This window comes from Stenotrophomonas sp. TWI273 (assembly GCF_039674765.1).
Lineage (GTDB): Bacteria > Pseudomonadota > Gammaproteobacteria > Xanthomonadales > Xanthomonadaceae > Stenotrophomonas.
This window is the reverse complement of sequence record NZ_JBDJOA010000008.1, coordinates 56,033-153,679: the sequence shown is the minus strand read 5'-3', so window position 1 is coordinate 153,679 and position 97,647 is coordinate 56,033. Positions and strand designations below refer to the sequence as shown.

Sequence of the window (97,647 nt, the reverse complement as noted above, 5' to 3'; positions counted from 1 at the left end):
GGCCGGCTCCGCAGCACCGTTGGTCCATGAGGAGCCGGCCAGCGGCCGGCACTACCGATACCATCGCGCGCGATTACGCCGGCGCACCGGGCAACGGCACCACCGCTCGCTTCGCGGTCAACGTACTGCCCACCGAGGCCACCACCGTGCAGCCGATCGCTGCCCACTGCAGCGTGGTCAGGTGCTCGGCGAGCAACCCCATCGCCAGCAGCGCGGCGACCGCCGGCTCCATGCTGATCAGGATGCCGAAGGTCTCCTTCGGCAATCGCTTGAGCGCCATCATCTCCAGCGACATCGGGATCGCGCTGGAGACGATCGCCACGCCCAGCCCGAACAGCAGGATCTTCGGATCCAGCAGCGCCATGCCCGCGTGCGCCACGCCGACCGGCACCACCACCAGCGCCGCCGCGCACAGCCCCAGCGAGACGGTGTGCCCGGCCGGCAGATGGCCGGCACGCTTGCCGAAGATGATGTACATCGCCCAGCACACCGCCGCGCCCAGGGCGAACATCACCCCGGCCGGATCCAGTGGCTCGCCATGGCCCAGCGGCAGCAGCAGCAACAGCCCGACCAGCGCGCAGCCGACCCAGACGAAATCGACCGGCCGCCGCGAGGACCACATCGCCACCGCCAGCGGCCCGCAGAATTCGATCGCCACGGCGATACCGAACGGGATCGTGCGCAGCGCCATGTAGAACAGCAGGTTCATCACCCCCAACGTGATGCCATAGCGGAAGATCGCCCCCGCATCCGCGCGCGAGGTGGTCCAGCGCCACGGCCGGAACACCATCAGCAGCACCAGCGCCGAGAAACCCACGCGCAGTGCGCTGGTGCCCTGCGCACCGATCAGCGGGAACAGCTGTTTGGCATACGAGGTGCCGACGGCCAGCGAGGTGACCGAGCCCAGCACGGCCAGGGCGGGAAAGAACGTAGAGAGGCGGGAGGTCGACATGCGCACAGGATATTGCGGATCGCCTGCCGACGCCGCCTTGCTGCTGGCCCTGACGGCGGCCTCGATGTGCCGCGCTCGGAAGGCGTGAACGTTGCCCGGGCGGAGCTACCTGCGTCAGCGCGTGGCCGACAGCGCAGCATCGAACAATGCCGTCGCTTCCGTGATCGCGGCCCCGTGTGTGGCCTGCTTGTCGGCCGCCACCTGGCAGAGTGCGCCGACGCGCGTCTGGCCCAAAGCGGTGCAGCTGGACAGGAAGTCGTAGTGTCCCACCGCCGGCAAGGTGGTCAGCGTCGCCTTCGGAAGTGCCGAGGCAGCCACGTCGCTGTTGGTGGCCGGCGAGGCCACGGTGTCGGCTGCACCGACGATGATCGAGACCGGCGGCCTGACCTTCTCCAGTTCCTCCGGGGCGAAGGCCTGCACCATGGCCGGCGCAATCAGGAACACGGCGTCCACGCCTGGGATGGCGCGATCCTCACCGGCCTTGGCCACCCATGGGGCCAGTTCCGGTGTGTCTGCAGCCGCCATCCGGCGGGCAAGCGTCAGCGCCGGGTTCTCCGCCTGCGGGGCGCATACCCCATCGGCGGGATATGCGCGGCAGAATGCCAGCAGCCGCTTCACGTCCGGGCGTGCGCCCGCGGCGACCAGGGCAGTGAACCCGCCGGCCGAATAGCCCGCGATGCCCAACCGGGTGGCATCGATCTCCGCGGCCAGCGCCGGGTCGGCCTGCACCGCGGCCAGCGCGGCAGCCAGGTCATCCACGCGGTTCCACATCAGGATGCTGCCGGCCTCGGTCATCGGGTCCACCCCGTTGTTGCCGGGATGATCCACGGCGATCACCACGTATCCGGCCCGCGCCATCGCGGTGCCGAACCAGCCCATCATCCGGGCACTGCCACCGTTGCCGTGCGAGAGCAGCAGGACCGGCCAGCGTCCTTTGGCGATGGCGGCATCGGCGGCCGCCGTACCGACCTCGAACAAGGGCGCCCCCGGCGGGCCGATCGTCAGCGCGGTTTCCTGCGCATCGGGCTGGGCCGGATACCACACGGTGTAGCGCACGTTGTCGCGGTGGTCGGCATCGCGCACGGCCGCACTGGGCGTATGTGCAACGCCGTGCCGCTCGCCAACGGGCGGCACGGCCCCAGCGGCAAACAGGGGCAGGCACAGCGCCAGCAGCGCGGCACAACAACGGGCGGTCATTCGCATGGGTCAATCTCCTTGAGGTGCAACGTGTCGGCCAGCGGCAGCCAGATCTCCACCCCGCCGTGGCCGCTGCGGTCATCGAAGCGCGCGTCGTAGCGCTCCAGGTCCGGTGCGTCGGCCAGGGTCAGGCCGGACGCCGGCAGATAGTCATTCAACAGCCAGAACCAGGTGGAGCGGATCGCGGAAATGTGCCCGGCATGCCAGGCCACCAGATACTCGCGAGGCGCAATCGAGATCGCCTGCCAGCCAGCGGGCACGGGCGCAGAGGCAGGGATCTCCACGCCGGCGATGTAGTCAAAGCCGCCGTCAGCGTCATTGTTGCCGCACACGCCGTAGGCGATCTGCGCGCCCAACCCATGCGCCTCGTCCAGGCGCTGCCATTGCGAAGGAATCGATGCGACGGTCGCGGCGGTATGGCGTGCACCGATGCCGGCCACGCGCAGGGCACCGCGGTGCGCGCGATGGGGTTCGATCGTGCAGGGTGTCGAGGGATCGATCAGCTTCAATGCCTCGACCAACACCATGCCGGCCAGCCCCTGCTCGCGCACCTGCTCGGGCGAACGTCCGAACTGCTCGGAAAATGCGCGGGTAAAGGCCGCGTGTGAGGCGTAGCCGGCAGCAATGGCCACCTCGAGAATGCCATCGGCCCCGGCCGCCAGCTGGTGCGCGGCGTGGGTCAGCCGGCGGCCTCGCAGATAGCGCACCACCGAGGTCCCGGTGCTGAGCTGGAACAGCCGCGAGAGATGGAACGGCGACAGCCCCACCACGCCGGCGATATCGGCCAGCGACGGGTTTTCAGCGAAGTGGCTTTCGATGTACCACAGGGCCCTGCGTGCCGCACCCATACCGCCAGATCCATGCCGATGAACGGGACCGCAGCGTAACCCAGCGCGCGCCGCGCCATTTGATCGTTCTTGCTGTCCGCTGCAACGCGCCGCGCCTGTTGTCTCAGCCCCTCACCGCCGCTTCGATGGCCGCCACGTCGATCCTGCGCATGGTCATCATCGCCTCGAACGCGCGCCGGGCCACGGCGGGGTCCTTGCTGGTCACCGCGTCGGTCAATACCCGCGGGGTGATCTGCCAGGACAGGCCCCACTTGTCGCGGCACCAGCCGCAGGCGCTTTCCTCGCCGCCGTTGCCGACGATCGCGTTCCAGAGCCGGTCGGTCTCGGCCTGGTCATCGGTCGCGATCTGGAAGGAGAAGGCTTCGCTGTGCTTGAACGCCGGTCCGCCGTTGAGCCCGAGGCAGGGAATGCCGGCGACGGTGAAATCGACGGTGAGTACGTCCCCCTGCTTGCCGGAGGGGAAGTCGCCCGGTGCGTGATGCACCGCGTGCACCGCGCTGTCCGGGAAGGTGGCGGCGTAGAAGGTGGCGGCGTCCAGCGCGGTACCGTCGAACCAGAGGCAGATCGTATTCTTGCTGACCATGGGCATCTCCTGCAGCGGAGGAAGGCGGCCTGGCCTGCGCGGGGCCGCCGAATCGCGCGGAGGCTCAGGCTGTCCACCCAGCGCAGGCTCAGGGTAGCGACGGGGCTGTTAACCCAGCGCGCGGGTAGCTGCGGCGACGCACGAGGCGCGCCTGCGCCCGCGGGGACTCGGCAGCGGGAAGTATGAATACGAGAGCGCCTGGAGTCGCCGGCCTTGCGCATCGGTGCCGATGTCCGATGCGGTTGATGATGCGAATCATTGCTATTACCATAGTGTGATCCGGGTCGCGCAAGGGATGCGTACCCGTGAACAGTTATCGAGCCCGCGCCGGGTCACCGCCCCCGCCAGCCGCTTCCTGCCCCCACCCGCTCCGCCGCAGGCCACCCAGGACGCCGGCCTTGCCCGTTGCCGCCTTTCTGGAAACGCCGATGACCCGCTCCGCCCACGTGCTGTCCCGCCCGTCGATGCACCGTCGCCCGCTGCCGCAGGCCTTGATGGTGGCGCTGTGCGCCCTCGCCGTTGCGCCTGCGTTCGCGCAGGATGCGACTCCTGACGCCACCACCCTGGACAAGATCGTGGTCAAGGGCGAGCGCGCCGAAGGCTATTCGGTCCGCCGGACCTCGGCCGGCACCCGCTTCGATCTGGCCCCGCGCGAGATCCCGCAGTCGGTCAGCATCATCAGCCACCAGCGCATCGAAGATCAGAACCTTGATGACATCATCGACGTGCTGGCCAACACCACCGGTGTGAGCAGCACCCAGTCCGATACCGAGCGCACCGAGTTCTATGCGCGCGGTTTCTACATCGACAGCTACCAGTTCGACGGCCTGCCGACCCAGATGGTGCAGAACTGGAGCTACGGCGATTCCGGCCTGGACCTGGCCCTGTATGACCGCGTGGAAGTGGTCCGTGGCGCCACCGGCCTGCTGAGCGGCGCCGGCAACCCGTCTGCCTCGGTGAACCTGATCCGCAAGCACGCCGACAGCGCCGAACTGACCGGCAACGTGTCGGTCAATGTCGGCAGCTGGGGCCGCACCCGCAGCACGGTGGATGTAACCACCCCGCTGAACGCCAGCGGCTCGGTGCGCGCGCGCGTGATCGGCAGCTACCTGGATACCGAATCGCAGATGGACCGCTACGACCAGCACAAGACGCTGGGCTATGCGGTGATCGATGCCGACCTGACCCCGGACACCCAGCTGAGCGTGGGCTACGACTACCAGCAGAAGCGCGCGAACGGCGCGACCTGGGGTGGCTTCCCGATGCTGTTCTCCGATGGCAGCCCGACCCCGTTCGATGCGTCCTTCAGCGCCAACCCGCGCTGGACCTACTGGGATACCACCAGCAAGCGCCTGTTCGCCACGCTGGAGCATGCGTTCGCGAACGACTGGAAGGTCAAGCTCGGCGCAACGCACGACACGACCAAGGCCGATGACAAGTTGTTCTACCCGGCCTACAACGACTGGACCAGCGGTGCATCGCTGCTGGACAAGACCACCGGTGCCGGCGTTACGCCCTCGGCAGGGTTCTACAACACCGAGCGCAAGGTCAATGCGGTGGACGGCTTCGTGGAAGGTCCGTTCCAGCTGTTCGGTCGCGAGCACCAGTTCATGGCCGGCCTGAGCTACAACAAGCGCGAGTTCGCCAACTACGGCGACTACCAGATGGGCTGGGCGCCGCTGGACAACTATCTGTCCGGTGTGGCGGATTTCCCCGAACCGAACTGGGTCGGCACCCTGCCGCTGCAGAGCGAAGGCACCATCACCCAGAAAGCCGGCTACGTCGCCACCCGCCTGTCGCTGGCCGATGCGCTCAAGCTCATCCTGGGCGCGCGCTACACCGACTGGAAGAGCGAAGGTGAAGGCGATGACCGTTCGCACAAGGTCACCACTCCGTACGCCGGCCTGGTGTTCGACATCAACGACACCTACTCCACCTACGCCAGCTATACCGAGATCTTCCAGCCGCAGACGGCGCGCGACCGCAGCGGCAGCTACCTCGATCCGGTGGACGGCAAGAGCTACGAAATCGGCGTCAAGGGGGCCTGGTTCGACAATCGCCTGAACGCCTCCGTCGCTGCGTTCCGCATCGAGCAGGACAACGTCGCACAGGTCACCAGCGAGCTGATCCCCAGCCGCCCGGGTGAGTTCGCCTACATCGCCGCACGCGGCACGGTGAGCCGTGGGTTCGAGTTCGAGCTCAACGGCGAACTCGCGCCGGGCTGGAACGCGACCCTCGGTGCCTCGCGCTACGTGGCCAAGGACATCAACGATGCGGACATCAACACCAACCTGCCGCAGACCACCATCAAGCTGTTCACCAGCTACACCCCGCAGTCGCTGAGCGCGCTGACGGTCGGTGGCGGGGCCAACTGGCAGAACGGCATCTACTATCCGGTGCCGGCCTATGGCCGTATCGAGCAGGGTGGCTATGCGCTGGTCAGCGCGTTCGTGCGCTACCGCATCTCGCCGGCGTTCAGCGTGCAGGCCAACCTCAACAACCTGCTGGACAAGACGTACTTCTCGCAGATCAACGGGTACGGCGCGTACGGTGATGGCCGCAATGGTGGCCTGACGTTCACCTGGTCGTTCTGATCGGTCATTGATCGCAGCGCGTCACCAAGGAGAGCCGGGCATTGCCCGGCTCTCTGCGTTTTGCACGATGCGCAACGGCCGCGCGGCGCCGCACGGCCAGACCTCGGTAGTGCCGGCCAGCGGCCGGCACTACCTCAACGCCGCGCGCGCTGCGCCAGATCATCACGGCCTGGCACGCAGCAGCGCCAGTCCAAACCCGATGAAGATCGTGCCGACCACACGGTCGAACACCTTGCGCAGCCCCGGCTTGGCCAGATGACCGGCCAGCCCGCGGCCACCGGCGGCATACACCGTGTACCAGAACATCTCCATCACCGCGAAGGTGCCCACCAGGATCACGAACTGCGGCAGCTGCGGCTGGGTGAGATCAACGAACTGCGGCAGGAACGCCGAGGCGAAGAGCAGCAACTTGGGGTTGCTGATGCCGATGATGAATCCATCGCGGAACAGCACGGTGCGTGAACTGGGCACCAGCGCCGTGGTGCTGCCGACGTCGATCGGCGCATCACCGCCGCGCCAGGCCTTGATCCCCAGGTACACCAGGTACGCCACGCCCGCGTAGCGCAGCACGTCGAACACCACCGGCGAGGCCTTGAGCACCGCGCCCAGCCCGGCGGCGGAGATCGCCAGGGCCAGTACCAGCGCGGTCAGGCAGCCGGCCATGGCGGCGATACTGCGACGGAAACCCACGCGCACGCTGCGGGTCATCACGTGCAGCATGTTCGGGCCGGGCGTGCCGCACAGGACGAACACGGTGACGGCGAAGATCCACCAGGTATGCAGGTTCATGGCAATGCCGTTCAAGAGAGGTAGTGCCGGCCGCTGGCCGGCTCCCCATGATGCCTGACGCAGACAGCACCGGCATGCCAGGCACGCGCGGTGGCCGGTGTGCGCAACGCGTTTGTCCGTCCCTGCACGCAGCGGTGCCTGACCGGTACTGCTGCAAGCCGGCACCGGGGCGCCCTGATGGCGCCCCGGTGCATCACCTGCGCATCAGCCCGCGATCAGAACCGCAGGTCCGCGCGCACGTACCAGTAGCGCCCGCGCGGAATGTCGTAGGTGGACGCGTCATAGCCGTTGAGCGAGCACGACAGGCAGATCGGCGGATCCTTGTCGAACACGTTGTTCAGGCCGGCGCTGAGTTGCAGACCCTTCATCCAGTCGACCTTGTAGCCCACCTGCATGTCGTGGAAGGTGGTGGCCGATAGTTCGTTGGTGCCTTCGGCCTGGTTGCTGCAGATCGGGAAGGCGGCCACATCGCCGCACTCCTCGGTGAGTTTGGAGATGTGGCGCACCGTCCAGGAGGCGTTCCAGTTGGACAGGTTCCAGCTCAACGTGGCATTGCTGGTCCACTCCGGGATCGAGCTGTCGGCCACTTCCACACCCGGCTCCTGCGGCTGCTTCTGGCCGGCTGCCCCCAATGCCTCATAGCGGCCGACGAAGGTGTTCTGCCAACCGAGCTTGAACTGCCCGATCTCCGTCTGCGGCAGGGTCCAGAACAGATCCACGTCCCAGCCATCGGTCTTGATCGAGCCCAGGTTGGTCAGCCGGTTGTTGAAGCTGCTGACCGCACCGGTCGAGGCGCGGGTGATGCCACTGCAGTACAGCGGGTCCAGCGTGTCCACGCACAGGTCGAGCTGGGTCTGCGCGTTGATCGCCTGGATCGCGCCTTCGATGTGGTGGCGGTAGAACGTCACCTCGACATCGAAGCGCTCCGACCACGACGCATTGCTGCCAAACCACGGACTCCACACGAAGCCGGCACTGAAGCTGCGCGAACGCTCCGGATCCAGCTCGGCGTTGCCGCCGGTGGTGACCGATATCTGCGAGTTGGCCTGCTGGAAGCCGCCCGGCACGCCAAGCGCCGCACAGTTGGCCGCGCTGCCACGCGGCGGCGTGCCGCCCAGCCCGACCGAGCAGGGATCGAACAGCTGCAGGTCGGCACGCGCGGCCGAGCCGTACAGCTCGCCGATCGACGGCGCGCGGAAGCCTTCGGCATAGCTGGTGCGCAGCACGAAGTCGTTGGTCACCTGCCAGCGCAGGCCGTACTTCGGGGTGAATTCGCCGCCGAAGGTGGAGTAATCCGAGTAGCGCCCCGCCAGGCTCAGGTCGAGCTTTTCGCCGAGCGCGCTCTTGGCGAAGATCGGCACGCTCAACTCCAGGTAGGCCTCGTTGACATCGTAGGAACCGGAGGTCGGCAGTGACGGCACGCCGTTGTAGTGACCGATCACCGTCAGCGGATCCGGATCGTAGCGGCCCTCGTACTTGCGGTACTCATAGCCAGTGGCGAACGAGACCGGGCCGGCCGGCAGGGTGAACAGCTCACTGCTCAGGTTGGCGGTGAACAGGCTCAGCTCGTTCTGGCTGCGGTCACGGACCACCGGCTGGATCCAGCGCAGCATCTCCGGGGTGATCGAGCCGACCCCACCGAAGATGTTCAGCGGTACGCAGCCCGGCGTGGCCGCGCAGATGGCCGGCTCCCCCAGCGCCATGTTGACCTTGTAGATGTCGTAGCTGCCATAGTTGGTCTGCTCGGCCTTGTTCTTGCTGTACATGCCGTTGAGGTCCCAGAACCAGCTGCGATCCGCGGCCTGGAACTGGCCCACCAGCCCGGTGGCGAAGTACTGGGTGTTGACCTCCTGCTCGTATACGCGCGCGCCGCCTTCCACCGGGCGGCGGCCGATCAAGATCATATTGTCCGATGCAACCAGATCGAAGCCGAACGGGTTGTACGGGTTGAGCCCGGAAACCACGATATTGTCCGCCAGCGGATTGCCGGTGGCGCCATCGGGGCCGAAGAACAGCGGCTCGGGTGCGGCCTGGTTGGTGGATTCGCGGCGATTGCCCAGTGCCTTGATGTACCACTGGATGTCATCGGTGAGGTCGAAACGGAACTGCCCGAAGATACCCTTCCGCTCGGACGGAGTGAGCACCATGTTGTAGTCGGCGAAGTTGAAGCGGTCGGCGGAAGTGAAGCAGTGGTAATCATCGCTGCGGGTGCAGCCGGCACTGCCGTCGTAACGTGGGTTGCTCACCCCGGTATTGGGCACGATGTCCTGCAACAATCCGGAAGTGGGGTCGATGATTTTGAACCGCCCCTGCGGAATGCCGCCACTGCCGAAGGCCAGCCCGGTACCCGGAATCGGGAAGCGCGACTGTTCGCGGTCCCGTGCATACACCGGGTCCTGCTTGGTCCAGCTCGCGCCCAGGAACAGGCTGTAGCGGTCACCGCTGGTGCCCCAGGCCAGGTCCACGCCCTTCTGGGTGCCATCGCCCTTGGTGTATTCGCCGTAGTTCATCGTCACCTGCGCGCCGTCGAATTCGCGGCGGGTGATGATGTTGACCACACCGGCGATGGCGTCGGAGCCGTACAGCGACGACGCGCCGTCTTCGAGTACTTCGATGCGCTCGACGATGGCCAGCGGGATGGTGTTCAAGTCTGTCGCCGCGCCCACGCCGGAGGCGGAGGATTCGTTGACCCAGCGGATGCCGTCGACCAGCACCAGCACCCGCTTGGCACCCAGGTGACGCAGATCGACCTGGGCCGAGCCCGCACCCACACCGCTGCCATCTGGCGGGAAGCCGAAGTTGCCCGAGGAATTGAACTTCGCATTGAGCGCCGAACCGGAGCCGGTCAGCTGCTGCAGCACATCGCCGATCGAGGTCAGGCCGGTACGTTCGATCTCGGTGCGGGTGAGGGTCTGGATCGGCACCTGCCCTTCCACCTCGGCCCGCTTGATGCGGCTGCCGGTCACTTCCACCCGGTCCAGATCGGTCGTGCTGCGGGGCGCGTCCTGCGCGCTGGCCAAGGCCGGCGCAGCCAGCAACAGGCACACGGATACGGCAACCGCCAGCGGGCGGTGATGCAGGTTGTTCATTCGCTCTCTCTCCAAAGGAATGTCGGGCTGGGCTGCCGCGCCCCCTGCATGGCGGCAGCGTCTCCTTTGTAAACAACCTGTAAATGTGAAGGAGTGACGTGCGCCTCGCTTTCACGGGAATTCGACAAAACCGACTGCGCAGGGTCCAGCTATGGAGGCAGCTCCCGTGCGACGCGTAGGAACGCAAATGTCGCTGTTTTCAAGGGTCGTTGAAGGCATCCAAGGCGGGCGTCGTGCCGCTGCTGCGCGAACGCCATCCGCTTGATGCCAGGATTCGGGTGGCGACCGGAACCTTGGCATTTGCGCCATCCAGCGCGTCGGAATCGGCTTCAGTGCGCAGCCGTTGAACGTCGCCCGCACGGGCATCCACGTGCTACACCGCCCATGATGCGGTGGGATCGCGATCGGCACGTGCTTCCCACGTCCGTGGTCACCCGTGGAGCGATGGAACGGTGATGCGAATGGCGCGCCTAAGCGGCAGCTGTTCATCCTCGAGTCGGCTTGCCCTCACTCCCTTTCACCCCGCGCCGTTATGCTTTCCGGCATGACTCGACTTCCCCTGTATTTCTTCAGCGCGACCTTCCTGCTGGCCTGCACCGGGGTCAGCCCGGTGGCCGATGCCCAGAACCTGGATGCCCAGCGCGCGCAGCTCAAGGCCGTGATCGACAATGCCGAGCGCGGCCAGTTCGATCCTGCCCAGGCGGCGGCACTGAGCAGGCACCCGCTGTATGGCTGGGTCGAATTCGCCAACCTGCGGCGCAACATCGATACCGTCAGCAACGTGCAGGCGCAGGATTTCCTGAAGCGCTACAACGGCCAGGCGGTGGCCACCAGCTTCCGCAACGTATGGCTGCCCGCGGTGGCGCGGCGCCAGGATTGGCCGACGCTGCTCGCCAACTGGACCGACACGACCAACGTCGGCCTGCGCTGCGCCCAGCTCAACGCACGCCAGGCTACCGGCAAGGCCGATGCGCAGTGGGTCAGCGAGGCGCAGGCGATCTGGCGCAGTACCGGCAAATCGCTGCCCGATGCCTGCGATCCGGTGTTCGCGGTGCTGGACGCCAAGGGCGGCATGAACGCCGAACTGCGCTGGGCGCGCATCGATGCCGCTGCCGATGAGCAGCAGCCGGCGGTGATGCGCAGCGCCGCGCGCGGCCTGCCCGCTGCCGACCTGGCATTGGCCAACACCTATGCCGCCTTCGTCGACAAGCCCAACGCCAGCGCGTTGAACTGGCCACGCAATGAGCGCAGCCGGCGCATCGCCACCGATGGCCTGGCCAAGCTGGCCAAGGCCGATCCCGGAGCCACCGAACAGCAGTTGCCGCAGTACGCCGACGCCCTGCAGCTGAGCGCCGCGCAGCGCGCGCAGGTGCTGTACCAGATCGCGTTGTGGACGGTCGCCTCGTACGGTCCCGACTCCGCCCGTCGCCTCAATGCGGTGCCCGAATCGGCGTACGACGAGCGCCTGCACGAATGGCGCACGCGCGAAGCGCTGTCGCGCGGCGACTGGCCAGCCGCACTGACCGCCATCCGCAAGATGGGCCCCACCCAGCGGGCCGACTCGCGCTGGCGTTATTTCGAAGCGCGCATGCTGGACAAGACCGGCAAACGCAGCGAAGCGCAGGCGGCCTTCCGTGAGGCGGCCCGTGCGGCCACCTTCCATGGCTTCCTGGCCGCCGACCAGCTCGGCCAGAACTACACGCTGTGCCCGTGGGAACCCAACGACAGCGCCCAGGCGCAGGCGGCGGTCGCGCGGGACCCGGCGATCGTGCGGGCGATGGAACTGTTCAAGATCGAACGTGCCGGCTGGGCCGTGGCCGAGTGGAACGATGCGCTGAGCCGCTATGACAACACGCAGCGTCGTCTCGCCGTGGAAGTGGCCCGCGACAACGGCTGGTTCGACCGTGCGGTGTTCTCGCTCGGCAAGACCCCGGACGAGCAGCGCCTGTACTCGCTGCGCTTCCCCCTGCACCACGACGACAGCATCCGCCGCGAGTCCGCACGCAATGCCATCGACCCGGCCTGGGTCGCCGCGGAGATCCGTGCCGAGAGCATCTTCAACCCGAAGGCCCGCTCGCCGGCCAACGCCATGGGCCTGATGCAGGTCCTGCCCACCACCGGCGCGGCCGTGGCCAAATCGATCGGCCTGACCAACTACGGCGGCGCCGCCAGCCTCTACGACCCCGACACCAACATTGCCATCGGCACGGCCTACCTGCGCCAGCTGATGAACAAGTACGAGGGCCTGCCCTACGTCACGATTGCCGCCTACAACGCCGGCCCGACCCCGACCGCCCGCTGGCAGTCGCAGCGCCCAGGGTTCGATCCGGACATCTGGATCGAGACGATCAGCTACAAGGAAACCCGTGAGTACGTCGCGCGCATCCTGGCCTTCAGCGTGATCTACGACTGGCGCTTGAACGGCGACGCGCTGCCGGTGACCGATCGCATGAACGGCCGCCTGCAGGTCAAGCGCAAGACCTTCGCCTGCGCGGCCAACGCAGACAAGGGCGGCGACTGACCGGCCCCGGTATGCCGGTTGGCGTCGCCTTGGCCCACTGCGGCATCATGGGCGCATGAAGATCTATCTTGTTGGCGGCGCCGTACGCGACCGCCTGTTGCAGCAGCCCCCCGGTGACCGCGATTGGGTAGTGGTGGGCGCCACCCAGACGGAGATGGAAGCGCAGGGCTACAAGGCCGTGGGCCGTGATTTCCCGGTGTTCCTGCATCCGGACACCGGCGAGGAATACGCACTGGCCCGCACCGAGCGCAAATCCGGGCGCGGCTACCGCGGTTTCGTGGTCGATGCCGACCCGTCGGTGACGCTGGAAGAAGACCTGCAGCGCCGCGACTTCACCATCAACGCGATCGCCTGCGATGAGGCCACCGGCACGTTGGTGGATCCGTATGGCGGCGTGCGGGATATCGAGCAACGCGTGCTGCGCCACGTCGGTCCGGCCTTCATCGAAGATCCGCTGCGCGTGCTGCGTGCGGCCCGCTTCATGGCGCGCTTTGCCCCAGCCGGCTTCACCGTGGCCGAGGAGACGATGGCCCTGATGCAGCAGATCGCCGCCAGCGGTGAGCTTGAGGCACTGGTGCCCGAGCGTGTCTGGCAGGAGCTGCGACGCGCCCTCGCCTCCGCGCGGCCATCCGCCTTCCTGCGCACGCTGCATGATGCCCATGCACTGGGCCCGATCCTGCCGGAGCTGGAAGCACTGTATGGCGTGCCGCAGCGCGCGGAGTTCCACCCCGAAGTGGATACCGGCGTGCACCAGGAAATGGTCAGCGACATGGCCGCGCAGCTGGCCCCGGGCGATGACCTGATCGGCTTCGCCGCGCTGACCCACGACCTCGGCAAGGGCCTGACCCCGCCAGAGGAATGGCCGCGCCACATCATGCATGAGCAGCGCGGGGTGGCCCCGCTGCGTGCCCTGGCCGAGCGCCTGAAAGTGCCGGTCGATCACCGCCAGTTGGCCGAAGCGGTCTGCCGCGATCATCTCAACGTGCACCGCATCGACGAATTGCGCGATGCCACCGTGCTGGAGCTGCTGGCCCGGTGCGACGGCTTCCGTCGCCCGGAGCGGATCGCGCAGATCGCGCTGTGCTGCGAGGCCGACAAGCGCGGCCGACTGGGCTTCGAGGACAGCGACTACCCGCAGGGCACCACGCTCACCCGCCTGCACCAGGCGGCGCTGGCGGTCCAGGCGCGCGACCTGGACCTCACCCACCTGAAGGGACCGGCGGTGGGTGAAGCGCTGGCCAAAGCGCGTACGCGGGCGATTGCGGCGGTGCGTTGACCTACGGGATCAGCCGGCTGCGGCGACACGCCACGGCGGTTGCAGAAACCGTTCGAGCACATCAAAGAGGGTTATCTTCTCAAGGCCATATGCAACGCGGGCGCTACCGGATGGGCACCTCGAACGGCCCGGCGGGCAAGCCGTTGCGGTCGTAGAGCGTAATGACCGGGCTGCCCGCCCATCCATACCGGACCCGGGTAGCCTGCCCTGCGCCGTCGGCCTCAAGCACCACGTCGTTGCCGTCTATATGCGCCTGCGCGTAGCGGCAGCTGGCCTGGGTATCCCCGCAGAGTTCAAAACCGACCGGCGACAGTCCTCCGTGAGCGACCAGTCCGCTCTCGATGTCGGCAAAGGCAACACGCACGCCGTTGCCATCGCGGCGTGCCTGCACCGGCACCGGCCCGGACGCTGGCGCAGGATCGGCGTAGGCCAGATGAAGCGCGGCACGCGCCAGGCGTTGCCCCACTGCCTGCTTGTTGGCCGGGTGCAGGTCGTCGTGCTCGCCGATATCCAGCGCCACCACCAGCGCCGCGTGCGGATCGGTCGCCACGACCCTGCGCTGCGCCTCCCGCAGTTGCGCCCAGTCGCTGGCCTCTGGTTGCAGCGGCGCCGGGCCGAAGCCGGACAGCTGCACTACCAGCAGCGGCAGCGCGCTGCCGAAGCTGGCGCGCAGGCTGGCACGATAGGCGGCCAATTTCGCGGCATAGGCCCCAGCCTCGAACGTATTGGATTCCCCCTGGTACCACAGCGCGCCCCGCAGGCCATACCCGGCCAGCGGCGACACCATGCCGTTGTGGAGGGTGCCCATGCCCCACGACGACAGCCACGGCGCGGTCGGTGGCATGCGCTGGGCTGCCGGTACTGTCTGGTAGTCCCACGGGCCGGCAAGCGGCAGGCGTGACCTGTCAGCCAACCGCAGTGCGCGCGGCTCCGCCGGCAGGCCTCCTTCGCGATACGTGTTGAGCACGTTGACCACCAGCGTGTTCGCACCGGCGTGCAGCGTGCCGGCCGGCAGCACATAGCGTCGCGCCAGCCCGGCACCGAAGCTGCTGCCCACGATGCGACCGTTGATCCAGGTGGTGTCCAGTTCGTCGATCCGCCCCAACTCCAGCACGCTGGGCTGCCCGGCCTGCGCGGCGTCGAGCTGCAGCGTGGTGCGGTACCAGCCCATGCCAAGGTGGTCGGCCAGTGCCGGCGCAACCCACGCCGTCGTGGGGGACGCCCTCTGCCAGGGACCGGTATCGTCAACGCGCCATGGCTGGCGCATATCGGCACTATCGCGCTGCCAGGCCTGTTCCCACTGCGCACCCCAGGCCACCAGTGCCGCCGCCGGGTCCTGCGCGTACTGGTCCAGCACGGCCAGGGCCGGCGCCTGCCCATCGACCCGGCGCAGCGCATCGGCGCGTGTCCAGGCCTCGATGCGCGACCCGTTCCACGACGCATTGACCAGCCCCATCGGCACATCCACGTCGCGTTGAAGCGCGCGCGCAAAGTAGTAACACGTGGCCGAAAACCCCCGCACGGTGTCGGGCGTGGCGGCCTGCCACTGCGGTGCATCGGCGAAGCGCTGCGTCGGCACCGCGCTGTCCTGGGCCGGAATCTGCAGCAGGCGGATGCGATCGTGGGTGGCCGCCGCCAGTTCGGCGCGGGCATCCAGCGTGCGCTCCACCGGCAGGGCCATGTTGGATTGGCCACTGCACAGCCACACGTCACCGATGAGCACGTCATCCACGCGCTGCTGCCGCCCCTGCGAGGCCACGTTCAACACATGCGGGCCGCCGGCCGGCAACGCGGGCAGGGTCGCCTGCCAGCGGCCGCTGCGATCGGCGCGCACGCGTTGCGCATGCCCGGCCAGCTGCAGGTCCACCCGTGCGCCCGGTGCCGCCGCGCCCCATACGGCAATCGGGCGGTCGCGCTGCACCACCATGTGGTCGGTGAACGGCGCGTCCAGCAGGGCTGGCGCTGCGTAGGTCGCCGCCACCGCAAAAAACGCAATCAGCAGCACGCCGACCGGCCCGGCAGGCCGCTGCAGGCTCACGGCTGGACCGCGAACAATCCGCCGGAACCGGGCCACTGCGCCAACGCCTGCTCGCCCAGTCGTGCACGCGCGGTGGTGATGAACAGCCGTCCGTCGGGCGCGAAGCACAGGCTGCCCACGTGCGGCGCCGGTACCGCGAGCGTGCGCAGGACGGCGCCGTTGGCGGCCAACTCCACCACCGAATGGCCGCCCCACATCGCCACCCACAGGTGGCCATCGCGCGCCATCGCCATGCCGTCGGGCTTGCCCGGCACGCCCAGGAAATCGGTGACCACCTTCGGCTCGCCCAACGTGCCTGCCACCACATCGGCCGGGTAGGCGAGCAGGGTGCGGGCCAAGGTGTCGATCACGAACAGGGTGGTTTCGTCAGCCGAGAACGCCATGCCGTTGGCCACGCCCAGGCCGTCGGCCACGCGCCGCGCCGGCGCATCCACGGCCGGCGCATGGAACAGTGCGCCGCGTCCAGTGAGCAGGCCTCGATGCATCGACCCGCCCCACAACCCGCCGCGGCTGTCGGTGACCAGATCATTGAGCCGGCACCCTGCGCCCACGTCCACTTCCGGGCCCGCCTGCAGCGGCCCGTCGGGTGCAAACGCGACAAAGTGCGTCTCGCCGTTGCCCACCAGCGTGCCGTCGGCCATGGCCAGCGACCAGACCGGCTCGGACAGCGGCACCCGTTCGCACTGGGTCCCGTCCCAACGCAATAGGCAGGGCGCAGTCGGATCGACCCATCGCAGGACACCGTCGGCACCGAACACGGGCGATTCGCCCACGGTGGTGCGCGCGTCGCACACCAGGGTAGCGCGCGCCGGTGCCGCCGCCTGCACGGCGTGCATCCAGCGGGAGGCACGCTCCCCCACCGCCTCGGCACTGCGGCCGGGCCGGTACAGGTCGGTGCCCACGCCGAAGGCGCTTACCCCGGCCTCGCGGAACTCAGCAACCTGCGCGGGAGCGACGCCGCCGACGGCGATCAAGGTAACCCCGCCCGGCAACACCGCCGACAACGCCTGCAGGCGCGGCTGCGCACCGTTGGCCGGGAACGCCTTCAGATGGCGCGCACCGGCGGCGATTGCGGCGAAGGCTTCGGAGGCCGTGGCAAACCCCGGCACCGGTACCATGCCGTGCGCGATCGACGCGGCGATCACCGCTGCATCGGTGTTGGGGGCCACGCAGAAGGCGCAGCCGGTGGCGGCCAACTGCTCGACCGCTGCGGTGCTGACCACCGTGCCCGCACCGATCAGCATGCGCCCCTGGAAATGTACCACCAGGGTGCGGATGGTGCGCAGCGGGTCCGGTGAGTTCAACGGCACTTCGGCCAGCCGCACGCCGGCGGCGTACAGCGCCTCGACCACCGCGATCGCCTCGTCACCGGGCAGGCCGCGCAGGATCGCGATGATGCCGGTACGCGCCAGCGCGGCGTCGAATGTTTCTGCGTGTTCGTCGTTCATGCCAACGCTCCGGCTGCCTGATGCAATGCAAGGAAGCCGCGGGTGGAGGCGTCCTGCGAGGCAATGGAGCGGCTGCCGCCGCCCAGTTCGACCAATGCGCGTGCATACAACGCGCAAACCGGGGCGGCCCCCACCAGCGGCACGGCGTGCAGGGCCTTTGGCCACTGCCGGCGCACATCGGACAGCTCGGCGCCGATCAGCAGCCCGCGCAGATAGGCCGCGCCATCACGCCGCGGCAGGTCGCCGCGGATCACCTTCGCCCGCGCACCAAACAGCAACGTACCCAAGCCCATGCCGCCGTCGTGCGCGGCATGCAGGCCATCGATGAAGGCCGCCCCGTCGTGCGCCGGCCCATCGACCACCGAGGCAAGCAGGCCGGCGGCGGTGAGGCGATCGAATATTTCACCGGACATCGCGGTCATGAAGGCCACCACCGTGCCGCCCTCCAGCTGCACCCATTTGCTGTGCGTGCCCGGCAGCGCGACCACGCCGGTGTCGGGCACCGCACCGGCGGCGACCAGGCCGAGCAATTCGGTTTCCTCGCCGCGCATGATGTCCGGCGCGCCGTCCGGCCGCCGACAGGCCAGGCCGGGCACGATCGCCACGGCATGCGCCCCTATCTGGACCGGGTGCAGTTGGCCGGCCAACGCGTCCAGCGTGGCCGGACATTCCACATAGCCCGCATCGCTCCAGCCGATGTTGGAGCCCACCATGCCGCTGGCGTAGATGCGCGTGGCCTGCGGCCACTGCGCCACCACATCCTCCAGCAGCGCCTGCATCTGTGCCCGCTCCAGCCCCGCAATGCCGCGCGGCTGTTCGATCGCGCCGGTCACCTGGCCGTCGTGGCCGATGCGGAACGCGCGGAAATTGGTGCTGCCCCAGTTGATGCCGATGATGTACGGCGTGGCTGCCTCACTCATTGCCGGGTCACTCCTGCGCCACCGTCCAGGGGAAACACCGCGCCGGTGATCCAGCTGCTGCGCGGTGACGCAAGGAACAGCGCCAGCTCGGCCGCATCGGCCGGCGTGCCCAGGCGCCCCAGCGGATGTCGCTGCACGTTGGCGTGGCGGGCGCCAGCCGGGTCGGCGGCGCGTGCGAACGAGGCCTGCAACATCGGCGTATCCACCGACGCCGGGGCGATGGTATTGACCCGGATGCCATCGGCCGCAAACTCCAGCGCGGCGGTGCGCGCCAGTTCCTCCAGTGCGGCCTTGGAGGCCGCGTAGGCCGCCAATCCGGGCGTGGCGAAGCGGGCGTTGATCGACGACACCAGCACGATGCTGCCATCGCGACCGCGCATGTCCGGCACCACCTGCCGGATCACCCGCAGCGCGCCCAGCACGTTGACCGAGTACACATCCAGCCACACCGCATCGTCGTGTGCCAGGGTGCCACCGGCCGGGCAGATGCCGGCGCAATGCACCAGGGCATCAAACGGACCCACCGCAGCACGCAGCTGCCCGATCGCGGCGGTGACCGCCTCGGCCGACCGCAGGTCGGCGATCGCGCTGGCCTGCCCGCCGTCGCTGGCCACCTGGTCCAGCGTGGCCACCGTGGCGCCGTCTGCACGCAACCGCGCCACCACCGCCGCGCCGATGCCACTGGCCGCGCCGGTCACCAGCGCCACGCGCCCGTGCATTGCCGTATCGCTCATGCCCTGCCCTTTCCTTCCAGAAGATCCATGCTCAGAACCGGTAGGTCAGGCTGGCCTTGTAGGACCGGCCGAATACCACGTTGGTGCGCAGCCCTTCGGCATAGCCATCGAAGGTGCGCTGCTCGCTGTCCAACAGGTTGTTGCCTTCCACCTTCAGGGACAGGCGGTCGCTGAAATCGTAGCTCATCGATGCCGACAGATCCTTGTAGGTGTCGTTGTAGATGCCGGTGGACGCGGCCGACAGGCCGACCAGGTATTCGTCACGCCAGTTGTAGGCCACGCGGATGCCGAACGGACCGTTCTCGTAGTAGCCGATCAGGTTGGCGTTGTTCTTGGACAGGCCCGGGAAGGTCAACGCGCTGCCGTTGATGTCGGTGATCGGGGTTTCCGAATCGATCCACGTGTAAGTGGCGACCACCCCGAAGCCGTCGAACATGCCGCTGAAGGGCACCTGCGCCAACAGCTCCACGCCCTTTACCTTGGCCTTGTCGCCGTTGATCTTGCGCAGCACCAGGTAGTTGACGTTGTTGTAGGTCTCCGCGCTCTGGCGCTGCACGATGAAGGTGGAGACATCCTTGTAGAACAGGCCGGCCGACAGCAGCCCCTGGCCGCCGTAGTACCACTCCAGCGACAGGTCGTACTGGGTGGCCTTGAACGGATCCAGGTCCGGGGCGCCGCCGCTGCCGGTGCCCGGCGAGGTCTGCACGCCGTTGCTGTCGAACACCGCGTTGTTGTTGAGGGTGACGCCGTTGTTGAGGTCTTCGGTGTTGGGGAAGGCCACCACCTTGGCCGCGCCGCCGCGCAGTATCAGGCTGTCGGTGATCTGCAGCTTGGCCACCGCCGAGGGCAGCACCTCGCGATCGTCGCGCTCGAACCGCGAGGGGCTCAATGCGCCGCTGCCGCTGATCAGGTTGCCGCGCGAGGTCAGGTCGCGGCCGACGAAGCGCACGCCCAGGTTGCCGCCCAGCGGCATGCCGGCCACGTCGGTGTCCCAGTTGAGCTTGGTGTAGGCCTCCAGGAAATCCTCGTCGACGCTGAAGGTGGCCGCGTAGGCCAGCGCGTTGTTGCGCGGGTCCAGGCACTGCGCGTTCTGTGAGATCTGCGGCAGCGTGGTGAAGCTTTCACAGCCCCCGAAGGTGCTGCGGAACGGCCCGAGGTAGGCACGCGGCAAACCACTGAACTCGCCCGGCAGGAAGTCGTTGTTGCTGTACACGCGGATGTACGGCGCCATCTGCGTGACCGGCACCCCGCCAACCGGCCGGATATCGGCGCGGCGCGGATCCTGCAGGCTTTCCAGGCGGCTGAAGCGTGCACCGAAGTCCAGCGAGCGCAACGGGCCATCGCCGAAGGCCAGGCTCCAGTCGGTGCGCAGCGCGCGCGAGTCGGTCTGTGCGCGCCAGTCATTGTCGAACATGATGGTCATGCGCCACTGCGACGGATCGGTCAGGTCGATGCCGCTGACGTTGAAGCTGCCGAAGCTGCCACTGCGCAGGTCGAAGTCGGTGACCGAACTGCGCCCGGCCATCGGCGCCAGGCGCATATAGCGCTGGTTGTAGTTGGCGGTGGAGCGGCCCCAGTCCAGCTCGGCCGAACCATCCAGGCGATCGCCGACCCGGAAGCTGGCGCGCAGCGCGGTGGACAGCGTGTCCGAATCGATATCAGCCGATTCGGCATTGAGCAGCACCGTGCCGGTGGAGCGCCCCGCCAGCAGGATGTCGTGGTCGGAGTAGACCGCGTTGCTCAACCCCGCCGAGGGATTGAAGGCGATCCAGTAGCGGTCACGCTCGGCCTTCTGGCGCGAATAGAACGTATCCCAGGTGAGCTCCACCCCGTCGGTCGGCCGCCATTGCAGCACCGCGCTGACGCCGACCTTGGTGCGGTCATCGTCGATGTTCTGCGCACGCATGTCGGTGCTGCCGAAGCGGGTGCGGGTAGGGTCGGCGGGGTCGGTATAGCGGGCATACCCGGAGAAGGTGTCCAGGCCCTGCTGCACCACGTTGCGGCGACCGTAGGTGGCCGACAGCAGCGCACCGAAGCGACGGTCGTCGCTGCGCCGTGAGATCAGCCCGAATGCGTTGTGCCCCCACGCGTCGGACATTTCATCGTAGGTGCCGGCCAGGCTCACTACGTTCTGGTCGCTGTCGCCGGACAACGGCTGGCGGGTGTGGATGTCCACGATGCCGCCCAGCCCACCGGAGAGCTGGTCGGCGCCAGCCAGCTTGGTCACCTCCAGACGCGAGATCAGCTCGGAAGGCACCAGCGAGAGCAGGCCGTAGGTGGAGGTGGCCAACTGGTCCAGGCCGTTGCCGCCGCGCCCGGTGGCGTCGACGATCTGGCGGCCGTTGTAGAGCAGCACGTTTTCTTTCAGGCCGCGCACCAGGATGTCGCTGCCCTCGCCCATGCCGCGCTCGAGCTGCACGCCGGCCACGCGCCCGAGTGACTCGGCCACGTTGGTGTCGGGCAGTTTGCCGATGTCGTCGGCCACGATCGCGTCGACGATCTGCGCCGAGTCACGTTTGAGATCCCGCGAGGCTTCCAGGCTGCCGCGGATGCCCACGACGCTGACCGCGTCCAGGGTCTGCGCCTGCTGTTCGGCGGTGGGACTGGCCGGGGCGGCGTCCTGCGCCGTTGCCAGCACGGGCGCCAGCAGGCAGGTGCCCAGGGCGATGAACAAGGTGGAACGTCGAAAACGATGCATGGATCGGACCCTCTCCCAAGGTAGGGACCCAGACCGGACTGCCGGCTGGATCCAGCGCTTTTCCGTCGTTGCTGCTGCGCTGCGGCTTGGCAGCGTGTAGCTAATATAGCAATATGTTTTGGCCGCGCACGCTGCAATGCAGCGAAGAATGACGGTTCCTTTGCGGCATGTGCGGGAACCTCCCTTCCATAGTGTTGCTATCCACGGCACACACAGTTCAACAAGGACCCGGCGCAATGGCCGTTCTGCAAGGTGTCTTCCCCATCCTCCCCACGATCTTCGACGCGCACGGCGCCCTCGATGAACGCGGCACCGAGGCGGTATTCGAGTACATCCTGGCCGCGGGTGCGGCCGGCGTGGTGTTCCCGGGCCTGGCCAGCGAGTACGACATGCTGTCGTTGGAGGAGCGGTTGCACCTGACCGCGTGCATCGGGCGCTGGAACCGCGGCCGGGTGCCCTTCATCGTCGGCGCCAGCGCGAAGACGCTGGAGGATGCGGTGCGGCTGGCGCGTGCCGGTGGCGAGGCCGGGGCCGAGGCGGCGATGGTGTTGACCCCGCATGCGCTGGCCGGCGATGCCGCGACGATGGCGGCGTTCTTTGCCCGGCTGGGCAGCGAGTCGGGCGTGGCGGTGATGTTGCAGAACGCGCCCGCCCCGATGGGCGTGGGGCTGGGCGTGGACGAGGTGGTGGCACTGACCGCGCAGGTGCCGGCCATCGCCTACGTCAAGGAGGAAACCATGCCGTCGGGCCATCGCATCACCGCATTGTCCGAACGTGCCGGCGACAGCGTGCAGGCGGTGTTCGGCGGTGCCGGAGCGCGCTACGTGCTGGACGAACTGGCACGCGGTGCGGTGGGCACGATGCCGGCCTGTGAGATCACTGAAGTGCATGTGGCGATGTTGGCCGCCTGGGCCGACGGCGACCGCGACCGCGCGCGCGACCTGTTCGAACGCACCCTGCCCCTGCTGAGCATGCAGGCGGTGTTCCGCTGGCGCCTGACCAAGGCGATCCTGCTGCGGCGTGGCCTGATCGGCAGCGACCACGTGCGCGCGCCGGGCCCGTCGCTGGACCGGCATGACCAGCAGGAACTGACTATCCTGCTGGACCGCATCGGCGACCTGCTGCCGATGGATACCGTTCCCGGCCAGGCCACGAGACATTCCGCATGAGCGTTGTCAGCAAGGTCGAGACCTTCATCCTCACCGTGCCACGCACCACGCCGTACCTGGGTCCGCTCGGCGCGGGCGAACGGGTCAACGCGCGGGGCTATCTGGTACGCCGCGGCAACGGCACGCTGTACCCCACCGTGGACCGCTCGGTGCTGGTACGGGTCACCACCGCCGATGGCGCGGTGGGCTGGGGCGAAACCTATGGCATCTGCGCACCGCGTGCCACCTGCGAGATCATCAATGACCTGCTGGCCCCGGAACTGGTGGGTCGCGATCCGCAGGACGTGGAAACGATCTGGGATGACCTGTACGGGTTGATGCGCGTGCGCGGCTGCGGCAGCGGTTTCCATACCGACGCGCTGGCTGCGCTGGACATCGCCCTCTGGGACCTGCGCGCACGTGCGGCGGGGCAGCCGCTGTGGTCGCTGCTCGGCACGCGCCAACGCGACAGCATTGCCGGCTATGTGTCCGGACTGCCGGCGGCCACCGTGGACGAGAAGGTGGCCATGGCCCGCACGTTTGCCGCACAGGGGCATGACGCGTTCAAGGTGCATGCCGTGGTCAGCCACGACGGCATCGCCGAGGAAATGGCCGCGCTGCGTGCCGCGCTGGGCGAGCAGGTGCAGCTGATGGTCGACCTGCACTGGAAGTTCGACCATGCCCAGGCCCTCGCACTGGCGCACGAGCTTCTGCCCAGTCGACTGACCTTCATCGAAGCGCCGTTGAAGCCGGAGGACGTGGCGGGTCTGATCGCCCTCGGGGCCGACAGTCCGATCCCGGTGGCGGCAGGCGAAGAGTGGCCCACCGACTACGTGGCACGCCTGCGGCTGGACGGCGGCACGCTGGCGTACGTGCAACCGGAGATGGGCCACACCGGCATTACCCAGTTCCTGCGCATCGCCAGGCTGGCAGCGCGCCGTGGCGTGCAGGTTGCACCGCACGCGACCATTGGCGGCGGCATCTTCATGGCCGCCAGCCTGCATGCATCGGCGGTGATCGACGGGCTGTGGCGGCACGAGTGGCAGCACTCGATCTTCTCGCGTTCGGTGGAGATGCTGGACACCGACATGGCCTACGCGCACGACGGCTATCGTCTGCCCAGCGGCCCCGGCCTGGGCGCGGTGCCGAACGCCCGTTTCTGGCACCACACCGAAGCGGTAGCGTAGTGCCGGGCTCTGCCCGGCTGCTGTTCGCAGGCGCTCCTTTTTGGTTCTTCGCCCCTTTGAGGGGAGCGTCTTGTTCCAACGGCCGTCGCAGAGTGCGCACGACGCTACGCGGATGGCCGGATGTGCAAGCGCCGTTTGGATCGGCTGGCGTCTCCGATCCGGCCGGTCGCGAGCGTAAGGGCGAAGAACCTTTTTCTGGCATGGGCTGATGAAGGCAGCCGGGCAGAGCCCGGCGCTACGTGCGGTGGCGTTTCGTTTGCTGGTCGCGTGGCGACGCGGCCATGATCCGCGCGCGCTTCATTGGCGGGACGCGCGGCGTTTCTCAGCCGGCCGCAACCGCCGCAGCCTGCGGGCCGATCAAGGTCATCTTCGAGCGGCGCGCCTGCTTCAACGCGGTCCACGCCAACAGCACCGCGATAGGATGCAGGAAGGCCATCAGCACGAAGGCGCGATCGAAGTTGCCGTCGGCCACCAGGTGCCCCACCACCTGCGCCGACACCATGCCGCCCAGCGCGCTGCCGCAGCCGACCAGACCGGCGACCGAGGCGATGTAGCGCGACGGGAACAGGTCCACGGTCATCGTGGTCAGGTTGATCTGGTAGGTAAGGTGGGCGAAGGTCACCACGCAGGCCAGCGCCAGCAGCAGCGGAATCGGGGGATGCATCGCCACGAACAGCCCGACCGGTGCCAGGCACGCCGCGCCCATCATGGTGGTCAGGCGCGCACGCACCGGGTGCATGCCGCGCTTCACCAGCCGGCCGGAAATCAGCCCGCCGCCCACGCTGCCGATATCAGCGGCCACGTACACGATCCACGCCACCGACGCGATCATCGCCAGGCTCATGCCGCGTGCATCGCCCAGGTATTTGGGGAACCAGAACAGGTAGAAGTACCAGACCGGATCGGCAACCGCGCGCGACGCCACCAGTGCCCAAACGGTACGGTCGCGCGCCAGCCGCCCCCACACGCCTTTCATCGAGGTGGGCGGCGCAACCGGCACCGGCGTTTCCAGTCCCGGGGTCGCGCTGGCCTCGGCTGCAGCGGCGGCCTCGGCCTGCGGCGTTGCAGCCGGCACCTGCGCCTTGCGCGGATAGGCCCACCACCACGCCAGCATCCACAGCAGTCCGGCCACGCCGGTGATCCAGAACGCACTGCGCCAGCCGTAGGTCAGCGCGATGCCACCAATCAGCGGCGGCGCCAGCGTGGCGCCGATCATCGCGCCGGCCGTGTACAGCCCCAGTGCCAGCCCGCGTTGCGGCGCGGGAAATTGTTCGGACACCACTTTGGTGCCCACCGTGTAGTTGCCCGGCTCGCCCAGGCCCAGCGCGAAGCGGGCCGCGCCCAGCTCCACCGCACTGCGCACGAACCCGGTGGCGATGTTGGCCAGCGACCACCAGCCCACGAACAGCAGCAGTGCCACGCGCGCGCCAAGCCAATCGGTGACCCGCCCCGCCATGACATAGGCGGCCGCGTAGGCGAACAGGAACACCTGCACTACGCGCGCATATTCCAGGTCGGTCATCTTCAGGTCGGCCTGGATGGTCGTCGCCAGGATCGACAGCGCCTGCCGGTCCAGGTAGTTGATGACGGTCGAGAAGAACAGCAGCGCCAGCAGCACCCATTTGGTTTTCCCGGTCCCGCTCACCCGCCTGCACGCTTGGACATCGCTGATGCCTCCCCATCGGAAGGCTGCAACGTATTGCTATTGTAGCAACATGTCAAACCGCACTGCGGCAATCGCTCAGCCGATTTCCGCCGCCGCCGCGCGCAGCGCCGCCACCAGTTCCTCGGTGGCCGCTTCCGGGATCCAGCCGGACATGGCAATGCCGGCATGCACCGGATCGCCCATCGCGATGGCCACGATGTGGTGGTCACGTTCGTCGGCCACATGCACGCGCGCGTGGCCCTGCGCACGGGTAATGGCCAGGGTGGCCAGCAGTTGCTCGATGCCCTCGGGGAACATGGGAATCGGCCGGTCGGCGTACAGCTCGCGCACGTCCTCGTCGCCCAGCTGGGCCAGCAGCGCGATGCCGATGCCGCTGGTGGTGGCGGGCAGCAGCCCGATGCGGCCCAGCCCGCGTGCCGCCTCGATGCCAGGCGGGGCATGGAACAGGTAGCTCACGCTGTCGTTCCAGAGCACCCCCAGCGCCACCGTGTGGCCGAACCGGCGCAGGTGTTCCAGCACCGGCAGCGCGCGCCGGATCAACCCGGAGGCAAACAGGCTCTGCGCGGCCAGCACGTGCATGCCCGGGCCGGCGGTGTACTTGCGGTCGGCGGTCTGCCGCGCAATACCAAGGTAGGCCAAGGTCTTGAGCAGCCGGTTGACCCGGGTGGGGTTGGCGTCCAGCTGCCGGGCCAGTTCACGGCAGCCGACCGGCTCGGGGGACGAGGCCAGCGCCTGCAGGGTGGCGATGCCGTCGATCAGGCTCTGGTTGGGCTGTGCATTGGGCTTGGTTCGCATCGGGAAAGCGTACTTCCCCCCCGCGGGTAATGCCACCAATAGCAACACGCCAGACCGGGGCGACGACCTTTCAGGGCAGCTTGCAGGCCGGTTGCGCCAACAGCCACGCCTGCGCGGCCGTCGTTGCATCCTGCCCCTCGGCCACAATCACGTCGGGCTGCAGGCGGTTGCCATCGCCGACGCCGTTGCGGTCGGCGATCACACTGCCGGTCAACAACAGCAGACTGCCATCGGGCAGACGCTGCGGGGTATTGGCGGTGGAATAGCCCGCACTGGGCTGGCCGAAGCTGCGCGACGCTGCCCGGCCGCGGAAGGCCAGTACCGATGCCTCGCCGGAACTTGCAGTGCGCGGCCCGAACAGCACGGCCACCGGGGCGCCCGGGTGGCGCAGTGCGTACTGCGTGTTGCGCGATCCGACCACCGCCTTGCCGTCCAGCCAGACCGCACCCTCGCGGTACGCCCACGGCTGGCGTTTGTCGGCCAGCAGGAACATGCCCACCGGATCAGCGCCCTTGGCATCGCCCAGCAACGGACCCATGCCCAACAGCATCGGCCACATGTTGCCGCCACTGTTGCCGCGCAGGTCGACCACCCAGCCACAGCGATTACCATCGTCCTGTTCCTGGATGCCCGCCTGCAGCGCAATGGCCGCCTGCTTGCGGGCCTGGTACTGCACTTCCTGGGGCTGGGTCTGGTCGTCCATGTAGGCGCCCACCTTGATCCACCCCAGCCGCGCTGTCGGTCCCGTGCTGGCGTCCTCTGTCTGAAGGGGCGCAGCGCCCATCGCTGCCTGCGTGGCCGGTGCGCGTTTCGACTCCGTGCGCAACTGGCTGGGCGATATCCAACGCCCGTGCCCGCCACTGCTGCGCTGGATCACATCGTCCAGCAGCCGCCGCGTCTGCACCGGGTCACGCGCAGCCGCCAACTCCGCGCGGGCCTTGGACCAGTCCACGCGGTCGCGATACAGCGACTGCTGCTGCAGCAGATCCAGGATCCGCGCCTGTGCCTCGGCGCTGGGGACGTCCTGTGCGTTTGCAGCGCCACTTGCCGCTGCCAAGACCACCATCAACCACCCGCAACGTCCTGCGATCATCGCGCTACATCCCTGTAGTGAAGAGGCTGCAGCTTACCGCTGCACCCGCCAGCCGGAACAGTGCGCCGTTCGCATAACCAGCGATGCCTCACGCCACAACGCGGTCGGCAGCGCCGGTTGCGCCCGGCGTGCCGCCGCGGATCCCTGCTGGCTGTCGCCCTACCAGTCCAACCGCAACCCGACATTGCCTTCGATCACCTTGCGCTCCTTCTGCGCACTGCTTTCCAGGTCGCGCGTGTAATCGGCTACCGCAAACGCACTGACGGTGCTGTTGAAGCGCGCCACCACGCCCACGCCCACTTCCAGCGCGCGCGCATCCTGCTGGTTAAGGATGCGGTTGCTGTCGAAATCGATGCGGTCTTCGCCGTCCAGGGTCTGCCAGTAATTGAGCTTGATGTACGGCTGCCAGCCGTTGCCGGCGATGTCGTAGTCGGCAGCCAGGCGCAGGCCGACGCGCCCGGTCCAGGCGTTGTCGTTGTCAAAGCGCAGCGCGGACACCGCGTCGCCGGCATCGTCCACCGACGTGCGCTGCCAGATCACCTGCAGCTGGGGCTCCAGCCACCACGCACTCTGCCCGAAGCGCAGCAGCGGCTTGCCCACTTCCAGCGAGGCGGTAGTGCCATCGCCACGCACGTCGATGCCCAGCCCGCGCGCGGAGGTTGCGTCGCCGTCGTAGCGGCTCTGCATCACCACCGCGTCCAGGTAGCCACCGGCGCTGCCGGCGCGGGTCCAGTACACGCCCACGTGTTTGTCATCCAGCCGCGTGCGGCCCACCGCAACGTTTTCCCAGCCGATCGCAAAACCGGTCACGTTGCCCTGCGCACGGGTGCGCCCGACAAACACGCCGAACTGGTCGCGATGGCTATCGCCCGCGTTGGCGTACAGGTCCAGGCCGGCCTGGATGCCCTGGATGTCGCCGTCGAAGCCCGGTTGCGCGTCGCCTTCCCAGTACTGTTCGTGGCTCTGCCCGACCATCCGCGCCCATGCCGCGCGCACGCCGCCCTGCCCGGCCAACAGCCGCTGCTCGCCTTGGCGCTCGTGGAAGGTGCCCAGGCTGGCCAGGCTGGTTTCGCGCAGCAGCGGCGGCACCACGGAATACAGGCCGGTCTCGAAGCGGTACAGCGGAATGATGTCGCCCTGCGCCGGGCGCGCACCGGGCGTGGGCGGCACCGCCAGCGGCCCGGGCACCGCCGCCACGTCGGTGGGCACCGGCGGCGGGGTATCGATGGTGGGCGGCGCCACGTCGGCCGGATCGGCCGGCTCCGGCGGTGGGGCCGGCTCGGGCGCGGCCGGGTTCGGATCATCCGGCGGATTGACGTCCGGCGGCGGGGGCGGCGCGGGTGGCAGCTCCGCCGGCGGGGTCCCGGCGCCCTCCGGCGGCGGGGGCGGCGGCGTGGTGACTCCACCCGGCGGCGGTGCGGGCGCCGGGGTCACGCTGGCCACCAGGGTCGAGCGCAGATACCAGTTTTCGCTGGTGCCGCCGCTGACGCCGCCCTTGAACAGGAAATACTCGTAGGCACCAACAGCGACCGGGTTGTACAACGCGAACGCGGTGGGCGCGGTGGTCGCACCGTTGATCGCCTGCACCACCAGGATGCCGTCAGCCACCGTGGACGCGCCGGTGCCGCCGGCGTTGAGGATGCCCACGCCGGTGGTGCCAGTGGCGCTGCCGGTGGAGATCACCAGTTTGTCCGACAGCGAGCTGTCGTCGCCCAGCACCGTGTTGAGGTACAACGCGCCACCGTTGCCGACATAGTTGCCCACCACGGTGAAGGTATCGCCGACGCCGCCCCCATTGCTGAGATCGATGCGGCCGGCATTGGTGAGCGTGGCCAGCCGCCCGGCCACGAACGGGGCGAGGACGCCGTTGCTGCCGCCGCCGAACACCGCGCTGGTGGCATCGATGTCCAGGCTGCCCGTGCCGCTGCCGCTGTCGCCCAGCACCCACGTGCCATCGAACGTCAGCTGGGTATCGTCGCGCAGCGCCACCTGTTCCCAGTTGGTGAAGCGCGCCACGCCATTGGTCTTGACGTTGTCCAGGCCGAGCACATCGTTGCCCAGCCCGCCATCGAAAGACGGCAGCGCGCCCAGGTGGGCGTTGTTGAGGTTGCTCAGCTGCGCGACATCATCGCCTTCGCCAAAGTCGATCGCTCCGTGCACCACGCCGCCGCCGTTCCAGGTCAGGCTGTCGTTGCCGAAGCTCAGCCGGATTTCGCCGCGCACGGTGCCGCCGGTGATGGTCACCGCGTCATCGCCGCCACTGACGCTGATGTTGCCGCCGATGTAGCCGTCGGACAGCACGATGGTGTCGCGGCCGAAACCGGTGACCAGGTTGCCGTCGATGGTGCCGCCGGACATCAGGAAGGTGTTGTCGTCCAGCTTCATGTTGACCCGGCCGATACGGCCGCCGGTCATTTCGGCGTAATCGCCATCGTCGAACGCGCCGACGATGCGGCCGCCGGTCATGCGGAAGCGGTCCAGCGCATCGCCCTGCAGCAGGGCGCCGATGCTGCCACCGGTCATCAGGAAGGTGTCGATGCCCGCCCCCTGCTGCACGGTGCCGGTCACGCTGCCGCCGCTGATCTCCAGGCTGTCCTGCCCATCGCCCTGGTCGACGCTGTCGATCACGCCGTCGCGGATCACCAGGGTGTCGTTGCCCGCGCCCTGCAGCACGCCGCCCTGGATGCTGCCGCCGAGCATGTCGATGCGGTCGTTGCCGGCACCGGACACGACGCCGCCGGTACTGCCGGCAAGGGTGCCGCGGTTGGTCAGGTAGGTGGCCCCGTTGAGCTGCAGCGCGCGGCCGGCGTTGGCGATGATGCTGCCACTGTTGTTGATGGCATGCCCGGTACCGGCCTGCACGGTGATCGCATCGCCGCTGGCGATAGCGAGCTGCGCGTTGGCCAGCACGTTGATGGAGGTGTTGGACGCGCCACCGGCGGTGACGATCGCCACCGGATCCGGATTGGGCGCTGCGGTCGAGCAGGTCACCGTCTGGTCCTGCCCGGGCGCGGGGTTGTCGCAGCCGGCCCAGGCGGGCGCGGTACCGGCCAGCAGGACCGTGCCGAGCGCGCCCCCGCAGCTTCGACGCAACCAATATGAAATGCGGTCGGCCAGCACGGTGCGTGCCGGCGAAGCGGGCTTGGAGCGCATACGCCTTTCCTGTTCTACAAGAGGGGGGTACGGCAACGGCCCAGTGCTTCTACGCAGACCGGCGTCAGTACTTTTACCGCCGCGCCGTGATGGGGGGGTAAACGCACGTGATGCCCATCCTAGATTTTGAGGTAGATGCGCCGCGCGTCCAGCGCCCACACCACGCCCCACCACACCGCCACGAAGCTCAGCGCACACAGCAGCGAGGCCAGTGCGGGGGCCGTCGGCAGCAGCGCCGACAGCGTCTGGTACAGCCATCCCCACGCGCCGCTGGCCATCAGCAGCAGCGCCATCGCTGACGAGCCGAGGTAGGCGGCAATGGCGTTGACGCCGAAGCGTCGGCCCAGCGCCGGCGCACCCCAGCGATCCACCAGCAGGTGGGCCAGAAGCAAGGCCGCCACCGACAGCCCGCCCGTCCACAGCACGAAACTGGGGGTCCACAGCTGCTTGTTGAGGGGTAGCCACAGCGTCGCTACACCGCCCAGGAACAGGCATGCCGTGGCCAGCGCCGCCAGCCCACCCACCTGCCCCGCCCGCAGCCACGCGCCCGCACGCAGGCCCAGCAGCGTGCTGGCGAGCGCGCCCAGGCTGCTCAGCAGCCCTTCGGGGTCGTGGCCGAGCCCAGTCAGCGGGTCGTACTTGTAGAGCAGCGGCGCGAACAACGCGGTATCCAGGCGGCTGGCCGGGTTGACCCACGGTGCCAGCGAATCGGCCCCCAGCAGGATCGCCGTGTACACCAGCAGCAGCCCGACCAGCACCGCCCATTGCGTGCGCGCACGCGTCTGGATCGCCAGCAGCCCGACCACCGCCACGCACAGCGCGATCCGCTGCAGCACGCCCCACAGCCGGTAGGCCGGCAGGTCCATCAGCCACCACGCCAGCAGGTGCAGCACCGCGCCGGCCACCGCGATGCGCAGCGCACGCTGCAGCAGGCCACTGCGCAGGGCCGGGCGCAACGCAGGCTCGCCCGCGCGCGGCGACAGGCTGAAGGCCATCGACACGCCGGCAATGAACAGGAACAGCGGGAAGATCAGGTCGGTGGGCGTGAAGCCGTGCCAGTCCGCATGCAGCAGCGGTGCATACACATGGCCCCAGTCGCCGGGGTTGTTGACCAGCAGCATCGCCGCCACGGTCAGCCCGCGCAGGGCATCGATCGAGCCCATGCGCGGCGATGGGGAGGCGGTCATGCGTCCTCGCGCTCGCCGGCAATCCAGGTGGCGCGCACCTGCAGTGCGTCGTCGAGCAGCACCAGGTCGGCCTGGTAGCCCTCGGCGATCTCACCCAGGCGGTCGTCCAGGTTGAGGAACTGCGCCGGGTAACGCGAGGCCATGCGTGCAGCCTCGTCCAGCGGCAGGCCGAGCAGGTGCACCGCGTTGCGTACCGCCGTGGCCATGTCCAGCGCCGAGCCCGCCAGCGAACCGGCGGCATTGCGCACCACGCCGTCCACGGCCGTGATCATTTCGCCATACAGCTCATAGCTGGGGCTGTCGGCGCCCACTGGCGGCATCGCGTCGGTGACCAGCATCACCTTGCCGCGCGGCTTGGCCGCCAGCGCCACGCGCAGGCTGGCCGGGTGCACGTGCACGCCGTCGGCGATGATGCCGATCCAGCTGTCGCGGTCTTCCAGCGCCGCGCCCACCGCACCCGGCTCGCGCCCGGTCAACGGCGACATCGCGTTGTAGAGATGGGTAAAACCGCGGATGCCGGCGTCCAGCCCGGCGCGCGCTTCTTCGTAACTGGCGGCGGTATGCCCGGCGGCCACGATCACGCCGCGCTCGACCAGCGCGCGGATGCTCTCCAGCGGCACCCGTTCGGGGGCCAGGGTCAACAGGGTCACGCCGTTGTCGAGCGAGGCCGCCATCGCGATCTCGTCAGCGTCGGGCACGCGGAATTTGTTGGCGTCATGGGTGCCCTTGCGCGCCGGCGCGATGTACGGGCCTTCCAGGTGGATGCCGAGCACGCCGGGCACGCCCTGCGCGATGGCCGCGCGGGTGGCGTCGATCGCGCGGCGCATCACCTGCACATCGTCGCTGATCAGCGTGGGCAGCAGCCCGGTGGTGCCGAAGCGGCGGTGCGCGGCAGCCAGCGTGCGCAGGCTGTCCACGTCGGGCGTGTTGTTGAACAGCACGCCGCCGCCACCGTTGACCTGCGCGTCGATGAAGCCCGGCAGCAGCCAGCCGCCGCCCAGGTCCACCTGTTCGTCGGCGCTGCCCAGTTGCGGGGCCGCGTCGGAGACCAGCGCGGTGATGCGGCCGTCTTCGATCACCACTGCCAGGTCGTCGCGGAACTCATCGCCGGCCAGGATCCGGGCATTGCGCAGGACGGTTTTCATCAGACGGTTTCCGTCACCTTGTTCAGATGCGGCGGCAGGTCCGGGTTGTGCCCGCGGCGCAGCGCCAGTGCGTTGATGGCGCGATAGAAGGCCTGCACGGTGAGCAGCGGTGCGCAGGCCGGGTGCGGCGCAACCGGCAGCGCCAGGTCGCCATCGACGTCGGCCAGCCACACCTGCGCGTCGCGCGCGCCGAACTCCTCCAGCACCGCGCGGGTGCCCGCGCCGGTTTCATCGGGCTGGGCAAACGCCAGCACCGGGAAGCCCGGGCCCACCAGCGCCATCGGGCCATGCTTCACTTCGGCCGAGCTGTAGGCCTCGGCATGCAGGCCGCAGGTCTCCTTGAACTTCAGCGCGGCTTCCTGGGCCGCGCCCAGGCCCAGGCCGCGGCCAAGCACGAACAGGTTGTGCGCCGGCACCAGGCCCTCAGTCAGCGCCGACCAGTCGCTGTTCCAGGCCTGGCGCAATGCATCGGGCAGCGCCCGCAGCGCGGCGATCAGTGCCGCGTCCTGGCTCCAGTAGGCCACCAGCTGCAGGATCGCCGACAACGAGGCCAGGTAGCTCTTGGTCGCCGCCACGCTGCGTTCGGCACCGGCCCCCAGCGGGATTACCGTTTCGGCCAGCTGCGCCAGCGGCGAATCCTCCACGTTCACCAACGCCACCACGCGCGCACCGGCCGCACGCGCGGCCTCGGCGTTGCGCAGCAGGTCCGGGCTCTTGCCCGACTGCGAAATGACGATGTACAGCGCGCCCCGCAGTTTCAGCGGCGCTTCGTACACCGAGCCCACCGACGGCGACGCCGAGGCAGTCACCAGCCCGAGGCGCGTTTCCAGCAGGTACTTGGCGTAAGTGGCGGCATGGTCCGAGCTGCCCCGCGCGCAGGTCACCACGAACGGCGGCGGCGCCGCGCGCAGGCTGGCGGCCAGCGTCTCCACGGCCACCTGGTTGCGCGCGAACTGCGCGGCGATCACATCGGCAGCCTCGGCGGCTTCGCGGTACATCAGGGTGTCGTGGGGAGCAGGCAGGGACATGGGGACTCAGGTCGTTTCAGGAGAAGGAAGCCGTGCACCCTGCGGGCGCATCGGCGCGGTGGAGCCACGCACCACCAGCTGCGGCACGAAGCCCTGGTTCTGCAGCTGCAGTGGTGCGTCGTCGTAGGCATCGCTGCGCAGCTGCGCGATCAGCAGGCGCGCGGCATGCCGGGCGATGTCTTCGGTGGCCTGCTTGGCGGTGGTCAACGGCGGCCAGGACTGGCGTGAGAACGGGCTGTCCTCGAAACCGGCAATGGACAGGTCGTAGGGCACGTTCATGCCGGTGGACTTGGCTGCCGCCAGCACGCCGGCGGCGATTTCATCGTTGGAGCCGAAGATCGCGGTAGGCGGTTCGCGCAGCGCCAGCAACCGTCGTGCGCCGCGGAAACCATCATCGAAGGTGTAATCGCCCTGCACCACCAGGTGCTTGTCGATGCTCATGCCGTAGTCGCGCAGTGCTGCTTCGTAGCCGGCGTAACGTTCGCCGCTGGACCTGTGCGAAGTGCCGCCCCAGAGGAAGCCGATCCGCTGGTGGCCCAGCTGGATCAGGTGCTCGGTGATTTCATAGGCCGCTTCGCGGTCATCGACGAACACGCACGCGCCGTCTTCGGGATCGGCGGTGGCGGCGATGATGCGCACCAGCTTGATGCCGCGGGCAGTGAGCGCGGCCACCAGATCCTTGCGCTCGGACATCGGCGCGGTCAGCACCAGCCCGGCCAGGCGCGAACGCTGCACCCAGTCGGCCAGTTCCTCGGCGAGCATCGGCGAGCTGGAATCGCAGGGGTGGATCTGCAGCCCGAAGCCGGTTTCGCGACAGGCGGCGAGCACGCCGTTCTGCACGCCGATGATGTGGTACGGGTTGGGGTTGTCGTAGACCAGCCCGACCACCAGCGTGGTGCCGGTGCGCAGGTTGCGCGCGGCCGGATCGGGCTCGTAGTCCAGCTCGGCGATCGCACGCAGCACCCGTGCACGGGTGGCCTGCATCACCGAGGGCTCGTTGTTGATGACCCGCGAGACCGTCTTCAGCGATACCTTGGCCCGTTCGGCGACATCCTTGATGGTCGCTCTACGCATCGTCTTTTCCTGGCTGACCGGTTGAGCGTCCATGATCGCCGATCACTGCCCGTCGCGGGACAGCCCGACGCGGTGGCCGCGCATCGAATAGAACAGGATGTACAGGTAGCAGGGCACCATCAGGCCGGCGAACACCCACTGGAAATCGAAGTGCTGCTTGAGCACGGCAAACAGCTGGGGAATGATCGCGCCACCGGCGATGGCCATCACCAGCAGGGCCGAGCCGGTCTCGGTGAAGCGGCCCAGGCCGCGGATCGCCAGCGGGAAGATCGCCGGCCACATCATCGCGTTGGCAAAGCCCAGGGCCGCCACGAAGCCCACCGAGACATAGCCGTGGGTCAGCAGCGCGCCGATGCAGAACAGCACGCCCAGCACCGCCGAGATGCTCAGGTAGCGCGACTGCGAGACCAGGTGCGGGATCAGCGCCAGGCCGGCCAGGTAGCCGATCAGCATCGCGCCCAGGGTGATCGAGGTGAACATCTTGGTCTGGTCCAGCGGCAGGTCGAAGCCGTGGCCGTAAGTGCCGATCGCATCGCCGGCCATCACTTCCACGCCGACGTACACGAACAGGCACAGCACGCCCAGCCACAGGTGCGGGAACTGGAAGATGCTGGTGCGCTCGGCCACCCCGGGCGCGCGGGCCGGCGTGGCATTGGCTTCAGCGGTCTTCAGCTCGGGCAGCGGCGAGAACAGCACGCCCACTGCCAGCACCACCAGCAGCCCGGCCATGGCCATGTACGGCAGCTGGATCTTGGCGGCGAAGTCATTGAGCAGCACCGTCTTGGCGGCCGCATCGGCGACCTTCACCTGGGCGTCCAGATCGCCGATGCCATGCAGCACCAGCGTGCCGATCAGCACCGGGGCCAGCATGCCGGCGATCTTGTTGCAGATGCCCATCAGCGCAATGCGCCGGGCCGCCGTCTCGATCGGGCCGAGGATGCTGATGTACGGGTTGACCGCCGTCTGCAGCAGGGCCAGGCCGCTGCCGATGATGAACAGGCCGCTGAGCGCGCCCGGGTACCAGCGCTGCTGGGCGAAATGCGCGAAGACCACCGCACCGGCCGCCATCACCAGCAGGCTCAGGCTCAGGCCCTTCTTCATGCCGGTGCGCTTGAGGATCCACGAGGCCGGCAGGGCCAGGAAGAAATACGACAGGTAGAAGACCATCAGCACCAGGAAGGCGCCGACCTCGTCCAGCTCGAAGGCGAGCTTGACGAAGGTGATCAACGGGCCGTTGAGCCAGGTGAAGAAGCCGATCAGGAAGAACAGCACGCCGATGATCAGGATCGAGGTAAGCACGCTCGAACGCGCGGAGGCAGCAGGCACGGCAGACATCAAGGAGGCTCCTGCATCGACGGCGCCTGGGCGGCATCGGAAGAGTGGCTGGGAACAACGTTGTCACATTTATTCGTTGCAGCCGCCAGGTTTGTCAACAACTGGTTCACGCCAGCGCCGCGCATTTTCCTTTGCTGCACCTGCGCAATCTGGCGGCAGCGCTCGGCGCGGGCGGAGCGAAGCCCGTATTCACGGCAGTTTGCGAAAACATGACGGCAGTGTGATGAAAACGTTTTCCCGCGCAAACCCACGTTGCGGCGCAGCATCGAAAGTGTGAGGTTATCGTTGACATCGTTGTCAGAACGATTACAGACTCCGCCTCAATCGCCGGGTCAGCCCTGGCCGTGCCCAACCGATGGAGTCCGTGTGACCAACGCCGCCCACGCTGTACCGGCCCATGCCCCGCCCGCCGCGACGCCGCCGTTCCTGGCCGCCGACGTGGGTGGCACGCATGTCCGGGTTGGCCGGGTCCAGGCCAGCGCCGATCCGGCCCATCCGGTGGAGCTGCTGGACTACCGCAAGTTCCGCAATGCGGATTACGCCGGCCTCAGCGCGATCCTGTCCGACTTCCTGGCCGACGGCCCGCGCCCGACGCATTGCGTGGTCGCCACGGCCGGCTATGCCCGCGACGACGGCACGGTGATCACCGCCAACCTGCCCTGGCCGCTGTCGGCGCGGCAGATCGAGCGCGATGTCGGCCTGGACCAGGTGTATATCGTCAATGACTTCGAAGCCGTGGCCTACGCCGCCGCCCAGGTCGATGCCAGCGGCGTGCTGCAGCTGACCGGCCCGGCCACCGCCCCGCGCGGCCCGACCCTGGTGGTCGGTCCCGGCACCGGCCTCGGCGCGGCGGTATGGATCCCGACCGCCCATGGCGCGGTGGTCCTGGCCACCGAAGCCGGCCAGCCGACGCTGGCCACCACCACCGAACTGGAGATGGCGATCGTGCGGCAGATGCTGCGCGACCGGTCGCATGTCTCGGTCGAGCAGGCGCTGTCCGGCCCCGGCCTGATGAATCTGTATCGCGCCCTGTGCGCGTTGAACGGCCACGCACCGACGTTGACCACCCCCGATGCGATCACCGCCGCCGCCGTGGCCGATCAGGACCCGCTCGCGCGGCAGAGCCTGGACGTGTTCTGCGGCCTGCTCGGCAGCACGATCGGTGACATGGCGCTGCAGTACGGCGTCACCGGCGGGGTCTACCTGGCCGGCGGCATCCTGCCGCAGATCCGCGATTTCCTGTTGAACAGCACCTTCGTCGAGCGGTACCTCAACAAGGGGCCGATGCGCGAGGCGCTGGAACGCATTCCCGTGAAGGTGGTCGAGCACGGGCAGCTGGGCGTCATCGGCGCCGCCAGCTGGTACCTGGGACATAGGGACCACCCGAACGCCTGAGGGCGTGCAGGGAAAGGCAATACGCAGTACGTGGCACCCATTGCGCGCCCCGTCCAGGGCGCGCGGCAAAGTCGTACCAGACGCAAGAAGACACGCCGTCGCCGGCGAACCATCGGATTGATGAGGAGAGACATCATGAACCACCGCAAGAGTCTGCTTTCGGCAGCCATTTTCAGCTGTCTGGTGTTCGGCGCGCAGGCGCAGGAAACCTCGACCACCCCCACCGAGCTGGACACGGTCAGCGTGGTGGGCATCCGCGCCAGCCTGGAAAAGTCGCTGGATACCAAGCGCAACAACGTGACCATTTCCGAGGCGATCACCGCCGAGGACATCGGCAAGTTCCCCAGCACCAACGTGGCCGAGGCGCTGTCGCAGCTGCCAGGCATCTCGCTGGACCGTCGCTTCGGCCAGGGTGAGCGGGTCAGCATCGACGGCACCGACCCCAGCCTCAACCTGTCCTTCCTGGATGGCCACCCGGTCGCGCAGGCGATCTGGCTGTACGGCGAGCAGCCCAACCGCGGCTTCGACTACACCCTGCTGTCGCCGTTGATCCTGGGCCGCATGGAAGTCATCAAGTCCTCCGAAGCGCGCCTGACCGAAGGCAGCCTGGGCGGCACGATCCTGATGCACACCCGTCAGCCGCTGGACATGCGCGCCAATGAAGTGGCCGCCTCGGTGGGGTACAGCTACAGCGACCAGGCCAGCAAGGGCAAGCCGAACGCCTCGGCGATCTACAGCTGGAAGAACGACGAGGAAACCTTCGGCATCAACGTGGCCGCGCAGCACTATGAAGAGCGCGTGGACCGCCAGGGCATGGAAGTGTTCGGGTACGCCAAGGCCTCCACCTTCACCAATGCGCCGGGCGTGGACCCGAACGCGGATGTGCCCAACTCGGTCAATGCGGCGTGGTTCCAGCAGGACCGCAAGCGCGACAGCGCCGTGGTCAACCTGCAGTTCAAGCCGACCGATGAGCTCGAGTTCAACCTGAGCGGCCTGTACATCAAGGAAAACTTCGACAACTACAACCAGTCGATGTATTCCTTCCTGACCTGGAATCCCGGCACCATCGGTGCGGTCAACCAGCTCGGCGATGTGCGCAACGGCGTGGTCAACAGCGGCCACTCCAACGCCAGTGCCACCGCTAACAGCGGCACGGTGATCTACGACAACAACGTGCGCGAATCCGAAGTGACCACCAAGGGCCTGGACCTGCGTGGCGCCTGGAAGGGCGAGGGCTGGGGCATCAGTGGCCAGGCTGGCCAGAGCAAGTCCGAGAACAAGGACCTGGCCCAGTACTTCATCGAGCCGTTCTACAACGGTGGTTTCAGCTGGAACCTGGACAAGGGCATCACCTTCGACAACCCCGATGCGGCCCGCAGTCCGGCCAACTGGGGCTCGGCCGGTGGCTGGTTCGGCAACAACGGTATCTTCTCCACCGACAGCAAGGACACCTACGCACAGCTGGACTTCAATGTGCAGTTCGACAGCATCTTCAACCAGCTGCAGTTCGGCGTTCGCCACGGCAAGCATGAAGAGAGCTTTGATCTGAACGTGTATGGCGGCGTGCGTCCGGGCACCCTGGCCGACGTCGGCACCATCGGGCTGACCGACATCCAGGGCTTCGCCGATGGCCAGGGCCGTCATATCCAGGTTGGCCGTGACAACGTGCTGAACTGGGTCAAGGGCAGCCCGCTGGACTTCGCCAACCCGGATCCGGCCAGCTACCTCAACAACAGCTGGGCGTTGGAGCAGACCAACAACGCCGCCTATGCGCAGTTGAACTTCTCCAACGGCCCGGTACGCGGCAACGTCGGCGTGCGCTACGTGGATTCCAAGACGGCCGGCAGCGGCTTCGTCTACGGCGGCACCCCCACCCTGACCGACCTGGACAGCAAGTGGCAGACCCAGACCAAGAAGGAAGACTTCCTGCTGCCCTCGGTCAATCTGGTCTACGACACCGACAGCGACTGGGTGTTCCGCTTCGGCGCCAGCAAGGTCATCGCGTGGGCGCCGTACAACCAGATGGTGAACAATACCTTCCTCAACGACACCACGCTGACCGGCAGTGGCGGCAATGCGGCCCTGTCGCCGTATGAGTCCTGGAACTACAACCTGTCGGCCGAGTACTACTTCGCTCCGCAGTCGGTGGTGGCCTGGTCGCTGTTCTACAAGAAGATCGACAACTACATCGATACCAGCGCCGTCACCGAGCGCCAGTACAACTCGATCCGCGATAGCTCGCCGGCCACCTGGGCCAACATCGTGGGCACCAACGGCTGTGCGGCCGACGGCTACTGCGACTACAGCATCCAGCGTCCGCGCAATGCCGGCAGCGGCCACGTCAAGGGCTTCAACCTCAGCTACCAGCAGCCCTTCGGCGAAAGCGGCTTCGGCCTGACCGCGAACTACACCTACGCCAACGGCGAAAACAATTCCGGTGATGCGCTGCCCTACCAGTCGCGCAACTCGGTTGCGTTCAGCCCGTACTACGAGAAGGGCCCGATCAACGCCCGCCTGACCTACAACTGGCGTGACAGCTATCTGGCCGGCGGCTACGTCGCAGGCTCGGCACCGGCCAGCGTGGACGACTACGCCGAGCTGGGCGCCAGCTTCGGATACACCTTCAACGAGAACTGGTCGGTCACCGTGGACGCCCAGAACCTGCTCGATGAAGAGTATTTCCAGTACCTGGGCGACAAGGATCACCTGGCCTCGCGTTACAAGAGCGGCCGCCGCTACATGGCAACCCTGCACTTCAAGTTCTGATTGCCTTGGCACTATGCTGAATGCCTGAAACGGGCCCGGATTTCCGGGCCCGTTTCACAGGTGGAACCCGATTCGCTACAAAGGAATGACCCGATGCACACCCGCACCCGTCGTACCTCGCTGTCGCTGCTGCCCTTCGCACTGGCGCTCTCCCTCGCACCGCTGGCCCAGGCTGCCGACGCACAGGCACCGGCTGGCCCGAAGGCCCTGCCCGGTTCGCTGATGCTGATCCCCGCGCCCGCCAAGGTCGATCGCATCGACGGCGCCGGGTACACCGTGACCGCCGCCACGCCGGTCCGTGCACAGGGCCAGGCCGCCCAGCGCGTCGCCACGCAGTTCGCCACCCTGCTGCGCGACAGCGGCGGCCCGGCGGTAACGGTCAGCGAAGGACGCGGCAAGGACGGCATCCGCTTCGTGCTCGATGCCACGCTCAAGACCGGTACCGAGGGCTACCAGCTGCGTTCGGACGCGCGTGGCGCGACCGTGCAGGCCGCCACCGAAGCCGGCCTGTTCTACGGTGCGGCCACGCTCTCGCAGCTGCTCACCGGCGGCAGCGATGGCAAACTCCCGGCGCTGCGTATCGACGATGCGCCCCGTTTCAGCTGGCGCGGCCTGATGCTCGATTCGGCCCGCCACTTCCAGAGCCTGGATGAGATCAAGCAGGTCCTCGATGCGATGGCCGAGCAGAAGCTCAACACCTTCCATTGGCATCTCACCGATGACCAGGGCTGGCGCATGGAGATCAAGCGCTACCCGAAACTGACCGGCATCGGCAGCTGCCGCATTCCGGCCGGCGATGGCGGCCGTGACCCGGTCACCGGCGCCGAGCGCCCGTACTGCGGCTTCTATACGCAGGACCAGATCCGTGAGGTGATCGCGTATGCCGCCGCGCGCCATATCCAGGTCATTCCTGAAATCGACGTGCCCGGCCACGCCACCGCAGCGATCGCGGCCTACCCGGAACTCGGCACGATCGACACCCCACTCAAGCCGCTGAGCGAATGGGGCGTTTTCCCGAACCTGTTCAACACCGACGACAGCACCCTCGAGTTCCTCGAGAACGTGCTGGAAGAAGTCATCGCGTTGTTCCCGGCCACGTACGTGCACGTGGGTGGCGACGAAGCGGTCAAGGACCAGTGGGAGGCCTCCGCACGGGTGCAGGCACGCATGCGCGACGTGGGCGCCGGCGATGAGATGGAAATGCAGAGCCACATCATCAAGCGCCTGGAGACCTTCCTGGAACAACACGACCGGCGCCTGATCGGCTGGGATGAAATCCTCGAGGGCGGGCTGCCGCCGGAAGCCACGGTGATGTCCTGGCGCGGCACCGAGGGCGGCCTCAAGGCCGCCAGCGAGGGCCACGACGTGGTCATGTCGCCGGTGACCGACATGTACATGGACTACCTGCAGACCAACTCACCGAACGAACCGCCGGGCCGCCCGGCGACGATTCCGCTGGCACGTGTGTACGGCTTCGAGCCGGTGCCGGACGCGCTGGCCAAGGACAAGCAGCACCACATCCTCGGCCTGCAGGCCAACATGTTCACCGAGCACACGCGCAGCTACGCGCGTCTGCAGCACAACCTGTTCCCGCGCCTGGCCGCGGTGGCCGAGACCGGCTGGTCGCCGCGCGAGCGCCGCGACTATGCGGATTTCCTGGCGCGCCTGCCAGCGCAGCTGCAGCGTTACCAGGCGATGGGCATCGCGTATGCGCAGACGCCGTTCCAGGTGGAGCTGGACAGCACGGACGACCGCGCCGCCGGCACCGCGACGCTGGCCCTGCGCACCGCGCTCGGCTACGACATCCATTACAGCGTGGATGGCAGCGCGGTCACCGCGCAGTCACCGCGCTACACCGCCCCGCTGCAGCAGCCGCTGCCGGTGGCGCTGCAGGCGGCCACGTTCTTCAACGGCCAGGCGTTGGCCAAGGCGGCCAGCCGCTTCGATGTCACCGCCGCGTCGCTGCTGTCGCGGACCGACGAACATCTCGCGCAGTGCCCGGGCGAAGGCCAGTTGCTGCTGCGCCTGGAAGACGACGGCCCGGCCGATGGCGAGCGCGCGATCTTCAACGTGGACATCTTCAACCCGTGCTGGTTGTGGAAAGACGCGAACGTGGAGGGCATCGCCAAACTGCGCGTGCGGGCCGGGCAGATCCCGTACTACTTCCAGCTGGCCCACGACGAGCCGAACCGCCGCTTCGCGCCCAAGCGCAGCGCACACGGGGAGATGGACATCCTCGGCGGGCAGTGCGATGGCAAACCGCTGGCCAGCGTCACGCTGCCGGCCGCGCCGGGCGCCGATGGCTTCATCACGCTGGAGGCGGCATTGCCGCGGTCGCTGAAGGGTACGCAGAACCTGTGCGTGCGCTTCACCGGCGATACCCGGCCGACGATGTGGGTGCTGGATGAGATGACGCTGTTGCCGCGCTAATTCGGGCACCGGGGTGCCGGCCAGCGGCCGGCACTACCGGTCGTGCGTCGCCGACGTCACACCCATCAACCGCGCAGGCGCACCAGCAGATCGCGCAACGGGGTGAACACGATCGCCATGCCGGCCAGTACGCCAACGCTGTTGGCCAGCGCATCCATGGGGTCGGCCATGCGGTTGACAGTCAAGGCGCCCTGCGCGAATTCGATGCCGATGCCCAGCGCGACCAGGCCGACCGCGGCCCAGACCAGCGCCGCACGCCGCTGGTAGATCTGCACGGCGGAGGCGGCCAGCAGGAAATAGGCGAGGAAATGCTCGACCTTGTCGCTGTTCTCCGGCAATGCGAGCGGCGGCGGCGGAATCAGGCAGACCACGATCGTGCCCAATACCGCCCCCCACCACAGCGCCAGCCAGAACCGCGGCCAGCGCAGCGGCTTCAACAGATCCGGGGCCGCCACGTTACAGCCGCCAGGTCAGATCGCCGAGTTCGAAGGCGGGTTCGAAATCGACATCACGCTGGAAGCCCATCACCTGGAAGCGCTCGCCCATCTCGGTCGGCAGGGTCAGCTTTTTCACCTGATCGCGCAGGCGCACGCGGCCGATCTCGTCGGTGCGCGCATCGGCTTTCTCCAGCAGCGTATCCAGCCCGTTCCCGAGCAGGAAACTGGCCTGCGTGCAGTAACCGGCCAGTTCGAATCCGGCACCGGTGCCCGACTCGGCCAACGCGGTGAAATCCACCGAGGCAGTCAGGTCCTGCAGGCCCGGCCAGCGGTACAGATCGTTGTGCACGTGATGGCGATAGAACGCGCGCACCGTGCCGTCGTCGCGGTCGTCCTGGTAATACTCGTTGCGCGGGTAGCCGTAATCGACGAACAGCATCGCGCCGCGCTTCAGGCCGCCGGCGATCGCCTGGATCCAGTACGGCAGCTGCGGCAGCAGTTCGGAACGGTAACCATCGGCGAAGGGCTTCTCGCGGTAGTGCTCGACATGCCGCACCGCTGCGGTGAGCATCGCATCGGCCGGCTGCGCGCCGCGCACGAAGGCGCCCTGTGCATCCAGCTCGACGGTTTCCTCGTACACCATGCCATCGCGCGCGAGGAAGCGCGGCGTCGGCAAGGCATCGATCACTTCATTGGCGAAGACCATGCCGTCCCAGTCGTCATCGAACGGGCCGTCCAGCCACTCCACCAGGGCGAACACGGGCGGGATCAGCGCCTTTTCCAGGCGCTCGCGCTGGCGCTCGCGCAGGTCCGCGCTGGGCTCCAGGATCGCGTAGCGCTCAGGCAGCGCGTCCAGTTCCAGCATGCGCTTGAGCAGCACTTCGGCGAACGCGCCGCTGCCGCCCCCCACTTCCATGAAACGCGCTTCCGGGCCGAGCTGCTGCATCACCGGGGCGATCGCATTGGCCAGCGTGGCGGCGAACAGCGCGCCGATTTCCGGCGAGGTGGTGAAATCGCCGGCGGCACCGAACTTGCTGGCACCGGCGCTGTAATAGCCCCAACCGGGGGTGTACAGGCTCAGCTCCATGAAACGGGAGAACGGCATCGCGCCGCCGTTGGCGAGGATTTCAGCACGCAGCGCCGCAGCCAGCTCGTCGCTGTGGGCCAGGGCGTCGGATTCGGGGGTGGGCAGTGGGGAATGCATGGCGCGGGCGATTGCGGTGACAATGCACAGCATAGCCTGAGCAGGGAGTACCCCCGATGACCGATACCGCGCCCGTGGCGCTGATCACCGGCAGCGCGCGCCGGATCGGCGCGGCCATCGCCCGCCAGTTCCACGCCTGTGGCTGGTCGGTGGTGCTGCACGCCCACACCTCCACGACCGAGCTGCAGCAGATGGCCTTCGACATGGACATGCTGCGCCCGGGCAGCGTGCTGGCGCTGCAGGCGGATCTGCGCGATGCCGATGCCCTGCCCGATCTGATCGACCAGACCGTGGCCCAGTTCGGCCGTCTGGACAGCCTGGTCAACAATGCCTCCAACTTCTACCCCACCCTGCTCGGCCAGATCACCGCCGCGCAATGGGACGACCTGTTCGCAGTCAACGCCCGCGCGCCGCTGCTGCTGGCCCAGGCCGCCGCGCCGCACCTGCGCCGCCAGCAGGGCAGCATCGTCAACCTGACCGATCTGCACGGTACCCAGCCGATGCGTGACCACCCGGTGTACGCCGCCGCCAAGGCAGCCCTGGAAATGGTCACCCGCTCGCTGGCGCTGGAACTGGCGCCCAAGGTACGGGTCAACGCGGTCGCCCCTGGCGCCATCCTGTGGCCGGAACAGGGCAAGGACGATTTCGCCCAGCAGGCGCTGCTGGCGCGCACGCCGCTGGCCCGTACCGGCACGGTGGAGGAGATCGCCGAGGCGGTGTACTGGCTGGCCACCGAGGCCGCGTTCGTCACCGGGCACACGCTGCGCGTGGATGGTGGGCGGACGTTGTCGTAGGCGGCCACCGTTGGTGGTCGCATGCGGGCCCCGTACCGACCAACGGTCGGTACCTACCGCATCGATCAGACCGGCACCAGCTCCATCGTGTCGAACGGCTCGCCGAACTGCCGATGGGCCCGCCACAGCGCCTCCAGGGTCAGCCCGCTGACCGGGTCGCGGAAGTCCGGCGCGATGTCGGCCAACGGCTTGAGCACGAAGGCGTGCTTGAGCTCCGGGCGCGGGATGCGCAGGTGGCCGGGGCCTTCCACGATCAGATCGCCGTAGAACACCACATCGATATCCAGGGTGCGGTCGCTGAAGCGCGGGCCGCTGCGGTCGCGGCCGTGGGCATCCTCCAGCGCGTGCAGCCAGTCATCCAGCGTCTGCAGCGGCAGATCGGTCTCGATCGCCACGGCGTTGTTGAGGAAATCCGGGCCGTCGAAGCCGACCGCGGCAGTGCGGTAGGCCGGCGATACAGCGATCGCGCCAAAACGCGCGCGCAGCGCTTCCACCGCGGCGTGAAGGTGCTGTTGCGGCTGCAGGTTGCTGCCCAGGCTCAGGAGCGCAGTGGTCATGGTATTCAGCGTACGTGGGGCGATTCCACACGGGGGCAACATGCCCAGCGCATAGAATCGGGGTGCACATCATAGGACACCGACATGACCTATTGCGTCGGCATCGAGGTGGACGAAGGCCTGGTCTTCGCCGCCGACACCCGCACCAACGCGTCGCTGGACGACGTACGCGTGCACCGCAAGCTGCACGAGTTCGAGTTTCCCGGTGAAGCCGCCTTCGTCATCATGGCCGCGGGCAACCTGGCGACCACCCAGCTGCTGATCTCACGGCTGCGCCGCGATGTGGAGGAACAACGCCCGGAAAACCTGCGCGCCTACCGGCATCTGTTCGAGGTGGCCGAGTACGTGGGCCGGGTGCTGCTCGACAGCCAGGTCAAATCCAGCACGCATGAGGCGGGCCAGGACGGCATCGTGACCCAGGCCACGCTGATCCTGGGCGGCCAGATCGGCGGCGAGCATCCGGGGCTGTACATGATCTATCCGCTCGGCAATGCCATCGCGGCCTCGCCGGAGACCCCGTTCCTGCAGATCGGCGAGTCCAAGTACGGCAAGCCGATCCTGGACCGGATCCTGCGCCCGCAGACGCGGCTGGAAGACGCTGCGCGCACCGCCATCGTCTCGCTGGATTCGACCATCCGCTCCAACCTGTCGGTCGGGCTGCCGGTGGATCTGGTGCTGATCCGCAAGGATGACCTGCGCATCACCCAGCGCATGCGCCTGGCCGGCGACAGTCCGCTCTACGCGGAAATCCACGGCAACTGGTCCTTCAAGCTCGAACAGGCCGTGGCCAGCCTCCCCCGGTTTCCCTGGGAGGCCTGATCAGGCGGTTTCCAGCGCCTCGGCGACCGAACGGAACACCTGCTGCATTTCCAGCGGCTTGCGCAGCACGTGCACATTGATGCCGGGCGGGAACACCGCCAGCGGCACGGTCACCTCGGCTTCTTCCAGCACCAGCGCCGGGCCGCGGTAGCCCAGCGTGGCCATCTCGCCCAGCAGGTGGCTGGCCGAGAGCAGCTTGGAGCCGGCATCGGCGATCACCAGGGCCGGCATGCTCTCCTGCTGCATCCAGCGCAGCGCGGCCGCACCATCGGAGGCCAGCTGCAGGTGATAGCCCTGGCTGGACAACGCATTGCCCAGCAGCGACAGCCGCGTCGCCTCACCATCCACGACCAGGATGGACTGGCCGGTACCGGCGGCGATCGGCCCGTCGACCGCAGCGGCAGTGTCGGCGATCTCGCGCATCGGCAGCAGCAGATCGAAGCGGGTGCCGACACCCGGCTGGCTGTCGACGTGGATGCTGCCGTGTGCGCCTTCAATGATGCGCTTGCACGAAATCAGGCCCAGACCGGTGCCGGTGGCCTTGGTGGTGAAGAAGGGATTGAACAGATGCGACAGCGTGTCGGCATCCATGCCGATGCCTTCATCGGTCACCGAGATCCGCAACCAATCCTCGCCATGCGTATCGGCGGCGGATGCCGCGCGCAGCGTCAACCGGCCGCCGTCCGGCATGGCCTGGATGGCATTCAGCGCGAGGTTGAGCAGGACCTGCTGCAGCTCGGTGTAGTTGGCATCCACCGCCAGGCCATCGGCCACCTCCAGGTGCAGGGTGACCTTGGCCGGCAGGTTGCTGCGCAGGAGCAGCTCGACCCCTTCGAACAGGTGGACCAGGCAGATGTGCTCGCTGCTGTTGCGCGAACCGCGCACGAAGGACAGCATCGATTCGGCCATCTCATGCCCGCGCCGGCCGCACTCGGCGATGATGTCGGCCAGATGGTGCAGCTGCGGATCGTCGGTCCGCGCCTTCATCAGGTCCGGCATGATCAGCAGCGGCTGCAGGATGTTGCGCAGGTCGTGGCTCAGGCCGGCCGCCAGCAGCGACAGGCTTTCCAGACGCTGCGCGCGCATCAGCTCGGCTTCCACCCGCTGGCGGTCGATCGCGCTGCGCGCTTCGCGCACGGCACGCGCCACCGCCGAGGGCAGACGCGCCGGCTGGTGCTTGATGATGTAATCGTTGGCGCCCTGGTGCAGGGCGGCCACCGCGTTTTCCTCACCCATCGTGCCGGACACGAAGATGAAGGGCACCTCGGGCAACGCGGCGCGCACGATCTGCAGCGCTTCATTGCCGGAGAAGCCGGGCATGCTCAGGTCGGACAGCACGATATCCGGCGCGGCGCGCTCGAGCGCCTCACGCAGTTCCTGCGCGCTCTCGACCCGCTCGAAGCTCGCCTCCAGGCCAGCGTCGAGCATCTGCTCGCACATCAGTTCGGCGTCTTCCGGCGAATCCTCGATCAGCAGGATCCGCAGCGCACCCAGGGCGGGGCCGGTCAGCGGCATGGGCTTACTCGATCTCCGGTGCCTGGTTGATCAAGCCCCAGAACTTGCCCAGGGTCTGCACGGCGCCGAAGAACTGGTCCACGTCCACCGGCTTGACCACGTAGGCGTTCACGCCCATGTCCCAGCTGCGCGCCAGATCGCTTTCCTCGCGCGAGGACGACAGGATCACCACCGGCAGCCGCTTGAGCTCCTCGGTGTTGCGGATTTCCTTGAGCACTTCCAGCCCATCCATGCGCGGCATCTTGATATCCAGCAGCAGCACGGCCGGCAGGCCTTCATCGCGGTTGGCGAAGGCGCCACGGCGCAGCAGGTAATCCATCGTTTCCACGCCGTCTTCGACGTGCACGATCGGGTTGGCCAGGCGGGCCTCCTTCAATGCGTCGATGGCCATCTCGGCGTCGGCGGGGCTGTCCTCGGCAAGGAGGATGGTACGGAGAGCGGTCATGCGGCGGAGCCCTTGTTGATTGCGTCGAGCGCGGGTGGAAGAACGAAGTGGAACGTGGCGCCCTGATCGACCGCCGACTCGGCCCAGATACGGCCCCCGTGGCGGGTCAACACCCGGCGGACACTGGCCAGGCCGATGCCCGTGCCGGGGTAGTCACTGGCCTTGTGCAGCCGTTGGAACACCCCGAACAGCTTGCCGGCGTAAGCCATGTCAAACCCGGCGCCGTTGTCGCGCACGGTGAACAGATGGCTGCCGTCCGGCTGCAGTTTGTAGTCGACCTCGATCCGGGCCGGCTCGCGGTTGGAAGAATACTTGATCGCGTTGCCGAGCAGATTCAGCCAGACCTGCCGCATCATGTTTTCATCGGAAACAATGATCGGCAGCGGCGCGATCTTCCAGTCGATATGGTGCGGCACCCCGCTGTTCTCCGACTCGCTCTGCTGGTTGGCATCGAGCATGGCGCGGGTGTCGGCCACCAGCGACTGCATGTCCACGGCCTGCAGCCGCATCGCCGCCCGGCCCAGGCGCGAATAGACCAGCAGGTCGTCGATCAACGCGGCCATGCGTTTGGCCGAATTGGAAATCACGCCAAGGTAATGGAGCGACTTCTCGTCCGCGCCCTCGCCCAGGTGGCGGGTCAGCTTGTCCGAGAAGCCGGCCACGTGGCGCAGCGGCGCGCGCAGATCGTGCGAGACGGAGTAGCTGAATGCTTCCAGTTCGCGGTTGACCTCGGAGACCTGCTCTACTTTCCCTTCCAGCTGGCGATTGAGCTCTTCCACCCGCAGCTGCACGGCGCGCTGGACGGTGACATCGCTGACCGTCATCAGCACCACTTCGTCGTCCTTGTCGGGCAACGGCATGCGCCGCGCGTTGATGAGCATGATGCGCACCACGTCATCGGCGGTGCGCTGTTCGTGCTCGTAGTCCCACAGCTCGCGGCCGCGCAGCAGCACATCGGTCAGACGCTGGCGGACCACCGCATCGGCCCAGGCACCGTCGCCGATGCTGTCCAGCGGCAGCCCCTCGGGCGATGTCTCCTCGTCCAGCCCATACAGTTCGGCGAACGCGGGGTTGTGCATCTGTACCCGCAAGCTGCGGTCGAGCAGCACGATCGGTTCGCGCACGGTATGCAGCACCGAGGCCGCGCGCTCGGCCGCGCGCAGCGAGGCACGTTCGGCGGAGAGGCGATGGCGGATCTGCCGCTGCAACAGCCACAGCACCAGGCCGAGCAACAGCAACTGCACCACCAGCGCCGACCAGGAGACGAACTCGCCCTGCCGCTGCTGTGCGGCAAACAGCGTTGAGCGCTGCTTGAGCAGCTGTTCCTCGGTGGCCTGGAGTTCTTCCACCAGGCTGCGGATCGGGTAGCGCGTGGTCAGGTCGGCCACCAGCTGGCGCTGATCGGCATCGGGCGAGGAACGGGCCAACTGCTTGGCCAGTTCCATCCGGCGCTCGAGCATGGACTGGATGCGACCGATCCGGACCAGCTGATCGGGATTGTCGCGGGTGAGTTCGGCCAACCGCGCCAGCCGCCCGGGAATGTCGTCGGCCTGGGCCAACCGCTCACGCAGGCCGGGGGCATCGATGCCCTTGGACATCGTCAACGCCGCGGATTCCACATCGCGGACATCGGCCTGCAGCTGGTAGACCGCCACCCCGACATCCTGGGTATGGGTGACCCAGTTCATCGCATCGATGTTGTCATTGGCCAGCTTGCGCAGGGTGAGCCACGGCACCACGATGATGGCTACCGCCGCCAGGGCCAAGGCCGGCAGACGCCAGCGGTCCCAGATTTGATCACTGAACACCAGCGCCATAGTCCCTCTTCAGCTCGATGCCATCGACGACCCGGCCCAGGCGGCAGCGCCGGCCCGCGCAGCCCCATCGGCAATGGCGAAGCGGTGAATATACTCCACCCCTTTGTGAATACGGGGCAGGCGGCCTGCAAAAAAAAGAGCGCGCCCGAAGGCGCGCCCTGTTCAGCGATGCAGCGGTGGGGCTCAGCGTGCGGCGGTCGCAGCCACCTTCAGGTTGGCAGCATCGACGCGCTTGACGCCCTTGATCTGCTGGGTCACGCGCACCGCCTTGTCATGTTCGGCCTGGCTGGCCACGGTCCCGGTCAGGGTGACGACGCCATTGACGGTCTCCACCTTCACTTCGGTACCCGGGACGTTCTTGCTGGTCAGCAGGTCGGTCTTGACCTTGGTGGTGATCCAGCTGTCGGTGACCGGCTCGGCCGAGTCGTGCTTGTCGGCGTGGGTCATCGCGGCATGATCGGTCTTCGGCGGATCCTTGGCCATGGCAGTCGAGGTGCCCAGCACCATGCCCAGGGCCAGCGAAGCAGCAAGCAGATTACGGGTCGTGTTGGTCATGTTCGAATTCCTTTGCGGATGTGCAGCCAGTGTCCGTGCACGGCCGTGGACAGGACGTGGGCGCCGCATAACGTTGCCGTGAACCACTCAGGTTGGCGCCGGATCGTTCAGATTTCCGCCCCGCGCGCGCAGCCGTTACGCTGTCCTGCCCCGTTATGTTGGAGCGCACCATGGCCGCCACACTTCAGGTCGCCTTGATCGGCTACGGGCTGGCCGGCAGCGTGTTCCATGCGCCGTTGATCCTGCATACGCCAGGGCTTGCACTGCACAGCATCGTAAGCTCGCAACGTGATCGCCTGCTGCGCAGCTTCACTGATGTGCGCATCTGCGATGACCCGCAGGCGGTGTTCGATGACCCGGCGGTGGACGCGGTGGTGATCGCCACGCCCAACGATGCGCATGCACCGCTGGCGCGCGCGGCACTGGCGGCGGGCAAACATGTGCTGGTCGACAAGCCCTTCGCGCTGTCCGCGGCGGAAGCCGAATCGGTGGTGCAGGCCGCGCACGACGCGGAGCGTGTGGTCACGGTGTTCCAGAACCGCCGCCACGATGCCGACTTCCTCACGCTCAAGCAGGTGATCGACAGCGGCAGTATCGGCCACGTCGCCGAATGCCATTCCCACTTCGACCGCTTCCGCCCGCAGGTGCGCGAGCGCTGGCGCGAAAGCGATGCGCCCGGCAGCGGGCTGTGGATGGATCTGGGGCCGCACCTGCTGGACCAGATGCTGCAGCTGTTCGGCTGGCCCGGCGCGATCAGTGTGGACCTGATGGCGCAGCGAGAACACGCGCTCGGCAACGACTACTTCCATGCGGTGCTGCATTACCCCCGGCATCGCGCGATCCTGCATGCCGGCTCGCTGGTGGCCGCCTCCGGTCCGCGCTTCATCGTGCATGGCGATGCCGGCAGCTATCTGAAGGACGGGCTGGACGTGCAGGAGGATCAGCTGCGGCGAGGCATTGCCCCGGGCGCCCCGGGCTGGGGACTGGACCCGCAGCACGGTCATCTGGTGCGGATCGATGCCGACGGGCACACCCGGCGCAGCACCGTGGACAACATGCCCGGCGATTACCGGGCGTTCTATGCGGCCTTCCGCGATGCAATGCTGGGCGTGGGCGAAGCGCCGGTCAGCACGGCGCAGGCGCTGCAGCTGATGCGCCTGCTGGATGCGGGCGCAGAGAGTGCACGCAGCGGGCGGCGGGTGACCCTTTGAATCGGTCACGCCAGCCCACGTAGCTCCACGCCATGCAGGAATGCGGGCCGGACGATGGGGTTCGGCCGGCCCGCATCGATCCGTGTTACGTGGTCTTGATCGCGTGACCGCCGAACTCGTTGCGCATCGCCGCCAGCAGACGGTCGCTGAAGGAATTCTTCTCGCGCGAGCGCAACCGTTCGAGCAGTGACAGCGTGATCACCGGGGCCGGCACATCCAGATCGATCGCCTCGGCGACGGTCCAACGGCCTTCGCCGGAGTCTTCGACGTACGGCGCGATGCCATCCAGCTGCGGGTTGCGGCCCAGTGCATCGGCACTGAGATCGAGCAGCCACGAACGCACCACGCTGCCGTGCTGCCAGGCCTTGGCCACCTGCGCCAGATCGAGGTTGAACCCGGTCTTGTGCTGCATCAGCGCGAAGCCTTCCGCGTAGGCCTGCATCATCCCGTACTCGATGCCGTTGTGGACCATCTTGCAGAAGTGCCCTGCCCCGCTCGGCCCCACATGCGCCCAGCCACGGTCCTCGCCCGGCGCCAGGGTGCGGAAGATCGCCCCGATCCGTTCGACCGCCGCCGTGTCACCGCCGATCATCAGGCTGTAGCCCTCCTGCAGGCCCCACACGCCGCCGCTGGTGCCACAATCGATGTAGGTCACGTCCTCGCCCTGCAGCTGTTCGCTGCGGCGCATGGAGTCCTTGTAGTACGAGTTGCCGCCGTCGATCACCACATCGCCCTCGGACAGATGCGGCGAGAGTGATGCCAGGGTCTGGTCGACCACGCCGGCCGGCACCATCAGCCACACCACGCGCGGGACCGGCAGCGCGGCGAGCGTCTCGGCGATCGAGGCGCTGACCTCGAACCCACGCGCGGCCGCCGCGCTGCGGGCGGCCTCACCCGGATCGACGCCGATCACGTGGTGGCCGCCACGGTGCAGCCGCTCGGCCATGTTCGCGCCCATGCGGCCCAGCCCGATCATTGCAATATCCATGAATCACCTTTGCTCTGTTGTCGTGTTGTCTTGCGGGAACGCTGACGGCGGGGAATCGCACTGGCGAAGGCGTGCGTCGATCCAGCGCCGATACAGCGTGGTATGCAGGTTGTGCAGCCCCAGTTCGATCGCGAACGGTGTACGCGGATTGCGATCGAGCAGGCGTGCGATGTGGTACCCGATAGGACGTATACCCCGAGGATGCACGTAAATCAGGAACCCCTGGTAGAACGGATCGTCCAGCAAGGCATCCAGTTCCTTCAGCAGCGGTTGCTGCTCGGCCGGTACCTCGCGCCGCCAGATCGGATCGCGCTCGATCAGCAGCCGCTCGAACCGGCGCGGCCCCGGGCCCGGCATGCGCTGGGCCAGCGCCCAGATGCGCCGGTTGATCTGGTCGTAATAGGCAAAGCCCTCGTGCTCGCGCAGCGCGCGTGCCGCCGCATCGCTGACATCGACCACCACGAAGTTCTCGGCCTGGTTGTTGATGTCGTCCAGGTACTTCCGCTCGAACACGTGCTCGATGAAACCGGGCGTGCCGACGAAGGCCTGCCGCCCGCGCAGGGCGGTCTGCTTCGCCTTGCCATCGGCCAGGAACTCACCGGCGTGCCGGCCGAGCAGGATGCTGTCGGTCTCGTGCAGGGTCAGGAAGGTGCCGATGGAGAGCTCATCGGCCGAGAACTCGCGATCGAACGCGGCATCGCCGTACAGCTCGCGCTGGGTCGCCAACTGCGCGACCTGGCGGCCGACCCCGCATTCGGCCCGTACGCGGCCCTCGTAGAAGGTCTGCAGTGCCGCGCTGTTGGCCTCGGCCGGCTGATAGCCGCGACCGAAGCTGCGGAAGCGCTCCCAGCCCTTGGCCTGCGCGCCGCCTGCACCGAAACCGATCCAGCCCAGCTGCAGTGCCGAGAAGCGGAAGCCATCGTTGTCCTGCAGCGCGGTCGTCGCGCGGCGCGTGGCGGCGCCAAGCTGGAAGGCGTACGCGCAGACCGTGGCCGGGTCATCGAACAACGTGGGCAGCCAGGCCTGCCGCTGCGCCGCCGACCACTGGCGCGGCAGCTGCACACGCAGGTCGCCGGCGCTCTGGGCCCGGCGCAGATCGGCACGTTCGCAGACCGGACCACCGTGCACGACCGGCGCGGCGATATCAGCGGCGTCGACCTGCCAGCCGAGATCCTCGAGCACGCCCTGCGCGCAGGAGGCGGCGCTCCACGCGCTGGTCGCCGGGGTCAGCCCCAGCAGCGCGGCGAGCGCACAGCGATGCCAGCGCCGCGATCCTGCTGCCATGACCTGCCCCACCCCCGCCCGCTCAGCGCAGCGATGCCGGGGTATCGCTCACCACCTCGGCAGGCGTCGACTCGACGGCCGTGGCAGGCGCCGCTGCCGGTGCTGCGGCCGCCGGCGGCGTCGGCTCGGGCACGGCCGCGGCCGGCAGGTACTGCTGCAGGCGCTCGAAGAAGCGGCGGTAGAAGGTGGCGTCCTGCACGGTGCTGCTGGCCACTTTCACCAGAGAGTCGTCGTTGCTGCCGAACGGCAGCGACACCGAGCCCAGTGCGCCCACGCCGACGCTGGCCGAGGTCGGGCTCTTCTTGAGTGCGTAGCGGTCCTGCACCGCACTGACGAACACCAGCGCCTGGTCGCCGCGCGGCGCACAGGAGATGCGCAGCACCAGTTGCTCGTGTTCTTCATCCTTGGGCTGGAAGTTCTTGTTGCCCTCCACGGCGTCATCGCCGGCGCGGGCGATCGCATAGCCCTGGCTGAGCAGGGTGCGGCGCGCGGCCTCGCAGGCCTGGGCCGGCGGGCCGGGCACGGTGCGCGAATAGGTATCGCCGGAGTCGAAGGACTCGCGGATCAGCGTGCTGTCAGCGGCGCGGCCGCCACAGGCGGTCAAGGCGGCGACCGCCGCCAGCAGCGGGATCGAACGTACACGACGAAAGCGCATGGCCGCTCCTGCGGAAATCCAGCCTGCAAGGATAGACCTGCGCACGTTGGCAGGAGGTGGAAATGCACAGGCCGCCCCGAAGGGCGGCCTGTGGAGTTGTCACCGGTTCAGCTGGGCTGCCGCGGCGGTCAGTCCGCCCAGCGGCCGACACCGGTCGACTGCGGCAGCACCTGGGCCGACAGCGGGCGGTCGGCCTCCAACAGGTTGACCGCATCGGCCAGGATCGCGGCCGACTCGCGCAGCAGCGGATCCGGACGCTTTTCGGCCGCCTTCTCACGCGCGGCATCCTTGACGATATCGCGCTCGTTGCCGGTCAGGCCGTCGTCATTGCTGTCATCGGCCAACGGATCCAGATCCAGACCCAGTTCCTTGCGGATGGCCTGGCGGTCGGTGCGTTGCTTGTCCTGCTTCTCACGCTCGGCGCGGCGCTCGGCCTCGTTGAGCGAGATGTACTTCTTGGCCTTCTCGGCGCGGAACTGCTCGACATCCTCGTTCCACCACTGGAACTCCTTGTCGGCAGCGATGCGCGTGTCGTGGCGGCTCTCCAGCTTGGGCAGCAGCGGGCCGAAGTTGCCGTACTGGGTGTGCGGCACGGCGGCGATACGGGTCCACGGCAGAGCGTTGTCGTAGGTGCTTTCGCCGTACTCGCTGGCGTCCACACTGGCCGGGAAGGCCAGATCCGGCACCACGCCCTTGTGCTGGGTGCTGCTGCCGCTGACGCGGAAGAACTGGGCGATGGTCAGCTTGACCTGGCCGAAGCGCTGGGTCTCGCCACTGGGCCAACGGTCGAGGTCGACGATGTTCTGCACGGTGCCCTTGCCGAAGGTGGTCTCACCGATCACCAGGCCACGGCCGTAATCCTGGATGGCGCCGGCGAAGATTTCCGACGCCGAAGCCGAGCCGCGGTTGATCAGCACGGCCAGCGGGCCGTCCCACGCCACCACTTCACTGCGGTCGCTGTTGACGGTGACGCGGCCACCGGACTCGCGCACCTGGACCACCGGGCCCTGTTCGATGAACAGACCGGTCAGTTCGATCGCTTCATCCAGCGAGCCACCGCCGTTGTTGCGCAGGTCCAGCACCACGCCATCGAGCTTGTCGGCCTTGAAGCCGGCCAGCAGCTTGGCCACGTCGCGGGTCGCAGAGGCATAGTCGGCGGCGTTGCGGCGGCGGCCTTCGAAGTCCTGGTAGAAGGTGGGCAACTTGATCACGCCGACCTTGCGGGCCGGCTCCCCATCCTTGGCCGGGATGGTCAGGGTCTCGCCCTTGGCGGCCTGTTCGGCCAGACGCACCTTCTGGCGGGTCAGCACCAGGGTGTGGTGCTTGCCGTCGACGCCCTCTTCGGCCGGAATGAACTCCAGGCGGACCTGGGTATCGCTCTTGCCGCGGATCTTGGCCACCACATCATCGATGCGCCAGCCGATCACGTCTTCCAGCGGACCGGACTTGCCCTGGCCCACGCCGACGATGCGGTCGCCCGGCTTCAGCGTGCCGTTGACCGCGGCCGGGCCACCGGCGATGACCTCGCGGATCACCACCATGTCGTCCTGGCGCTGCAGCTGCGCGCCGATGCCTTCCAGCGACAGCGACATCGCCTGGTTGAAGTTCTCGGCGGTGCGCGGGGTGAAGTAATCGGTGTGCGGATCCACGGCGCTGGTGTAGGCGTTGAGGAAGAACTGGAACACGTCCTCGCCCTTGAGCTCATTGACCGACTTTTCCAGCGTGGCATAACGCTTGTCCAGCGTCTTGCGGATCTCGGCCGGCTGCTTGCCGGCCAGCTTCAGGCGCAGCCAATCGTTCTTGACCGACTTGCGCCACAGATCGTCCAGTTCGGCGCTGCTCGCGGCCCACGGCACGTCCTTGCGGTCGTACTCGAACTTCTCATCGGTGCTGAAATCGAAATCGGTCTTGAGCAGCTTGCGCGCATAGCCGACACGCTCACCCACGCGCTGCTTGTAGACCGCGAACACCTGGAACGCCGGTTCCAGCTCGCCGCCGCGGATGGCGGTGGCGATGTTGGCCTCGAACGGGGCGAAGCGGGTGATGTCGGCCTGGGTGAAGAACTGCTTGCTGCTGTCGAGCGACTCCAGGTAGCGCTTGAAGACGTCCTTGGAGGTCGCCGCATCCAGTGCGCGCGGCCGGTAGGCGTATCGGCTGTCCGAGAGCAGTCCGTAGACCAGCTTGGAGGTGGTCACCTGGTCGGCCGTGGCAGCCGAAGGCAGCGCGGGCGAATCGGCGTAGGCGGCCAGTGCCATCGGCGCGGTGAGCGCCAGGGCCATCAGGAATGCGGGGGCTTTGAATTTCATGGACTAGCTCGTGGCACCTTGCCAAGGGAGAGACTGCGTGCATTACAGACACCACGACAGTGCCGAAAGTTGCCGCGTTTGTCACCGGGGCCTTCAGCCTACCGAGGCCGTTGGAGAAATTTGTGAATACCGGGGAGAACGGCGGGCAGGCACAGGCCTGCGGCCATCCGCGGTTCAGGGCCGCGGCCGGGGAAAGACGAGTGGGGATTGGCAGAACGGGCCCCGAAGGGCCCGCGGGATCAACCGGCGACGCCGGCGTCGGCCGCCTGGCGGTCGGCATGGTAGGACGAACGCACCATCGGCCCGGAAGCGACGTGGCTGAAGCCCAGCGCATTGCCGTACTCCTCCAGCGCCTTGTACTCCTCGGGGGTCCAGTAACGCAGCACCGGGTGGTGATGCGCGGTCGGCTGCAGGTACTGGCCGATCGTGATCATGTCCACGTCGTGCTCGCGCAGGTCGCGCAGCGTGGCCTGCACCTGCTCCAGGGTCTCGCCGAGGCCGAGCATGATGCCGGACTTGGTGGCGATCTCCGGGTGCTGGGCCTTGAACTTCTTGAGCAGGGTCAGCGACCACTGGTAATCCGCGCCCGGGCGCACGTTGCGGTACAGGTCCGGCACGGTTTCGATGTTGTGGTTGAACACATCCGGCGGGTTGGTCGCCAGGATCTCCAGCGCGCGCTCCATGCGGCCCTTGCCACGGAAATCCGGGGTCAGCACTTCGATCTTGGTCTTGGGCGACCTGGCACGGATGGCACCGATGCAGTCGGCGAAGTGCTGGGCACCGCCGTCGCGCAGGTCATCGCGATCGACGCTGGTCACCACCACATACTTCAGGCCCATGTCGGCCACGGTCTGGGACAGGCTGGCCGGTTCATTGGCGTCCGGCGGCTTGGGCCGGCCGTGGGCGACGTCGCAGAACGAGCAACGACGGGTGCAGACCTCGCCGAGGATCATGAAAGTCGCGGTGCCGTGGCTGAAGCACTCGTGGATGTTGGGGCAGCTGGCTTCCTCGCAGACCGTGACGAGGCGGTTCTCACGCAGCTTGGCCTTGAGGTTCTGCACGGCGTTGCCGGAGGGAATCCGCACGCGGATCCACGACGGCTTGCGCAGCACCGGCACGTCGGCGAACTGCACCGGCGAGCGGCCGATCTTGTCACCGCCGATCTGTTTGACGCCGGTCTGCAACGGGGCGGCGGACGGCGTGTCGCCCTGCACAACCTGCAGGGGAATGAGGCGAGCGGTGGTTTCAGTCATGGCCTTGGTCGGCGGCGTTCACGCCGCGTCAGTCAAATCGGGTAGTTCAGCGGCCGGCTCGAGGTCCAGGCCGAACTGGCGGGCCAGATGGCCCAGCAGCACCGGCGTGACGGCCGCCATGCCGGACGGTCCCCCCAAGTCTACCACCGAGGTCACCTGCAGCCCTTGATAGCCACAGGGGTTGATCCGGCGGAACGGTTCCAGGTCCATGGCCACATTGAAGGACAGGCCATGGAAAGTGCAGCCGCGGCGGACGCGGATGCCGAGCGCGGCCACCTTGGCCCCGCCCACGTAGACCCCGGGCGCGCCATCCAGGCGCTCGGCGCCGATGTTCCAGTCGCCCAGGGTGTCGATGATGGCCTGTTCGATCCGGCACACGTAGTCGCGCACGCCGATCCCCAGTCGCCGCAACTGCAGCAGCGGGTAGATCACCAGCTGGCCGGGGCCGTGGTAGGTCACCTGGCCGCCACGGTCGACATGCAGAACGGGAATATCGCCCGGGGCGAGCACGTGCTCGTCCTTGCCGGCCTGGCCCAGGGTGAACACCGGGTCGTGCTCGACCACCCACAGTTCATCGCGGGTGGCATCGGTGCGGGCATCGGTGAAACGCTGCATGGCGTGCCAGACCGGGGCATAGGGCTGGCGGCCGAGGTCACGCACGAGGGCCGGTTGCGGCGCCCGGTCGCCCGGGGCCGCGGCAGTGGCGCAGCTGGCTACAGCGTCCACTTCACTTCCGGGTGGTCGCGCAGCGCGTTGTGGGCGGCATCGTACTGTTCGCGGTTGTCGGCCTTGAACACCAGTCGCACGGACACGTACTTGCCGTTGGACGAGTGTTTCCAGCTGACCCGTTCGGTCAGCACTTCCAGGCCGGCGAGCTCGAGCAGGCGCGGCAGTTCGCGTTCCAGGTCGTTGCCGGCCGCGCCCATGGCGCTGAGTTCGAACTGGCCGGGGAACTGGAAGCCGTGGTCGGGGTTGTCAGACTTGATCTCCATGACCCGGATTATGGGGATGCCCGCGCCCGAACCCAAGCACTGCTTGATCGTGCGCACAGCGGTACCGAACGGCACGTGAAAACGCCTGTATCGCCACTGATACGCAGCAGTGCGTGCGCAGCCCTGTTCACAGGATCACGCTCTGACTACGCTGTACCAGCTTAAGAAAGAATAAATCCCTGTCTGGTATCCCATGTCCTTGAAGCCCTTCGCGCTGCCGGCCGCGCTTGCCGGTGTCCTCGCCCTGGCGGCGCCTGCCGCCCAGGCTGCCTCCCAATGCGGGCCCGATGCGATGCGCGAGCATCCGCCGCAGGTCAATTTCCGCGTTGACAACGATCTGTTCGGCGGCAAGGACCAGGATCAGGGCTATACCAACGGGGCCCAGATCACCTTCGTGTCGCCGAATCTGGTCGACTACACCGACGACCCATGCCTGCCGCGCCTGGCGCGCTGGGTCAACAGCCACCTGGAGCGGCTGCACCCGGGCGAGTTCGAACAGCAGAACATGATCTTCAGCCTGGCCCAGGGAATTTTCACCCCGACCGATTTCACCCGGAAGGACCTGATCGAAGATGACCGCCCGTATGCGGGCGTGCTGATCGGCAGCTTCGGGTACAACGCGCGCCGCGGCGACCGGCTGCAGACAACGCAGCTGGCGTTGGGCGTGGTCGGGCCCTGGGCACAGGGCGAAGAAGTGCAGAACGCGGTGCACGAGCTGCTGGGCGATGAGAAGTTCCAGGGCTGGGACAACCAGCTGCACAACGAGCCGGTGTTCATGCTGACCCACGAGCGGATGCGCCGGTGGCCGGCCGATGCCACGGAGAACCTGGGCGGCTGGGGCTGGGATGCGATCAGCCATTACGGTGGCGCGGTGGGCAACCTGGCCACGCACCTCAATGCCGGTGGCGAAGTGCGCTTCGGCTGGAAGCTGCCGGACGATTTCGGCAGTACCCCCCTGCGCCCGGCCGGTGAGAACACGGCGCCGACGCGCGGTGGCAAGCCGAGCGGGTGGTCGTGGCATCTGTTCGCCACGACCGATGCGGCGTGGGTGATCCGCGATATCACGCTGGACGGCAACACGTTCCGCAACAGCCACAGTGTCGACAAGCGACATGTGGTCGGCCAGGCCGGGTACGGGCTGGCGGTGATGCGTGGGCGCTGGAAGTTCGCGCTGGCGCGCTACCACAGCACGCGCGAGTTCGATGGGCAGCGCGAGGCGCCGGTGTTTGGCAGCTTCACGATCAGCCGGTCGCTGTAAGTGCGAGGAGCCGGCCAGCGGCCGGCACTACCCGGATCCGCACCGGTTCACCTGGTAGCTGCCGACCATTGGTCGGCACACCCCCACACGGCCCATCGCCCACCCCAAAAAAAGACCGGCATGCGCCGGTCTTTTTTCACTGCGGTCGAACCGGATTACTCCGATTCCCACCACATCCAGAAGCTGTCCCACAGACGCTTGAAGAAGCCGGCTTCTTCCACGGCGGCCACGGCCACCAGCGGCGCCTGGGCGACGACCTGGTTGTCCAGCATCACCTTCAGCGTGCCGACCTGCTGGCCAGCGGTGAACGGGGCCTCGAGGGTCTTGGGAACATCGATGCTCGGCTTGAGATCGTTGTAGCGGCCGCGCGGGACGCTGACCAGCATCGGCTGGGCCACGCCCAGCTGCAGCGTGGCGGTCTTGCCCTTCCACACCTTGTGCTCGGCCACGACCTTGCCCGGCTCGTACATGCGGTGGGTTTCGAAGAAGCGGAAGCCCCAGTTGAGCAGCGCCAGGCTGTCATCGGCGCGCTGCTTTTCCGAACCGCCACCGAGGACCACCGCCACCAGACGCTGGTCGCCGCGCTGGGCCGAACTCATCAGGCAGTAGCCGGCTTCGGAGGTATGGCCGGTCTTGATGCCGTCCACGCTCTGGTCGCGCCACAGCAGCAGGTTGCGGTTGGGCTGGGTGATGTTGCCCACGGTGAATTCCTTCACCTTGTTGTAGGCGTAGGTCTCCGGGTAGTCACGCACCATCGCGCGGCCCAGCAGCGCCAGGTCATAGGCGGTGGTGTGGTGGCCCGGGGCGCTCAGACCATGGGCGTTGACGAAGTGGGAGTCCTTCATGCCGATCTTGGCGGCGTAGCTGTTCATCAGCGAGGCGAAGGCTTCTTCGCTGCCGGCGACGTGCTCGGCCAGGGCGATCGCGGCATCGTTGCCGGACTGGATCGCCATGCCCTTTTCCATGTCTTCCAGGCGCGCGGTCTGGTTGACCGGGAAGCCGCTGTAGCTGCCGTCGGTACCGGCGCCGCCCTCGCGCCAGGCGCGCTCGCTCATCATCACCTGGTCGTCGGTACGGACCTTGCCGTTCTTGACCTCGGCGGCCACGACATACGAGGTCATCACCTTGGTGATGCTGGCCGGGGCCAGTTGTTCGTGCACGTTTTCACCGGCCAGGACCTGCCCGGTGGCGTAATCCATCAGGATCCAGGCCTTGGAGACGCTGGGCTTCGGGGCCGGCGGCGTGGCCACGGTGGCCGGTGCGGCGGCGGCGGGAGCAGGCGCCGGTGCCGGGGTCGGCAAGGGGGTCTGGGCGGAAACCATGCCCACGAACAGGGTCGTGGCCATGGCAGCGGCGGCAAAGCGGAATTTCATCGGACAGCAAGCTCCTGGAGGGCGCCAAGGGGGGATGAGGGATAAGGGGCATTGTAGGCCCAAGGAGCGGCGGCACGCGCTGGCGTGCCGCGGGCAGCGGAAGGCTCAGTCCTTCACGATCTGCGGCGCCCCGAAGCCCAGACCGGCAATCCGGCCGGCAAGTTCCGAGGCACTGGCATGGTCGGGGGCCGGCACGCGCAGGCGCCACAGGGTGCGCCCGCCACTGACGATGTCACTGATGCTGGCCCCGGCGATCCCCGCCGAGGACAACTGGCCGAGCGCACGGGTGGCGTTGTCGCGGCTGGCAAAGCTGGCGACCTGCAGCAGCACGCTGCCGAGCACCTGCTGGGAGAGCGTCGCGCTGGGCGCCGGTGCCGGGCGCGCTGCAGGTGCGGCGGCGGGCAACGCGGCCACCGCGACCGGGGCGCTGTTGACGCTGGCGGCCTGGGTGGTGGCGGGCTTGCCGGTCGCCACGCGCACGCCGTTGTCGCGCATCCAGTGATCGAAGTTGTCGGCGTTGCCCGGCTTGGCCGAGTCGGCCACGCGGTAGCGGTACTGCTCGCCGGCCGGCTTGGCGGCGGCTGCCGTGGCCGTGGCGGCCGGCAGCTTGCCGACCAGGGCATCCATGTCGCTGGCGCGGCGTGCCGCGGCAGCGCTGGCCGTGGTGGCGGCCGCCGCAGCGGCGGCAACCTCGCGGCGCTCGCGACGGCTGGGCTTGTCGGCCAGCAGGTTGTCATCCCCCGGGGCCAGCGCGCGTACTTCCACGTTGCCGGTGCCGCGCTGGGTGATGCCCAGGCGCACCGCGGCGGCATAACTGAGGTCGACCACGCGGCCATCGTGGAACGGGCCACGATCGTTGACCCGCACGATCACCGATTCGCCGTTGTCCAGGTTGGTGACGCGGGCGAAGCTCGGCAACGGCAGCGTCTTGTGCGCGGCGGTGAAGGCGTACATGTCGTACACCTCGCGGTTGGAGGTCAGGCGCCCATGGAACTTGGCGCCGTAATACGAGGCCGTGCCCTTCTCGGCATAGCCGCGGGTCTTGTCCATCACCTGGTACTGCTTGCCCAGCACCACGTACGGCGATTTGTTGCCGATCGCCGAGCGCGGCAGATCGACCACTTCCGGCTCCGGGATGCAGGCCACGTTGGGGATGTAGGTGGGGGTGCTGTCATTCACGCCGGGCTTGTACAGGCCGCCGGCGCGGTAGTCACCGCGCGTGCTCGGATCTTCCGCCGCCGCCTTGTAGGGCGACCCGTCAGGACAATGCGCCGGGCGTCCGCCCTTGCCCTGCACCACCGCGCCGGACGGTTTGCTGCTGCCGGCAGTGCTGCCACCCGGTTTTTTCGGCGCACTGCTGCAGGCGGCCAGTGCCAGTATCAACAGACCCGGGATCAGCCATCTGGAGCGTGCGATCGTGTTCATGCCGGCGGCAACTCCTGTCCGGCGATGGCCTGGGACAACTGGTACACGGCCATCGCGTACATTTTCGAGAGGTTGTAGCGGGTAATGGCGTAGTAATTCTGGAAGCCCAGCCAGTACTGCTTGCCGGTGCTGCCTTCCAGCGTGATCGGGGTGGCGGTCAGGCCGGCCGCGACCGGGACGCTGGGCTGGTAACCGCGCTGGGCCAACTGGGACAAGGTCCAGGTCGGTGCCCATTCGGTCGGATTGAATTCTTCGCGACCGGCCTGCAGCGTGGCCGGCACGGCGACCGGGCCACCGCGCACCCAACCGCCCTTCTTGACGAAGTAATTGGCGATCGACGAGAAGACGTCATCGTAGCTGTTGAACAGATCGCGACGGCCATCGCCGTTGCCATCCACCGCATAGTCGAGATAGCTGGACGGCATGAACTGGCCCATGCCCATCGCGCCGGCGTAGCTGCCCTTGATCGCGGTGATGTCGAGCTTCTCGTCGCGGGTCAGCGCGAACAGGCGCGCCAACTCGTCGCGGAAGAACAGCTCACGGCGCACTTCGCGCTCCAGCTTGGCCGGATCGCCGCTGCGCGGGTATTTGAAGGCCAGCGTGTACAGCGCATCGAGCACGCGGTAACTACCGGTGTTGCCGCCGTAGCTGGTTTCCACGCCGATGATCGCCACGATCACTTCGGCCGGCACGCCGGTGCGCTGCTGCACGCGCATCAGCTCCTCGCGGTGCTGGGCGAGGAATTTCTTTCCCCCCTCGATCCGCGCCTGGCTGATGAACATCGGCCGGTATTCGTTCCACGGTTTGACCCGCTCGGCCGGGCGCGACATCGCGGCGATGATCGGATCACGGATCTGCGCCTGGGCCAGGGTTGCCTGGATCTGCGCGGCGGGAATCCCGTAGCGGGCGGCGGTGTCACGCACGAAGTTGGCGCGGGCCACCTCGAAGGGCAGCGGGGTCAGATCGACCGGGGCGGCATTGGCACCGGCGGCTTCGGGGGCGGCTTCGGCGGGCCCCTTGTTGCCGGCGGCCGGCGTGACCGGGACACCCGAGGCCTGCGGCGTCGGTGAAGGAGTCTGCGGCTGGGTCGCACAAGCGACCAAACCGAGCGTGAGCATGCAGGCCAGGGAGCGTCGAATCATCGCGGCAGGTTAGCAGGTCATGGATGAATTAAAACCCCTAAGACCATGAATCTCAACGGATTGCCTGAGTTTCTTTGCGGCCGTTAAGCCCGTGTGTAGACAGGCCCTGCCTCCCCCGCCCATTCATAGTCTGACGAAGACGCCGTCGCCGTCTCGAACGCGCGGCAATGCGGCCAGGCGCATGTCCGGCTCACCGCAGCCGCCCGGCGAAGGGCCATCGAGCAACGCACGTCTCACTTTTGAGAAAGATGCAGAAGGCACAAGAGGTTCGCCGGTTGCGTCCCCATCCCCGCAGACGCAACCGGCCAAACCGGACCCGATCGGCAGCGGCGCGGCGCGCATCTCCCCAGCGCGCGCCTCGCCCTTCTGCCTGTTGGGTCAACTACTCCCCGCCAGACTCCCCATCCGCGATGCTTGGCTCAGCGCGTCGTTGTTGGCGGGCCGCCATTGTGCAGGCCGTTTACGACAAGTCCATTGATCGAGATCAAGTCACTCCATATCTGTGCGCCACTTCTCACTTTTATCTCCAGGCGTTGACAACGTTTGCACCTGAAACCGTTTTCGTGTGCTGGGCATGCGCAATCGCGGTCGCGCCGACAGCTCATGTCGCATGGACGGGCTGATGCTGCCGCGCCGCCATCACCAGCCCGAAGCTGGCCAGCAGTGAGACCGCCGAAGTGCCGCCATAACTGATCAGCGGCATTGGCACGCCCACCACCGGCAACAGGCCGGAGATCATGCCGCCGTTGACCAGCACATAGACGAAGAAGACCAGGCCGGTGGTGCCCACCAGCAGGCGCGAATAACCACAACGCGACTGGCTGGCGATCCACAGGCAGCGCGCGGTGACGAACAGGAACAGGCTGAGCACCACCGCCACGCCGACCCAGCCGAATTCCTCGGCCAGCACCGAGAAGGCGAAATCCGTGGTGTATTCGGGCAGGAAATCCAGCGTGGCCTGGGTGCCCTGCCCCCAGCCTTTGCCATGCATGCCGCCCGAGCCGATCGCGATCTTGGACTGGATGATGTTCCAGCCGGTGCCCAGCGGATCGTTCTCCGGATACAGGAAGGTCAGCACGCGATCCTTCTGGTATTGCCGCAGCAGGCCGAACCAGGCCAGCGGCGCGGCCACCGACAACCCACCCAGCGCGACGGCCATCCACCACCAGCGCAGGCCGGCCAGCAACAGCGCGAATACCCCGCTGGCAGTCACCAGCGTGGCCGTGCCCAGGTTGGGCTGCAGCAGGATCAGCACCGCCGGGCCACCGATCAGCAACGCGGCGGTCAGCACCGCGCGCGGCCGTGGTGGCAACGGCTGCTTGTGCAGGTACCAGGCCATCATCATCGGCAGACTGAGCTTGAGCAGCTCGGAAGGCTGCAGGTAGAACACGCCCAGGTTCAACCAGCGCTGGCCGTACTTGCCGGTGCCGACCACATAGACGGCCAGCAGTGGCAGCAAGGACAACGTGTAGATCCAGGGTGACCACGCGCGCAGCGTCACCACCGGCAGCCGCGACAGCCCCCACAGTGCGGCAAGCCCGGCGCCGTAGCGCATCGCCTGTGCATGCACGGGCCCGTCCACGCTGTGCAGGACGGCCAGGCCGGCCACCATCAGCAGGCACAGCGCGCCCACCAGGGGCAGATCCAGGGTGCGGAAAAAGAAATGGAACACGGCGCGTGCGCGCTGCAGTAGTTCGACCATGCGGACGACTCCTGTGGATGACGCGACGCACAGCGGGAGGCGACACGGCGAACAGAAAGCGGCCCCGTCAGGCAGGCCGGCGCGAGCGCAGGACCGTAACACGCGCGGGCGCCGCAATCCTTAGCCGATGCGTACCGCCGGGCCACGGCGCACGCATCGCGTCTGCTCAGCCGTAGCCGCCGTGCACCGGATTGTGGCGACGCACCGCCATCACCAGCCCGAAGCCGGCCAACAGCGAGACCGCCGAGGTACCGCCGTAACTGATCAACGGCATCGGCACACCGACCACCGGCAGCAGGCCGGAAATCATGCCGCCGTTGACCAGCACATAGACGAAGAACGCCAGCCCGGTCGCGCCGGCCAGCAGCCGCGAATAGGTATCGCGCGACTGCGAGGCGATCCACAGGCAACGCCCGATCACCACCAGGTACAACGCGAGCACGATCGCCACGCCGATCCAGCCGAATTCTTCGCTCAGCACCGAGAAGGCGAAATCGGTGGTCTGCTCGGGAATGAAGTTCAGGTGCGACTGCGAGCCCTGCCCCCAACCCTTGCCATCGAAGCCGCCCGAGCCGATCGCGATCTTGGACTGGATGATGTTCCAGCCGGCGCCGAGCGCATCGCTTTCCGGGTCCATGAACATCATGATGCGGTCTTTCTGGTACGGCCGCAGCAGCCAGAACCAGGCCACCGGCGCGGCCGCAGCCACACCGCCGACCGCCACACCTACCCACCACCAGGGCAGGCCGGCCAGCAGCAGCACGAACGCGCCGCTGGCAGCGATCAGCACACCGGTGCCGAAGTCCGGCTGCAGCATCACCAACCCGGTCGGCACGCCGATGATCACCGCACTGGTCAGCACGGTGGAGAAGCGCGGCGGCAGCGGCATGCGATGCAGATACCAGGCCACCATCATCGGCAGGCTGACCTTGAGCAGCTCGGCCGGCTGCAGGTAGAACAGCTTCAGATCCAGCCACTGGCGGCCGTACTTGCCGGTGCCCAGCACGAACACGGCCAGCAGCGGGATCATGGAGACTGCATAGATCAGCGGCGTGGCCGAACGGATGCGCAGGATCGAGATCCGCGAAATCGCCCACATCGCGCCCAGGCCAACCGCGAAGCGCGCCCCTTGGGCGAACACCAGGCCGTCACCTCCAGCGCTCTTGAGCACGGCCAGGCCCATCAGCATCAGCGCGGCCAGGGCCAGGCACAGCACCCAGTCCAGCGAGCTGCTGAAGCGGACGGCCATGTCGACCGCCCAGCGCAGGAAGACCTTCATCGTGGCCGCTCCGGTGCGGTCGGGGGTGGGGTGGCACTGGGAACGGGTGCACCGGGGTCCGGCGCGGGCGCGGGCGCAGGCAGGCCCACCACCACCGGCATCAGCTCCAGCGCAGCCACGGCGGCGTCGCCCGCCTCGCGCACGGCGCCATCGCCGCCATCGAAGGCGGTGATCCCGATCGCGGTCGTGCCGCGCTCGCTGTCCAGCGGCTCCAGGCCATCGGGCATTTTGCCGAGCAGCCAGGCGTCGAAAATCTTGCGTGCGATGGGCGCCGCGGCGGAGCCGCCGTAGCCGCCGCCCTCGACCGCGATCGCCACGGCGATCACTGGATGGTCGGCCGGCGCGAAACCCACGAACAGCGCGCGATGGCGCAGATGCAGTGGCAGGCTGCGCGGGTTGACCGCTGCCGTACCGCGCCGGCTGATCACCTGTGCCGTACCGGTCTTGCCCGCCATCACGTACGGCGCGCCTGCGGCCGCACGCGCGCCGCTGCCGCCGGGCTGCATGGTGCCCATCATGCCCTCGCGCACCGCCTGCAGATTGCTCGGCGTGGGGCTGATCGGCTTGCTCTCGCCCGGCGGCGTGGCCGTCCAGTCCGCATCGAAACCGGCGCGCTGCTGCATCACCAGATGCGGCTGGCGCAGCTGGCCATCGGCGATGCCGGCCACGCCGTGCACCAGCTGCAGCGGGGTGACCTTCCAGTCGCCCTGGCCGATGCTGACGTTGACCGTATCACCGGGATACCAGCGCTCTTTGCGTGCCTTGAACTTGGCCGCCGGCGAGGGCAGGATGCCGCCGATCTCGCCGGTCAGATCGATGCCGGTCGGTGCGCCGAACCCGTAGTAGCCCATGTAGTGGTCGAAGCGATCGATGCCCAGATCCAACGCCAGCTTGTAGTAGTACGTGTTGACCGACTGGGTGATCGACTTGCGCAGATCGGTCCAGCCATGCCCGCCACGGTTGGCATCGCCCCAACCGCGGGAGGTGCCCGGCAGATAGAACATGCCGGTGGACAGGATCTTGTCTTCCGGTCTGCGCACGCCACTGTCCAGGCCGGCCAGGCCGATCAGCGGCTTGATCGTCGAACCGGGCGCGACGCCGCCCAGCACCAGGCGGTTGAACTGCGGCCGCGAGGGGTTGTCGTTGAGCGCCTTGAAATCGGCATGCGAGATGCCGTTGACGAACAGGTTGGGGTCGTAGGACGGCAGGCTGACCATCGCCAGCACTTCGCCGGTGCGCGGGTCCATCGCCACCGCCGCCCCTTCGAACTCGCCGAAGGCGGCGACCATCGCGCGCTGCAGATCGGCATCGATGGACAGGCGAAGATCGCTGCCCGACTGCGCCGCGACCCGGCCGATGGTGCGGATCGCCCGGCCCTGCACGTTGGTCTCGACCTGCTCGTAGCCGACCTTGCCGCGCAGCTGCTGCTCGTAATAGCGCTCCAGCCCGGACTTGCCGATGTGGGTCAGCGCCGCATTGCCCTCGCCCAGCATCTCCAGATCCTTGTCATCGACCCGGCCGACGTAGCCGATGATGTGCGCGAACAGATCGCCGTACGGATAGCGACGGGTCAGGTACGGCTCCAGCTCCACGCCGGGGAAGCGCCAGCGGTCCACCGCGAAGCGCGCCATCTCCTCATCGGTGACACGCAGCTTCAGGGTGACCGGCAGGAAACTGCGACGGGCCTTGCGCGACTTGTTGAAGGTCTCGATGTCTTCCGGGCTCAGCGCGAGGATCTTCGACAGGCCCGCCAGGGTGGCGTCCATGTCCTTGACCTTGTCCGGGGTGATGTCCAGGCGGAACGCCGGCACGTTCTCGGCCAGCAGCCGGCCGTTGCGGTCGTAGATCATCCCGCGCCCCGGCACCACCGGCCGCGGCTTGATCCGGTTGGCCTCCGAGCGCGTGGCGTAGATGTCGTGGTCCATCACCTGCAGCTTGAAGTACCACCCCCCCAGGCCGAACAGGCACACCAGCACGCCAAGGAAGCCCAGCGCGGCACGGCGCCGGAACTGTTCTGCCTCGGCATGCGGATTCTTGGCCTGGCGGCGCATGTACATGTCAGCGCCCGCGTCGCCCGAAGCGCAGCGCGTCCAGCAGCACGAACACCAGCGGCCACAGCGCCATGCCCAGCAGCGGCGCCCACCAGTACGACCACGGCAGGGTCGGCTCGCCGACCACGATGTGCACCACCGCGCTGACGATGCGGTCGTTGAACAGCAGGCCGCCGATCGCCAGGATCTGCTGGGACATCGGGAAGAAGCGGATCCGCGCGCGGAAGCGCTGCAGGATGAAGGTCAGGATCACCAGCCGCAGCGCCTGCTCGCCGAGCACGCCGCCATAGAGCAGATCGGCGATGACGCCGCTCGCGAAGGCGATGCCCAGCCCGACCCGGTCCGGTGTCTCGATCACCCAGTACGCCAGCACCAGTGCCAGCCAATACGGACGCAGCGGCTGCAGCAGCGCCGGCAACGGCAACAGGCCCAGCAGCAGCGCCACGACCAGACTCACCGGCAGCACCCAGGGTTTGTCGCGCAGGCGGCTCATCGTTGTTCCTCCGGCGGCGCGGTGCCGGTTTCGGGCGCGGGCGCGGGCGCAGGCGCGGCTGCGGCACGACGCGGCGTCACCGGTACCGGCGCGGACGGACCGGGCCGGTTGGCCTGCGGTGCATTGGCGGGCGCCGTCGCAGGTGCCGTGGTGGCCGGGGATGAACTCAGCGGCGCCGCAGCCGGGCCACCGGCCTCGCCCGCGTCGCGACGCAGGTTCGGCGGAATGCGGATCGCCTCGCCCGGGCGCAGCAGCAACACGTCGCGACCGCGGTCGAGCTGGGCGGCCGGCTTCAGCTCGCCGACCAGGAAGGCATGCGTGTCATCCGGCCGCAGCGCGGTGATGCTGCCGACCGGGAACCCGGCCGGGAAGCGCCCACCCAGCCCTGAGGTCACGATCTCATCGCCCACTTCCACCCCGGCACTGAGCGGAATGTCGCGCAGCTCCAGGGTGTCGCCGCGACCGTAGACGATCAGACGCACGCCGTTGCGGGCCACGGTAACCGGCACGGCATGGTCGGGGTCGGTGAGCAGCAGCACGGTCGCGCTGTTGCCGGTGGTGGCGATCACCTGGCCCATCAGGCCACCGGCATCGATCACCGCCTGGCCGACATGCACGCCATCGCGGGTGCCGGCGGCCAGCACCAGCCGCTGGCGCACCGGGTCCAGGTCGATATCCAGGATCGGGGCGAGCTGTACGTCCAGTCCGCTGCGTTCGGCCACGTTGAGCAGCTCGCGCAGCTGGGCGTTGTCCAGCGCGGCGGTCTGCAGGCGGGTCAACCGCGCATTGGCGATCAGCAACTGGTTGCGCAGTTCGCGGTTCTCGGTGACGAGCTGGCCGTGGCTGGCGGCGTTGTCCTTGACCTGCGTACCCAGGCGCCCCGGCAGGCCGGCCAGCGCCCATACCGGCTGCACCAGCACGTTGGCCTGCGCGCGCAGGCGCGACAGCCAGCCCGCCTGGTCATCGAGCACGATCAAGGTGATGGCCAACGCCAGGTAAGCGAGCAGGCGCAGCGGACTGGCGGCATCGCCCTGGCGGGAGGCTACGGGAGGACCGGCGTAAGGCGGCACAGGCGTCGACTGGAAATAATGTGGATGAAGCGCGCGGAACAAGAGCGCAGCGGGAACAGCATGCGACAACGCCCCGGCGAGGTGACGCCCGGCAAGCGACGCTTGCCGGAGGCATCACGCCGCAGAGGCGCGTCTACGATACACGGCCGGTACGGCTCACTCCGGCGCAAAGAACTCGTTGCCGTGCATGTCCACCAGCTCCAGCGCACGACCACCACCGCGGGCCACGCAGGTCAGCGGGTCATCGGCCACCTGCACGTGCAGGCCGGTTTCCTCGGAGATCAGGCGGTCCATGTCGCGCAGCAGGGCGCCACCACCGGTCAGCACGATGCCGCGCTCGGCGACGTCGGCACACAGTTCCGGCGGGGTCTGCTCCAGCGCCAGCTTGACCGCGCTGACGATGCCCGAGAGCGGCTCATGCAGGGCTTCAAGCACTTCGTTGGAGTTGATCTTGATCATCTTCGGCACGCCCTCGGCGAGGTTGCGGCCGGAGATTTCCATCTCGATCACTTCCGCCTGCGGGTAGGCGCAGCCCAGCTCGACCTTGATCCGCTCGGCGGTCGCTTCACCAATCAGCATGCCGTGGTTGCGGCGCACGTAGTTGGTGATCGATTCGTCGAAGCGGTCGCCGCCGATACGCACGGAGGCCGAGTAGACGATGCCGTTGAGGGAGATCACGGCCACTTCGGTGGTGCCGCCGCCGATGTCGATGACCATCGAGCCGCGCGCCTCGGTGACCGGCATGCCGGCGCCGATCGCAGCGGCCATGGGCTCTTCGATCAGGAACACATCACGCGCACCGGCCTCTTCGGCCGATTCCTTGATCGCGCGGCGCTCGACCTGGGTCGAGCCGGCCGGCACGCAGACCAGCACGCGCGGGCTCGGGCGCAGGAAGCGCGACTTGTGGACCTTCTTGATGAAGTGCTTGAGCATCGCCTCGGTGTAGGTGAAGTCGGCGATGACGCCATCCTTCATCGGGCGGATGGTGGTGATATGACCCGGGGTACGGCCCAGCATCTGCTTGGCCTCGGCGCCCACGGCAGCCACGGAACGGGTACCACCGATGGCACGGTCCTGGCGCACGGCCACGACCGACGGCTCGTTCAGCACGATCCCCTGCCCACGCACGTAGATGAGGGTGTTGGCCGTGCCCAGGTCGATGGACAGGTCATTGGAGAACATGCCACGCAGTTTCTTGAACATCTGGGAGTTGATCCTGAGGGGTGTCGCGCCCAACGCGGGATGGCGAAAAAATGGGCAGAATTCGAGGCCGACAAGCCTAGCAATCCCCCTGTGCGCGAGCAAGGACAAATCTGGCCGAAAGCCAGCCTTCACGGCCATTCAGGCCAATCCGGACAGCCCGGGTTCTGGCCCAAAGCCGCCCTACCCGTTAACCTTTGCGCCGCAGGGCGCCGCAGGGCGCCGTTTCGTTGCCCGCCCAACGGGCCTCAAACCCCCTTCCGCATAGGCCTTACTCGATGTCCGCTTTGATCTGTGGTTCTCTTGCCTTCGACACCATCATGGTGTTCCCGGACCAGTTCAAGAATCACATCCTGCCGGACAAGGTGCACATCCTGAATGTGTCGTTCCTGGTGCCGCGCATGCGTCGTGAATTCGGCGGTTGCGCCGGCAACATCGCCTACAACCTGTACCTGCTGGGTGGCGAGCCGATCCCGATGGGCACGGTGGGTTCGGATTTCGGCCCGTACCGCGAGTACTTCCAGGGCCTGGGCATCGACCTGAGCCGGGTCAAGGTGATCGATGAGCTGTTCACCCCGCAGGCGTTCATCACCACCGATCACGACAACAACCAGATCACCGCCTTCCACCCGGGCGCGATGATGCGGTCCTACGAGAACCACGTGAAAGACGTGCCGGGCGTAACCCTGGGCCTGGTCGGCCCGGATGGGCGCGAGGGCATGATCCAGAACTCGCAGGAATTCTTCGAGGCCGGCGTGCCGTTCATCTTCGACCCGGGCCAGGCCATGCCGCTGTTCAACGGCCCGGAGCTGCGCACCTTCATCGAGCAGGCCGACTACGTCGTCGTCAACGACTACGAGTCCAACCTGCTGCAGGAGCGCACCGGCTGGGATGAACAGGCGATCGTGAGCCGGGTCAAGGCCTACATCACCACCCGTGGCCCCAAGGGCGCGGTCATCCACACCCCGGAAAAGACCTATGACATCCCGCCGGCGCACGAGCGCCGCGTGGTCGATCCGACCGGCTGCGGCGATGCGTTCCGCGCCGGCCTGATCTACGGCATCGAGAAGGGCTACGACTGGCTGACCATCGGCCGCATGGGCAACCTGATGGGCGCGCTGAAGGTCGAGCACCCGGGCACCCAGAACCAGCGCTTCACGTTCGATGAGTTCAATGAGCAGTTCAAGCAGCAGTTTGGTTACGCGTTGAACGCGTAACCAAACTGCCCGCGCATTCCACCTTATCCCCCCGCCTTCGGCGCGCCCCCTTGAGCCGACTGCGCCTGTGGCGCAACCGGCCCGCGCATCCCACCTTATCCCCCCGCCTTCGGCGCGCCCCCTTGAACATCAAGGGGGCTCTCCACCAGAGGGTGAAGCGCGAGACGATGGGGGGGGGTAGAGCCAGGCCACGCCTGGCTGCTGTTCGGGTCCACCGTCAGCAGAGCATGCGGCAGGCCTTGTCCGGTGCGATCAGGCCAAAACCCGCTTACCTTCCCATGCCGCCAGCACCTGCCCGCAATCGGCCAGGTGCCAGCAGGCCATGCCCGGCCAGGGGTTGTCCGGGGTGTTGACCAGCACGGTGCGGGTGCCGGCGGCACGGCCGCATTCCAGGTCGAAGCGGTAGTCGCCGACCATCACCACCTGGGCAGGATCCACCTGCCAACGCTCAACGAAATAGCGCAGGCCCGCCGGTGACGGTTTGGGCTCGGCTTCGTCGCGGCCGATGATGTCCTCTCGGGCGAACACGTCCCCGACACCGATCGCCTGCAGGGTCACCTCGGCGAGTTCGCGTGCGTTGCGGGTCAGGATGCCCAGCCGGCAGCCCGCGGCGTGCAGCGCGCGGATCAGGGCGACGGCGCCGGGGGCGGGCTGCGCCGCCCCGGCCAGCGCACGTTCGTGTGCGAGCAACCACGCATGCTTGGCCGCGGCCTCCTCGGCCGGCAGCGCGGCCAGATGGGTGAGGATGTCGTCGTCCGGGGGAATCGCAAGGTCACGTTTGATGCGCTGGAAATCGTGTACCGCCACGGTCAGCGTACCGTCCATGTCGAACACCCAGTGACGGATCGCCGGCAGGCCGCTCACTTCCACCACTGCGGCATGCGGCTGGCATCCACACCACCGGTTTCGAACACGGCCGTGCGCGTGCCACCGGCCTTGACCGGGAACTCGATGCTGATCACCTTGGCCTTGCGCGCCAGGTTCCACAGCGCTTTCTGGTCGGTGATGAACATCGCGATCGCTTCATCTGTATCCGGCCGCCAGGCGGCCATGGACACCGGCTTGCCATCGTCGACGGTCACCTTGACCTGGCACTTCGGGCAGCGGAAATCGCCGGCCTGCAGCACGAGGTACGCATGGCGCTTCCATTCGGGATGATCGCGGAACACGAGCTGCACCGGCTTGGCACCGCTGCCATCCACGTCCACGCGCTCCTTGCTGTAGATCTGCGCCGAGGACTGGATGCCCTTGGTGCCCACCGGGATCTGGTTGTACTGCCACAGGGCCTGCAGACGGCGCGTCTCGCGCGCGGCCTCGGCCTTGGCCTTGACCTCGGCATAGCCCGGTTCGATCCGGGCGGCGACGTCGGTGTCCTTGTACTGGTCCAGCAGCGAGCCACCGTGGATGCGGGCACGCTCCCAATCCTGCGCGGCGACCGCCATGTCGTACTGCTTGGCTACGCCTTCGGCCTTTTCTTCCTGCTGCGCCTTGGCGGCAGCCGCGGCGGCTTCCTGCGCCTGGCGCTCGGCCTCGGGGTTGCTGCAGGCCGCCAGCGCGAAGGCGCAGGCCGCTACCAGGATCAGTCGTTTCATTGCGTGCTCCGTGTTGGACGATGACGCGCCGGGCGCCTGAGCCTACTTTATCGCCAAGCGCGTCATGCCGGTGCGGAGCCGCACGGTGCCGATCTCACTTCGTTGTCGGCTGTCCTTCGCGCCACCACTGGGTCGACGGTGCCGGCGTGCGGATATCCAGGCGTTCGCCCATGTGCGGCGCAGTCAGCGCCACGCCCTGTTCCTGCGCCAGCGCGGTGATGCGTTCGAACGGTTCGGTCCACGGATGCAACGCGAGGTCGAAGGTACCGTTGTGGATCGGCATCATTACCTTGCCACGCACGTCCAGATGCGCCTGCAGGCTCTGTTCGGGCTGCATGTGCACATCCGGCCACTGCGCATCGTAGGCACCGGTCTCGATCATGGTCAGGTCGAACGGGCCGTAGCGCTCGCCGATGCGGGCAAAGCCGTCGAAGTAGCCGGTGTCGCCGCTGAAGAAGATCCGGGTACGCCCGGTGTCGATCACCCACGACGCCCACAGCGTGCGGTTGCCGTCGGCGAGGGTGCGGCCGGAGAAGTGCTGGGCCGGGGTCGCGACGATTTTCAGGCCCTCCACGCGGGTGTCCTGCCACCAGTCCAGCTGCACGACCTTCGCGGCCGGTACGCCCCACCCGATCAGGCGGTCGCCAACGCCGAGCGCGGTGACGAAGTGCTGCACCTTGGGCGCGAGCGCGAGGATGGCATCGTGGTCGAGGTGATCGTAGTGGTCGTGGGAGATGATCACGCCGGTGATGGGCGGCAGTTCGTCGATGGTGAGCGGCGGCGCATGGAAGCGCTTGGGGCCCATGAACGACATCGGCGAGGCACGTTCGGCGAAGACCGGGTCGGTCAGCCAGAAATGGCCGTCCAGCTTCATCAGCATCGTCGAGTGACCCAGTCGCCACAGGCTGTCGTCGGGCGCGTCGAGCAGGGCCTGGCGGCTCAGCGCCTGCACCGGAATCGGGGCCAGCGGAGTGGCGTCGGCGGGCTTTTCGAACAGCATTTTCCACATCACGCCCAGCGTGCCGACGAAGCCCAGCGCGCTCTTGCCTGCGGGATTGTGGAAGTGCCCGTCGCCGAATTGCGGCGACTGGTCATAGGCGGCCGCCGGGCGGGCACCGCAGGTCAACAGGCCAATGGACATGGCGATCAACACCGTCAGAAGGAGGAGGAATCGAGGCAGGCGACGTTTCATGCGGGGCTTGCCCTGGAAAGTACACCGGCGAGTTTACTTGCCTTTTCCGAAAAGTAAACTGAACGGTGTAAAATAATCCGCATGAGCGCCCCCGACCGTCCCAGCCGCCTCACCGACCGTAAACGCGAGGCCATCCTCCGCGCCGCGGTGGCAGAGTTCCGCGAATTCGGCTTTGCCGGCACCAGCATGGATCGCATCGCGGCCACGGCCGAGGTGTCCAAGCGCACCGTGTACAACCACTTCGCCAGCAAGGACGAGTTGTTCACCGCCATCCTGTGGCAGCTGTTCGAGGCCAGCCAGGCGCTGGCTGTCGTGCCCTACGACCCGGCACGGCCGCTGCGCGATCAACTGTTGCTGTTCGCGGCGCGCAAGATGCACCTGCTCGACGACCCAGGCTTCATCGATCTGTCCCGGGTCGCGATGGCCGAACTGGTCCATGCCCCCGAGCGCGCGCGCGCGATGATGGACAAGCTGGCCGAGAAGGAAGAAGGCCTGACCGGCTGGATCCGCGCGGCCCAGGCCGATGGCCGGCTGCGCACGGACATGCCGCCGGCCGACGCCGCGCACCAGTTGCAGGCGATGCTCAAGGCCTTTGCGTTCTGGCCGCAGATCACCTTCGGCCAGCCACCGCTCACGCCGGCACAGCAGCAGCAGGTGATGCACGACTGCGTGGACATGTTCCTGGCGGTCCGCGCGGTGTGAGCGCCGGCGCCCAGGCATAAAAAAACGGCGGGTTTCCCCGCCGTTTTTCGTTCAACCGATGCGTCTGGCGATTACGGCTTGGCCGTGCCCGCCTCGGCCTTGTCCAGCATGTCCTGCACCGAGCCCGTGGTGATCGGGTGGTAGCCCGGCTTGGCCTTGGCGAAGGCGGCCTTGGCGAAGGCCAGGCCTTCCGGTGTCTTCACCAGTTCGGCGTAGATCGGCATGATCAGCTTGCGACGGCCGACGCGCTCGATGAACGCACCGGCGGCTTCGTTCGCTTCGCTGTAGCCGCTGCGGATCGTCAACGGATACCAGCGCATCGCGATCTCGCCGTTGGCGGTACCGGTGAAGTGGTAGGCCTTGTCCAGCGCGGCCAGCTTCTCCACCGGCAGGGTCTTGCCCAGGCCGTCGATGAAGTGCACCCATTCCTGGGTGCCCCACTCGCCGGTGATCTGCGCGTTGGGCAGCGTGTTGCTGCCCTGCCAGGCGATGCGGGCGGTATCGACGATGGAGAAGTTGCGCGAGCGGGCCTTGGTCGCGAACGACGGAATGCCCGGCTCGTCCAGCCATGCCTTCAGCTCGGCGTCGCTGACGGCGCCGGGCTTCTTGGACAGCAGGTTCTTCTTCAGGTACTCGACGAACTGGTCGGTGTTCGCGCTCTGGAAGGCATGGTCATCGAACCAGCCCCGCAGGAACGGATCGAAGGTTTCGCGGCCGAAGCGCTGTTCCAGGAACTGCAGGAACCAGGCGCCCTTGACGTAGGCGACCTGGCTCAATGCCTCGTCCGGGTCACGCTCGCTCAGCGGCGGCAGGGCGAGGGCCTGGTCGGCCGCGCTCATGTCCTTCACTTCGGCGAGCAGATCGTTCTGGTCGATCTCGCGCTCCATCTCGGCCATTTCCTGGCCGTACAGCGCCTCGGTGATGCGGCCCTGCACGTAGGTGGTGAAGCCCTCGTTGAGCCAGATGTCCTTCCAGCTGGCGTTGGTCACCAGGTTGCCCGACCAGCTGTGTGCCAGTTCGTGGGCCACCAGCGAGACCAGCGACTTGTCGCCGACGATCACGGTCGGGGTAGCGAAGGTCAGGCGCGGGTTTTCCATGCCACCGAACGGGAACGACGGCGGCAGCACCAGCATGTCGTAGCGGCCCCAACGGTATTCGCCGTAGAGCTTCTCGGCAGCGCCGATCATCTTCTCGGTGTCTTCGAACTCCTTGGCGGCCTTGCCGACCATGGTCGGTTCGGCCCACACGCCGGAGCGGCCGGAGATCGGCTCGAACACCAGGTCGCCGGCGGCGATGGCCAGCAGGTAGGACGGGATCGGCTGCGGCATCTTGAAGGTGTAATCACCATCACGCGCGGCCTTGGGATCGTTGTCGGCGCTCATCAGCACCATCACGTCCGGGCGCGAGGTGACATGCGCGCTGTAGGTGAAGCGCACGCTCGGCGTGTCCTGCAGCGGCACCCAGGAACGGGCGTGGATGGCCTGGGACTGGCTGAACATGAAGGGCAGCTTCTTGCCCTCGGTCATCGACGGCTCCAGCCACTGCAGGCCCGAGGCGGTCGGTGCGGTGTGATAGGTGATCACGACCTTGGCCGGCTGATCCGGCGTCTCGATGCTCAGCTTGCTGCCGAACACCTTGTCGGCCGGTGCCAGCACGAACGGCAGCGGTGCAGCCTTGCCGTCGGCGGCGATCGCCTCGACCTTCTCCACGGTCAGCTCGCGGGTGTCCAGCACCAGCTGCTTGGCGGCCTTGTCCTTCCACTCCAGCGTGTAGGTCGCGGTGCCGCCGATCTGCTTGCTGTCGAAATCCAGCTTCAGGTCCAGCGCGATGTCCTTGACGACGACCTTGTCCGGCTCGGCGTACGAACTTTCATCGTGGCTGCGGCTGTCGGCTTTCATGGCAGTGCTCGCCGGGGCGGTGGCAGTGGGATCGACGGTCGGAGCCGCCGGTTCTTTGGAGCAGCCGGACGCCAGGGCGACGGCCAGGGGAATCAACAGGAACGGAGATCGCATGAACGGGACCGATCAGGGTGAAACGACCAGTTTACCCCCTGTCCCCGACGCCCGCGCAGGCCATGCGTGGCGGTTCGCGCATTCAGTCCTCGGCGCGCAACAGGCGCCCGCCCCCGGCGTACTTGGCCCGGTACATCGCCGCATCGGCACGCCGGTAGGCCTCGCGCAGGTCATCGCCGGGGCGATACGCGGCCGCGCCGGCGCTGGCGCGTACCGGCGGGTCGCCGGCACGCGCGGGCGCGGCCAGCTGCGCCAGCCAACGCGTCACCCGCTCGCCGGCCTCGTTGCCATCGGCGTGTACGGCCAGCAGGAACTCATCGCCGCCCCAGCGCCCGATCCAGTCCGGGCCGCGCAGCCACTGTCGCGCGGTCTCCACCAGCCGCACCAGCACCTGGTCGCCGGCCAGATGGCCGTGGGCGTCGTTGATCGGCTTGAGGTTGTCCAGATCGACCACGAACAGGGTCAGCGGACGGGCCTTCTCGCTGGCCCAGGCGGCGGAATCGGCCAGCGCCTGCTCGCAGCCGCGCCGGTTCAGGGCCTGGGTGAGCGGATCGAGCAGCACACTGCGACGCAGATCACGCAGGCCGGCGTCCACGCCATGCAGGTTGCGGTTGATGCTGCGCAGCAGCCGGCCGATCTCATCGTGGCCCAGATCGGGCAGATGCGGCAGGCGCTGCTCGTCGTAGTAGGCCTCCAGCGCATCGGCGGCCTGGCGCAGCGGCGCCATCAGGCGGTACAGCGCCATCATCGCGATCGCCGTGCCGAGCAGCGTGGCCAGCAGGACCACGCCGACCACGGTCCACATCACGCCGCGCGCGTAATGGCCGGTGGCGGCCATCCACACCAGCAGGACCAGCAGCGGCACGTGCAGGCCAAGGAAGACCACCGCCATCAGCTTGGCGGTGAACGAGCGGGGAAACACACGGGCAAGCCCGCGGTACAGACGCATGGCAGGCCCTCTTCGACAGCCTGCCTGCAGTGTGGCCGAGCTCCCTCAGCGGGAACCGGACCTCTGTCTCAAAGTTTGTAGCCGGAGTGAATCGAAACGATGCCGCCGGTCAGGTTCTTGTAATGGCAGCGCTCGAAACCGGCCTCGGCCATCATGGTTTTGAGCTGCTCCTGCGGCGGATGCTTGCGGATGCTCTCGGCCAGATACTGGTAGCTGTCGCCATCACGCGCGAACAGCTGGCCCAGCTTGGGCAGGATCTTGAACGAGTGGAAATCGTAGATCGGCTTGAACCAGTCGGCGGTGACTTCCGAGAACTCCAGCACGCGCGCCTGGCCGCCCACCTTGAGCACGCGATGCATCTCGCGCAGGCCGGCTTCCTTGTCGGTGACGTTGCGCAGCCCGAAGGCAATCGTGACCAGATCGAAGCTCGCATCCGGGAACGGCAGCGCCTCGGCGTTGCACTGCACGTAGTTCAGGCCTGCGACCAGGCCGCGGTTGGTCAGCCGGTCACGGCCGACGGAGAGCATGCCGGCGTTGATATCGCCCAGCACCACTTCACCCTCGTCACCCACCCGCTCCTTGATCAGCGCGGCGATATCGCCGGTGCCGCCGGCCAGATCCAGCACGCGGTCGCCCGGCTTCACCTGCGCGGTGGCCACGTAGTAGCGCTTCCACGCCCGGTGGATGCCCAGGCTCATCAGATCGTTCATCAGGTCGTAGCTGCGCGCGACCGAGGTGAACACTTCGCCCACCAGCTTCTGCTTGTCCTTCGCAGCGACATCGCGGAAGCCGAAATGGGTGGTGCCAGTCTTGTAGGGGGATTCGCTCATGGGGACGATTATCGCACCGCCGGCGCCGTTGCGGCAGGCCGCCCACTATCATGGGGGCCTTCACGTTCCTGGATTGCGCATGATCACCACCCCCGACTACGCCGCCCTGCTCGAAACCGCCATCGCCGAAGCCCGCCAGGGCCTGGCCGAAGGCGGCATCCCGATCGGCGCCGCGCTGTACCACAACGACGGCCGCCTGCTCGGCTGCGGCCACAACCGCCGCGTCCAGGAAGGCGACCCCTCGGTGCACGGCGAAACCGATGCCTTCCGCAAGGCCGGCCGCCAGCGCCGCTACCAGGACACCATCATGGTCACCACCCTGGCCCCGTGCTGGTACTGCAGCGGGCTGGTGCGCCAGTTCAACATCGGCACCGTGGTGGTGGGCGAGTCGGTCACCTTCCAGGGCGGCATCGAGTGGCTGCGCGAGAATGGGGTCAAGGTGATCGACATGCAGAGCCAGGCATGCATCGACCTGCTTGGCGGCTTCATCAGCGCCCATCCCGAGGTCTGGAACGAAGACATCGGCGAATAAGAAACACCACCGTTCCGCGCGGATGCGCGCGGAACCTGCCCGCGTGATGCCAATACGCAGCGCGCGGGTGCTGCAACGTTCTGAATGCTTCAGTGAGCAAGGCGGCACGCAAGGCCCTGTGCCATGGGTGTATGCACGTGACACCCTCACGCGCCGCACACCGCCGTGGGACATCGCGAACACGCCGCACTAACAACCGCGCTGCATGAACGTCTTAAGGTGGTTGCACAGGGGGCACCATCGTCGAGGAGACGTCATGCATGCCCAAACCCGCCGCACCTCCTCCGTCGAACCTGCGTTGATGGACGCGTGGGAAAGACTGCAGGTGCACTACGTACGCCACCAAAACGCCGCGCCTTTCTGGGATGCCTACCAGGCCATCCAGGAAGAGTTGACGCGGTCCCATCCTCATCATCGCGTCGCCGTCTGCAACCGGCTGGCGACGCTGGCCGAACGCCTGGGGGTGGTCCACCACGCGCATCTGCTGGGCGAACAACGGGGCGAACGCCGCCACACCGGCTCCACATCGCCATGACATCACATGCACCGCGCCCTACGCCATCATCCAGATTCCCTTCTTCCCATATTGAAGTGACCATGTCCTCCGCCCAGATCTCCATCCCTGCCGTCATCGATGTCGACGCCGAAGTCAGCTACTGGCGCCAGCGTCACGCCGACGGCAACCTCGGGACGGGCTCATTCGGCCATTACGTGCCGTGGATCAAATTCGCCTGCGATTCGCTGATCACGCAACCGCGTGCAAGTGATGAGGAGCGCGATGAAATGTTCCAGACTCATTACGCGCTGCAGATCATGCCGCGCCTGTCCGAAGACCAGGCCCGTCAGTTCGTTGACCAGTGCTGGGAACACGTTTACCTCGCCGGTCGCCAGGACCAGGCATCGCGCCCGCGGCTGCATGCCCGCGTCTGACCTGCGCCGGCTGCACAGCGCCTGCACGGCGCCCCACCAATGATGCAGGCACCTCGGCTCCCACCTGTCGTGCCTCATGAAACTGCGCAGTCTCTTCAATCTTGTCGCCAAGAAGGCGTCCTATGCGGCAGGAACGCCGTGGACCTTCCTGGCGGCGGTGACGATCGTGGTCATCTGGGCCTTGAGCGGCCCGATCTTCCGGTTCAACGACACCTGGCAGCTGGTGATCAACACTGGCACCACCATCATCACCTTCCTGATGGTGTTCCTGATCCAGCACAGCCAGAACGCGGATACCGCTGCGATCCAGATCAAGCTCGATGAGCTGATCCGCGCGACGAAAGCGGCCAACAACGAACTGCTCGATCTCGAAGAGCTGGACGAAGAGCGCCTGGAAGAAATCCGCCGCGAATACGAACGGATGGCCCGCGAAGCAGGCAGCGCATTGGATCGCGCGCGCCGCTGCCACGGCGATGGCCGGGCAGACGATCCCTGAGCGGCGCAGGTGCGGCAACGTGGCCGCACCCGCGTGGATCATTCACCCGCGCTCGTGCCAACCGCCGCCGAGCACCTTGTACAACGCGACCTGATTGGATTGCCGGGCCAGCTGCGTGCTGACCAGCGACTGCCGTGCGGTGTACGCCGTACGGCGTGCATCCAGCAGGGTCAGGAAGCTGTCCAGGCCGGCGTCATAGCGTGCCTGCGACAACCGCTGCGCCTGCTCCGCCGCCGCCACCAGCGCCTGCTGCGACGACAACTGCGCATCCAGACTCTCGTTGAGCGCCAGTGCATCGGCCGCCTCGCGGAAACCGACCTGGATCGCCTTCTCATACTGCGCCAGCGCGATATCGCGATCCGCCGTGGCCATGCCCAGATTGGCGCGCAGCTTGCCGCCCTGGAAGATGGGCAGGTTGAGCTTGGGAATGAAGCTCCACACGCGCGTGCCGCCGTCGAACAGCCCCGACAGCTCCGACGAGGCCGACCCGATGTTGCCGGTCAGGCTGATCGACGGGAAGAACGCCGCGCGCGCCGCACCGATGTTGGCGTTGGCCGAGAGCAACACGTGCTCGGCCGCCATCACGTCCGGCCGCTGCAGCAGCACATCGCCCGGCATCCCGGCCGGCAGCGGCCGCACGCTGGCGACCTCGGTCACCTCCGCCTGCGGCAGCAGCGAGGCATCGATCGGCCCACCGGCCAGCAGCACCAGCGCGTTGCGATCCTGCGCGACCTGCCCGGCAAAGCGCGCCACATCGGTGCGCGCGGTTTCCACCAGGGTACGGGTCTGGCTCAGTTCCAGCGCCGAGGCGCCACCGAGCTGACGGCGGGCCTCGGTCAGGCGCAGCGAATCCTCATAGGTCGCCAACGTCGCCTGCGCGATCCGCAGCTGCTCGCTGTCCGCGCCCAGGGTCAGCCACGCATTGGCCACCTCGGCCACCAGCGACAGCTGCGCACTGCGGCGGTTGGCCGCTTCGGCGAAGTACTGCTGCAGCGCCGCCTGGCTGAGGTTGCGCACGCGGCCGAACAGATCCAGTTCGAACTCGACCACGCCGAGGTTGGCACTGATCTGCTCGGTCACCGGGGCATCGCCGCCACTGCGGGTCATCTGCCCCTGCACACCGACCGCCGGCACGCGGTCGGCGCGCTGGATGCGGTACTGCGCCCGGGCACGCTCGACATTGAGCACGGCCACGCGCAGGTCGCGGTTGTTCTCCAGGGCGTGGGTGATCACCGTCTGCAGGCGCGGATCGACGAAGAAATCGCGCCAGCCGATGTCGGCCACCTCCATCGGTGCGGTGGTCACCGCCCCTGCGGTGGCCGTGCCCGGCCACTGCGCGGGAATCGCCGGGGCGACTTCGGTGCTGCGCGGCTCCAGCGTCGAGCAGCCGGACAGCACCAGGCTCACGGCCAGCGCCAGGCTGGCCATCATGGGCTTACGCATCGGAACCTCCGGCGTTCTTGCCGTACTTCTTGCGATTGAACACGCGCTGCACCACCACGAAGAACAGCGGGATGAAGAACACGCCCAGCAGCGTGCCGACCAGCATGCCGCCGAGCACGCCGGTACCGATGGCCTGCTGTGCACCGGAACCGGCACCAGAGGCGATCGCCAGCGGCAGCACGCCCAGGCCGAAGGCCAGCGAGGTCATGATGATCGGGCGCAGACGGTCACGCACAGCGTGCATCGTCGCCTCGATCAGGCCGGCGCCCTTCTCCAGGTTTTCCTTGGCGAACTCCACGATCAGGATCGCGTTCTTACTGGTCAGACCGACCGTGGTCAGCATCGCCACCTGGAAGTAGATATCGCGCTCCATGCCACGCATGGTGTTGGCCAGCACCGCGCCGAGGATGCCCAGCGGGGCCACCAGCAGCACCGAGGTCGGCACGCTCCAGCTTTCATACAGCGCGGCCAGGCACAGGAACACGATCAGCAGCGACAGCGTGTACAGCAGCGGCGTCTGCGAACCGGCCTGGCGCTCCTGGTAGGACAGCGCGGTCCACTCGATGTCAAAACCGGCCGGCAACTGCTTGGCGAGCTTCTCCACTTCGTTCATCGCATCCCCCGAGGCCACGCCCGGTGCCGGCTCACCCTGGATTTCCATGGCGGACACACCGTTGTAGCGCTCCAGGCGCGGCGAACCGTAGTCCCAGCGCTGGCTGGCGAAGGCCGAGAACGGCACCATCTCACCGGCGGTGTTCTTGACCGACCACAGGTTGAAGTCTTCCGGGTTCATGCGGAACGGCGCATCGGACTGCACGTACACGCGCTTGACCCGGCCACGGTCGATGAAGTCATCGATGTAGCTGCTGCCCCAGGCCGCAGCGAGCGTGGTGTTGACCGCCTCCAGCGACAGGCCCAGCGCACTGGCCTTGCCGACGTCGATGTCGATGCGCAGCTGCGGGGTGTCTTCCTGGCCGTTGGGGCGCACGTTGGCCAGCAGCTTGCTCTGCCCGGCCATGCCGAGCAGCTGGTTGCGTGCGTCCAGCAGCGCCTGGTGACCAGCACCGCTGGTGTCCTTCAGGAAGAAGGTGTAACCCGAGCCGATACCCAGTTCCGGCATCGCCGGCGGCGGGAAGGCGAAGATGAAGGCATCCTTGATCCCGCCCAGCGCCGCCATCGCGCGACCGGTCACCGGCATCGCACCCTGATCGGCATCACGGTCCTTCCAGTCCTTGAGCTTGACGAAGGCCATGCCCGCGTTCTGGCCCATGCCGGCGAAGCTGAAGCCCTGCACCGAGAAGATCGACTCGATCGCGTCGGCCTCGTTCTCCATGAAGTGCTTTTCAAGCTTGTCGATCGATTCCAGGGTGCGTTCCTGGGTGGCGCCGACCGGGGTCTGCACCAGCGCCATCAGGATGCCCTGGTCTTCATTGGGCAGGAACGAACTGGGCAGGCGCATGAACAGCAGGCCCATCACCAGCGCGAGCGCAGCGAACACGCCCATGAAGCGCCACGGACGGCCAAGAATGCCGCGCACGCCACGCTGATAGCCATTGCTGGAACGGTCGAAACCCCGGTTGAACGCGTTGAAGAAACGCCCCGACCAGCCCTTGTGGGCCACGTGGTGCTCGCCCTTCTTGAGCGGCTTGAGCATGGTGGCGCACAGCGCCGGGGTCAGCACGATCGCGACCAGCACCGACAGGGCCATCGCCGAGACGATCGTGGCCGAGAACTGGCGGTAGATGACGCCGGTGGCCCCGCTCATGAAGGCCATCGGCACGAACACCGCCGACAGCACCAGGCCGATGCCGACCAGCGCGCCGGTGATCTGGCTCATCGATTTGCGCGTGGCTTCCAGCGGCGAGAGTCCTTCCTCGGACATGATCCGCTCGACGTTCTCCACCACCACGATCGCGTCATCGACCAACAGGCCGATCGCCAGCACCATCGCGAACATGGTCAGCATGTTCACCGAGAAGCCCAGCGCGGCCAGGATGCCGAACGTGCCCAGCAGCACCACCGGCACCGCGATCGTGGGGATCAGGGTCGCGCGGAAGTTCTGCAGGAACAGGTACATCACCAGGAACACCAGCACGATGGCTTCGATCAGGGTCTTGATGACGCCCTTGATCGAGACCTGCACGAACGGCGTGGTGTCATACGGCACCACCGCCTTCAGGCCGGCCGGGAAGTTCGGCTCCATCTCATCCAGCGCCGCACGCACGCCATTGGCGGTGTCCAGCGCATTGGCGCCGGTCGCCAGCGTGATCGCGATACCCGACGACGGCTTGCCGTTGTAACGGGTCACGAAGTCGTACGACTCCGCACCCAGCTCGACGCGGGCAACATCGGACAGGCGCAGTTCGGCACCGTCCTGCGCGCTGCGCACGATGATGTTGCGGAACTGCTCCGGGGTCTGCAGGCGGTCCTGTGCGTTGATGGTCGCGTTGAGCTGCTGGCCTTTGATCGACGGCGCGCCGCCGAGCTGGCCGATGGCGACCTGCGCGTTCTGCGCGGTGATCGCGGCGATCACTTCGGCAGTGGACAACTTGTAGGTGTGCAGCTTGTTGGGGTCCAGCCAGATACGCATGGCGTACTTGCCACCGAACACCTGGATGTTGCCCACGCCTGGCACGCGGCTCAGCGGATCGACGATGTTGGAGCCGACGTAATCGGAGATGTCGTTGGCATCCATGCTGCCGTCTTCAGAGACGAAGCCGAGCACCTGCAGGAAGCCACTGCTCGACTTCGCGACGTTGATGCCCTGGCGCTGCACTTCCTGCGGCAGCAGCGGCATGGCCAGCTGCAGCTTGTTCTGCACTTGCACCTGCGCGATATCCGGGTTGGTCCCGCTCTCGAAGGTGAGGGTGATGGTCGCCTGGCCGTTGGCCGAGCTGTTGGACGAGAAGTAGATCAGGCCATCCAGGCCTTTCATGTTCTGCTCGATGATCTGCGTCACCGAGTCCTCGACCACCTTGGCCGATGCACCCGGGTAGCTGGCGCTGATCTCGACGGCCGGCGGTGCCACTTCCGGATACATCGACACCGGCAGCTTGAGCACCGCCAGGCCACCGGCGAGCATGATGATGATCGCAATCACCCACGCGAAGATGGGGCGATCAATGAAGAAACGTGCCATGGAATTCTCCGGTTACTGCTGGGCGGCGGGAGCCGCCGGCGCGGCGGCCGGCTTGGCCGGGGCCGCGCCCATTTCGGTGGCCTGCACGGGCATGCCCGGCTGGATCTTCTGCAGGCCTTCGACGATGACCTTGTCACCCGCCTTCAACCCGTCTTCGACCAGCCACTTGTCGCCGAGCGAACGGCTGACCTTGACCTGCCGCACTTCGACCTTGTCGTCCTTGCCGACCACCATGGCGCTGGTATCGCCCTTGGGATCGCGGGCGATGCCCTGCATCGGCACCAGGATCGCGTTGTCGCGCACACCGCTGCCGACCTGGGCGCGCACGTACATGCCCGGCATCAGCACCTGGTCCGGGTTCTCGACCTTGACCCGCAGCGCGTAGCTGCCGGTGGTCGGATCCACGCTGACTTCGGAGAATTCCAGGGTGCCCTTGTGATCGAACTCGGTGCCGTCATCGAGCAGGATCGTCACCGGCAGGGTCTGGTTGTCCTGCAGGCGGCCGCTGGCCAGTTCGCGGCGCAGCTGCAGCAGCTCACTGGCGGACTGGGTCAGGTCGACATAGATCGGGTTCAACTGCTGCACGGTGGCCAGCGCTTCGGCCTGGCCGGCGCTGACCAGCGCGCCCTGGGTCACCGAGGACTTGCCGATGCGGCCGCTGATCGGCGCGGTGATGCGCGCGTACCCCAGCGTCACGTTGGCCGCGTCCAGCGAGGCACGCGCGGCGCCGACATCGGCTTCGGCCTGCTTCAGCGCGGCGATCGCGTTTTCGTTGTCCTGGGTGCTGACCGCCTCGACCTTGGCCAGCTCGCCGATGCGCTTGGCGCTCAGGCGCGCGGCATTGGCGGTGGCTTCGGCGCGGGCCAGCTGGGCACGGGCGCTGTTGGCCTGGGCGCGATAGCTGGCGTCATCGAGCTGATACAGCGGCTGCCCGGCAGTGACCAGGCCGCCTTCGGTGAACAACCGCTTGGCCACGATGCCGTTGACCTGCGGGCGCACTTCGGCCACCAGGAAGGCATTGGTGCGGCCCGGCAGCTCGCGGGTCAGCCCGACCTGCTCGGCTTTCAGGGTGGCCACGGTCACCTGGCCGGGGCCGCCCTGCGGACCCTCCTGCTCACCACCGCCACAGGCGGACACGGTCAGGGCGATCGCGAGGGACAGCGCGAGAAGACGGTACGGGGTTCTTGACATGGCGGTAGGGGCTCGCAGACGGAAAAGGGCGCGCCTGCAGCCCAACTTCCGATAAAAGCGAAGAATGACGACAAACAGGCAGCAAATGACGGCAAATATCCGAAACGAGACCCGCCGGCATGCGCAGGCAGTCCTCGCTGAGGATCAGTGGGGCGCAAATATACATACATGCATGTTTGTTTGTAAAGCGGTACAATTCAGGCCGGTTTCATCCAGCAACTGCACAGCGCAATGGCCAGAAAAACCAAAGAAGAGGCGCAGGCCACCCGCGAGGGCATCCTCGATGCGGCCCAGGTCTGTTTCCATGAATACGGGGTCGCCGGCACCAGCCTGGCGATGATCGGGGCGCGCGCCGGATTCACCCGCGGCGCGGTGTACTGGCATTTCAAGAACAAGACCGAAGTGCTGACCGCGATGATCGATCGCGAGCGCGTCCCGTTCATCGAGCGGCTGCGACGCACCACCTCGGCCAAGCGCACTACACCGATCCTGGACCTGCGCTCGGCACTGCTGGTCTCCTTCCGGGAGCTGGCCGAAGACGAACGCCTGCGCAACATGATGGAAATCATGCTGCGCAATGATCTGTCGGTGGAAAGCCAGGCGATGCAGGTGCTGCAGCTGGAGGCATCGCGCGAGGAGCTGGGTATCTTCGCGGCCGCGTTCCAGCGCGCGCGCGAGTTGGGGCAGCTGCGCGAGGGGGTGGACGTGGACACGGTGGCACGCATCGTGAGCACCAGCCTGACCGGGGTGCTGTATAGCGCGATGCTGGAACCGGAGCTGTTCGAGATCCAGCGCGATGGCGCGCAGACGCTGGATGCGATCCTCAGCGCATTCGTGCAGCCGGGTGTATTCACCCCGGGCGCACCGCCGACCGCCCTGCCAACCGACGACGACGCCTGAGAAAAAAAACGGCGACACCGAAGTGCCGCCGTTCTTCCTACCACCCGATCGTTGCGTGCCGTTACAGGATGTAGCGGCTCAAGTCCGGATCCTGCACCAGCTCACCCAGGTGCGCATCGACGTAGGCCTGGTCGATGCTGATGGTCTCGCCATCGCGGTCCGGGGCTTCATAGCTCAGCGTATCCAGCAAGCGCTCCAGCACCGTGTGCAGGCGGCGCGCGCCGATGTTTTCCTGGCGCTCGTTCACCTGGAAGGCGATCTCGGCCAAGCGGTCCACCGCATCGACCGTGAACTTCATCGAGACGCCTTCAGTCTGCAGCAGCGCTTCGTACTGCTTGGTCAGCGCGGCCTTCGGCTCGGTCAGGATGCGCACGAAGTCCTGCTTGCTCAGCGCGCCCAGTTCCACGCGGATCGGGAAACGACCCTGCAGTTCCGGGATCAGATCGCTGGGCTTGGCCAGGTGGAACGCACCGGAGGCGATGAACAGGATGTGGTCGGTCTTGATGGTGCCGTACTTGGTGGACACATTGGAGCCTTCCACCAGCGGCAGCAGATCGCGCTGCACGCCTTCGCGCGACACATCACCGCCACCGACGTTGTCACCGCGCTTGGCGACCTTGTCGATCTCATCGATGAACACGATGCCATGCTGCTCACAGGCTTCGATCGCAGCGCTGCGAATATCGTCTTCATTGACCAGCTTGCCGGCCTCTTCCTCGATCAGCAGCGGACGCGCGGCCTTGATCGACAGCGTGCGCTTCTGCGCCTTCGCACCGCCCATGCTGGAGAACATCTGGCGCAGCTGCTGCCCCATTTCCTCCATACCCGGCGGGGTCATGATGTCCATGCTGACGTTGGCCGACACTTCCAGTTCGATCTCGCGCTCGTCCAGTTCACCGTTGCGCAGCATGCGGCGGAACTTGATGCGGGTCTCGTTGTCCTGCGCGGACGGTTCGTTGCGCGCGGCCTCGGCATCGAAGCCGATACCGGTGCTGCGGCGCGGCAGCAGTGCATCCAGGATGCGGTCTTCGGCGCGCTCTTCGGCCTGGGTGCGCACGCGGACCTTGGCCTGCTCGCGATACAGCTTGACCGCGGTGTCGGCCAGGTCGCGGATGATCTGCTCCACGTCCTTGCCGACATAGCCGACCTCGGTAAACCGAGTGGCTTCAACCTTGACGAACGGCGCATTGGCCAGCGTGGCCAGGCGACGCGCGATCTCGGTCTTGCCGACGCCGGTCGGGCCGATCATCAGGATGTTCTTGGGCATGACTTCGTTGCGCAGCTCGGCCGGCAGCTGCATGCGGCGCCAGCGGTTGCGCAGCGCGATGGCAACCGCGCGCTTGGCGTCGTGCTGGCCAACGATGTGCCGGTCCAGTTCCTGCACGATCTCGCGCGGGGTCATGGTGGCGGAAGAAACTTCAATCTTGTGCGGCATGGGTGTGCTCACGAGGATATGGGGTGGAATGACGTATCACCGGCCTGCCTGGCAGCGACGTAACGCTGATGTAGAGCCACGCCATGCGTGGCTGACCGGATACCGCAGCCACGCATGGCGTGGCGCTACCGAGCGTTGACCCTCCGGGTCAAAGCTCTTCGACCACCACGTTGCGATTGGTGTAGATGCAGATGTCACCGGCGATGTTGATCGACTCGGTGGCGATCGTGCGGGCATCCAGTTCGGTATGTGCCATCAGCGCGCGGGCGGCAGACAGGGCATAGGAGCCACCGGAACCGATCGCGATGATGCCGTCTTCCGGCTCGATCACATCACCGGTGCCGCTGATGATCAGCGAGGTGTCCTTGTCGGCGACGGCGAGCAGCGCTTCGAGCTTGCCCAGGCGGCGCTCGGTGCGCCAATCCTTGGCCAGTTCCACTGCAGCACGCTGCAGCTGACCGTGCTTTTCCAGCTTGGCCTCGAACAGCTCGAACAGGGTGAAGGCATCGGCGGCAGCGCCGGCGAAACCGGCCAGCACCTGGCCCTCCCGGCCCAGACGGCGCACCTTGCGGGCGTTGCCCTTCATCACCGTGTGGCCAAGGGTGACCTGGCCATCGCCGGCGACGGCGACATGCCCGTTGCGCCGCACCGAGATGATGGTGGTGGCATGAAATACGTTGGGGTTCTGACTGGGGTCCATGGAGCCTCCGGGGTGACAAAGACTGAGGTGGGGTCTCTGCCCGACGCTTCAACCCGCCCCGCCCTGCGCCCGGATGCCGCAGCGGATCGATTCAGCTTTCGTTGCCGCTCTTGCGCCGCTTGGCACGCGGGTGCGCAGCGTCGTAGACCTTGGCCAGATGCTGGAAATCCAGATGGGTATAGATCTGTGTGGTGGCGATATCGGCATGCCCAAGCAGCTCCTGCACACCGCGCAGATCACCGGAGGACTCCAGGATGTGGCTGGCGAAGCTGTGCCGCAGCATATGCGGGTGCACGTGCTTGAACAGGCCCTGGCGCTGGGCGAGCTGGCGGATGCGGATCTGCACGGCGCGCTGGGTGATGGGCCCGCCCTTGCGCCCGGGAAATACCGGTGCGGTTGCCGCGCCGCCGCTGTCGGCGCGCCAGCCCTGCAGCGCGGTGCGTGCATGCGAACCGAACGGCACGCGGCGCTCGCGGTTGCCCTTGCCCAGTACGTTGACCAGCCCGGTGTCGAAATCCAGGTCGCGCCAGATCAGCGCGCACAGTTCGCTCAGGCGCAGCCCGGAGGAATAGAACAGCTCCAGCAGCGCGCGATCGCGCAGGCCGAGCGGTGCATCGGTGGGCAGTTCCACCAGCTGCACGGCTTCATCGGCGTCGAGCACCTGCGGCAGTTTGCGTGGTGCCTTGGGTGCTTTCAGGCCGGTCGCGGGATTGGCCTCGATGCGATGGTGCTTGAGCAACCAGGCATAAAAACTGCGGCAGGCAGAGAGTCGGCGCTGCAGCGACGTCGGTGACAGCCCACGGCGGTGTTCGGCAGCAATGAACTGGCGCAGCTGCGCACTGTCGAGCGTGTCGATCACCGCACCCTGCCCCTCAGCCCACGCCGCGAGTGCGTCCAGGTCGCGACGGTAGGCATCCAGCGTGTGCGCCGACATGCGGCGCTCCACCTGCAGGTGCGACAGGAAGTCCTGCGCGGTACTCACGGCGACTCCCCTCGAAGGAACGTCAGGGCGAGGCGAAGCGCTGCAGCGCTACAACCAGCGATTCGCCCATCATGCGCAGGAACAGCGTGCCCATGCCCGGGTAGAACCGATTGCCGTCGTGGCTGCCGACCGCGATCAGGCCGACACCCGGCAGCGGCAGCAGCGCGCTGGACTGCACTTCCTCGGCGCGCCCGGCGTACAGCACGGTGCTCTTTTCCGGCTGCAGGCGGCCGCAGATCGGTTCGCCGTCCTTGAGGCAATCGCGGAACACACCCAGCAGCGGGCTGCTCTCCTCGATCACCTGCAGCCACGGCGCCTGTTCCAGCCCGGAAACCGGATGCAGCACGATCAGCCGGACCAGATCCCCGGCGAAATCCTCTTCCAGCGAGGCAGCCATCGCCCGCAGGGTGTCCGCCGCCGAGTCCTGTTTCATCAGTGCCAGGGTCAGCTGGTGCGTGCGCACGGCCAAGCGCTCGTTGATCTGCGCGTTGGCGGCCAGATCGGCCAGCCGTCGCGACAGCTCACGGTTCTTGTCGCGCAGCACCTCCAGCTGGTAGCTGGCCAGTGACGCGGTGGGGCCGTCATCGCGCGGCACCACCAGGGTCAGGGCCAGATCCGGGAACTGCTTCAGGAAGGTCGGATGCCGACGCAGCCAGGCGGCTACTTCGTGCGACCCGATTTTCTCGGCGGTCTCGCTCATGCGTTCCACTCTCCATCAAAGACGAAGGCTGCGGGTCCAGACATCACGATCTGTGCATCGTCGGCCGGCCAGCGGATGCGCAGGTCGCCGCCGGGCAGCGACATCGTGGCATCGCGCTGCAGGCGACCGCGCTGCATCATCACTACGGCCGCGGCGCAGGCGCCACTGCCGCAGGCCAGGGTTTCGCCGGCGCCGCGCTCATACACGCGCAGGCGCGCATGCTGCGGGCCGAGCACCTGCACGAAACCGACGTTGACCGATTTCGGGAACGAGGCGTGCTGCTGCAGCAACGGGCCCAGGCGCTCGACCGGGGCGGCATCGACCAGGCCCACTTCGATCACGGCATGCGGGTTGCCCATCGAGACCGCGCCGAAGCGCACCGTGTCGCCCTGCAGCGGCAGCAGGTATTCCTCGCGGGCGCGGGCGAAGCCGATCAGCGGCACGTTCTCCGGCTCGAAACGCGGCACGCCCATGGCCACCGCGTACTGGTCTTCGCCCAGGCGTTCGACTGCATGGGTGGTGACCGGGCTATCGATCGCGAAGGTGCTGCCGGTAGCCGCGCCATCACGCACCAGCCAGGCCGCCACGCAGCGCGCACCGTTGCCACATTGCTCGGAACGGCTGCCATCGGCATTCCAGATCCGATACGAGGCGACCGAGCCTTCCGCCTTGGGCGGCTCGATGGTCAGGATCTGGTCGCACCCCACGCCGGTGTGGCGATCGGCCAGCCGCGCGGCCAGCGCAGCATCCGGCGGTGCGCTGCCATCGCGCAGGTCCAACACCACGAAATCATTGCCGGCGCCATGCATCTTGGTGAAGCGCAGCGCCGCGGAGGTGTTCGACTTACTCATTCCCGTCATTGGCCTTCAGCGCCGGCGCTTCAACGGGATCGGGAACCACCGGGGAATCGGTATCGGCATCGGCGGCCGGCGGCGTGGCGTCGTCGGCGGCCGGTTCAACCAGCTGTTCTTCGACCGGGACCGGCTTCTGCGGCAGGACCAGCGGGCCCTTGTTGCCACAGGCCGACAGCACCAGCAGCGCCGAGGCGGCCAGCGTCAGGGAGATGAGGGTACGGGGGGATGTCTTCATCCTCCGAGTATAGCCGCGGTGTTTGGGCGCTTGGGTGCCGGCTGGATGAACGGGCAGCGCGGACATCACACCCGTGGAGGCACCCTGGTAGTGCCGGCCGCTGGCCGGCTCCCCGCACATCCTGACGGCTCATGGGTGCCGGCCAGCGGCCGGCACTACCGGGGTCGGTGTGCATCCCCAGGCGGCAGCGGCCGGGTCCACAGCCACAGCGCCACGCAGGCCATGCTGCCGATGGAGAGCCATTTCACCCAGGCGACCGGCACGCACCACAACATGATGCCCGCGCACACCGCCATGGTCAGGGTCGCCATCCATTTGCCGCGGCGGCTGACCGCGCCATGCGCCTGCCAGTTGCGGATCGCCGGGCCGAACTGCGGGTGCGCCAGCAGGCGGTTGTGCAGGCGCTCGGACCCGCGCGAGGCGGCCCAGGCCGAGATCAGGATGAACACGGTGGTGGGCAGGCCCGGCACGAAAATGCCCACGATGCCGGTGCCCAGGCTGACATAGGCCAGCAGCCACCACGCCCAGCGAAAACGCACCCGTCGCCGGACAGCCGGCGCTTCGGAAACCACAGGGCGTTCGGGCCGGGACATGGTGCCAGCATAGCGACCCGGACGGGCCGCCGCATGGCGGCCTCACTGCATTGGCCGACGACACGAGGTCGTCGGTCAACGGAAATCGCCGGCCAACCGAGGTGACCGGCCGCCGGCCGGCATTACCGGGAAGTGGTCACGCCGAGCTGGTCGAGCACGAACGCATACGACTCGGCCAGCTCGTGGTAACGCTGGAAGCGGCCGGATTTGCCGCCGTGGCCGGCTTCCATGTTGGTACGGAACACGATCGGGAAGTGGCCGGTGTTGTCATCGCGCAGCTTGGCCACCCACTTGGCCGGCTCCCAGTACTGCACCTGCGAATCCCACAGGCCGGTGCCGACGAACAGGGCCGGGTACGCCTGCCTGCTGACGTTGTCGTAGGGCGAGTACGTGAGCATGTAGTCGTAATACTCGCGCTGCTCCGGGTTGCCCCACTCGTCATACTCGTTGGTGGTCAGCGGGATGCTGGCGTCGAGCATGGTGGTGACCACATCGACGAACGGCACCTGGGCGACCATCACGCGATAGTCCTGCGGCGCCTGGTTGGCCACCGCGCCCATCAGCAGACCACCGGCGCTGCCACCGGAGGCGGCGACGCGATCCTTGGCGGCATAGCCCTGGCGGACCAGCTCGCGGGTGACATCGACGAAATCGTTGAACGTGTTCTGCTTCTTGAGCAGCTTGCCGTCCTCATACCACGCACGGCCCATTTCCTGGCCGCCGCGGATGTGGGCGATGGCATACACCACGCCGCGATCGAGCAGGCTGACCACGGTCTGGTTGAAGCCCGGATCCATCGACATGCCGTAGCTGCCGTAGGCGTACTGGTACAGCGCGCCGGTGCCGTCCTTCTTGAAACCGTTGCGGTAGACCAGCGACACCGGCACCTTGACGCCATCGCGGGCCGTCACCCACACGCGCTCGGTGGTGTACTGCGACGGGTCATAGCCGATCACCGGCTGCTGCTTGAGCTGGCGGCGTTCACCGGTGACGGTATTGAGCTCGTAGGTGGTGGTCGGCGTGGTCAGCGAGGTGTAGGCGTAACGCAGCCACGGGGTGTCGTGCTCGCTGTTGGCGGCCAACCCCATCGAGTAGGCGGGCTCATCCGCCTTGACGTAATCCTGGCGGCCATCCGGGAACAGCAGGCGCACGCGTTCCAGGCCATTGGAGCGCTCGGCGATCGCGGTGAAGCCGTCGAAGAGTTCGAAGCCTTCGATCAGCACGGCGTCATCGTGCGCGACCCAGTCTTTCCATTGGCTGCGCGCGGTGGCATCGCTGGGCGCGGTGACGATCTTGAAGTTCTTCGCGTCCGCCGCGTTGGTGCGGATCACCCAACGGCCATTGAAGTGGTCGGCGTCGTATTCCACATCGCGCGCACGCGGCGCCAGTACCTTGAACGCCTGCGGGTCGGCAGCCGGGGCGTAGCGCGTTTCCGAGCTCACCGTGCTGTGCAGCTCGATGGTCAGGAAACGATCATCGCGGGTGCGGCCCACGCCCATGTAGAAGCTGTCGTCCTTCTCTTCATACACGAGCACGTCGCTGCTGGCCGGGGTGCCCAGCACGTGCTTCTTGACGCGCACGGTGAGCAGGGTTTCCGGATCATTCTCGACATAGAACAGGGTGCGGTTGTCATCGGCCCAGACCACATTGGGCGAGACGTTCTCGATGCGATCCGGCAGCACCTCACCGGTGCGCAGGTCCTTGAAGCGGATCACGTACTGGCGGCGGCCGACGTCGTCTTCGGCCCAGGCCAGCAGGTGGTTGTCCTGGCTGACATCGGCATCGCCCACGTTGAAGTAGCCCTTGCCCTCGGCCATCGTGTTGATGTCGAGCAGGATTTCTTCCGGCGCCTCCATGCTGCCCTTGCGGCGCGCCTGGATCGGGTAGTCCTTGCCGGTTTCGAAGCGGGTGTAATACCAGTAGCCGCGGTCACGCGAGGGCACGCTGGCATCGTCCTGCTTGATGCGGGCGACGATCTCCTTGTACAGGGTGTCTTCCAGCGGCTTGAGCGGAGCCACCACCTGGTCGGTGTAGGCGTTCTCCGCATTCAGGTAGGCCAGCATCTTCGTGTCTTCGCGCTTGTCGTCGCGCAGCCAGTAGTAATCGTCG

Annotated in this window: 81 protein-coding genes (1 of these 81 running past the window's edge); 19 read left to right on the top strand and 62 right to left on the bottom strand. The window is 67.4% G+C overall.

Annotated elements, in window-relative coordinates; all coding sequences use genetic code 11:
* Positions 1-73: 73 nt before the first annotated feature.
* The 4 genes from ABE571_RS12915 to ABE571_RS12900 all read right to left on the bottom strand — a co-directional run bounded on the left by ABE571_RS12915 (position 74) and on the right by ABE571_RS12900 (position 3,580).
* On the bottom strand, positions 74-952 hold the full coding sequence (locus ABE571_RS12915) for an EamA family transporter (RefSeq protein ID WP_313212698.1): 879 nt from the start codon (positions 950-952) through the stop codon (positions 74-76).
* A gap of 114 nt (positions 953-1,066) precedes the next feature.
* Positions 1,067-2,155, bottom strand: a complete 1,089-nt coding sequence (locus tag ABE571_RS12910; RefSeq protein WP_313212697.1) for an alpha/beta fold hydrolase — start codon at positions 2,153-2,155, stop codon at positions 1,067-1,069.
* The gene (locus ABE571_RS12905) at positions 2,146-2,997 is read right to left on the bottom strand and encodes an AraC family transcriptional regulator (protein WP_313212696.1); all 852 of its coding nucleotides are present in this window, start codon (positions 2,995-2,997) and stop codon (positions 2,146-2,148) included. The genes ABE571_RS12910 and ABE571_RS12905 overlap by 10 nt, the downstream gene beginning before the upstream one ends.
* A 103-nt stretch (positions 2,998-3,100) precedes the next feature.
* Positions 3,101-3,580: a VOC family protein gene (locus ABE571_RS12900; RefSeq protein ID WP_070471854.1), complete on the bottom strand. Its 480-nt coding sequence runs from the start codon at positions 3,578-3,580 to the stop codon at positions 3,101-3,103.
* A gap of 428 nt (positions 3,581-4,008) precedes the next feature.
* Here ABE571_RS12900 and fhuE point away from each other — a divergent pair, with 428 nt between their 5' ends.
* Positions 4,009-6,174 carry a ferric-rhodotorulic acid/ferric-coprogen receptor FhuE gene (gene fhuE / locus ABE571_RS12895; protein ID WP_346493804.1) on the top strand — a complete coding sequence of 722 codons (2,166 nt, stop codon included), beginning with the start codon at positions 4,009-4,011 and terminating at the stop codon, positions 6,172-6,174.
* 162 nt (positions 6,175-6,336) lie between these two features.
* On the opposite strand, the gene ABE571_RS12890 is transcribed toward fhuE, so the two are convergent.
* The 3 genes from ABE571_RS12890 to ABE571_RS12880 all read right to left on the bottom strand — a co-directional run bounded on the left by ABE571_RS12890 (position 6,337) and on the right by ABE571_RS12880 (position 10,422).
* On the bottom strand, positions 6,337-6,963 hold the full coding sequence (locus ABE571_RS12890) for a LysE family translocator (protein WP_346493803.1): 627 nt from the start codon (positions 6,961-6,963) through the stop codon (positions 6,337-6,339).
* Between the two features lie 215 nt (positions 6,964-7,178).
* The gene (locus tag ABE571_RS12885; RefSeq protein ID WP_346493802.1) at positions 7,179-10,052 is read right to left on the bottom strand and encodes a TonB-dependent receptor; all 2,874 of its coding nucleotides are present in this window, start codon (positions 10,050-10,052) and stop codon (positions 7,179-7,181) included.
* 199 nt (positions 10,053-10,251) lie between these two features.
* Positions 10,252-10,422 (bottom strand): hypothetical protein, encoded by a 171-nt coding sequence (locus tag ABE571_RS12880; RefSeq protein WP_167390394.1) that lies wholly within the window; start codon positions 10,420-10,422, stop codon positions 10,252-10,254.
* 174 nt (positions 10,423-10,596) lie between these two features.
* Between ABE571_RS12880 and ABE571_RS12875 the strand changes: the two genes are divergently transcribed.
* Both ABE571_RS12875 and ABE571_RS12870 read left to right on the top strand, forming a co-directional pair.
* Complete coding sequence (locus ABE571_RS12875; RefSeq protein ID WP_346493801.1) at positions 10,597-12,573, top strand: transglycosylase SLT domain-containing protein; 1,977 nt, start codon at positions 10,597-10,599, stop codon at positions 12,571-12,573.
* 55 nt (positions 12,574-12,628) lie between these two features.
* A complete protein-coding gene (locus ABE571_RS12870; RefSeq protein ID WP_346493800.1) occupies positions 12,629-13,849 on the top strand; it encodes a multifunctional CCA addition/repair protein in 1,221 nt (406 codons plus the stop codon).
* Positions 13,850-13,952: 103 nt separating this feature from the next.
* On the opposite strand, the gene ABE571_RS12865 is transcribed toward ABE571_RS12870, so the two are convergent.
* From ABE571_RS12865 to ABE571_RS12845, 5 genes are read right to left on the bottom strand one after another with little or no spacing between them, the layout of a single operon-like run.
* Positions 13,953-15,887: a sialate O-acetylesterase gene (locus ABE571_RS12865; RefSeq protein WP_346483276.1), complete on the bottom strand. Its 1,935-nt coding sequence runs from the start codon at positions 15,885-15,887 to the stop codon at positions 13,953-13,955.
* Entirely contained in the window at positions 15,884-17,335 is a 1,452-nt protein-coding gene (locus ABE571_RS12860; RefSeq protein WP_346483277.1) for a 2-dehydro-3-deoxy-6-phosphogalactonate aldolase, read from the bottom strand. The genes ABE571_RS12865 and ABE571_RS12860 overlap by 4 nt, the downstream gene beginning before the upstream one ends.
* Positions 17,332-18,255, bottom strand: a complete 924-nt coding sequence (locus tag ABE571_RS12855; RefSeq protein WP_313219588.1) for a 2-dehydro-3-deoxygalactonokinase — start codon at positions 18,253-18,255, stop codon at positions 17,332-17,334. The genes ABE571_RS12860 and ABE571_RS12855 overlap by 4 nt, the downstream gene beginning before the upstream one ends.
* Positions 18,252-18,989: an SDR family oxidoreductase gene (locus ABE571_RS12850; RefSeq protein WP_206663131.1), complete on the bottom strand. Its 738-nt coding sequence runs from the start codon at positions 18,987-18,989 to the stop codon at positions 18,252-18,254. The genes ABE571_RS12855 and ABE571_RS12850 overlap by 4 nt, the downstream gene beginning before the upstream one ends.
* 31 nt (positions 18,990-19,020) lie before the next feature.
* Positions 19,021-21,687 (bottom strand): TonB-dependent receptor, encoded by a 2,667-nt coding sequence (locus tag ABE571_RS12845; protein ID WP_346483279.1) that lies wholly within the window; start codon positions 21,685-21,687, stop codon positions 19,021-19,023.
* 236 nt (positions 21,688-21,923) lie between these two features.
* Between ABE571_RS12845 and ABE571_RS12840 the strand changes: the two genes are divergently transcribed.
* Together ABE571_RS12840 and ABE571_RS12835 are read left to right on the top strand one after the other, a co-directional pair.
* The gene (locus tag ABE571_RS12840) at positions 21,924-22,856 is read left to right on the top strand and encodes a dihydrodipicolinate synthase family protein (RefSeq protein ID WP_346483280.1); all 933 of its coding nucleotides are present in this window, start codon (positions 21,924-21,926) and stop codon (positions 22,854-22,856) included.
* A complete protein-coding gene (locus ABE571_RS12835) occupies positions 22,853-24,022 on the top strand; it encodes a mandelate racemase/muconate lactonizing enzyme family protein (protein ID WP_313219586.1) in 1,170 nt (389 codons plus the stop codon). Before ABE571_RS12840 ends, ABE571_RS12835 begins: the two co-directional genes overlap by 4 nt.
* Positions 24,023-24,344: 322 nt before the next feature.
* Here the strand turns inward: ABE571_RS12835 and ABE571_RS12830 are convergent, their stop codons facing one another.
* The 10 genes from ABE571_RS12830 to ABE571_RS12785 form a co-directional block, all read right to left on the bottom strand.
* Positions 24,345-25,640 (bottom strand): MFS transporter, encoded by a 1,296-nt coding sequence (locus ABE571_RS12830; RefSeq protein ID WP_313211622.1) that lies wholly within the window; start codon positions 25,638-25,640, stop codon positions 24,345-24,347.
* 123 nt (positions 25,641-25,763) lie between these two features.
* Positions 25,764-26,483 (bottom strand): helix-turn-helix domain-containing protein, encoded by a 720-nt coding sequence (locus tag ABE571_RS12825; RefSeq protein ID WP_137190365.1) that lies wholly within the window; start codon positions 26,481-26,483, stop codon positions 25,764-25,766.
* A gap of 70 nt (positions 26,484-26,553) precedes the next feature.
* Positions 26,554-27,576 carry a S41 family peptidase gene (locus ABE571_RS12820; protein ID WP_346466731.1) on the bottom strand — a complete coding sequence of 341 codons (1,023 nt, stop codon included), beginning with the start codon at positions 27,574-27,576 and terminating at the stop codon, positions 26,554-26,556.
* 159 nt (positions 27,577-27,735) lie between these two features.
* The gene (locus ABE571_RS12815) at positions 27,736-30,729 is read right to left on the bottom strand and encodes an autotransporter domain-containing protein (protein ID WP_346493799.1); all 2,994 of its coding nucleotides are present in this window, start codon (positions 30,727-30,729) and stop codon (positions 27,736-27,738) included.
* Between the two features lie 119 nt (positions 30,730-30,848).
* Entirely contained in the window at positions 30,849-31,916 is a 1,068-nt protein-coding gene (locus ABE571_RS12810; RefSeq protein WP_313219583.1) for a heparan-alpha-glucosaminide N-acetyltransferase domain-containing protein, read from the bottom strand.
* Positions 31,913-33,061, bottom strand: a complete 1,149-nt coding sequence (gene nagA, locus ABE571_RS12805) for an N-acetylglucosamine-6-phosphate deacetylase (protein ID WP_346481625.1) — start codon at positions 33,059-33,061, stop codon at positions 31,913-31,915. Before nagA ends, ABE571_RS12810 begins: the two co-directional genes overlap by 4 nt.
* A complete protein-coding gene (locus ABE571_RS12800; RefSeq protein ID WP_313426754.1) occupies positions 33,061-34,089 on the bottom strand; it encodes an SIS domain-containing protein in 1,029 nt (342 codons plus the stop codon). The genes nagA and ABE571_RS12800 overlap by 1 nt, the downstream gene beginning before the upstream one ends.
* A gap of 6 nt (positions 34,090-34,095) precedes the next feature.
* On the bottom strand, positions 34,096-35,163 hold the full coding sequence (locus ABE571_RS12795) for a LacI family DNA-binding transcriptional regulator (RefSeq protein ID WP_313211617.1): 1,068 nt from the start codon (positions 35,161-35,163) through the stop codon (positions 34,096-34,098).
* Between the two features lie 42 nt (positions 35,164-35,205).
* Positions 35,206-36,498, bottom strand: coding sequence for a sugar MFS transporter (locus ABE571_RS12790; RefSeq protein WP_313211616.1), 1,293 nt, complete (start codon positions 36,496-36,498; stop codon positions 35,206-35,208).
* Positions 36,498-36,764 carry a hypothetical protein gene (locus tag ABE571_RS12785; protein ID WP_346466634.1) on the bottom strand — a complete coding sequence of 89 codons (267 nt, stop codon included), beginning with the start codon at positions 36,762-36,764 and terminating at the stop codon, positions 36,498-36,500. The genes ABE571_RS12790 and ABE571_RS12785 overlap by 1 nt, the downstream gene beginning before the upstream one ends.
* Positions 36,765-36,864: 100 nt before the next feature.
* On the opposite strand from ABE571_RS12785, the gene ABE571_RS12780 reads away from it, so the two are divergent.
* The 3 genes from ABE571_RS12780 to ABE571_RS12770 all read left to right on the top strand — a co-directional run bounded on the left by ABE571_RS12780 (position 36,865) and on the right by ABE571_RS12770 (position 43,089).
* Positions 36,865-37,893, top strand: coding sequence for a glucokinase family protein (locus tag ABE571_RS12780; protein ID WP_346483286.1), 1,029 nt, complete (start codon positions 36,865-36,867; stop codon positions 37,891-37,893).
* A gap of 135 nt (positions 37,894-38,028) precedes the next feature.
* Positions 38,029-40,659: a TonB-dependent receptor gene (locus tag ABE571_RS12775; protein ID WP_346493798.1), complete on the top strand. Its 2,631-nt coding sequence runs from the start codon at positions 38,029-38,031 to the stop codon at positions 40,657-40,659.
* Positions 40,660-40,752: 93 nt separating this feature from the next.
* Entirely contained in the window at positions 40,753-43,089 is a 2,337-nt protein-coding gene (locus tag ABE571_RS12770) for a family 20 glycosylhydrolase (RefSeq protein ID WP_346483288.1), read from the top strand.
* A 65-nt stretch (positions 43,090-43,154) separates the two neighbouring features.
* Here the strand turns inward: ABE571_RS12770 and ABE571_RS12765 are convergent, their stop codons facing one another.
* Both ABE571_RS12765 and ABE571_RS12760 read right to left on the bottom strand, forming a co-directional pair.
* Positions 43,155-43,544 (bottom strand): VanZ family protein, encoded by a 390-nt coding sequence (locus ABE571_RS12765; RefSeq protein ID WP_313211610.1) that lies wholly within the window; start codon positions 43,542-43,544, stop codon positions 43,155-43,157.
* Between the two features lies 1 nt (position 43,545).
* Positions 43,546-44,730, bottom strand: coding sequence for a class I SAM-dependent methyltransferase (locus ABE571_RS12760; protein ID WP_313211609.1), 1,185 nt, complete (start codon positions 44,728-44,730; stop codon positions 43,546-43,548).
* A gap of 56 nt (positions 44,731-44,786) precedes the next feature.
* Between ABE571_RS12760 and ABE571_RS12755 the strand changes: the two genes are divergently transcribed.
* Positions 44,787-45,524 carry a pteridine reductase gene (locus tag ABE571_RS12755; protein WP_313211608.1) on the top strand — a complete coding sequence of 246 codons (738 nt, stop codon included), beginning with the start codon at positions 44,787-44,789 and terminating at the stop codon, positions 45,522-45,524.
* A gap of 65 nt (positions 45,525-45,589) precedes the next feature.
* On the opposite strand, the gene folK is transcribed toward ABE571_RS12755, so the two are convergent.
* Positions 45,590-46,081 (bottom strand): 2-amino-4-hydroxy-6-hydroxymethyldihydropteridine diphosphokinase, encoded by a 492-nt coding sequence (gene folK / locus ABE571_RS12750; protein ID WP_313211607.1) that lies wholly within the window; start codon positions 46,079-46,081, stop codon positions 45,590-45,592.
* Positions 46,082-46,165: 84 nt separating this feature from the next.
* Between folK and ABE571_RS12745 the strand changes: the two genes are divergently transcribed.
* A complete protein-coding gene (locus tag ABE571_RS12745) occupies positions 46,166-46,900 on the top strand; it encodes a 20S proteasome subunit A/B (protein WP_152152276.1) in 735 nt (244 codons plus the stop codon).
* Here ABE571_RS12745 and ABE571_RS12740 read toward each other — a convergent pair whose 3' ends face one another.
* From ABE571_RS12740 to ABE571_RS12725, 4 genes are all read right to left on the bottom strand, one after another.
* Positions 46,901-48,415, bottom strand: a complete 1,515-nt coding sequence (locus ABE571_RS12740; protein ID WP_313211606.1) for an ATP-binding protein — start codon at positions 48,413-48,415, stop codon at positions 46,901-46,903.
* A gap of 4 nt (positions 48,416-48,419) precedes the next feature.
* Positions 48,420-48,860 (bottom strand): response regulator, encoded by a 441-nt coding sequence (locus ABE571_RS12735; RefSeq protein ID WP_313211605.1) that lies wholly within the window; start codon positions 48,858-48,860, stop codon positions 48,420-48,422.
* On the bottom strand, positions 48,857-50,677 hold the full coding sequence (locus ABE571_RS12730; protein WP_346483289.1) for an ATP-binding protein: 1,821 nt from the start codon (positions 50,675-50,677) through the stop codon (positions 48,857-48,859). The genes ABE571_RS12735 and ABE571_RS12730 overlap by 4 nt, the downstream gene beginning before the upstream one ends.
* Positions 50,678-50,860: 183 nt before the next feature.
* Positions 50,861-51,232, bottom strand: a complete 372-nt coding sequence (locus ABE571_RS12725; RefSeq protein ID WP_313211603.1) for a BON domain-containing protein — start codon at positions 51,230-51,232, stop codon at positions 50,861-50,863.
* Positions 51,233-51,402: 170 nt separating this feature from the next.
* Between ABE571_RS12725 and ABE571_RS12720 the strand changes: the two genes are divergently transcribed.
* Positions 51,403-52,443 carry an oxidoreductase gene (locus tag ABE571_RS12720; protein WP_346483290.1) on the top strand — a complete coding sequence of 347 codons (1,041 nt, stop codon included), beginning with the start codon at positions 51,403-51,405 and terminating at the stop codon, positions 52,441-52,443.
* Positions 52,444-52,528: 85 nt separating this feature from the next.
* On the opposite strand, the gene gnd is transcribed toward ABE571_RS12720, so the two are convergent.
* The 7 genes from gnd to ABE571_RS12685 all read right to left on the bottom strand — a co-directional run bounded on the left by gnd (position 52,529) and on the right by ABE571_RS12685 (position 59,921).
* Positions 52,529-53,431 carry a phosphogluconate dehydrogenase (NAD(+)-dependent, decarboxylating) gene (gene gnd / locus ABE571_RS12715; RefSeq protein WP_313211600.1) on the bottom strand — a complete coding sequence of 301 codons (903 nt, stop codon included), beginning with the start codon at positions 53,429-53,431 and terminating at the stop codon, positions 52,529-52,531.
* A 3-nt stretch (positions 53,432-53,434) separates the two neighbouring features.
* Positions 53,435-54,715: a hypothetical protein gene (locus tag ABE571_RS12710; protein ID WP_346483291.1), complete on the bottom strand. Its 1,281-nt coding sequence runs from the start codon at positions 54,713-54,715 to the stop codon at positions 53,435-53,437.
* Between the two features lie 22 nt (positions 54,716-54,737).
* The gene (locus tag ABE571_RS12705; protein WP_346483292.1) at positions 54,738-55,370 is read right to left on the bottom strand and encodes a DUF2242 domain-containing protein; all 633 of its coding nucleotides are present in this window, start codon (positions 55,368-55,370) and stop codon (positions 54,738-54,740) included.
* 128 nt (positions 55,371-55,498) lie between these two features.
* Positions 55,499-57,676, bottom strand: coding sequence for a carboxy terminal-processing peptidase (locus ABE571_RS12700; RefSeq protein WP_313211597.1), 2,178 nt, complete (start codon positions 57,674-57,676; stop codon positions 55,499-55,501).
* Positions 57,677-57,915: 239 nt separating this feature from the next.
* Positions 57,916-58,929, bottom strand: coding sequence for a lipoyl synthase (lipA, locus tag ABE571_RS12695; RefSeq protein WP_313211596.1), 1,014 nt, complete (start codon positions 58,927-58,929; stop codon positions 57,916-57,918).
* Positions 58,930-58,947: 18 nt separating this feature from the next.
* Positions 58,948-59,655, bottom strand: coding sequence for a lipoyl(octanoyl) transferase LipB (gene lipB, locus ABE571_RS12690; protein WP_313211595.1), 708 nt, complete (start codon positions 59,653-59,655; stop codon positions 58,948-58,950).
* Positions 59,643-59,921 carry a DUF493 family protein gene (locus ABE571_RS12685; protein WP_121041243.1) on the bottom strand — a complete coding sequence of 93 codons (279 nt, stop codon included), beginning with the start codon at positions 59,919-59,921 and terminating at the stop codon, positions 59,643-59,645. Before ABE571_RS12685 ends, lipB begins: the two co-directional genes overlap by 13 nt.
* A 193-nt stretch (positions 59,922-60,114) precedes the next feature.
* On the opposite strand from ABE571_RS12685, the gene ABE571_RS12680 reads away from it, so the two are divergent.
* Positions 60,115-61,179 (top strand): lipid A deacylase LpxR family protein, encoded by a 1,065-nt coding sequence (locus ABE571_RS12680; protein WP_176988173.1) that lies wholly within the window; start codon positions 60,115-60,117, stop codon positions 61,177-61,179.
* A 155-nt stretch (positions 61,180-61,334) separates the two neighbouring features.
* On the opposite strand, the gene ABE571_RS12675 is transcribed toward ABE571_RS12680, so the two are convergent.
* The 9 genes from ABE571_RS12675 to ABE571_RS12635 form a co-directional block, all read right to left on the bottom strand.
* A complete protein-coding gene (locus ABE571_RS12675) occupies positions 61,335-62,552 on the bottom strand; it encodes a D-alanyl-D-alanine carboxypeptidase family protein (RefSeq protein ID WP_152152282.1) in 1,218 nt (405 codons plus the stop codon).
* 105 nt (positions 62,553-62,657) lie between these two features.
* Positions 62,658-63,977: a septal ring lytic transglycosylase RlpA family protein gene (locus ABE571_RS12670; protein ID WP_313219571.1), complete on the bottom strand. Its 1,320-nt coding sequence runs from the start codon at positions 63,975-63,977 to the stop codon at positions 62,658-62,660.
* The gene (gene mltB / locus ABE571_RS12665) at positions 63,974-65,119 is read right to left on the bottom strand and encodes a lytic murein transglycosylase B (protein ID WP_346493797.1); all 1,146 of its coding nucleotides are present in this window, start codon (positions 65,117-65,119) and stop codon (positions 63,974-63,976) included. The genes ABE571_RS12670 and mltB overlap by 4 nt, the downstream gene beginning before the upstream one ends.
* 601 nt (positions 65,120-65,720) lie before the next feature.
* Positions 65,721-66,821, bottom strand: a complete 1,101-nt coding sequence (gene rodA / locus ABE571_RS12660) for a rod shape-determining protein RodA (RefSeq protein ID WP_313219570.1) — start codon at positions 66,819-66,821, stop codon at positions 65,721-65,723.
* A 166-nt stretch (positions 66,822-66,987) separates the two neighbouring features.
* A complete protein-coding gene (gene rodA / locus ABE571_RS12655) occupies positions 66,988-68,100 on the bottom strand; it encodes a rod shape-determining protein RodA (protein WP_313213001.1) in 1,113 nt (370 codons plus the stop codon).
* Positions 68,097-70,157, bottom strand: coding sequence for a penicillin-binding protein 2 (gene mrdA, locus ABE571_RS12650; protein WP_313212999.1), 2,061 nt, complete (start codon positions 70,155-70,157; stop codon positions 68,097-68,099). The genes rodA (ABE571_RS12655) and mrdA overlap by 4 nt, the downstream gene beginning before the upstream one ends.
* Before the next feature lies 1 nt (position 70,158).
* A complete protein-coding gene (mreD, locus tag ABE571_RS12645; protein ID WP_019186042.1) occupies positions 70,159-70,644 on the bottom strand; it encodes a rod shape-determining protein MreD in 486 nt (161 codons plus the stop codon).
* Positions 70,641-71,714, bottom strand: a complete 1,074-nt coding sequence (gene mreC, locus ABE571_RS12640; protein WP_346483295.1) for a rod shape-determining protein MreC — start codon at positions 71,712-71,714, stop codon at positions 70,641-70,643. Before mreC ends, mreD begins: the two co-directional genes overlap by 4 nt.
* A 156-nt stretch (positions 71,715-71,870) precedes the next feature.
* Positions 71,871-72,917: a rod shape-determining protein gene (locus tag ABE571_RS12635; RefSeq protein WP_019186044.1), complete on the bottom strand. Its 1,047-nt coding sequence runs from the start codon at positions 72,915-72,917 to the stop codon at positions 71,871-71,873.
* A 275-nt stretch (positions 72,918-73,192) separates the two neighbouring features.
* Here ABE571_RS12635 and ABE571_RS12630 point away from each other — a divergent pair, with 275 nt between their 5' ends.
* Positions 73,193-74,131, top strand: a complete 939-nt coding sequence (locus tag ABE571_RS12630) for a carbohydrate kinase family protein (RefSeq protein WP_346466623.1) — start codon at positions 73,193-73,195, stop codon at positions 74,129-74,131.
* A 252-nt stretch (positions 74,132-74,383) separates the two neighbouring features.
* Here ABE571_RS12630 and ABE571_RS12625 read toward each other — a convergent pair whose 3' ends face one another.
* From ABE571_RS12625 to ABE571_RS12615, 3 genes are all read right to left on the bottom strand, one after another.
* The gene (locus ABE571_RS12625; protein WP_346493796.1) at positions 74,384-75,004 is read right to left on the bottom strand and encodes an HAD family hydrolase; all 621 of its coding nucleotides are present in this window, start codon (positions 75,002-75,004) and stop codon (positions 74,384-74,386) included.
* A complete protein-coding gene (locus tag ABE571_RS12620; protein ID WP_313212991.1) occupies positions 74,992-75,723 on the bottom strand; it encodes a hypothetical protein in 732 nt (243 codons plus the stop codon). The genes ABE571_RS12625 and ABE571_RS12620 overlap by 13 nt, the downstream gene beginning before the upstream one ends.
* A 94-nt stretch (positions 75,724-75,817) precedes the next feature.
* Positions 75,818-76,864 carry an MBL fold metallo-hydrolase gene (locus ABE571_RS12615; RefSeq protein ID WP_346483297.1) on the bottom strand — a complete coding sequence of 349 codons (1,047 nt, stop codon included), beginning with the start codon at positions 76,862-76,864 and terminating at the stop codon, positions 75,818-75,820.
* Between the two features lie 132 nt (positions 76,865-76,996).
* Here ABE571_RS12615 and ABE571_RS12610 point away from each other — a divergent pair, with 132 nt between their 5' ends.
* Positions 76,997-77,617 carry a TetR/AcrR family transcriptional regulator gene (locus ABE571_RS12610; RefSeq protein ID WP_313219566.1) on the top strand — a complete coding sequence of 207 codons (621 nt, stop codon included), beginning with the start codon at positions 76,997-76,999 and terminating at the stop codon, positions 77,615-77,617.
* Positions 77,618-77,688: 71 nt separating this feature from the next.
* Here the strand turns inward: ABE571_RS12610 and ABE571_RS12605 are convergent, their stop codons facing one another.
* The 3 genes from ABE571_RS12605 to ubiE all read right to left on the bottom strand — a co-directional run bounded on the left by ABE571_RS12605 (position 77,689) and on the right by ubiE (position 81,408).
* Entirely contained in the window at positions 77,689-79,629 is a 1,941-nt protein-coding gene (locus ABE571_RS12605) for a M1 family metallopeptidase (RefSeq protein ID WP_313219565.1), read from the bottom strand.
* A gap of 82 nt (positions 79,630-79,711) precedes the next feature.
* Complete coding sequence (locus tag ABE571_RS12600) at positions 79,712-80,578, bottom strand: GGDEF domain-containing protein (protein ID WP_313212398.1); 867 nt, start codon at positions 80,576-80,578, stop codon at positions 79,712-79,714.
* A gap of 68 nt (positions 80,579-80,646) precedes the next feature.
* Positions 80,647-81,408 carry a bifunctional demethylmenaquinone methyltransferase/2-methoxy-6-polyprenyl-1,4-benzoquinol methylase UbiE gene (ubiE, locus tag ABE571_RS12595; RefSeq protein WP_070471930.1) on the bottom strand — a complete coding sequence of 254 codons (762 nt, stop codon included), beginning with the start codon at positions 81,406-81,408 and terminating at the stop codon, positions 80,647-80,649.
* A gap of 79 nt (positions 81,409-81,487) precedes the next feature.
* Between ubiE and ABE571_RS12590 the strand changes: the two genes are divergently transcribed.
* The 4 genes from ABE571_RS12590 to ABE571_RS12575 all read left to right on the top strand — a co-directional run bounded on the left by ABE571_RS12590 (position 81,488) and on the right by ABE571_RS12575 (position 83,366).
* Positions 81,488-81,940, top strand: a complete 453-nt coding sequence (locus ABE571_RS12590; protein ID WP_019186053.1) for a nucleoside deaminase — start codon at positions 81,488-81,490, stop codon at positions 81,938-81,940.
* A gap of 256 nt (positions 81,941-82,196) precedes the next feature.
* The gene (locus ABE571_RS12585; RefSeq protein WP_346493795.1) at positions 82,197-82,475 is read left to right on the top strand and encodes a hypothetical protein; all 279 of its coding nucleotides are present in this window, start codon (positions 82,197-82,199) and stop codon (positions 82,473-82,475) included.
* Between the two features lie 62 nt (positions 82,476-82,537).
* On the top strand, positions 82,538-82,870 hold the full coding sequence (locus ABE571_RS12580) for a hypothetical protein (protein WP_313212400.1): 333 nt from the start codon (positions 82,538-82,540) through the stop codon (positions 82,868-82,870).
* Positions 82,871-82,946: 76 nt separating this feature from the next.
* On the top strand, positions 82,947-83,366 hold the full coding sequence (locus tag ABE571_RS12575; protein WP_313219562.1) for a low affinity iron permease family protein: 420 nt from the start codon (positions 82,947-82,949) through the stop codon (positions 83,364-83,366).
* Between the two features lie 42 nt (positions 83,367-83,408).
* Here the strand turns inward: ABE571_RS12575 and ABE571_RS12570 are convergent, their stop codons facing one another.
* The 3 genes from ABE571_RS12570 to smeD are packed head-to-tail and all read right to left on the bottom strand — an operon-like array spanning position 83,409 to position 89,139.
* Positions 83,409-84,809 (bottom strand): efflux transporter outer membrane subunit, encoded by a 1,401-nt coding sequence (locus ABE571_RS12570; protein WP_346493794.1) that lies wholly within the window; start codon positions 84,807-84,809, stop codon positions 83,409-83,411.
* Positions 84,802-87,948, bottom strand: a complete 3,147-nt coding sequence (smeE, locus tag ABE571_RS12565; RefSeq protein WP_346493793.1) for a multidrug efflux RND transporter permease subunit SmeE — start codon at positions 87,946-87,948, stop codon at positions 84,802-84,804. The genes ABE571_RS12570 and smeE overlap by 8 nt, the downstream gene beginning before the upstream one ends.
* Before the next feature lie 12 nt (positions 87,949-87,960).
* Positions 87,961-89,139 (bottom strand): multidrug efflux RND transporter periplasmic adaptor subunit SmeD, encoded by a 1,179-nt coding sequence (smeD, locus tag ABE571_RS12560; protein WP_123730148.1) that lies wholly within the window; start codon positions 89,137-89,139, stop codon positions 87,961-87,963.
* 231 nt (positions 89,140-89,370) lie between these two features.
* Here smeD and ABE571_RS12555 point away from each other — a divergent pair, with 231 nt between their 5' ends.
* Positions 89,371-90,039 (top strand): TetR family transcriptional regulator, encoded by a 669-nt coding sequence (locus ABE571_RS12555; protein ID WP_313212404.1) that lies wholly within the window; start codon positions 89,371-89,373, stop codon positions 90,037-90,039.
* A 61-nt stretch (positions 90,040-90,100) separates the two neighbouring features.
* Here ABE571_RS12555 and hslU read toward each other — a convergent pair whose 3' ends face one another.
* The 8 genes from hslU to ABE571_RS12515 form a co-directional block, all read right to left on the bottom strand.
* On the bottom strand, positions 90,101-91,474 hold the full coding sequence (gene hslU / locus ABE571_RS12550; RefSeq protein ID WP_121039962.1) for an ATP-dependent protease ATPase subunit HslU: 1,374 nt from the start codon (positions 91,472-91,474) through the stop codon (positions 90,101-90,103).
* 148 nt (positions 91,475-91,622) lie between these two features.
* Complete coding sequence (hslV, locus tag ABE571_RS12545; RefSeq protein WP_019183676.1) at positions 91,623-92,174, bottom strand: ATP-dependent protease subunit HslV; 552 nt, start codon at positions 92,172-92,174, stop codon at positions 91,623-91,625.
* A gap of 91 nt (positions 92,175-92,265) precedes the next feature.
* Positions 92,266-93,156, bottom strand: a complete 891-nt coding sequence (xerC, locus tag ABE571_RS12540) for a tyrosine recombinase XerC (RefSeq protein ID WP_313219558.1) — start codon at positions 93,154-93,156, stop codon at positions 92,266-92,268.
* Between the two features lie 22 nt (positions 93,157-93,178).
* Complete coding sequence (locus ABE571_RS12535; RefSeq protein WP_313219557.1) at positions 93,179-93,856, bottom strand: DUF484 family protein; 678 nt, start codon at positions 93,854-93,856, stop codon at positions 93,179-93,181.
* Positions 93,853-94,707 (bottom strand): diaminopimelate epimerase, encoded by an 855-nt coding sequence (gene dapF / locus ABE571_RS12530; RefSeq protein ID WP_313212405.1) that lies wholly within the window; start codon positions 94,705-94,707, stop codon positions 93,853-93,855. Before dapF ends, ABE571_RS12535 begins: the two co-directional genes overlap by 4 nt.
* On the bottom strand, positions 94,700-94,945 hold the full coding sequence (locus ABE571_RS12525) for a lipoprotein (protein ID WP_019183672.1): 246 nt from the start codon (positions 94,943-94,945) through the stop codon (positions 94,700-94,702). Before ABE571_RS12525 ends, dapF begins: the two co-directional genes overlap by 8 nt.
* Before the next feature lie 155 nt (positions 94,946-95,100).
* On the bottom strand, positions 95,101-95,538 hold the full coding sequence (locus ABE571_RS12520; RefSeq protein WP_346493792.1) for a YbaN family protein: 438 nt from the start codon (positions 95,536-95,538) through the stop codon (positions 95,101-95,103).
* Between the two features lie 122 nt (positions 95,539-95,660).
* Positions 95,661-97,647, bottom strand: the 3' portion of a protein-coding gene (locus ABE571_RS12515; RefSeq protein ID WP_313212408.1) for a S9 family peptidase. 131 nt of this gene lie beyond the right edge of the window; the window shows 1,987 of its 2,118 coding nt (coding positions 132-2,118); its start codon lies beyond the right edge, outside the window; it ends in the stop codon at positions 95,661-95,663.

Coding starts and splice junctions, on each gene's coding strand:
- ABE571_RS12915 (WP_313212698.1), bottom strand. CDS start 952: ATGTCGACCTCCCGCCTCTCTACGTTCTTTCCCGCCCTGGCCGTGCTG.
- ABE571_RS12910 (WP_313212697.1), bottom strand. CDS start 2,155: ATGCGAATGACCGCCCGTTGTTGTGCCGCGCTGCTGGCGCTGTGCCTG.
- ABE571_RS12905 (WP_313212696.1), bottom strand. CDS start 2,997: ATGGGTGCGGCACGCAGGGCCCTGTGGTACATCGAAAGCCACTTCGCT.
- ABE571_RS12900 (WP_070471854.1), bottom strand. CDS start 3,580: ATGGTCAGCAAGAATACGATCTGCCTCTGGTTCGACGGTACCGCGCTG.
- fhuE (WP_346493804.1), top strand. CDS start 4,009: ATGACCCGCTCCGCCCACGTGCTGTCCCGCCCGTCGATGCACCGTCGC.
- ABE571_RS12890 (WP_346493803.1), bottom strand. CDS start 6,963: ATGAACCTGCATACCTGGTGGATCTTCGCCGTCACCGTGTTCGTCCTG.
- ABE571_RS12885 (WP_346493802.1), bottom strand. CDS start 10,052: ATGAACAACCTGCATCACCGCCCGCTGGCGGTTGCCGTATCCGTGTGC.
- ABE571_RS12875 (WP_346493801.1), top strand. CDS start 10,597: ATGACTCGACTTCCCCTGTATTTCTTCAGCGCGACCTTCCTGCTGGCC.
- ABE571_RS12870 (WP_346493800.1), top strand. CDS start 12,629: ATGAAGATCTATCTTGTTGGCGGCGCCGTACGCGACCGCCTGTTGCAG.
- ABE571_RS12860 (WP_346483277.1), bottom strand. CDS start 17,335: ATGAACGACGAACACGCAGAAACATTCGACGCCGCGCTGGCGCGTACC.
- ABE571_RS12855 (WP_313219588.1), bottom strand. CDS start 18,255: ATGAGTGAGGCAGCCACGCCGTACATCATCGGCATCAACTGGGGCAGC.
- ABE571_RS12850 (WP_206663131.1), bottom strand. CDS start 18,989: ATGAGCGATACGGCAATGCACGGGCGCGTGGCGCTGGTGACCGGCGCG.
- ABE571_RS12845 (WP_346483279.1), bottom strand. CDS start 21,687: ATGCATCGTTTTCGACGTTCCACCTTGTTCATCGCCCTGGGCACCTGC.
- ABE571_RS12840 (WP_346483280.1), top strand. CDS start 21,924: ATGGCCGTTCTGCAAGGTGTCTTCCCCATCCTCCCCACGATCTTCGAC.
- ABE571_RS12835 (WP_313219586.1), top strand. CDS start 22,853: ATGAGCGTTGTCAGCAAGGTCGAGACCTTCATCCTCACCGTGCCACGC.
- ABE571_RS12825 (WP_137190365.1), bottom strand. CDS start 26,483: ATGCGAACCAAGCCCAATGCACAGCCCAACCAGAGCCTGATCGACGGC.
- ABE571_RS12820 (WP_346466731.1), bottom strand. CDS start 27,576: ATGATCGCAGGACGTTGCGGGTGGTTGATGGTGGTCTTGGCAGCGGCA.
- ABE571_RS12815 (WP_346493799.1), bottom strand. CDS start 30,729: ATGCGCTCCAAGCCCGCTTCGCCGGCACGCACCGTGCTGGCCGACCGC.
- ABE571_RS12810 (WP_313219583.1), bottom strand. CDS start 31,916: ATGACCGCCTCCCCATCGCCGCGCATGGGCTCGATCGATGCCCTGCGC.
- nagA (WP_346481625.1), bottom strand. CDS start 33,061: ATGAAAACCGTCCTGCGCAATGCCCGGATCCTGGCCGGCGATGAGTTC.
- ABE571_RS12800 (WP_313426754.1), bottom strand. CDS start 34,089: ATGTCCCTGCCTGCTCCCCACGACACCCTGATGTACCGCGAAGCCGCC.
- ABE571_RS12795 (WP_313211617.1), bottom strand. CDS start 35,163: ATGCGTAGAGCGACCATCAAGGATGTCGCCGAACGGGCCAAGGTATCG.
- ABE571_RS12790 (WP_313211616.1), bottom strand. CDS start 36,498: ATGTCTGCCGTGCCTGCTGCCTCCGCGCGTTCGAGCGTGCTTACCTCG.
- ABE571_RS12785 (WP_346466634.1), bottom strand. CDS start 36,764: ATGCTGCGCCGCAACGTGGGTTTGCGCGGGAAAACGTTTTCATCACAC.
- ABE571_RS12775 (WP_346493798.1), top strand. CDS start 38,029: ATGAACCACCGCAAGAGTCTGCTTTCGGCAGCCATTTTCAGCTGTCTG.
- ABE571_RS12770 (WP_346483288.1), top strand. CDS start 40,753: ATGCACACCCGCACCCGTCGTACCTCGCTGTCGCTGCTGCCCTTCGCA.
- ABE571_RS12760 (WP_313211609.1), bottom strand. CDS start 44,730: ATGCATTCCCCACTGCCCACCCCCGAATCCGACGCCCTGGCCCACAGC.
- ABE571_RS12755 (WP_313211608.1), top strand. CDS start 44,787: ATGACCGATACCGCGCCCGTGGCGCTGATCACCGGCAGCGCGCGCCGG.
- folK (WP_313211607.1), bottom strand. CDS start 46,081: ATGACCACTGCGCTCCTGAGCCTGGGCAGCAACCTGCAGCCGCAACAG.
- ABE571_RS12745 (WP_152152276.1), top strand. CDS start 46,166: ATGACCTATTGCGTCGGCATCGAGGTGGACGAAGGCCTGGTCTTCGCC.
- ABE571_RS12740 (WP_313211606.1), bottom strand. CDS start 48,415: ATGCCGCTGACCGGCCCCGCCCTGGGTGCGCTGCGGATCCTGCTGATC.
- ABE571_RS12735 (WP_313211605.1), bottom strand. CDS start 48,860: ATGACCGCTCTCCGTACCATCCTCCTTGCCGAGGACAGCCCCGCCGAC.
- ABE571_RS12730 (WP_346483289.1), bottom strand. CDS start 50,677: ATGGCGCTGGTGTTCAGTGATCAAATCTGGGACCGCTGGCGTCTGCCG.
- ABE571_RS12725 (WP_313211603.1), bottom strand. CDS start 51,232: ATGACCAACACGACCCGTAATCTGCTTGCTGCTTCGCTGGCCCTGGGC.
- ABE571_RS12720 (WP_346483290.1), top strand. CDS start 51,403: ATGGCCGCCACACTTCAGGTCGCCTTGATCGGCTACGGGCTGGCCGGC.
- gnd (WP_313211600.1), bottom strand. CDS start 53,431: ATGGATATTGCAATGATCGGGCTGGGCCGCATGGGCGCGAACATGGCC.
- ABE571_RS12710 (WP_346483291.1), bottom strand. CDS start 54,715: ATGGCAGCAGGATCGCGGCGCTGGCATCGCTGTGCGCTCGCCGCGCTG.
- ABE571_RS12705 (WP_346483292.1), bottom strand. CDS start 55,370: ATGCGCTTTCGTCGTGTACGTTCGATCCCGCTGCTGGCGGCGGTCGCC.
- ABE571_RS12700 (WP_313211597.1), bottom strand. CDS start 57,676: ATGAAATTCAAAGCCCCCGCATTCCTGATGGCCCTGGCGCTCACCGCG.
- lipA (WP_313211596.1), bottom strand. CDS start 58,929: ATGACTGAAACCACCGCTCGCCTCATTCCCCTGCAGGTTGTGCAGGGC.
- ABE571_RS12685 (WP_121041243.1), bottom strand. CDS start 59,921: ATGGAGATCAAGTCTGACAACCCCGACCACGGCTTCCAGTTCCCCGGC.
- ABE571_RS12680 (WP_176988173.1), top strand. CDS start 60,115: ATGTCCTTGAAGCCCTTCGCGCTGCCGGCCGCGCTTGCCGGTGTCCTC.
- ABE571_RS12675 (WP_152152282.1), bottom strand. CDS start 62,552: ATGAAATTCCGCTTTGCCGCCGCTGCCATGGCCACGACCCTGTTCGTG.
- ABE571_RS12670 (WP_313219571.1), bottom strand. CDS start 63,977: ATGAACACGATCGCACGCTCCAGATGGCTGATCCCGGGTCTGTTGATA.
- mltB (WP_346493797.1), bottom strand. CDS start 65,119: ATGATTCGACGCTCCCTGGCCTGCATGCTCACGCTCGGTTTGGTCGCT.
- rodA (WP_313219570.1), bottom strand. CDS start 66,821: ATGGTCGAACTACTGCAGCGCGCACGCGCCGTGTTCCATTTCTTTTTC.
- rodA (WP_313213001.1), bottom strand. CDS start 68,100: ATGAAGGTCTTCCTGCGCTGGGCGGTCGACATGGCCGTCCGCTTCAGC.
- mrdA (WP_313212999.1), bottom strand. CDS start 70,157: ATGTACATGCGCCGCCAGGCCAAGAATCCGCATGCCGAGGCAGAACAG.
- mreD (WP_019186042.1), bottom strand. CDS start 70,644: ATGAGCCGCCTGCGCGACAAACCCTGGGTGCTGCCGGTGAGTCTGGTC.
- ABE571_RS12635 (WP_019186044.1), bottom strand. CDS start 72,917: ATGTTCAAGAAACTGCGTGGCATGTTCTCCAATGACCTGTCCATCGAC.
- ABE571_RS12630 (WP_346466623.1), top strand. CDS start 73,193: ATGTCCGCTTTGATCTGTGGTTCTCTTGCCTTCGACACCATCATGGTG.
- ABE571_RS12620 (WP_313212991.1), bottom strand. CDS start 75,723: ATGAAACGACTGATCCTGGTAGCGGCCTGCGCCTTCGCGCTGGCGGCC.
- ABE571_RS12615 (WP_346483297.1), bottom strand. CDS start 76,864: ATGTCCATTGGCCTGTTGACCTGCGGTGCCCGCCCGGCGGCCGCCTAT.
- ABE571_RS12610 (WP_313219566.1), top strand. CDS start 76,997: ATGAGCGCCCCCGACCGTCCCAGCCGCCTCACCGACCGTAAACGCGAG.
- ABE571_RS12605 (WP_313219565.1), bottom strand. CDS start 79,629: ATGCGATCTCCGTTCCTGTTGATTCCCCTGGCCGTCGCCCTGGCGTCC.
- ABE571_RS12600 (WP_313212398.1), bottom strand. CDS start 80,578: ATGCGTCTGTACCGCGGGCTTGCCCGTGTGTTTCCCCGCTCGTTCACC.
- ubiE (WP_070471930.1), bottom strand. CDS start 81,408: ATGAGCGAATCCCCCTACAAGACTGGCACCACCCATTTCGGCTTCCGC.
- ABE571_RS12590 (WP_019186053.1), top strand. CDS start 81,488: ATGATCACCACCCCCGACTACGCCGCCCTGCTCGAAACCGCCATCGCC.
- ABE571_RS12585 (WP_346493795.1), top strand. CDS start 82,197: ATGCATGCCCAAACCCGCCGCACCTCCTCCGTCGAACCTGCGTTGATG.
- ABE571_RS12580 (WP_313212400.1), top strand. CDS start 82,538: ATGTCCTCCGCCCAGATCTCCATCCCTGCCGTCATCGATGTCGACGCC.
- ABE571_RS12575 (WP_313219562.1), top strand. CDS start 82,947: ATGAAACTGCGCAGTCTCTTCAATCTTGTCGCCAAGAAGGCGTCCTAT.
- ABE571_RS12570 (WP_346493794.1), bottom strand. CDS start 84,809: ATGCGTAAGCCCATGATGGCCAGCCTGGCGCTGGCCGTGAGCCTGGTG.
- smeE (WP_346493793.1), bottom strand. CDS start 87,948: ATGGCACGTTTCTTCATTGATCGCCCCATCTTCGCGTGGGTGATTGCG.
- smeD (WP_123730148.1), bottom strand. CDS start 89,139: ATGTCAAGAACCCCGTACCGTCTTCTCGCGCTGTCCCTCGCGATCGCC.
- ABE571_RS12555 (WP_313212404.1), top strand. CDS start 89,371: ATGGCCAGAAAAACCAAAGAAGAGGCGCAGGCCACCCGCGAGGGCATC.
- hslU (WP_121039962.1), bottom strand. CDS start 91,474: ATGCCGCACAAGATTGAAGTTTCTTCCGCCACCATGACCCCGCGCGAG.
- hslV (WP_019183676.1), bottom strand. CDS start 92,174: ATGGACCCCAGTCAGAACCCCAACGTATTTCATGCCACCACCATCATC.
- ABE571_RS12535 (WP_313219557.1), bottom strand. CDS start 93,856: ATGAGCGAGACCGCCGAGAAAATCGGGTCGCACGAAGTAGCCGCCTGG.
- dapF (WP_313212405.1), bottom strand. CDS start 94,707: ATGAGTAAGTCGAACACCTCCGCGGCGCTGCGCTTCACCAAGATGCAT.
- ABE571_RS12525 (WP_019183672.1), bottom strand. CDS start 94,945: ATGAAGACATCCCCCCGTACCCTCATCTCCCTGACGCTGGCCGCCTCG.
- ABE571_RS12520 (WP_346493792.1), bottom strand. CDS start 95,538: ATGTCCCGGCCCGAACGCCCTGTGGTTTCCGAAGCGCCGGCTGTCCGG.